General features: G+C 67.0%; 107 protein-coding genes (1 of these 107 running past the window's edge). 48 read left to right on the forward strand and 59 right to left on the reverse strand.

Annotated features, from left to right (window positions below; all coding sequences use genetic code 11):
• Nucleotides 1-5: 5 nt before the first annotated feature.
• Nucleotides 6-668: a hypothetical protein gene (locus KPL74_13720; GenBank protein ID QWT18798.1), complete on the reverse strand. Its 663-nt coding sequence runs from the start codon at nt 666-668 to the stop codon at nt 6-8.
• 83 nt (nt 669-751) lie between these two features.
• Here KPL74_13720 and KPL74_13725 point away from each other — a divergent pair, with 83 nt between their 5' ends.
• From KPL74_13725 to KPL74_13735, 3 genes are all read left to right on the forward strand, one after another.
• Nucleotides 752-1537 carry a DUF3298 and DUF4163 domain-containing protein gene (locus KPL74_13725; protein ID QWT18799.1) on the forward strand — a complete coding sequence of 262 codons (786 nt, stop codon included), beginning with the start codon at nt 752-754 and terminating at the stop codon, nt 1535-1537.
• Nucleotides 1537-2019, forward strand: a complete 483-nt coding sequence (locus KPL74_13730) for a DUF456 domain-containing protein (protein QWT18800.1) — start codon at nt 1537-1539, stop codon at nt 2017-2019. Before KPL74_13725 ends, KPL74_13730 begins: the two co-directional genes overlap by 1 nt.
• A gap of 77 nt (nt 2020-2096) precedes the next feature.
• The gene (locus KPL74_13735) at nt 2097-3863 is read left to right on the forward strand and encodes a DUF885 domain-containing protein (protein QWT18801.1); all 1767 of its coding nucleotides are present in this window, start codon (nt 2097-2099) and stop codon (nt 3861-3863) included.
• Nucleotides 3864-3989: 126 nt separating this feature from the next.
• On the opposite strand, the gene KPL74_13740 is transcribed toward KPL74_13735, so the two are convergent.
• The gene (locus KPL74_13740; GenBank protein QWT18802.1) at nt 3990-4655 is read right to left on the reverse strand and encodes a hemolysin III family protein; all 666 of its coding nucleotides are present in this window, start codon (nt 4653-4655) and stop codon (nt 3990-3992) included.
• An 87-nt stretch (nt 4656-4742) separates the two neighbouring features.
• Between KPL74_13740 and KPL74_13745 the strand changes: the two genes are divergently transcribed.
• Nucleotides 4743-5570 carry a universal stress protein gene (locus KPL74_13745; GenBank protein ID QWT18803.1) on the forward strand — a complete coding sequence of 276 codons (828 nt, stop codon included), beginning with the start codon at nt 4743-4745 and terminating at the stop codon, nt 5568-5570.
• A 139-nt stretch (nt 5571-5709) separates the two neighbouring features.
• Nucleotides 5710-6372, forward strand: coding sequence for an energy transducer TonB (locus KPL74_13750; GenBank protein ID QWT18804.1), 663 nt, complete (start codon nt 5710-5712; stop codon nt 6370-6372).
• On the opposite strand, the gene KPL74_13755 is transcribed toward KPL74_13750, so the two are convergent.
• Nucleotides 6369-6659 carry a hypothetical protein gene (locus tag KPL74_13755; protein QWT18805.1) on the reverse strand — a complete coding sequence of 97 codons (291 nt, stop codon included), beginning with the start codon at nt 6657-6659 and terminating at the stop codon, nt 6369-6371. The genes KPL74_13750 and KPL74_13755 overlap by 4 nt on opposite strands.
• Before the next feature lie 163 nt (nt 6660-6822).
• Between KPL74_13755 and KPL74_13760 the strand changes: the two genes are divergently transcribed.
• Both KPL74_13760 and KPL74_13765 read left to right on the forward strand, forming a co-directional pair.
• Nucleotides 6823-7401 carry a cysteine dioxygenase family protein gene (locus KPL74_13760; protein QWT18806.1) on the forward strand — a complete coding sequence of 193 codons (579 nt, stop codon included), beginning with the start codon at nt 6823-6825 and terminating at the stop codon, nt 7399-7401.
• Between the two features lie 49 nt (nt 7402-7450).
• Nucleotides 7451-8824, forward strand: a complete 1374-nt coding sequence (locus KPL74_13765) for an FAD/NAD(P)-binding protein (GenBank protein ID QWT18807.1) — start codon at nt 7451-7453, stop codon at nt 8822-8824.
• 19 nt (nt 8825-8843) lie between these two features.
• On the opposite strand, the gene KPL74_13770 is transcribed toward KPL74_13765, so the two are convergent.
• Together KPL74_13770 and KPL74_13775 are read right to left on the reverse strand one after the other, a co-directional pair.
• Nucleotides 8844-9863: a zinc-binding alcohol dehydrogenase family protein gene (locus KPL74_13770; protein ID QWT18808.1), complete on the reverse strand. Its 1020-nt coding sequence runs from the start codon at nt 9861-9863 to the stop codon at nt 8844-8846.
• Nucleotides 9864-9884: 21 nt separating this feature from the next.
• On the reverse strand, nt 9885-11072 hold the full coding sequence (locus KPL74_13775) for an MFS transporter (protein ID QWT18809.1): 1188 nt from the start codon (nt 11070-11072) through the stop codon (nt 9885-9887).
• A 119-nt stretch (nt 11073-11191) separates the two neighbouring features.
• Between KPL74_13775 and cls the strand changes: the two genes are divergently transcribed.
• Together cls and KPL74_13785 are read left to right on the forward strand one after the other, a co-directional pair.
• Complete coding sequence (gene cls / locus KPL74_13780; protein ID QWT18810.1) at nt 11192-12613, forward strand: cardiolipin synthase; 1422 nt, start codon at nt 11192-11194, stop codon at nt 12611-12613.
• A 103-nt stretch (nt 12614-12716) separates the two neighbouring features.
• Nucleotides 12717-13484 carry a prolyl oligopeptidase family serine peptidase gene (locus tag KPL74_13785; GenBank protein QWT18811.1) on the forward strand — a complete coding sequence of 256 codons (768 nt, stop codon included), beginning with the start codon at nt 12717-12719 and terminating at the stop codon, nt 13482-13484.
• A gap of 30 nt (nt 13485-13514) precedes the next feature.
• Here the strand turns inward: KPL74_13785 and KPL74_13790 are convergent, their stop codons facing one another.
• From KPL74_13790 to KPL74_13810, 5 genes are all read right to left on the reverse strand, one after another.
• A complete protein-coding gene (locus KPL74_13790; GenBank protein ID QWT18812.1) occupies nt 13515-13907 on the reverse strand; it encodes a hypothetical protein in 393 nt (130 codons plus the stop codon).
• A 29-nt stretch (nt 13908-13936) separates the two neighbouring features.
• Nucleotides 13937-15163, reverse strand: a complete 1227-nt coding sequence (locus KPL74_13795) for an MFS transporter (protein QWT18813.1) — start codon at nt 15161-15163, stop codon at nt 13937-13939.
• Between the two features lie 81 nt (nt 15164-15244).
• Complete coding sequence (locus KPL74_13800) at nt 15245-16261, reverse strand: Gfo/Idh/MocA family oxidoreductase (GenBank protein QWT18814.1); 1017 nt, start codon at nt 16259-16261, stop codon at nt 15245-15247.
• A gap of 10 nt (nt 16262-16271) precedes the next feature.
• Nucleotides 16272-17264 carry an inositol 2-dehydrogenase gene (gene iolG / locus KPL74_13805; GenBank protein QWT18815.1) on the reverse strand — a complete coding sequence of 331 codons (993 nt, stop codon included), beginning with the start codon at nt 17262-17264 and terminating at the stop codon, nt 16272-16274.
• The gene (locus tag KPL74_13810; protein QWT18816.1) at nt 17257-18123 is read right to left on the reverse strand and encodes a MurR/RpiR family transcriptional regulator; all 867 of its coding nucleotides are present in this window, start codon (nt 18121-18123) and stop codon (nt 17257-17259) included. The genes iolG and KPL74_13810 overlap by 8 nt, the downstream gene beginning before the upstream one ends.
• Before the next feature lie 204 nt (nt 18124-18327).
• Between KPL74_13810 and KPL74_13815 the strand changes: the two genes are divergently transcribed.
• The 9 genes from KPL74_13815 (at nt 18328) to KPL74_13855 (ending at nt 29914) form a co-directional block, all read left to right on the forward strand.
• Nucleotides 18328-19371: a sugar ABC transporter substrate-binding protein gene (locus KPL74_13815; GenBank protein ID QWT18817.1), complete on the forward strand. Its 1044-nt coding sequence runs from the start codon at nt 18328-18330 to the stop codon at nt 19369-19371.
• Nucleotides 19372-19387: 16 nt separating this feature from the next.
• Complete coding sequence (locus KPL74_13820) at nt 19388-20548, forward strand: ABC transporter permease (protein ID QWT18818.1); 1161 nt, start codon at nt 19388-19390, stop codon at nt 20546-20548.
• 11 nt (nt 20549-20559) lie between these two features.
• A complete protein-coding gene (locus KPL74_13825; GenBank protein QWT18819.1) occupies nt 20560-21348 on the forward strand; it encodes an ATP-binding cassette domain-containing protein in 789 nt (262 codons plus the stop codon).
• 15 nt (nt 21349-21363) lie between these two features.
• Nucleotides 21364-23337: a 5-dehydro-2-deoxygluconokinase gene (gene iolC / locus KPL74_13830; protein ID QWT18820.1), complete on the forward strand. Its 1974-nt coding sequence runs from the start codon at nt 21364-21366 to the stop codon at nt 23335-23337.
• Entirely contained in the window at nt 23334-25217 is a 1884-nt protein-coding gene (gene iolD / locus KPL74_13835; GenBank protein ID QWT18821.1) for a 3D-(3,5/4)-trihydroxycyclohexane-1,2-dione acylhydrolase (decyclizing), read from the forward strand. Before iolC ends, iolD begins: the two co-directional genes overlap by 4 nt.
• Nucleotides 25214-26122, forward strand: coding sequence for a myo-inosose-2 dehydratase (gene iolE, locus KPL74_13840; GenBank protein ID QWT18822.1), 909 nt, complete (start codon nt 25214-25216; stop codon nt 26120-26122). Before iolD ends, iolE begins: the two co-directional genes overlap by 4 nt.
• Nucleotides 26119-26916 carry a 5-deoxy-glucuronate isomerase gene (gene iolB / locus KPL74_13845; GenBank protein QWT18823.1) on the forward strand — a complete coding sequence of 266 codons (798 nt, stop codon included), beginning with the start codon at nt 26119-26121 and terminating at the stop codon, nt 26914-26916. The genes iolE and iolB overlap by 4 nt, the downstream gene beginning before the upstream one ends.
• 25 nt (nt 26917-26941) lie before the next feature.
• Entirely contained in the window at nt 26942-28465 is a 1524-nt protein-coding gene (locus tag KPL74_13850) for a CoA-acylating methylmalonate-semialdehyde dehydrogenase (protein ID QWT18824.1), read from the forward strand.
• 114 nt (nt 28466-28579) lie between these two features.
• Complete coding sequence (locus KPL74_13855; protein ID QWT18825.1) at nt 28580-29914, forward strand: carbohydrate porin; 1335 nt, start codon at nt 28580-28582, stop codon at nt 29912-29914.
• Between the two features lie 832 nt (nt 29915-30746).
• Here KPL74_13855 and KPL74_13860 read toward each other — a convergent pair.
• Nucleotides 30747-30938: a CPXCG motif-containing cysteine-rich protein gene (locus KPL74_13860; protein QWT18826.1), complete on the reverse strand. Its 192-nt coding sequence runs from the start codon at nt 30936-30938 to the stop codon at nt 30747-30749.
• A 38-nt stretch (nt 30939-30976) separates the two neighbouring features.
• On the opposite strand from KPL74_13860, the gene KPL74_13865 reads away from it, so the two are divergent.
• From KPL74_13865 to msrB, 4 genes are all read left to right on the forward strand, one after another.
• The gene (locus KPL74_13865) at nt 30977-31684 is read left to right on the forward strand and encodes an HAD family hydrolase (GenBank protein QWT18827.1); all 708 of its coding nucleotides are present in this window, start codon (nt 30977-30979) and stop codon (nt 31682-31684) included.
• Between the two features lie 61 nt (nt 31685-31745).
• Nucleotides 31746-32693 carry a YihY/virulence factor BrkB family protein gene (locus KPL74_13870; protein QWT18828.1) on the forward strand — a complete coding sequence of 316 codons (948 nt, stop codon included), beginning with the start codon at nt 31746-31748 and terminating at the stop codon, nt 32691-32693.
• Nucleotides 32690-33013 carry a glycine zipper 2TM domain-containing protein gene (locus tag KPL74_13875; protein QWT18829.1) on the forward strand — a complete coding sequence of 108 codons (324 nt, stop codon included), beginning with the start codon at nt 32690-32692 and terminating at the stop codon, nt 33011-33013. Before KPL74_13870 ends, KPL74_13875 begins: the two co-directional genes overlap by 4 nt.
• Before the next feature lie 93 nt (nt 33014-33106).
• The gene (gene msrB, locus KPL74_13880; GenBank protein ID QWT18830.1) at nt 33107-33718 is read left to right on the forward strand and encodes a peptide-methionine (R)-S-oxide reductase MsrB; all 612 of its coding nucleotides are present in this window, start codon (nt 33107-33109) and stop codon (nt 33716-33718) included.
• A 193-nt stretch (nt 33719-33911) separates the two neighbouring features.
• Here the strand turns inward: msrB and KPL74_13885 are convergent, their stop codons facing one another.
• Both KPL74_13885 and KPL74_13890 read right to left on the reverse strand, forming a co-directional pair.
• A complete protein-coding gene (locus KPL74_13885; GenBank protein QWT18831.1) occupies nt 33912-36236 on the reverse strand; it encodes a S9 family peptidase in 2325 nt (774 codons plus the stop codon).
• 112 nt (nt 36237-36348) lie between these two features.
• Nucleotides 36349-37161, reverse strand: a complete 813-nt coding sequence (locus KPL74_13890; protein QWT18832.1) for an SDR family oxidoreductase — start codon at nt 37159-37161, stop codon at nt 36349-36351.
• Between the two features lie 137 nt (nt 37162-37298).
• Between KPL74_13890 and KPL74_13895 the strand changes: the two genes are divergently transcribed.
• Nucleotides 37299-37760 (forward strand): PA2169 family four-helix-bundle protein, encoded by a 462-nt coding sequence (locus tag KPL74_13895; protein QWT18833.1) that lies wholly within the window; start codon nt 37299-37301, stop codon nt 37758-37760.
• An 85-nt stretch (nt 37761-37845) separates the two neighbouring features.
• On the opposite strand, the gene KPL74_13900 is transcribed toward KPL74_13895, so the two are convergent.
• The 5 genes from KPL74_13900 to KPL74_13920 form a co-directional block, all read right to left on the reverse strand.
• Nucleotides 37846-38367 (reverse strand): hypothetical protein, encoded by a 522-nt coding sequence (locus KPL74_13900; GenBank protein ID QWT18834.1) that lies wholly within the window; start codon nt 38365-38367, stop codon nt 37846-37848.
• Nucleotides 38368-38427: 60 nt separating this feature from the next.
• Entirely contained in the window at nt 38428-39201 is a 774-nt protein-coding gene (locus KPL74_13905; GenBank protein ID QWT18835.1) for a YdcF family protein, read from the reverse strand.
• Between the two features lie 47 nt (nt 39202-39248).
• The gene (locus KPL74_13910) at nt 39249-39605 is read right to left on the reverse strand and encodes a response regulator (protein QWT18836.1); all 357 of its coding nucleotides are present in this window, start codon (nt 39603-39605) and stop codon (nt 39249-39251) included.
• Nucleotides 39606-39716: 111 nt separating this feature from the next.
• Entirely contained in the window at nt 39717-40352 is a 636-nt protein-coding gene (locus tag KPL74_13915; protein ID QWT18837.1) for a response regulator transcription factor, read from the reverse strand.
• Nucleotides 40349-42247 carry a PAS domain S-box protein gene (locus KPL74_13920; protein ID QWT18838.1) on the reverse strand — a complete coding sequence of 633 codons (1899 nt, stop codon included), beginning with the start codon at nt 42245-42247 and terminating at the stop codon, nt 40349-40351. The genes KPL74_13915 and KPL74_13920 overlap by 4 nt, the downstream gene beginning before the upstream one ends.
• Before the next feature lie 302 nt (nt 42248-42549).
• Between KPL74_13920 and KPL74_13925 the strand changes: the two genes are divergently transcribed.
• Nucleotides 42550-43137 carry an AraC family transcriptional regulator gene (locus KPL74_13925; GenBank protein ID QWT18839.1) on the forward strand — a complete coding sequence of 196 codons (588 nt, stop codon included), beginning with the start codon at nt 42550-42552 and terminating at the stop codon, nt 43135-43137.
• Between the two features lie 4 nt (nt 43138-43141).
• On the opposite strand, the gene wrbA is transcribed toward KPL74_13925, so the two are convergent.
• Nucleotides 43142-43741, reverse strand: a complete 600-nt coding sequence (gene wrbA, locus KPL74_13930; protein QWT18840.1) for an NAD(P)H:quinone oxidoreductase — start codon at nt 43739-43741, stop codon at nt 43142-43144.
• 108 nt (nt 43742-43849) lie between these two features.
• On the opposite strand from wrbA, the gene KPL74_13935 reads away from it, so the two are divergent.
• The 3 genes from KPL74_13935 to KPL74_13945 are packed head-to-tail and all read left to right on the forward strand — an operon-like array spanning nt 43850 to nt 45311.
• A complete protein-coding gene (locus tag KPL74_13935; GenBank protein ID QWT18841.1) occupies nt 43850-44122 on the forward strand; it encodes a hypothetical protein in 273 nt (90 codons plus the stop codon).
• A 48-nt stretch (nt 44123-44170) separates the two neighbouring features.
• On the forward strand, nt 44171-45085 hold the full coding sequence (locus KPL74_13940) for a hypothetical protein (GenBank protein ID QWT18842.1): 915 nt from the start codon (nt 44171-44173) through the stop codon (nt 45083-45085).
• 46 nt (nt 45086-45131) lie between these two features.
• Nucleotides 45132-45311, forward strand: coding sequence for a hypothetical protein (locus KPL74_13945; protein QWT18843.1), 180 nt, complete (start codon nt 45132-45134; stop codon nt 45309-45311).
• Here KPL74_13945 and KPL74_13950 read toward each other — a convergent pair.
• Nucleotides 45277-46872, reverse strand: a complete 1596-nt coding sequence (locus KPL74_13950; GenBank protein ID QWT18844.1) for a DUF3459 domain-containing protein — start codon at nt 46870-46872, stop codon at nt 45277-45279. The two genes, KPL74_13945 and KPL74_13950, sit on opposite strands and share 35 nt — an antisense overlap.
• 230 nt (nt 46873-47102) lie before the next feature.
• On the opposite strand from KPL74_13950, the gene KPL74_13955 reads away from it, so the two are divergent.
• The 3 genes from KPL74_13955 to KPL74_13965 all read left to right on the forward strand — a co-directional run bounded on the left by KPL74_13955 (nt 47103) and on the right by KPL74_13965 (nt 50232).
• A complete protein-coding gene (locus tag KPL74_13955; GenBank protein QWT18845.1) occupies nt 47103-48758 on the forward strand; it encodes an alpha-amylase family protein in 1656 nt (551 codons plus the stop codon).
• Between the two features lie 114 nt (nt 48759-48872).
• Nucleotides 48873-49622 (forward strand): AraC family transcriptional regulator, encoded by a 750-nt coding sequence (locus KPL74_13960; GenBank protein ID QWT18846.1) that lies wholly within the window; start codon nt 48873-48875, stop codon nt 49620-49622.
• Between the two features lie 160 nt (nt 49623-49782).
• Nucleotides 49783-50232: a MarR family transcriptional regulator gene (locus KPL74_13965; protein ID QWT18847.1), complete on the forward strand. Its 450-nt coding sequence runs from the start codon at nt 49783-49785 to the stop codon at nt 50230-50232.
• On the opposite strand, the gene KPL74_13970 is transcribed toward KPL74_13965, so the two are convergent.
• A complete protein-coding gene (locus KPL74_13970; GenBank protein QWT18848.1) occupies nt 50229-50861 on the reverse strand; it encodes a homoserine/threonine efflux transporter in 633 nt (210 codons plus the stop codon). The genes KPL74_13965 and KPL74_13970 overlap by 4 nt on opposite strands.
• 200 nt (nt 50862-51061) lie before the next feature.
• On the opposite strand from KPL74_13970, the gene KPL74_13975 reads away from it, so the two are divergent.
• Both KPL74_13975 and KPL74_13980 read left to right on the forward strand, forming a co-directional pair.
• On the forward strand, nt 51062-52357 hold the full coding sequence (locus tag KPL74_13975) for a NupC/NupG family nucleoside CNT transporter (protein QWT18849.1): 1296 nt from the start codon (nt 51062-51064) through the stop codon (nt 52355-52357).
• A gap of 3 nt (nt 52358-52360) precedes the next feature.
• Nucleotides 52361-53215 (forward strand): hypothetical protein, encoded by an 855-nt coding sequence (locus KPL74_13980; protein QWT18850.1) that lies wholly within the window; start codon nt 52361-52363, stop codon nt 53213-53215.
• A gap of 154 nt (nt 53216-53369) precedes the next feature.
• Here KPL74_13980 and KPL74_13985 read toward each other — a convergent pair whose 3' ends face one another.
• From KPL74_13985 to KPL74_14025, 9 genes are all read right to left on the reverse strand, one after another.
• Complete coding sequence (locus tag KPL74_13985; protein QWT18851.1) at nt 53370-54140, reverse strand: glutaminyl-peptide cyclotransferase; 771 nt, start codon at nt 54138-54140, stop codon at nt 53370-53372.
• A 154-nt stretch (nt 54141-54294) separates the two neighbouring features.
• Nucleotides 54295-56931, reverse strand: coding sequence for a M1 family metallopeptidase (locus KPL74_13990; protein QWT18852.1), 2637 nt, complete (start codon nt 56929-56931; stop codon nt 54295-54297).
• Between the two features lie 99 nt (nt 56932-57030).
• Entirely contained in the window at nt 57031-58269 is a 1239-nt protein-coding gene (locus tag KPL74_13995; protein QWT18853.1) for a sel1 repeat family protein, read from the reverse strand.
• A gap of 107 nt (nt 58270-58376) precedes the next feature.
• Nucleotides 58377-60305 (reverse strand): response regulator, encoded by a 1929-nt coding sequence (locus KPL74_14000; GenBank protein QWT18854.1) that lies wholly within the window; start codon nt 60303-60305, stop codon nt 58377-58379.
• A complete protein-coding gene (locus tag KPL74_14005; protein ID QWT18855.1) occupies nt 60292-61140 on the reverse strand; it encodes a hypothetical protein in 849 nt (282 codons plus the stop codon). The genes KPL74_14000 and KPL74_14005 overlap by 14 nt, the downstream gene beginning before the upstream one ends.
• A complete protein-coding gene (locus KPL74_14010) occupies nt 61127-62149 on the reverse strand; it encodes an ATP-binding protein (GenBank protein QWT18856.1) in 1023 nt (340 codons plus the stop codon). The genes KPL74_14005 and KPL74_14010 overlap by 14 nt, the downstream gene beginning before the upstream one ends.
• On the reverse strand, nt 62140-62541 hold the full coding sequence (locus KPL74_14015) for an anti-sigma regulatory factor (protein QWT18857.1): 402 nt from the start codon (nt 62539-62541) through the stop codon (nt 62140-62142). The genes KPL74_14010 and KPL74_14015 overlap by 10 nt, the downstream gene beginning before the upstream one ends.
• A complete protein-coding gene (locus KPL74_14020; GenBank protein ID QWT18858.1) occupies nt 62541-62900 on the reverse strand; it encodes an STAS domain-containing protein in 360 nt (119 codons plus the stop codon). The genes KPL74_14015 and KPL74_14020 overlap by 1 nt, the downstream gene beginning before the upstream one ends.
• Before the next feature lie 3 nt (nt 62901-62903).
• The gene (locus tag KPL74_14025) at nt 62904-63761 is read right to left on the reverse strand and encodes an STAS domain-containing protein (GenBank protein ID QWT18859.1); all 858 of its coding nucleotides are present in this window, start codon (nt 63759-63761) and stop codon (nt 62904-62906) included.
• Between the two features lie 139 nt (nt 63762-63900).
• Here KPL74_14025 and KPL74_14030 point away from each other — a divergent pair, with 139 nt between their 5' ends.
• Nucleotides 63901-64254 (forward strand): response regulator, encoded by a 354-nt coding sequence (locus KPL74_14030; GenBank protein QWT18860.1) that lies wholly within the window; start codon nt 63901-63903, stop codon nt 64252-64254.
• Nucleotide 64255: 1 nt separating this feature from the next.
• Here the strand turns inward: KPL74_14030 and KPL74_14035 are convergent, their stop codons facing one another.
• Genes KPL74_14035 through KPL74_14045 form a run of 3 tightly spaced genes read right to left on the reverse strand, consistent with a single transcriptional unit; the run spans nt 64256 to nt 66348 of the window.
• Nucleotides 64256-65005 (reverse strand): tetratricopeptide repeat protein, encoded by a 750-nt coding sequence (locus tag KPL74_14035; protein QWT18861.1) that lies wholly within the window; start codon nt 65003-65005, stop codon nt 64256-64258.
• Nucleotides 65006-65046: 41 nt separating this feature from the next.
• Nucleotides 65047-65430, reverse strand: a complete 384-nt coding sequence (locus KPL74_14040) for a nuclear transport factor 2 family protein (GenBank protein QWT18862.1) — start codon at nt 65428-65430, stop codon at nt 65047-65049.
• A gap of 18 nt (nt 65431-65448) precedes the next feature.
• Complete coding sequence (locus tag KPL74_14045; protein ID QWT18863.1) at nt 65449-66348, reverse strand: LysR family transcriptional regulator; 900 nt, start codon at nt 66346-66348, stop codon at nt 65449-65451.
• Nucleotides 66349-66461: 113 nt separating this feature from the next.
• Here KPL74_14045 and KPL74_14050 point away from each other — a divergent pair, with 113 nt between their 5' ends.
• The 4 genes from KPL74_14050 to KPL74_14065 all read left to right on the forward strand — a co-directional run bounded on the left by KPL74_14050 (nt 66462) and on the right by KPL74_14065 (nt 71837).
• Nucleotides 66462-67526, forward strand: coding sequence for an aldo/keto reductase (locus KPL74_14050; GenBank protein ID QWT18864.1), 1065 nt, complete (start codon nt 66462-66464; stop codon nt 67524-67526).
• 113 nt (nt 67527-67639) lie between these two features.
• Nucleotides 67640-68998: a hypothetical protein gene (locus KPL74_14055; GenBank protein QWT18865.1), complete on the forward strand. Its 1359-nt coding sequence runs from the start codon at nt 67640-67642 to the stop codon at nt 68996-68998.
• Between the two features lie 211 nt (nt 68999-69209).
• Entirely contained in the window at nt 69210-70583 is a 1374-nt protein-coding gene (gene cycA / locus KPL74_14060; GenBank protein ID QWT22617.1) for a D-serine/D-alanine/glycine transporter, read from the forward strand.
• Nucleotides 70584-70823: 240 nt separating this feature from the next.
• Complete coding sequence (locus KPL74_14065) at nt 70824-71837, forward strand: autotransporter outer membrane beta-barrel domain-containing protein (GenBank protein ID QWT18866.1); 1014 nt, start codon at nt 70824-70826, stop codon at nt 71835-71837.
• A 21-nt stretch (nt 71838-71858) separates the two neighbouring features.
• On the opposite strand, the gene KPL74_14070 is transcribed toward KPL74_14065, so the two are convergent.
• Nucleotides 71859-72344, reverse strand: a complete 486-nt coding sequence (locus KPL74_14070) for a hypothetical protein (protein ID QWT18867.1) — start codon at nt 72342-72344, stop codon at nt 71859-71861.
• Nucleotides 72345-72415: 71 nt separating this feature from the next.
• Complete coding sequence (locus KPL74_14075; GenBank protein QWT18868.1) at nt 72416-72916, reverse strand: PH domain-containing protein; 501 nt, start codon at nt 72914-72916, stop codon at nt 72416-72418.
• Nucleotides 72917-73197: 281 nt separating this feature from the next.
• Between KPL74_14075 and KPL74_14080 the strand changes: the two genes are divergently transcribed.
• Together KPL74_14080 and dbpA are read left to right on the forward strand one after the other, a co-directional pair.
• Nucleotides 73198-73884 carry a restriction endonuclease gene (locus KPL74_14080; GenBank protein QWT18869.1) on the forward strand — a complete coding sequence of 229 codons (687 nt, stop codon included), beginning with the start codon at nt 73198-73200 and terminating at the stop codon, nt 73882-73884.
• A 30-nt stretch (nt 73885-73914) separates the two neighbouring features.
• The gene (gene dbpA, locus KPL74_14085) at nt 73915-75285 is read left to right on the forward strand and encodes an ATP-dependent RNA helicase DbpA (protein ID QWT18870.1); all 1371 of its coding nucleotides are present in this window, start codon (nt 73915-73917) and stop codon (nt 75283-75285) included.
• Nucleotides 75286-75309: 24 nt separating this feature from the next.
• On the opposite strand, the gene KPL74_14090 is transcribed toward dbpA, so the two are convergent.
• The 8 genes from KPL74_14090 to KPL74_14125 all read right to left on the reverse strand — a co-directional run bounded on the left by KPL74_14090 (nt 75310) and on the right by KPL74_14125 (nt 85549).
• On the reverse strand, nt 75310-76824 hold the full coding sequence (locus KPL74_14090) for an FAD-dependent oxidoreductase (protein ID QWT18871.1): 1515 nt from the start codon (nt 76822-76824) through the stop codon (nt 75310-75312).
• Between the two features lie 156 nt (nt 76825-76980).
• Complete coding sequence (locus tag KPL74_14095) at nt 76981-78204, reverse strand: diguanylate cyclase (GenBank protein QWT18872.1); 1224 nt, start codon at nt 78202-78204, stop codon at nt 76981-76983.
• A 70-nt stretch (nt 78205-78274) separates the two neighbouring features.
• A complete protein-coding gene (locus KPL74_14100; GenBank protein QWT18873.1) occupies nt 78275-79456 on the reverse strand; it encodes a hypothetical protein in 1182 nt (393 codons plus the stop codon).
• Nucleotides 79453-81789, reverse strand: a complete 2337-nt coding sequence (locus tag KPL74_14105) for an EAL domain-containing protein (protein QWT18874.1) — start codon at nt 81787-81789, stop codon at nt 79453-79455. Before KPL74_14105 ends, KPL74_14100 begins: the two co-directional genes overlap by 4 nt.
• 10 nt (nt 81790-81799) lie before the next feature.
• Nucleotides 81800-82444, reverse strand: coding sequence for a hypothetical protein (locus KPL74_14110; GenBank protein ID QWT18875.1), 645 nt, complete (start codon nt 82442-82444; stop codon nt 81800-81802).
• 45 nt (nt 82445-82489) lie between these two features.
• Entirely contained in the window at nt 82490-82693 is a 204-nt protein-coding gene (locus tag KPL74_14115; GenBank protein ID QWT18876.1) for a hypothetical protein, read from the reverse strand.
• 34 nt (nt 82694-82727) lie between these two features.
• A complete protein-coding gene (locus KPL74_14120; protein ID QWT18877.1) occupies nt 82728-84425 on the reverse strand; it encodes an ABC transporter ATP-binding protein/permease in 1698 nt (565 codons plus the stop codon).
• Complete coding sequence (locus KPL74_14125; protein ID QWT18878.1) at nt 84422-85549, reverse strand: hypothetical protein; 1128 nt, start codon at nt 85547-85549, stop codon at nt 84422-84424. Before KPL74_14125 ends, KPL74_14120 begins: the two co-directional genes overlap by 4 nt.
• A 147-nt stretch (nt 85550-85696) precedes the next feature.
• On the opposite strand from KPL74_14125, the gene KPL74_14130 reads away from it, so the two are divergent.
• From KPL74_14130 to KPL74_14145, 4 genes are all read left to right on the forward strand, one after another.
• The gene (locus KPL74_14130; protein QWT18879.1) at nt 85697-87133 is read left to right on the forward strand and encodes a B12-binding domain-containing radical SAM protein; all 1437 of its coding nucleotides are present in this window, start codon (nt 85697-85699) and stop codon (nt 87131-87133) included.
• 2 nt (nt 87134-87135) lie between these two features.
• Nucleotides 87136-88344, forward strand: a complete 1209-nt coding sequence (locus tag KPL74_14135; protein ID QWT18880.1) for a nucleotidyltransferase family protein — start codon at nt 87136-87138, stop codon at nt 88342-88344.
• Nucleotides 88345-88683: 339 nt separating this feature from the next.
• On the forward strand, nt 88684-93183 hold the full coding sequence (locus KPL74_14140; protein QWT18881.1) for a hypothetical protein: 4500 nt from the start codon (nt 88684-88686) through the stop codon (nt 93181-93183).
• 494 nt (nt 93184-93677) lie between these two features.
• A complete protein-coding gene (locus KPL74_14145; GenBank protein ID QWT18882.1) occupies nt 93678-94286 on the forward strand; it encodes a hypothetical protein in 609 nt (202 codons plus the stop codon).
• Between the two features lie 415 nt (nt 94287-94701).
• On the opposite strand, the gene KPL74_14150 is transcribed toward KPL74_14145, so the two are convergent.
• The 16 genes from KPL74_14150 to KPL74_14225 all read right to left on the reverse strand — a co-directional run bounded on the left by KPL74_14150 (nt 94702) and on the right by KPL74_14225 (nt 109970).
• Nucleotides 94702-95100: a hypothetical protein gene (locus KPL74_14150; protein QWT18883.1), complete on the reverse strand. Its 399-nt coding sequence runs from the start codon at nt 95098-95100 to the stop codon at nt 94702-94704.
• Between the two features lie 155 nt (nt 95101-95255).
• Entirely contained in the window at nt 95256-96362 is a 1107-nt protein-coding gene (locus KPL74_14155; protein QWT18884.1) for a glycosyltransferase family 4 protein, read from the reverse strand.
• Entirely contained in the window at nt 96359-97483 is a 1125-nt protein-coding gene (locus KPL74_14160; protein ID QWT18885.1) for a glycosyltransferase family 4 protein, read from the reverse strand. Before KPL74_14160 ends, KPL74_14155 begins: the two co-directional genes overlap by 4 nt.
• Nucleotides 97484-97495: 12 nt before the next feature.
• A complete protein-coding gene (locus KPL74_14165; GenBank protein QWT18886.1) occupies nt 97496-99001 on the reverse strand; it encodes a B12-binding domain-containing radical SAM protein in 1506 nt (501 codons plus the stop codon).
• 24 nt (nt 99002-99025) lie between these two features.
• Complete coding sequence (locus KPL74_14170) at nt 99026-99727, reverse strand: class I SAM-dependent methyltransferase (GenBank protein QWT18887.1); 702 nt, start codon at nt 99725-99727, stop codon at nt 99026-99028.
• Nucleotide 99728: 1 nt separating this feature from the next.
• A complete protein-coding gene (locus tag KPL74_14175) occupies nt 99729-100904 on the reverse strand; it encodes an amidohydrolase family protein (GenBank protein QWT18888.1) in 1176 nt (391 codons plus the stop codon).
• On the reverse strand, nt 100901-101737 hold the full coding sequence (locus KPL74_14180) for a class I SAM-dependent methyltransferase (protein ID QWT18889.1): 837 nt from the start codon (nt 101735-101737) through the stop codon (nt 100901-100903). The genes KPL74_14175 and KPL74_14180 overlap by 4 nt, the downstream gene beginning before the upstream one ends.
• Nucleotides 101697-102596 carry a hypothetical protein gene (locus KPL74_14185; GenBank protein ID QWT18890.1) on the reverse strand — a complete coding sequence of 300 codons (900 nt, stop codon included), beginning with the start codon at nt 102594-102596 and terminating at the stop codon, nt 101697-101699. Before KPL74_14185 ends, KPL74_14180 begins: the two co-directional genes overlap by 41 nt.
• A 13-nt stretch (nt 102597-102609) precedes the next feature.
• On the reverse strand, nt 102610-103740 hold the full coding sequence (locus tag KPL74_14190; protein ID QWT18891.1) for a hypothetical protein: 1131 nt from the start codon (nt 103738-103740) through the stop codon (nt 102610-102612).
• Nucleotides 103737-104660 (reverse strand): glycosyltransferase, encoded by a 924-nt coding sequence (locus tag KPL74_14195; GenBank protein ID QWT18892.1) that lies wholly within the window; start codon nt 104658-104660, stop codon nt 103737-103739. The genes KPL74_14190 and KPL74_14195 overlap by 4 nt, the downstream gene beginning before the upstream one ends.
• Nucleotides 104657-105913 carry an O-antigen translocase gene (locus KPL74_14200; protein QWT18893.1) on the reverse strand — a complete coding sequence of 419 codons (1257 nt, stop codon included), beginning with the start codon at nt 105911-105913 and terminating at the stop codon, nt 104657-104659. The genes KPL74_14195 and KPL74_14200 overlap by 4 nt, the downstream gene beginning before the upstream one ends.
• Nucleotides 105910-107025 (reverse strand): DegT/DnrJ/EryC1/StrS family aminotransferase, encoded by a 1116-nt coding sequence (locus KPL74_14205; GenBank protein QWT18894.1) that lies wholly within the window; start codon nt 107023-107025, stop codon nt 105910-105912. The genes KPL74_14200 and KPL74_14205 overlap by 4 nt, the downstream gene beginning before the upstream one ends.
• Nucleotides 107025-107957, reverse strand: a complete 933-nt coding sequence (locus KPL74_14210; GenBank protein QWT18895.1) for a GNAT family N-acetyltransferase — start codon at nt 107955-107957, stop codon at nt 107025-107027. The genes KPL74_14205 and KPL74_14210 overlap by 1 nt, the downstream gene beginning before the upstream one ends.
• A complete protein-coding gene (locus KPL74_14215; protein QWT18896.1) occupies nt 107944-108873 on the reverse strand; it encodes a hypothetical protein in 930 nt (309 codons plus the stop codon). The genes KPL74_14210 and KPL74_14215 overlap by 14 nt, the downstream gene beginning before the upstream one ends.
• 9 nt (nt 108874-108882) lie before the next feature.
• Nucleotides 108883-109548, reverse strand: coding sequence for an acetyltransferase (locus tag KPL74_14220; GenBank protein ID QWT18897.1), 666 nt, complete (start codon nt 109546-109548; stop codon nt 108883-108885).
• A complete protein-coding gene (locus tag KPL74_14225; GenBank protein ID QWT18898.1) occupies nt 109533-109970 on the reverse strand; it encodes an FdtA/QdtA family cupin domain-containing protein in 438 nt (145 codons plus the stop codon). Before KPL74_14225 ends, KPL74_14220 begins: the two co-directional genes overlap by 16 nt.
• Nucleotides 109971-110140: 170 nt before the next feature.
• On the opposite strand from KPL74_14225, the gene KPL74_14230 reads away from it, so the two are divergent.
• The 5 genes from KPL74_14230 to KPL74_14250 form a co-directional block, all read left to right on the forward strand.
• Nucleotides 110141-110695 (forward strand): cytochrome b, encoded by a 555-nt coding sequence (locus tag KPL74_14230; GenBank protein QWT18899.1) that lies wholly within the window; start codon nt 110141-110143, stop codon nt 110693-110695.
• A gap of 37 nt (nt 110696-110732) precedes the next feature.
• Nucleotides 110733-112082: a hypothetical protein gene (locus tag KPL74_14235; protein ID QWT18900.1), complete on the forward strand. Its 1350-nt coding sequence runs from the start codon at nt 110733-110735 to the stop codon at nt 112080-112082.
• Nucleotides 112083-112099: 17 nt separating this feature from the next.
• Nucleotides 112100-112501, forward strand: a complete 402-nt coding sequence (locus KPL74_14240) for a c-type cytochrome (protein QWT18901.1) — start codon at nt 112100-112102, stop codon at nt 112499-112501.
• 54 nt (nt 112502-112555) lie between these two features.
• Nucleotides 112556-113323 carry a hypothetical protein gene (locus tag KPL74_14245; GenBank protein QWT18902.1) on the forward strand — a complete coding sequence of 256 codons (768 nt, stop codon included), beginning with the start codon at nt 112556-112558 and terminating at the stop codon, nt 113321-113323.
• A 66-nt stretch (nt 113324-113389) separates the two neighbouring features.
• A protein-coding gene (locus KPL74_14250; protein ID QWT18903.1) for a sigma-70 family RNA polymerase sigma factor crosses the window boundary here: on the forward strand, nt 113390-113594 show its 5' end (the start). It continues 374 nt past the right edge of the window; 205 of the gene's 579 nt are visible here — the first part of the coding sequence; it begins with the start codon at nt 113390-113392; the stop codon falls past the right edge of the window.

Genomic DNA, 113594 nt, shown 5'->3' on the forward strand with positions numbered 1-113594 from the left:
CACGTTCATTTGCGGATGCGGCCCTGGCCCTCGTTGTCCCAGTACCCGAAGATCCGCCGGGCGATGAGCTTGTAGAGCCGTTTGCCCGTCGCGCGCCACAGCCGCGAATGCGGTGCGGGTTGGGAGAGGATGGCTCGCTGCCGGGCCGAGAGGCGCTCGGCAGCGTAGGTCCGCTTGTGCTTCAGCAGATGACGCAGGTCTTCGCGGGCGAGGATACGGAACAGGGTGCCGCGTCGGCCGCGGGTCCAGGCGATCTGGAAATCGACCAGCCCGGGCGAGCCGTCGGCCCGGACCAGCCAGTTCGGCTCCTTGGCCAGGTCGTTGTGGACGATGCCGCGCCGGTGCAGCACGGCGAGCAGGCGCAGCGCATCGCGGTAATAGCCCGGATCGAGCGGCTTGCCGACCTGCATCGGGTCACCGGCCATGTAGCTGCGTTCCAGCACCCGGCCATTCCACGCAAGCAGTCGCGGCACGCCGTCAATGCCATCCAGTCGGGCCAGGGCCCGCGCCTCGCGGGCGGCGGCACGGCGGGCGAACCAGCGCGCCCACCAGCGGGCGGCGGCGATGTCCCGGCGGATCAGCATCACGCCATCGCGCTCGACGCGTTCGATGCGGCCCAGTTCGTCGGACTTGAGCAGGGTGACGGTTTCCGTCATCGCGTTGTGCACGCTTTTCCTTCGATTCGTTGACATCCTCTCCCGCACACGATGGCTACGCTAAGATGCCAGCCTTGCAGGGAGAGACTGAAAAAATGTTGGTGCGACACATCCTGTCGCTGGTCATGGCCACCGCCGGGCTCGCCGCCTGCCGTGACGGCGCAGACCGGACGCACGGCGGGGATACGCCGCCGCCCGCCAGGGCCAGTGCCGCAAAAGCCGATGCCGGCAAGGATACCCGTTCCGGCCAGGATGGCCTGTATACGATCGAGCTTTCACTTCCCGACCTGCCCGCGCGGGCCGCGCCCCTGCGCCATGCCATCGACCGCTATGTCGACCGGCAGAAGCGGGCATTCCTGGAGAGCCTGGACGCGCCCGGCGCCAGCGAGCGGGCCCGTGAGATCCCGTGGGACCTCAACCTGGACATCGCCGTCTCCGCCCGCACCGACCGCTTCATCAACGTCCAGGTCGACGGCCAGTCCTTCACTGGCGGCGCCCATCCTGCGCCGATCGTGGACAGCTTCACGTTCGACACCGCGAGCGACCGCGTGGTCAACATCCGCGAACTGTTCGACGATCCCGCGGCAGCGGAGAACGCCTTCGCCGCCGAGGCACGCCGCCAGCTGATCACCCAGCTGGACGACCAGGACGAGCCGCTGGCGTCGGATACACGGCAGATCGAGGAAGGCACCGAGCCGGGCAAGGACCACTACCGCGTCTTCAGCCTGCTGACCGGCCCAGACGACAAGGTGCATGGGCTGACCTTCATCTTCCCGCCGTACCAGGTCGCCGCCTACGTCGCGGGTCCCCAGGCGATCGACGTGCCCAGCGAAGCCTTCTCGCGTTATCTCAAGCCGGAGTATCGCGGGGCGTTCCGCTGATGGAACTCGCCCTTTACCTGCTCTCCGCCGTACTGATCGTCGGCGGTATCGCCGGTGCCATCCTGCCGTTTTTGCCCGGTATCCCGATGATCTTCGGCGGCATTTGGCTGGCTGCCGCGGTGGACGACTACCAGCACCTGGGCTGGGGCTGGCTGGTCGCCATCGGCATCGTCGGCGCGTTCGGCGTCGCGCTGGATTTCATCTCCGCCTCGCTCGGCGCCAAGCGTATCGGCGCTACGCCACGCGCATTGTGGGGTGCGGGCGTGGGCACCACGGTCGGCATGTTCTTCGGCATCCCCGGGCTCATCATCGGCCCCTTTGCCGGTGCGGTGGTGGGCGAACTGTGTTCCGGCAAGAGCGTGCTGCGCTCGGCCCACGTCGGCGTCAGCACATGGGTCGGCATGCTGGTCGGCATGCTGGCCAAGGTCGTCATCTCCTTCCTCATGCTCGGGATGGCCGGCGTCGCCCTGCTGCTCTCCTGAGCACCCCCATCCGAAGACACATGGCGCGGCCCCCTCGCTCCCCGCTAGTCTCCCGCTACTACTACGGGGAGACACGCATGTTCCGACGACTGACCCTCGCTGCCGCGATCACCTTCACGATCGGCGCGCTCCACGCCGAACCTGCCCAGCCTGCCTGGATTGCAAAGAGCAACGCCGACGCGCAGCTACTGCTCGATGTCACCGCCCGTTTCAGCCCCGAATCGGCCACCGACATCGGCGTGAAGGGCTACGACGAGAAGACCGCCGACCTTGGCCCGGACATCGACAAGCGCCAGCGTGCCGCCCTGGTCGAGGTGCGCGACAAGCTCAACAAGCGCCTCGCCGAAGAAAAAGATCCGAACGTGCACCAGGACCTGCAGATCCTGCTCAAGCAGATCGACGGGAACATCAAGGGCATCGACCTCAACGACCAGTACATGCTGCCGTGGTTCGACGCCGGGCAGATGGTGTTCAGCGGTGAATTCTCGCTGCTCAATGCCGAAAGCACGCCCGAGCAGAACCAGGCCGCGCTGGGCCGCCTGAAGTGCTACGTGGGCCTCACGGCCGGATGCACGCCGCTGGTCGATGCGGCGAAAGCGCGCACCACCGAGAAGCTCGCCGACAAGAAGCTGATGGGGCCGGTCAAGGCCGACGTCGAGCAGAAGCTCGGCAACACCCAGCGTTATGTCGACGGCATCCGCAAGCTGTTCGCCGAGAAGAAGATCGCCGGCACCGACGAGGCGATGGCGAAGCTCGACAAGCAGCTCAAGGACTACAACGCCTGGGTGAAGAAGACGGTGCTGCCGCGTGCGCGCACGGACTTCCGCCTGCCGGAGCCGATGTACGCCTATAACCTGGAGCAGGTCGGCCTGGACATCGCGCCGCGCGACCTCATCGCGCGCGCCGAACTCGAATTCATGGAGACCTCGTACGCCCTGCAGCAGCTTGCCCCCGTGGTGGCGAAGGCCGAGGGCCTGCCCGATGGCGACTACCGCGACGTGCTCAAGGCGTTGAAGAAGAAGCAGCTGGCGAAGGACAAGGTCGAGCCGACTTACCACGCCGTGATTGGCAAGATCGAAGACATCATCCGCCAGCAGCGCATCGTCGAATTGCCCAAGCGCGACCTCGCCATGCGTCTTGCATCGGAAGCGGAAAATGCGCGCACGCCGGCGCCGCACATGGATCCGCCGCCCTTCATCAACAACACCGGGCAGCGAGGCACCTTCGTGCTCACGACGGGCAACCCGCCGGCGAATGGCGATGCCTCGCAGACGTATGACGACTTCACCTTCGAAGCCGCCGCCTGGACGCTCACCGCGCACGAAGGCCGCCCCGGCCATGAACTGCAGTTCGCGGCGATGGTGGAACAGGGTGTTTCGCTCACGCGCAGCCTGTTCGCCTTCAACAGCGTGAACGTCGAAGGCTGGGCACTGTATGCCGAAGCCGAGATGGTGCCGTACGAGCCGCCGGCCGGGCAGTTCATCGCCCTGCAGTTCCGCCTGCTCCGTGCGGCCCGCGCCTTCCTCGATCCGATGCTGAACCTGGGCCTGGTCACCCGTGACCGTGCGCACGAGATCCTCGTGCACGATGTCGGCCTGTCCGAGCCGATGGCCCGGCAGGAACTGGATCGTTACACGTTGAATTCGCCCGGCCAGGCCACGGCGTATTTCTACGGATACAGCCGCATCCTGCAGCTGCGCGCGGAAACCCAGGTGGCGCTCGGTGCGAAGTTCGACCGCAAGGCGTTCAACGATTTCCTGATCGCCCAGGGCCTGCTTCCGCCTGAGCTGCTGGCCGAAGCCGTGCGCACGCGGTTCGTTCCGTCGGTGCTTAAGGCCAAATAGGTGGGCGAGACATGTAGGAGCGCGCCCGCGCGCGAAAAACCAACAACGCGGTGACGCCGCGAACTGGTTTTCGCGCGCAGGCGCGCTCCTACAAAAGCCCTTTAGCCGTGCGCGTACAACAGCGTGCTAGCCGTGGGCGTCGGGGATGACGTAGAGCAGGATCGCCAGGTAATGCAGCACGCTGCCTGCGAGCACGAAGAAGTGCCAGATGGCGTGGCCGTAGGGCATGCGGCGGGCGATGTAGAACGGCACGCCCGCCGTGTACGCGATGCCGCCGGCGAACAGCAGTACCAGCCCGCCGGTTTCCACGTTCTCGCGTAGCGGCTGGATGGCCACCACGGCCACCCAGCCCATCAGCACGTACATGATCACCGCGGCCTTGCGGTAGCGCTTGAGCATGCCCAGTTCGGCCGCGCTGCCGAGGATGGCCAGGCCCCAGATGGTGCCGAACAGACCCCAGCCCCACGCGCCAGGCAGCGCCAGCAGGGTGAACGGCGTATACGTGCCCGCGATCAGCAGGAAGATGGCGATGTGGTCCAGCGTGCGGAACACACGCTTGGCCACGCCGCCCGCCGGCACCGAGTGATACAGCGTCGACGCGGTGTAAAGCAGGATCAGCGTCGAGCCGAAGACCGAGCTGGCGACGACGGAACGCACGCCGCCATACATCGCCGAAAACGACACCAGTACGGCGAGGCCGGCGATGCTGAGCACGATCCCCAGGCCATGGATCACGCTGCTGGCGACTTCTTCAGCGAAGGCGTAACGCGGTTGGGCGTTGTCGAGGGTCATGGGTTATCGCACTGCACAAATGAGTCCCGAGGGTACTCCATGGGGCTTCCGGTTGCGAAGCATTCTCAACTGGTGTTGTATGCGGGGATGACCCTCGAACTCCTCCTGCATGTTCCGCGCCTCCCGCCCCAGGGACCCGGCCTCCGCGCCGCGCTCGCCATGGCGTCGCGCATCGACGCCCGGCTGGACGCCATGCACGTGGTGGACATGCCGGCCGCGGCGTTCACCGTGCCCGAAGCGGTGCCGATGCAACTGGACGCCGTGCGCCAGCGGGCCACCGAGGCCAGGGCGGTCGCGGGCGACTGGGCCGACCTGCTCGCGGCGCAGGGGCTGCGCGGCAAATGGCGGGTCGGCAACGGCGACACGGTGACCGTGCTCACGCACGCCTCGGCGGGGTATGACCTGGTCGTGATGGAACGCTCGTCCACGATGCGTGGCGATGCACCGATCGGCTTCGGTGTCGTCTCGCGCACCGTGTTCGGTGCCAGCCGTGGCGTGCTCGTCGTACCTGATGCCGCATCGGTGGAAAGCCTTGGCGAGCACGTGCTGGTGGCATGGAGTGGCAGCCGCGAATCCGCCCTCGCCTTGCGCTCGTCGCTACCGTTGTTGCGCAAGGCCGCGAAGGTCACCGTCATCGACGGTAGCCACGACGAAGAGATCGGCACCTGCGCCCTGCCCGACACCGACATCCGTGGATGGCTGGACAGCCATGGCGTCACCGCGGAAGTGCGCAAGCTGGATGCCGCGGCTTTGTCGTCCCCGGGACCGGAACTGCTGAAGATCGCCCACGAGGACGGTGTCGACCTCATCGTGATGGGCGCATGGGGCCGGTCGCGGTTGTCCGAGCTAGTGCTCGGAGGCACCACGCGCTACCTTTTCATGCAGTCGGACGTGCCCATGCTGGTCGCTCACTGACCGTTGCTTTTCGCTCGACATCCTGCCTAATCTGGCATCGGACCTGAACACGATCCCCGCCGGTCCCCACCGGCCGTGTTCCCGACCATGTAGCAAGCACATACGCAACGCCTTCCCCACATCGTCATGGAGGTGGCTCATGTCGTTCGCCCGTCCGCAGGCCTTTGCCGGGGTTCACCCGGATGCCGCCCGTATCGCCGCCATGAGCGCGGCGATTGCCCTCAACGTTGCCGTCCTCGTCGCCGTCATGCGGCCAATGGTGGCCGATATCGCCACGTTCACGCCGGAGCCCCGGGCGATCGTCCTGGTCGACCATCCGACCCCGCCCAAGGTCGTCCCGATCCCCGACATTAAACTGCCCGTGCTGCCGAAGCACACGCAGGCGGTCCAGGCGAAGCCGCGCCAGGCCACGCCCCAGCCGCCCGTGGTGGAGTCGGTGCCGACGGATGAAGGATCCGCGCCACCGCAACCGATGGTGGAGGCGCCGGTCACCCAGGCACCTGCCGTGAATGCGGCGCCGGCGGAAACCACGCTCGCTTACGTCGCGGCGCCAGCACCCAAGTATCCGACCCAGGCCATCCGCGGTCACATGCAGGGCACGGTGACGCTACGCGTGCTGGTCGATGAAGCCGGCAAGCCGCTCGACGTGGTGGTGGAGAACAGCAGCGGCCACGCCGTGCTGGACGACGCGGCACGCAAGCAGGTGCTGTCGAGCTGGCGGTTCCAGCCGGCCATCCAGGATGGCCAGCACGTGAAGGCCTGGGCGCGGATCCCGGTGACGTTCGACCTGCGCTCGCTTTAACGCGAGGCGGTCATCACCACCACGTCCGGTTTGCGGGTGGCGCGGGCGATCAGCCAGACCAGGCCGACGACCAGCGCCACCGGCACCAGCACCGGCAGCAGGGCCAGCGCCACCACCGGCGCGATGGCCAGCATCAGCACGCCGCCGACCAGGGCACCGACCAGGCTGGCGACGACGTGGAACACACCGCCGATGATGCCGAAGACCAGCTTCAGCAGCGCGCCAACCAGCGCAAAGGCCAGCCAGAAGCCGGCGAAGAGGACGACAAGCGAGGTCATGACGATCATGGTGGTTCTCCGTGCTCCGATACCCGCCGCGGTGGGCGGTATGGCAGTTCGATGCAGCCGTGGCTGAAAGCGTTTAAAGCCCATGCGAAAGACCGGGGTTACGCCTGTTTAACAGGCGCCATGGTCCACTGGCGCCAGTCGATTTACCGGGGCGGCGCGTTGCATGGGTAAGCGTTCTTCCATCATCAAAACCTTGCGGGACATCGCGTTCGACCATTCGGACGCGACGATGCCCGACCTCGCCTCCATGGGGCGGGCGCTTGGTAGTGCGCTGCATTCCCGCCAGGACGAAGTGTCGGCCGCGCTGGGCAGCCTGCGCGAGCGCCGGCGCGGATTCGAGCGCTGGATGGTCGCCGAGCGCAACAAGCCCGGCACCAGCGTGCTGATCCTGGCCTGGCCACCCGGCTATGCCACGCCGGTGCACGACCACGGTGGCCTGTGGGGCCTTGAAGCGACCATCGCCGGTGCGCTCGAGGTTGAGTCCTTCCTTAAGGATGGCACCGACGAGACCCTGCGCAGCACCGGTCGCACCTGGCTTGGCCCGGGCGACGCCACGTGGTTCGAAGGTACCGAAGAGCATGCACACCGCTGTCGCAATTTGTCGCGGCACGACACGGCGCTCACGCTTCACGTGTACGGTGGCGATCTGGCACAGTACCTCGCGTATGAGCAGCCCGGTCCTTCGGGACACTGGATCGCACGACCGAGGCAATCGATCATTGCGGGACGCCTGACGGCCTGACGGTCTCACGGCCCTCCACCCCAAACCAACGGGCGAAGGACCAGTACACATGTTTCATAAGGTCGCCATCATCGGCGGTGGCGCAGCGGCGGCAACGCTGGTGAGCGAACTGCTCGAACGCCGGACGCCAAAACCTCTGCACCTGACCTGGTTCGCCGGCAGCGCGCAACCGGGGCGCGGCGTCGCCTACGGCACGCCATCGGATCGCCACCTGCTCAACGTGCGGGCGGCGTCGATGGGCATGTTCGTGAGCAAGCCGGGCGGCTTCCTCGAATTCGCCCAGTCCCTCGATCCCACGGTGAAGGGATCCGATTTCCTGCCGCGCAGGCTCTACGGCGACTTCCTGCAGACGCGGGTCGACGCGGCGATGAAAAACGCCAGCCAGCTCGGCCACGACATCAACATGGTGCCTTTCGCGGCCGAGTCGCTCGTGCCGTCCAGCGAGGGCGTCACCATCGGCTACGGCGAGGAGGAAGCGCACGCGGATGCGGCCGTACTCGCCATCGGTTCGCTCCCGCCGCGCCCGCTCCCGGGCGTGCAGGACGCGGCGATCGCCAGTGGCCGCTACGTCACCGATCCCTGGCCGTACCTCGCCGCGGCGGAAGGCGACGATCGCCCGTTACGCGTCCTGGTCATCGGCCTCGGCCTGACCGCGGTCGATGTCGTGCTCGAACTGTCCGCACGCTGGCCGATGGCGCACTTCACCGCGCTGTCCCGGCACGGCCACCTGCCCGAGCCGCACCTGGCCGCGGCATCGGCGCCGGGCGACGATGGCAACGACCTCGCCGACCAGCTGCATGACGACCCGAACGTGCGCGGGTGGCTGCACCGCCTGCGCGATGCGGCCGAGCACGCCGACGACTGGCGCACCGTCGTCGACGGCTTGCGTCCGCACACACAGTCCCTGTGGAACGAGCTACCGCCGGCCGAACGCGCCCGCTTCCTGCGCCACGCTCGCTGGGCGTGGGAACGCGCGCGCCATCGCATGCCGCCGCAGGTCGCCCGGAACGTCGAAAAGCTGGAGGCGGCCGGCAAGCTCACCCGCCTGCGCGGTCGCATGCAGTCGGTCGCGTTGCGGATGGACGGCGACCTCGACGTCGTGCGCCGCGAAACCGGCAAGGACACCACGCTGTCGGAAACCTACGACATCGTGATCCAGACGGTGGGCCTGAACACCGACACGCTGCGCACGGACCACGTGCTGATGCGCCAGCTGGTCATCGACGGGCTGGTGAAGCCCGACGCGCTGGGCCTCGGCCTTTCCGCGCAGCCCGACGGCCACGTGCTGGACGCCGACGGCAAGCCGCGTGGCAACCTGTTCGCCATCGGCAGCCTGCTGCGTGGTGCGTTGTGGGAGTCGACGGCGATCCCGGAGATCCGCAAGCAGGCGCAGGCGGTGGCCAACATGCTGGTCGCACCGTAGCGCCTGCCGGGCGCAGGCCTTACTGCGCCCATCCCTCCAGCACGACCTTGCCGATGGCCGCGCCGCTCTCCGCCAACGCGTGCGCGCGGCGCAGGTTGGCGGCATCGATCCGGCCCAGGTGCTCGCGCATCGTGCTGCGGATCACGCCCGCGTCGACCAGGTTGGCTACCTCGCCGAGCAAGTGGCCCTGCTCGCCCATGTCGTCGGTATGGAATCCCGAGCGGGTGAACATGGATTCCCAGTGCAGGGAGATGCTTTTGGCCTTGAGCAGGCGGATGTCGATCAGCTCCGCCGGGTCGTCGATGATGCCGATCTTGCCCTGCGGCTTCATCAGCCTGGGGAAGGTGGCGAAATGCTGTTCCGTCCGGGTCAGGCTGAGCACGTAGTCGACGCCGCCCGGCGCCACCGCCAGCACTTCGTCGTCCAGCGGCTTTGCGTGGTCGACCACGTGATGGGCGCCCAGCGCCTCGACCCACTCGCGCGTTTCCGGCCGCGACGCCGTGCCGATCACGGTCAGGCCGGTCAGCCGCCGGGCGAGTTGCACCGCCATGGAACCTACCCCACCCGCGGCGCCGATCACCAGCAAGGTAGCCGGCTGGCCCTGCGTGCCGTGGGGGATGCCGAGGCGGTCGAACATGAGCTCCCACGCGGTGATGGTGGTTAACGGCAGCGCGGCCGCTTCTGCCATCGACAGCGTGGACGGCTTGCGGCCGACGATCCGCTCGTCGACCAGGTGGTACTCGCTGTTCGCCCCGGGGCGTGAGCGATCGCCCGCGTACCACACCGCGTCGCCGGGTTTGAACCGGCTTGCCTCCGGACCCGCCGCGATGACGATGCCGGCGACATCCCAGCCGAGCACGCCATCCTTGCCGGCGGGATCCACCCGCTGGCGGACCTTGGTGTCCACCGGGTTCACCGAGATGGCCTCGACCTTGACCAGCAGGTCGCGAGCGGAGGCCACGGGCGTGGGCAGTTCGGCGTCGAGCAGGCTCTGCGGATCGTCGATCGGCAGGGACTTGCGGTAGACCACGGCTTTCATGGATGGCTCCGGCTTGGGGATTCAGGCGTTCCCGGTAGCGGCCAGCACGGGGCGGCGACGCTCCAGGGCACTGCTGGCCATCGTAGCAACCAGCCCCGCCACCGTCACAGCCGCGCCGGCCAGGCTCACCATCGGCAAGGCATGGCCGGCGGCGATGATGGCACCACCCAGCCAGGCGCCACCGGCATTGCCGAGGTTGAATGCGGCGATGTTAAGGGTCGAGGCAAGGTTCGGTGCGTCGCCCGCGACATGCACCACGCGGGACTGCAGCGGCGCCACCGTGGCGAACGAGGCCACGCCCCAGACGAAGATGGTGACGATGGCGGCGACCGTGTCGTGCATGGTCCATGCGAACAGGGCCATCAGCAACGCAAGCACCACGAGGATACCGACCAGCGACGGCATCAGGCGCCAGTCGGCCAGGCGTCCACCGAGCATATTGCCAATGGTCGTGCCCAGGCCGAACAGCACCAGCACCGCACCGGTCCAGCGTGGGCTCACATGCGAGACGTCCTGCAGGATCGGGGCGATATAGGTGAACACGGTGAACACGCCACCGAAGCCGAGCACGGTCATGCCCAGGGCGATCAGCACCTGCGGCTCGCGCAACACGCGTAGCTCGCGACCCATGTGCGGCGCCTTGAGGTTCGGCAGCGCGGGCACGAAGCGCGCCACGGCCAGCGCCGCCAGCACGCCGAGCACGGTCACCGCCCAGAAGGTCGAGCGCCAGCCGGCCCACTGACCCAGGAAGGTGCCGAACGGCACGCCCAGCACATTGGCTAGGGTGAGCCCGGCGAACATCAGCGCGATGGCGCGGGCGCGCTGGCTGGCCGGCACGAGGTGCGCGGCGACCACGGCACCGATCCCGAAGAACGAGCCATGGCAGAAGGCGGCGACCACGCGGGCCACCATCAGCACGTCGTAGTTCCAGGCCACGGCGCAGAGGGCGTTGCCGACGATGAACAGGCCCATCAGCAACAGCAGCGCGCGCTTGCGCTCCAGCTTCGCGGTCAGCGCGGCCAGCAGCGGCGCACCCACGGCCACGCCCAGCGCATAACCGGACACCAGCATGCCGGCGGCGGGGATGCCGACGTGGAGATCGGAGGCCACCTCGGGCAGCAGGCCCATGATGACGAATTCGGTGGTGCCGATGGCGAACGCGGCCACGGCCAGCGCCAGCAAGGGCAGACGGGACGATGACGAATCCATAGGATAGGCTCGGAAGAAAGGGACGATGGCGTCTATTTTCCGGATCAGGCAGGCATGCAAATACTCCCCCACGCGACAAAGACTCTTGCCGCAGACTTGAATATCGAGGGTCGCGCGGCATGATCGCGACGCTGATCGCGGTGGCGGCGCTGGCCCTGCACGGCGCCGGCGTGCTGGCTGCCATGCATGCGGTGATGAATACCCGGACCGCCCAGGGCGCCTTCGCGTGGGTGCTTGGGCTGGTCCTCGTCCCCTACGTCACCCTGATCCCCTACCTGTTCCTCGGTGCCAGCCACTTCGGCGGCTACGTCGACCTGCATCGCCAGCGCCAGGCGCGCTTTTTCATGTTGCACGACGAAGCCGAGCACCCGGCACGCCCGGGCCTTACGCCGCACGAGAAGCCCGTGCACGACAGCCGCTACGATGCCATCGGCTTCATGCTGAAGACGGCAATGCATGCCGGCAATGCGTTGTCGCTGCACATCGACGGCAACGCGGCCTTCGACGCGATGCTCGGCGCCATCGCCCGCGCCGAACACTACGTGCTGGTGCAGTTCTTCATCATCCACGACGACGGGCTGGGCCGGCGCCTGCGCGATGCGCTGCTCGAGCGGGCAGCGAAGGGCGTGCATATCTGCCTGCTCTACGACAGCATCGGCAGCCATGCGTTGCCCGACGCGTACGTCGAGTCGCTGCGCAAGGGCGGCGTGGACGTGCACCGCTTTGCCACCCGACGCTTCCGCAATCGCTTCCAGCTCAACTTCCGCAACCATCGCAAGGTGCTGGTGGTGGACGGTGAGCGCGGCTTCGTCGGCGGGCTGAATGCCGGCGACGAATACCTGGGCCTGAAACCGCCGCTCGCCCCCTGGCGCGATACCCACATGCAGATCGAAGGGCCCGCCGTGGCCGACCTGCAGCGCGTTTTCGCCGAAGACTGGTACTGGGTGACTGGCGAGCGGCCGCCCTCGATGCCGCCGCCGGAGCGCTGCGGCCGCGCGAGCACCATGATCGTCGCGACCGGGCCGGCCGACCGCCAGGAAAGCTGCTCGCTGTTCTTCACCCAGGCCATCCACGCGGCGAAAAAGCGGGTCTGGATCACGTCGCCCTACTTCGTGCCCGACCAGGCCGTGTTCGGCGCATTGCGCCTGGCCGTGTACCGTGGCGTGGACGTGCGCATCCTGATCCCGTCGCGGCCGGACCATCGCACGGTGTTCATGGCCTCCACGCTGTACGCGCACGAAGCCACCATCGCCGGCATCCGCATGTTTCGCTACCTGCCGGGCTTCGTCCACCAGAAGGTGATGCTGATCGACGACGACACCGCCGTGGTCGGCAGTATGAACCTCGACAATCGCAGCTTCCGGCTCAACTTCGAGATCACCGCGCTGAACGTCGACGTGCCGTTCGCCAGTGAAGTGGAAGCCATGCTCAAGGCCGACTTCGCGCAGAGCGACGAGGTGAACCCCAACGATTACCGCCGCCTGCCCTACCTGCGCCAGGTGGCCCTGCACGTGGCACGCCTGTTCGACCCCGTGCTGTAGCGTCCCTTGCCGTAACGCCATTACTGCGTTCCACTGGCACCGCCGCTTCCCGTTGGCATCGATCCCGTGGGAATGCGCCCCGACATCCTGGAGATAACGTCTTATGCTCCGCACCCTCGCCTTCCTTACCGCCGCGATCGTCGCGGGCAGTGCCAGCGCGGCCCCCGCGCAGTTCGCCGAACGCAGCGTCGACGTGCACGGCAAGACCTACCGCTACCAGGTGTTCATCCCCGCCAACGTCAAGGCGCATCCGTCCGTGGTGCTGTTCCTCCACGGCAGCGGCGAGCGCGGCAACGACAACCAGAAGCAGATGTCGCAAGGCCTGCCGCCGTGGCTGAAACAGCACATGGACTTCCCGGCCGTCGTCGTCATCCCGCAGGCACCGGACGACACCGAGTGGACGGACAAGGCCGACGCGGAGATGGCGATGGCCGCGCTGGAGAAGAGCGTGAAGGAATTCGACGGCGACCGTAAGCGCCTCTACCTCACCGGCCTGTCGATGGGCGGCTACGGGTCCTGGCAGCTCGCCGCCGATCATCCGGACACCTTCGCCGCGGCCGCGATCATCTGTGGCGGCATCGTCCCGCTACCCGACGAGGAAGGGCGCCACCTGTTCGTCCACGGCGCACCGGCCGGCACGGATCCCTACGCGTGGGTCGCCAACGCCATCGGCAAGACGCCGGTGTGGATCTTCCACGGTGGCGACGACAACGTCGTGCCGACCGAGGAGTCGCGCAAGATGAACGCGGCGCTGAAGAAGCGCGGTGCCGAGGTGAAGTACAGCGAGTTCGCAGGCGTGAACCACGGATCGTGGATGCGGGCGTATGCGGAGCCGAGCCTGTGGGAGTGGATGTTTAGCCACACGCGGTGATGTAGGAGCGCGCCTGCGCGCGAACCACCCTCACGGATTGCGCAAATGCCCAATCAAATCCTTCAACCCACCCGAAAACGCCGCCCACCCGATGCTCGCGCCCACCAGCGCACCCAGCATCTCGAACAGCACCCGCAGGCCCATCGAATCCGGATCGTGCACCGCGGCCAGCTTCACCCGCAGCAGCTGCGGTGACTGGATCGGCACGAAGTTGAAGTAGAACGAGTTCCAGATGTCTTCGCCACCGGCGATGACGAAGGCGAGGATGACGGCGACCGCCAGCTCGGCGCCGTGGCTCCAGCCATTGGCCTTGCCGAACATGCGCACCAGCACGTAGATGACGATGCCCACGAGCAGCGCGATGCCGCCTACTTCCAGGGCGCCTTCGATGCCGTAACCCATCCAGCTGCGATCAAATGGCATGTTGGCGACTCGTGGGGATCAGGCGGCCATTATGCCCGTGCGTCGGCCACATCGGTGCGCTGCGCACGGCCGTGTCGCGCATACAGGGCGAACGACAACACCGCGGCCGCCAGCGAGGCGCCACTGGCCAGCAGGAAGATGGCGGGGTAATCGTAAAGTCCCGCGATCCAGCCGCCGACCGGCCCGGTCAGGCCGAGCGCGACGTCGAGGAACACCGAGTACGCACCGAGTGCCGCGCCGCGATTATGGTTGCTGACTCGGCTGACAGCTTCGACGCCCAGCGCGGGGAACACCAGCGCGAAGCCCGAGCCGGTCAGCGCCGCACCCGCCAGCGCAGCGTCCTGGGTGGTGCCGAACCACAGCAACAGCAGGCCAAGCATCTCGACCACCAGCGACACGATGGCCACGCGGTAGCCACCGAAGCGATTGATCGCGTTGCCGAAGACCAGGCGCATGCCGATGAAGCAGCCGCCGAATACCGACAGCGACAACGCCGCACCCTCCCAGCCACGGCTGGCGTAGTAAAGCGCGACGAACGTGGACAACGAACCGAAACCGATCGAACCCAGTGCCAGGCCGATGCCATAGGCCGACACGCGCGACAGCACGCTCTTGAACGGCAGGCGTTCGCCGTGGCTCGGCGCCACGCGTGCCTTCAGCATGGCGAACGGCAACGCGACGGCGCCCAGCACGAAGCCGACGATGCCCAGCGAGATCAGGCCGAACGCATGCTCGAGCGCGACGCCCAGCGGGGCACCCAGGGCGATACCGCCGTACGTGGCGATGCCGTTCCACGAGATCACCCGCGCCGTGTGCTCGCCACCGATACCGCCGATGCCCCACGTGATCGCGCCGGTGCTGACCCAGCTCTCGGCGAAACCGAGGCCGAGCCGGCTCATCAGCAACAGGCCGAGCGACAGGCCCGGCATCCCCGGCACGAGTGCGCCCAGCGAAAGGAAAAGCCCGGACAGCGCGAGGACGATCAGGCCCGCGACGACCGTCCGCTTCGGCCCCATCGCATCGGCCATGCGCCCTGCGTGCGGCCGGCTCAACAGCGTCGCAAGGTATTGCGCGCTGACGGCCAGGCCGGCGATCACGGTCGAATAGCCCAGGTTGTTATGCACGAAGCCCGGCAACACCGCGAGTGGGATGCCGATATTCAGGTAACAGACGAAGGAGAAGACAACCGCGGAGAGGATGCGCGCCGTGACGGCGAGGCGCCGTCCGCGCTGGGGGACGAGATCGGGGAGGGACATGATGTCCTCATTATAAGCCCCGATGTTGCGGTGCGACATCGGGGCGGATTAAGGGTTTTTCATGTTGGCGCTGGGACGCGATCAGGCCAGGAGGACGGGCTGGCCGGTTTGCTGGGATTCGCGCAGCGCCACCGCGATGCGGGTGGCCTCGACGGCGTCGTCCATGGTCAGGTCGAACGGGGTGTCGTCGAGGACGGCGTCCACGAAGTGCCTTGCCTGGGTGACGAAAGCGGGGGCGAAGCGTTCGTAGAACGACGGCAGCACGGCGTTGCGGACGCCGTTCGCGTCGGCGATCTCGACCCGGTCCAGGCGCGGGTTACGCCCGATGCTGACCTTGCCACCGGTGCCGGTGACGTCGGTCTGCGTGTCGTGGCCATGCGCCTGCGTGCGCGAGGCGTAGAACATCGCCATCTGGCCACCTTCGAATTCGATGATGGCGATGCCGTTATCCACGTCCCCGATCGCCTCCAGCGGTGGGTACATCGCCACGGTGCCGGTGGCGTAGACCTTCTTCGCCTTCGGGCGGCCCAGCAGCCAGCGGGCCAGGTCGACGTCGTGCACGCTGCAATCGAGGAAGATGCCGCCACTGGTCGGGGCAAACTTCAGGAAGGCACCGGTCGGATCGGCCAGGTCCGTCGTCTGAGAATAGACGAGGAAGGGCCGGCCGATGCCGCCGGCTTCGATGTGCATGAAGGCATTCCGGTAGCTTTCGTCGAAACGGCGGACGAAGCCGACCATCGCGCGCTTCGAGGCCTTGGCGGCGTGGGCGGCGGCGCGCCGGCAATCGTCCAGTTCGAGCGAGAGCGGTTTCTCGCAGAACACGTGCTTGCCCGCATCGAGGGCCTGCTCGATCTGCGTCGCATGCAGCGATGTCGGCGTCACCAGGACGACGGCATCGATGTCGGGCGAGGCGAGCATCTCCTCATAAGTGTCGAACACGGTGCCGATAGCCAGGCTGTCGCGCGCCCAGGCGCGCTCGCTCTCCACCGGGCTGCAGACGGCGACCAGTTCCGCGCGCGGAACGGCACGGGCGAGGTTTTCGGCGTAACGTTGGCCAAGCCGGCCGAGGCCAGCCAGGCCGATACGAAGCTTGCTCATGGATGCGTCCTCAGATGTTCACGGCCACGGCCTGGCCTTCGCGCCAGGAACGCGCGGCGGCCTCGGCCAGTTCCAGCGCCTTGATGCCATCGGCGATCGTCGTGCGCACCGGCGAGCCCGATGCCAGCGCGTCAAAGAAATGGGCGATCTCCGCCGCATAGGCTTCGCGGTAGCGCTCGAGGAAAAAATGCTCCGGCAGGTCGTGCGCGATATGCGCCGCCGTGTGCGAAACCACCTGGGTCGGCGTGACATTGCCGGCCTGGAGCATGCCCTTGCTGCCGAGCACTTCGAAGCGCTGGTCGTAGCCATAGGCCGCGCGGCGCGAGGTGTTGATCTGGCACAGCCTGCCGCTCTTCGTACGGATCGTGACCGCCGTGGTATCGATGTCGCCGGCCCCTTCGATCGCCGGATCGGTCAGGCAGCTGCCCGCCGCGTGCACGCTCACCGCTTCCTCGCCGAGGATCCAGCGGAAGATGTCGAAGTCATGGATCAGCATGTCCTTGAACACGCCGCCCGAACTCTTGATGTAGTTCACCGGCGGGGCGCCCGGGTCGCGGCTGGTGACGATGAGCACTTCGGGCGTGCCGACCTCGCCGTCGTCCAGGCGCTTCTTCAGCGACGCGAACGTGGGGTCGAAGCGACGCTGGAACGCGATCATGCAGGTGACGCCGGCCTTCTCCACCGCCGCCTGGCAGGAGCGCGCACGCTCGACGTCCAGGTCCACCGGCTTCTCGCAGAAGATCGCCTTGCCGGCCGCGGCCGCACGATGGATCAGGTCGGCATGGGTGTCCGTGCTGGAACCGATGACCACCGCACCCACGGCCGGATCGTTCAGCGCCTCGTCGACGCTGGCGACCTTCGCGCCGTGCTTTTCCGCCAGCTCGCTGGCCGACGGCGCGTGCACGTCCACCACGTAGCGCAGGCGCGCCTGCGGGTGGCGTGCCACGTTGCCTGCGTGGATCTTGCCGATGCGACCGGCACCAAAGACAGCGACTTCAATCATCGTATTCTCCTCGGGGAAGCGTTTCTTCGACGGTTAGTTCGAGCTTGTAGGCCAGCGCCACGAACAGCGCCTGGCAGAGACACATCGTGCTGGTGAGGCCGCGGAAGGCAAATGCGCTGCCCTCCTTCACCTTCAGCAACACGTCGGAATGGCGGGCCAGCGGGCCCAGGTCGCTCTCGGTGATGGCAAGCACGCTGGCGTGGTGCTGCTGGGCCACGCGCATCGCGTACAGCGTTTCCTTGCCGAACGGCGGGAAGCTGATCGCGATCAGCGCATCGCCCTTGCCCATGCTGCGCAACTGTTCGCGGAACATGCCGCCGAGCCCGCTGACCAGGTGCACGCGCTTCTGCGTGTGCTGCAGGGCATAGGCGATGTAGGTGGCGATGGCGAACGAACGGCGCACGCCCATCACGTAGATGTTCTCGGCGCCGGCGAGCAGGTCGACGGCTTTCTGGAACCGGGTTTCGTCCAGCTCCGCGGCCAGTTCGTCCAGACCCATGCGGCTGGCGTCGATGAAGCGCGAGGCGATTTCCACGGCGGGCATCGCACCGGGCCGGTCCTGGATGACGCTGCGGATGCGTTGCTGGTAGCTGCGCGAAGGCGATGCCTGCGCCGTGAAGGCGTCGCGGAACACCGCCTGCATCTCGCTGAAGCCGGAATAGCCGAAGCGCTGGGCGAAACGGACCACCGCCGACGCATGCACGCCCGAGCCCTCGGCGATCTCGCCGACGCGCTGGACCATGATCGAACTCCGATGTTCCTCAAGGTATCGGGCCACCCCCTGCAACTGGCGCGGCAAGGCCTCGAATTCGTCGGCAATGCGCTTCATCAGCAGATCGGCTTCGCTGCGTTTGGCCATCGTTGGCTCCGGTGGGGGTCCGGCGGCATTGAAGCACGGCATGGAACATATTTTCCATTTATTTCTATGTTGCAATGCAAATTGCAACCGTGGAACGGCAGGTCCATGCTCGGCCCGCTTTCCGGCAAAACAGCGGCCGCAGGGCCGTCATCGCTTCGTCCGTACCCATCCCGACCGGCCTGCCCGGTCCCACGTGGAGGCAATATGCGATTCAAACCGTTCCACGCCACGCTGGCAGCTGCCCTGGCCCTTGGCCTCGGCCTTGCCGCCCCCGCCTCCCAGGCGGCACCCGGCGACCGCTACGTCCTCGTTTCCCACGCCGCCGATTCCGATTCGTGGTGGAACACCATCAAGAACTCGATCAAGCAGGCCGGCGAAGACTTCAACGTCGCCGTCGATTACCGCGGCTCCGGCAACGGCGACCTTTCCGAAATGGCCCGTCAGCTCGAGTCCGCCGCCGCCCGCAACTACAAGGGCGTCGCCTTCGACATCGCCAACTTCTCCGTGCTGCAGGGCCCGGCCGCGAAGGTCTCGGCCAAGGGCATTCCGATCGTCACGATCAACTCGGGCACGCCCGACGAGAGCAAGAAGATCGGCGCGATCCTGCACGTGGGCCAGAGTGAATACGATGCGGGCAAGGCCGCCGGCGAGCGGGCCAAGGCCGCGGGCATCACCAGCTTCGTCTGCGTGAACCACTACGCCACCAACAACGCCTCGTTCGAGCGCTGCCAGGGCTTCGCCGAAGCGATCGGCGTGAAGGACTGGCGCAAGACCTCGATGATCGACAGCGGCATGGACCCGACCGTGGTCGCCTCCAAGGTCAGCGCCTACCTGCGTTCCAACCCGAAGACCCAGGCCATCCTGGCGCTCGGCCCCAATGCCGCCGAGCCCACGATCAAGGTGGTCCAGGACATGCACCTGGCCGGGAAGATCAACTTCGGCACTTTCGACCTGTCGCCCGCGATCATCGCCGGCATCAAGGCCGGCACGATCCAGTACGCCATCGACCAGCAGCCCTACCTGCAGGGTTACATGGGCATCGCCGCACTGGTGATCGCGCATGACCAGAACACCAAGGACCCGGCGAAGATCATCGCGGCCCTCAAGGCGAACCCGAAGTTCCAGGCGCGCCTGAAGGAATACGACCTCAAGCCCATCTACACCGCCACCGGCGTCAGCTCGGGCCCGGCCTTCGTCACGAAGGAAAACGTCGCCACCGTCGAGAAGTACGCCGGCCAGTACCGCTGACCGCCGGGAGTAACCCATGAGCGCCATCAACGAGAGCGTTACCAACATGATCCAGCGTCAGCGCGCAGAAGCGCAGGAAACCGCGGCACCCACGGATGAACGCGTACGGCGGGTTTCGCCGTGGCGCATCCTGCTGGACCGGCCCGAACTCGGGTCGATCGCCGGCACGGTGCTCGTCTTCGTCTTCTTCGGCATCTTCGCCGGTGATTCGGGCATGTTCGCCCTCGATGGCGTCATCAACTGGGCACAGGTGGCAGGCTACCTCGGCATCCTCGCCGTGGGCGCCTGCCTGCTGATGATCGCCGGCGAATTCGACCTGTCCATGGGCTCGATGATCGGTTTCGCCGGCGTGCTCGTGGCCATCCCACCGATGTACATGGGCTGGCCGCTGTGGGCGGCGGTGATCTTCGCCTTCGCCGGCTCGATGGCACTCGGCGCGCTCAACGGCTACCTCGTCGTGCGCACCCGGTTGCCATCCTTCATCGTCACGCTCGCCTTCATGTTCATCCTGCGCGGCCTGACCCTGGTGCTGTCGACCCGCTTCGCCAACAGCACCATCGTCAGCGGCGTAGGCGACAAGTTCGCCCAGGATCCGGTGATCAACGCGCTGTTTTCCGGCACGACCTTCCACTGGCTGTTCACCGCACTGGCCGGCATGAACCTGATCGAGAAGCTGCCCAGCGGCGACCCGGTCGTGCAGGGCATCCCGAAGGTGCTCGTGTGGTGGGCCGTGATGGCCGTCGCCGCCGGTTTCGTCCTCGCCCGCACCCGCTTCGGCAACTGGATCTACACCGTGGGTGGCGACTCCAACGCGGCGAAGAACGTGGGCGTGCCGGTGCGCCGGGTCAAGATTTCGCTGTTCGTGCTCACGGCATTCTGCGCCTGCCTGTTCGGCGTGCTGCAGGTGGCGGACGTGGGCTCGGCGGCGGCGGATCGCGGCCTGCAGAAGGAATTCGAGGCCATCATCGCCGTGGTCATCGGCGGCACCCTGCTCACCGGTGGCTTCGGCTCGGTGATCGGTGCCTGCTTCGGCGCCCTCATCTTCGGCGTGGTGCAGATCGGCATTTCCTACACCAACATCGATTCGGACTGGTACCGCGTCTTCCTCGGCGGCATGTTGCTGCTGGCGGTGCTGTTCAACCACTACATCCGCAGCCGCGCTGCGAGCACGAAGTGAGGACACCGGACATGGCTACCGACTACATCCTGGAACTGGACAACGTCAGCAAGTTCTTCGGCACGGTGATCGCCCTGCAAGGCGTCACGCTGAAGCTCAAACGCGGCGAAGTGCACTGCCTGCTCGGCGACAACGGTGCCGGCAAGTCCACCCTGATCAAGACGCTGGCCGGCGTGCACCAGCCCAGCCAGGGCGAATACCGCGTGGATGGCGAGGCGGTGAAGTTCAATTCGCCGCGGGAAGCGCTCGACCGCGGCATCGCCACCGTCTACCAGGACCTGGCCCTCGTGCCGCTGATGAGCGTGGCGCGCAATTTCTTCGCTGGCCGCGAGCCGCGCAAGAAGATGTTCGGCGTGATCCCGGTGCTCGACATGCAGTACGCCAACGAAACGGCGCGCGAGAAGCTGGCGGAAATGGGCATCCACGTGCGCGATGCCGGCCAGCCGGTCGGCACCATGTCCGGCGGCGAACGGCAGTGCCTGGCCATCGCCCGCGCGATCCATTTCGGCGCGAAGGTGCTGATCCTCGACGAACCCACCGCCGCGCTCGGCGTCAAGCAGAGCTGCAATGTGCTGAAGCTGATCCACAAGGCGCGCGAACGCGGCATCTCGGTGATCTTCATCACCCACAACGTGCATCACGCCTATCCCATCGCGGACAGCTTCACCCTGCTCAACCGCGGCCAGTCCATGGGCACCTTCGAGAAAACCAGCATCACGAAGGAAGAAGTGCTCGACATGATGGCCGGCGGCACTGAGATCCAGAGCCTCGTCGATGAACTGGAAGGCCGTGCGGCCTGAAGAACACACATAACCATGCGTAGTCCCCTGCCCCGCTCCACCTCCCGCCCCATCGACGTTGCCTGCCTCGGCCGGCTCGCGGTGGATCTCTACGCCCAGCAGATCGGCGCCCGCCTGGAAGACGTCACCAGCTTCGCCAAATACCTCGGTGGCTCGTCCGCCAACGTCGCCTTCGGTACCGCGCGGCTTGGCCTGCAGTCGGCCATGCTCTCGCGTGTCGGCGATGACCAGATGGGTACCTTCCTGCTCGAAACGCTGGCCAACGAAGGCAGCGACGTGAGCCAGGTGAAGGTCGACCCGGAGCGGCTGACGGCACTGGCCATCCTTGGCATCAAGGACAGCACGACGTTCCCGTTGCTGTTCTACCGCGAGAATTGCGCCGACATGGCGCTCGACGCGGCGGATATCGACGAGGCCTTCATCGGCCGCTGCCGCGCGCTGGCCATCACCGGCACGCACCTGTCGCAACCCGGCGTGCGCGCGGCCAGCCAGCGCGCGCTTGAGCTGGCGCGAAGCCACGATGTCCGCACGGTGCTCGACATCGACTACCGTCCGGTCCTTTGGGGCCTCACCGGTCGCGGCAACGGGGCGCAGCGCTTCGTCGCCGCCGAGCATGTGACGCGCGACCTGCAGGCCATGCTTCCCCTGTTCGACCTGATCGTGGGCACCGAGGAAGAATTCCACATCGCCGGTGGCAGCGAAGACCTGCTCGCCGCCCTGCGCGCCGTCCGCGGTATCACCGCCGCCACGCTGGTGGTCAAGCGTGGTCCGCTGGGCTGCACGGTCATCGACGGCCCGATCCCGGGCGATATCGACCACGCACCAACCTATCGGGGCGCACGGGTGGAAGTGCTCAACGTCCTCGGTGCCGGCGATGCGTTCCTGTCGGGCTTCCTCGCCGGCTGGCTGCGTGACGAAAGCATCGAGCGCGCCTGTGCGTGGGCCAATGCCTGCGGCGCCATCGTGGTGTCGCGACATGCCTGCGCGCCGGCCATGCCCGCCCGTGCCGAACTCGACGCCTTCCTCGGCCGCGAGGGTGGCATCGCCCGGCCGGACCTCGATGCCGAACTCTCGCACCTGCACCGCGCGGCGATCCCGCGCAAGGCATGGAACGAGCTGTACGTGTTCGCCTTCGACCATCGCACGCCGTTCTTCGAACTGGTGCGCGAGGCCGGCGGCGACGAAGCGCGCCTGCCCCGCCTGAAGGAACTGCTGGTCGAGGCGGTGGCCGCCACCGAGCGTGCTAACGGCCTGCAAGGCCACGTCGGCCTGCTCGCCGACGACCGCTATGGCCAGGACGCGCTGAACGCCGCCACCGGCCGCAGCTGGTGGATCGGCCGTCCGGTCGAAGTGCCGGGCTCCAACCCGCTGGAATTCGAACGCGGCCGCTCCATCGGCAGCCAGCTGGTCAGCTGGCCGCGCGAGCACGTCATCAAGTGCCTCGTGCAGTTCGACCCCGACGCCGAGCCGCTGCATCGCGTCGAGCAGGAAACCCAACTGCTCGCGTTGTACGACGCGGCGAAGCTCAGTGGCCATGAGCTCCTGCTCGAAGTGATCCCGCCGGGTTGCACCAGCCACGCGCAGCGCGACGAGCTGGTGCTTCGCTCGATGAAGCGCATCTACAACCTGGGCATCCAGCCCGACTGGTGGAAGCTTTGCCCGCCGCGCCGCGAGGCATGGCCGGCCATCGATGCACTGATCCATGAACGTGACCCGTTCTGCCGCGGCGTGCTGCTGCTCGGCCTCAACGCACCGGCGGAATCCCTCGCCGCCGGCTTTGCGGACGCGACCGGCAGCAGCACGGTCCGTGGCTTCGCCGTGGGCCGCACGCTGTTCGCCGAGCCCTCGAAAGCCTGGCTGGCCGGCCGGATCGACGATGCGACCCTGGTCGACCAGGCCCGTACGGCCTTCGAAGCGATGATCCGCGCGTGGCAGCAGGGCACCCAGCGGCAGCCCGAAAGCCGCGTTGCCGAAGGTGCCGCGGCATGAGCGAGACCATCCGCCTCACCTGTGCCCAGGCCCTCGTTCGCTACCTGGAAGCGCTGCAAGCGCGCGACGCGGACTCGGACGAAGCCCATCCGCTGTTTGGCGGGGTGTTCGCCATCTTCGGCCACGGCAACGTGGCCGGGCTGGGCGAAGCGCTGTACGAAGCACGCGACACGCTACCCACGTTCCGCGCCCACAACGAGCAGGCGATGGCGCACGCCGCCATCGCCTACGCCAAGGCCAGCATGCGTCGACGCATGATGGCCGTGACCACCTCGATCGGCCCGGGTGCCACCAACCTCATCACCGCCGCCGCGCTGGCCCACGTCAACCGGCTGCCCGTGCTGCTCCTGCCGGGTGACGTCTTCGTCTCGCGCGCCCCCGACCCGGTGCTCCAGCAGCTGGAGGACTTCAGCGACGGCACCGTGTCGGTCAACGACTGCTTCCGCCCGGTTTCGCGCTACTTCGATCGCATCGTCCGGCCTGAGCAGTTGCTGACGGCGCTCCCGCGCGCCGTGCGTGCGCTCACCGATCCGGCGCTGTGCGGCCCGGTGACGCTCGCCCTGCCGCAGGATGTCCAGGCGGAAGCGTACGACTACCCCCTGTCGTTCTTCGAACCGCGCGAAATCGTCTTCCGCGCGCCGCAGCCAACCGACGACGAACTGATGGAGGCGCTCGATGCGATCGAGGCCTCCGAACGCCCGGTGATCATCGCCGGCGGTGGCGCGCTCTATGCGAAGGCGACGCCAGAGCTGCTCGCGTTCGCCGACAAGCACGGGGTGCCCGTTTGCGAAACCCAGGCCGGCAAGGGCGCGATGCCGTGGAACCATCCGCTGCAGCTCGGCCCCGCTGGCGTGTGCGGATCCACCGCGGCGAACGACATGCTGGCCGAAGCCGACCTGATCATCGCCGTCGGCACGCGCCTGCAGGATTTCACCACCGGCTCGAACGCCCACTTCCGCCACGTGCCGATCCTTTCGGTCAACGTCAACAGCTTCGATGCCCTGAAGGGCGACGGCCTGGAAGTGATCGGCGACGCGGCACAGGTCCTTGACGACCTGAGCTTCGCGCTGGAAGACTGGGCTGCGCCCGAAGCGTGGAGCACGCGTGCGCGCGAAGCGGCCACGGCATGGGTCGACACTGTTTCGCGCATCACCGGACAGCGCGAGGCACCCACCGGCCGGCTGCCTTACGACGGCGAAGTGATCGGCGCCGTGCAACGCTCGTCGACGAACTCGGCCATGAGCGACATCGTCGTCTGCGCCGCCGGCACGCTGCCCGCCGAACTGGAAAAGCTGTGGCGTACGGAAACGCCGGGCGGCTACCACATGGAGTATGGCTACTCGTGCATGGGCTATGAGATCGCCGGTGGCCTGGGCGTGAAGATGGCCGAGCCCGATCGCGAGGTGATCGTGATGGTCGGCGATGGCAGCTACCTGATGATGAACTCCGAGATTGCCACCTCGGTGATGCTCGACGCCAAGCTGATCATCGTGCTGCTCGACAACCGCGGCTACGGCTGCATCAATCGGCTGCAACAGGCCACGGGCAGTGCACCGTTCAACAATATGTTCGACGACTGCCTGCAGGGTCGGCACGGCGTGCCGCGCATCGATTTCGCAGCGCACGCCCGCGCACTGGGCGCCGTCGCCGAGCATGTCGCCGACATCGCTGGCCTCGAGGCCGCGATGGAACGGGCGCGCGCCGCCGACCGCACGTATCTCATCTGCATCGACACCGACCACACGCGCACCACCGCCGAGGGCGGCGTATGGTGGGACGTGGCGGTGCCGGAAGTCTCCACGCGGGAAGCGGTGCGCACGGCGCGCGCCGGCTATGAATCCGCCATCGTGGGCCGCAAGGCCGGGAACACGCCAGCATGAAGAATGATCCCATCCGCATCGGCATCAACCCGATCTCATGGAGCAACGACGACCTGCCCTCGCTGGGCGGTGAGACGCCCCTGTCGACCGCGCTCAGCGAAGGCAAGGCGATCGGCTACGAAGGGTTCGAGCTCGGCAACAAATTTCCGAAAGATCCTGCGGAATTGCGCGACCTGATGGCCGGTTACGGCCTCGACGTGGTCAGCGGATGGTATTCGGGGCGCGCCGCGACCCGTCCCGCCAGCGAAGAGATCGTTGCCGTCGGCAAGCATCTGCGCCTGCTCGCGGAGAACGGTTGCAAGGTGATGGTCTACGGCGAAGTAGCCAACGCCATCCAGGGCGAGCCGCAGCCGCTGCACAAGCGGCCACGTTTCCGCACGAGCGACGAGTGGAAACGCTACGGCGAGAACCTGACCGATTTCGCGAAGTTCACCCTGTCGCACGGCGTCCGCCTCGCCTATCACCACCACATGGGCGCCTACGTCGAATCGCCGGACGATATCGACCAGCTCATGGCGCACACCGGCGATGAAGTCGGCCTGCTGTTCGACAGCGGGCATACCTATTTCGGTGGCGGCGATCCGCTTGCCGTGCTTGACCGGCACATCGATCGCATCTGCCACGTCCACTGCAAGGACGTCCGTCCCGGCATCGTCCGCATGGCGCGCAACCGCCACTGGACCTTCCTGGAGTCCGTCCTCAACGGCGCCTTCACCGTGCCGGGCGACGGCGTCATCGACTTCGCCGGCATCGTCGATCGGCTCAAATCGCATGGCTACCGGGGCTGGCTCGTCGTCGAGGCCGAACAGGATCCGTCCGTGGCGCCCAGCTACGCCTATGCGGAGAAGGGCTACCAGACATTGCGTTCCCTGCTCGACCGGCAACCGGTGAAGGAGGTCGCATGAGCCTGCTCGTCAAGGCCGCGGCGCAAGGCGAGGCCATCGTCAAGGTCACGCCGGAGTCCGCACGGTGGAAGCACGTGGGCTTCGAGGCTCGTCGCCTGAAGGCCGGTGAATCCGTCACGCTTGCCCTCCCCGCCGATCGCGAAGGTTGCCTGGTCGTGCTGACCGGCACCGTCGACATCAGCGTCGCCGGGCACGCCTGGAAAGGCCTCGGCGGCCGCGCAAGCGTGTTCGAGGATCGCTCGACCCACGCCGTGTACGCGCCGCCGTCGTCCACCTATACCGTCACGGCACATGACGCCGCCGAACTCGCCCTCGCCAGCGCACCGGCCACCGGCCAGTTCGAAGCACGGCTGATCGAACCGCAGGGCATGAAGCGTTCCGTGCGCGGTGCGGGCGCCAACACCCGCTACGTCTGCGACATCCTGCCGGAGACGGAGCATGCCGAATCCTTGCTGGTTGTCGAGGTCCTGACCCCGGCCGGGCATTCGTCCAGCTATCCGCCGCACAAGCACGACACCGACAACCTGCCGGAAGAGAGCGTGCTGGAGGAAACCTATTACCACCGCATCGACCCACCGCAGGGCTTTGCATTCCAGCGCGTCTACACCGACGAGCGCGACATCGACGAGTCGATGGCCGTCGGTGACCACGACGTGGTGATGGTGCCGCGCGGCTACCACCCCGTGGTGATGCCGCATGGCTACCGCGGCTACTACCTCAACGTCATGGCCGGACCGCGCCGCGAGTGGCACTTCCGCAACGACCCCGCCCACGAATGGATGATCGCGCGCTGAGCGCGCGACCGGAGACACACGAATCATGTCCGCACAGCCCGAAACCCACGACCTCTATCGCATCGGCCACCACATCGGCGGCAAGGCGTACGCCGGCTCCCCCACGGGCACGGCACCGGTCTATAACCCGGCCAGTGGCCGGATCGCCGCGGAAGTCGACCTAGCCTCGGTCGCCGACGTCGATGTCGCCGTGCAGGCGGCCCACGCCGCGTTCCGCAAGTGGTCCGAAACCCCGCCGCTGAAGCGCGCCCGCGTGATGTTCCGCTTCAAGGAACTGATCGAGCGCGACATGGACAAGCTCGCCCGCGTCATCGTCGCCGAGCACGGCAAGGTGCTCTCGGATGCGAAGGGCGAAATCATCCGCGGCCTGGAAGTGGTCGAATACGCCTGCGGCATCCCCGAATTGCTCAAGGGTGAATACACCGAGCAGATCGCCAACGGCATCGATGCGTGGACCATGCGCCAGGCGATCGGCGTCTGCGCCGGTATCACGCCGTTCAATTTCCCCGCGATGGTCCCGATGTGGATGTTCCCGATGGCCATCGCCTGCGGCAACACGTTCGTGCTCAAGCCGTCCGAGCGCGATCCGTCGCTCGCCGTCGAACTGGCCGTGTTGCTGAAGGAAGCGGGCCTGCCCGACGGTGTGTTCAACGTCGTCCACGGCGACAAGACCGCGGTGGATGCACTGCTCGACCACGACCTCGTGCGCGCTATCAGCTTCGTCGGTTCGACGCCCATCGCCGAGTACATCTATGCGCGCGGCACCGCCAAGGGCAAACGCGTCCAAGCCCTGGGTGGGGCCAAGAATCATATGATCGTCATGCCCGATGCCGACCTGGACAAGACGGCCGACGCGCTGATGGGTGCAGGTTATGGCGCCGCAGGCGAGCGCTGCATGGCGATTTCCGTCGCCGTGGCGGTGGGCGAGGCCACGGCTGACGCGCTGGTCGCCAGGCTCAAGCCACGCGTGGAAGCGCTACGCATCGGCCACGGCCTGGACGAAACGGTGGAGATGGGCCCGGTCGTGACCGCGATCCATCGCGATCGCATCACGGGCTACATCGACGATGGCGAAGCGGCTGGCGCGGAGCTCGTCGTCGACGGTCGTGGCTACCAGGTGGCCGGTTGCGAACAGGGCTTTTTCGTTGGTGGCACGCTGTTCGACCACGTCACGCCGGCCATGCGGATTTACAAGGAAGAGATTTTTGGACCCGTGCTTTGCGTCGTTCGAGCGCCGGATTTTGCGAGCGCGCTCAAGCTTGTCGACGACCACGAATACGGCAACGGCACGGCCATCTTCACGCGGGATGGACAGGTCGCACGCGAATTTGCGCATCGGGTCCAGGTCGGCATGATCGGCATCAACGTGCCAATTCCTGTACCGATGGCTTTCCACAGCTTTGGTGGGTGGAAAAAGAGCCTCATGGGCGATCACCACGCGCATGGCCCTGAATCCGTACGTTTCTACACGCGGCAGAAAGCCGTTACACAGCGTTGGCTGAACCACGATGAAAGCGCTGGCGCCGAATTCGCGATGCCCACGCATTAGTCTGACAAAACGTCTATGATTCGCCGGTTGTGAGCACAAGAAACATGGTGCATCGCAACTGATATAAACAAAAACCATGTACGAAAAAGCGTAAATTTTCAGGGAGAAGGGTTCATGCTTACGAATCTGATCAAGCGTCCCCTCGCAGGCGTTGTGTTAGCTGGACTCGCGTTCGCCGGTGCTGCCCACGCCGACGATGCGACGACGTCCGGAACTGGTGATCTGTCCACCAGCAAGTATCTGTTCGGCGATTGGGGCGGCGAGCGTAGCCGTCTCGCAGACAAAGGCATCACGTTTGACTTCGGCTACGGTTTCGAAGCCGCGCACAACTATTCCGGTGGTACCAAGAGCATCACCCGCTACACCGACCAGTGGAAACTCGGCACCGCATTCGACCTGCAGAAGCTTTGGGGTTGGGACGGCGCGAAGTTCACCATCATGGTCACCGACCGTAACGGTCGCGACATCGGTGCCGATGCGCACATCGGCAACAACCAGCTGATCCAGGAAGTCTACGGTCGCGGCCAGACGTGGCACCTGACCATCTTCGCCCTCGAACAGAAGTTCTTCGACGGCGCACTGACCTGGAAGGTCGGCCGCCTGCCGGTGGGCGAGGACATCAACCAGTTCTCGTGCGACTTCCAGAACCTTTCGTTCTGCGGCGCGCAGCCGGGCAACATCGTCGGCGACTACTGGATCAACTGGCCGACCAGCCAGTGGGCCACGGTCCTGAAGCTGAACACCAGCAGCGACACGTTCGTGCAGATTGCCGGCTACCAGATGAATCCGAAGTATGCGGACGATTCCTATGCCGTGCATCACGGCCTGACGCCAGGCTTCCCGAGCGGCACCACGGGTGCGTTGATCCCGCTGGAGTTCGGCTGGAAGCCCACGCTCAACGGCCTGCCGGGTTCGTATCGCGCCGGCGTCTGGTACAACACGTCGAAGGGTAACGATCTGTATCTGAATACGGATCACCAGCCGCTCGCCGAATACGGCGGCAGCGCCCTGCAGCACGATTCGCGCCGCGGTGCGTGGATCACGTTCCAGCAGCAGGTCTCGGGTGTCGCGGGTGGCAAGGGTACGACGGTGTTCCTCAACGTCACCTCGGCCGACCACGCCACGTCGGCGACGAATAACCAGATCGCGCTCGGCATGGAGTACAAGGGCATCTTCGATCGCCCGAACGACTTCATCGGCGCGGCCATCGCGGGTTCGCACGCGAATGGTTATGCCGCGAAGAACCAGCGCCTGATCAATGCGCTGAACCCGGATAACCCGGGCATCGTCAACGATGGCTACGAGAAGGTGGCCGAAGTGTTCTACAGCTGGTCGCCGATTCCGTCGGTGGCGATTCGTCCGAACCTGCAGTACATCAAGGATCCGGGCGGCAGCAAGCAGAACGACGATGCGTTCGTGCTTGGCCTCAAAACCAGCGTCGCGTTCTAAGTCCCAAAGGCCCGGCAACCCCGGGCCTTTTCTTGTCCGACCTCCGCGCGGCACTCCGGCCGCCCTGTAGGAGCGCGCCTGCGCGCGACCGACCGTACCGCCATCACCGACCGCTCCGCAGCGCTCGTACGTGGTCGCAGGACCAGCCCTCGGCGCCCACCCTCGCTGCTCAGACAGGTCCTCCGCGCTCGACAGGGTTGGCCGCAGCCGCGGCCCATGTACTTGATCGGCCTACGGCCGCTCGCTTGTGCGGAACTCGCCTCGAGGGTGGGCGCCGAGGTCTGTTCTTGCAGCCCGCATAGCTCTTGTAGGAGCGCGCCTGCGCGCGAAAATCCAACGGAGCGGGGATGATGGGACCTGATACACCGGTTCATGCGGACGCCTTCGAATCACATTGAAATGATGATCCCGGGCGCCGGTACCGCAGTGTTTAGGCCATTCGATTCGCGCGCAGGCGCGCTCCTACAGGAGACACCGCGGTGCCTCGGCTGTCCAACCCAGCCCGCGGGAACGTGGAAGAAGAGCCCTCGGCGCCTACCCTCGAGGCGAGTTCGTGGCGGCGAGGGGGCCGGGCGGAAGAAGCCCGCAGGGGGCCGGCCACGATGGCCGGCCGTTCTTGTTGAGGCAGGATGCCGAATCAAGAACCTCCGCCCGGCACCCGGTGCGCGGCCGCAGGCCAAATCAAAAAACGGGCTGCGGAGCAGCCCCTCCCTGTCGCACGCCAGAACGCTGTCTGAGCAGCGAGGGTAGGCGCCGAGGGCTCTTCGTGCCAGAACGCCCGAGCGCCGCGAGGAGGCCGGATCAGGCGACCACGCCCGAGCGCCGCGCAGCCTCAGGAGTCGTTTTCGGCGGAGGCGGTGAGGTCGAAGGAATCGTCGGCCTCGTCGACCAGCAGGCGCATCACGATGGGACGGCAGCAGACCTGGCAGTCCTCGATGTACGACTGGCTACCCGCCGAGGTATCCACCGCCACCTCGATGGTCTCGCCACAGTACGGACAAGCGATATCGGTAAATTCATACATGGCGCTATCCTAGCGCGGTAGACCCACGAGATACCCCCATGATCGACCTGGTCGGCTTCGACGGCGACGACACCCTCTGGCACAGCCAGGAATTCTACGATCGCGCCCAGGACGCGTTCGAAGCCATCCTCGGCAAATACGTCGACCTCGCCGTCGGCGGCCTGCGCGACAGCCTGCTCGCCACCGAACGCGGCAACATCGCCCTGTTCGGCTACGGCGCCAAGGGCATGACCCTGTCGATGATCGAATCGGCCATCGAGCTCACCGACGGCCGGATCGAAGCACGCGATATCCACCGCATCGTGCGCCTGGGCAAGGAGGTGCTGGCCCACCCCGTCGAGCTGCTACCCGGCATCCGCGAGGCCGTGGAGCACGTGGCCGAACACCACCGCGTGGTCCTGATCACCAAGGGCGACCTGTTCCACCAGGAATACAAGGTCGCCCGCTGCGGCCTCGCCGACGTCTTCCACCGGATCGAGATCGTCTCGGAGAAGGATCCGGCCGCCTACGAGCGGCTGTTCCGCGAGTTCGACGTGGTCCCGGGGCGCTTCGCCATGGTCGGCAATTCGCTGAAGTCGGATATCGCCCCGGTGGTGGAACTGGGCGGCTGGGGCGTGTACATGCCCTACCACAGCACCTGGGCCCACGAGGTGGTGACCGGGTTCAACATGACCGACCGGGTGATCGAGGTCCGTGGGGCCGAGGGGATCGCCGAGGCGATCGGCCGGATGGACCTGGCGGCCTGAGTCCACGTTTTTTTCGCGCCGGAAGACCCACCCTGTCCTCAATTCCAAGTGAGGATCCCCGGTGGACCGCAGGATCAACCTCGGCTGGCAGGTCGTTAAAACCACGGCGAAGGGCTTCAGCGACGACGAGCTGATGACCCGCGCCGCCGCGCTGGCCTTCTACTCCGCCCTCTCGTTCGCCCCCTTGCTGGTGCTGTTGCTCTGGGTCGTCGCCTCGCTGCGCCCGGAATGGCAGGCCCAGCTGGTCGATGGCCTGAACGGCCTGGTCGGTGCCCGCGCCTCCGACGCGGTGAAGCTGGTGATCGAGAACGCGAAGCAGCGCCCTAGCGTCGGCAGCGTGGCCGGCCTGATCGGCCTCGGCGTCACCCTGGTCGGCGCCTCGGCCGTGTTCGCCCAGCTGCAAGGTGCACTCAATCGCGTCTGGAGCCTGCAGCCGCGGCCGGGCAACACCAGCCGGGCCATCCTCGGCTGGCTGCGTGCCCGCCTGCATGCGTTGGGACTGCTGCTCTCGCTCGCCTTCCTGCTGGTGATCTCGTTCTCGGCGAGCGCGTTGATCGCGGTCTTCGTCCGCGGCGGCACGGTGGGCTGGCATGCGCTGGAAATGGTGATCTCGTTCGCCGTTTTCGTGCTGATCTTCGGGGCGATCTACAAGGTGCTCCCCGACGCCATCATCGAATGGCGCGACGCGATCATCGGTGCCTCGCTGACCGCCCTGCTGTTCGTCATCGGCAAATACGCCATCGGCATCTACCTGGAACGCAGCAACGTGGGTGGCCCGTACGGCCCCGCAGGCGGTGTCGTGGTCCTGCTTGTGTGGGTCTATTACTCGGCGCTAATCCTGTTGCTGGGCGCGGAACTGACCGAGGCCGTGGCGGAGGCGCGCGGTACGCCAATTAAACCGCGGCCATACGCGATGTCGGTGCGGGCCGCGAATCGGGCCGCTGTTGACCCGTCCATCACGACGGCGGCGGTATCCCTGAAAGCCGTCGATAAGGAGGACACGCCATGAAGAAATCCCTTACAGCCGTTGCAGCCCTTAGCCTCGCCTTTGGCGTGGTCGCCCCCGCTTTTGCTCGCCACCAGGTCTGCGAGGACGTAGAAACCAAGCAGATCCAGTCGAAGGACAACAACCGGCTGATCGGCACCGGCGTCGGCGCGGTAGCTGGCGGCGTGCTCGGCCATCAGGTCGGCGGCGGCAAGGGCAAGACGCTGGCGACGGTGGGTGGCGCCGTGGCCGGTGGCTACGTGGGCAACCAGGTCCAGAAGAACCACCAGGACAAGAATGCGACCTACAGCACCGAGCGTCGGTGCCATTGGGTCGACGATTGATGCGTCGGTCGATCGGGATGTAAGCCGGGGCCGGGTTGGCCGGTCTGTGTTGGAGGGCGCCCCGTGGCGCCCTTCCCTGCTTCCGGAGGTTCCATGCGCACCGATCCTGATCGCCGCCGCTTCCTGACCGTCTTCGCCGCCACGGCCGCGGCTTCGATCTCCCTCCCGTTCATCTTCCGCGCCAGCCGGCCGGCGATGGCCGCCGAGGCACCCAAGCCGGCCCAGGCCGGCGGCAACGTGACGCTGGACTGTTTCGCACCTGACAAGAAGCCGCTCGGCACCTGCGTCGAGGCGAAAGTCGTGCTCAGCGACGACGAGTGGCAGAAAAAGCTTGATTCGCGCGCGTATTACGTCACCCGACACGAGGGCACCGAGCCGCCGTACACGGGCCCGGGCTGGAATCGGCATGACGATGGCCTCTATCGCTGCATCGGCTGCGATACGGCGCTGTTCGACGCGAAGACCAAGTTCGATTCCGGGACGGGCTGGCCAAGCTTCTGGCAGCCGATTTCCAAGCGGAACATCGTGCAGACCACCGACCGTAGCCTGCTGGAAGAGCGCGTCGCGGTGAGCTGCGCCCGTTGCGGGTCACACCTCGGCCATGTGTTCGACGATGGTCCGGATCCGACCGGGCTGCGTTACTGCATGAACGCGGTGGCGATGCATTTCGTCCCGGTGCCCGGCGTACACATCACCCTATCCTGAAACGAGTGTAGGAGCGCGCCTGCGCGCGACAGGCGTGGCTAACGCCTGCCCCGAAACGAATGTAGGAGCGTGCCTGCGCGCGACGGGCGTGGCTAACGCCTGCCCCGAAACGAGTGTAGGAGCGCGCCTGCGCGCGACAGCCTTTCGCGAGGCCAATCGCGCGCAGGCGCGCTCCTACAGTGGTGGCGCTCGACTATCGTTCGATCGGGGTCAGCTTGAATTCCTTCGGCGGCGTTTCACCCTTGAGGTAACGCACGAAGTAATCCCAGCGGCGGCGGGTCATGTATTGCGTGGCCGCGCCGTAGCCGTGGTGGGCGTTGGGGATCATCACCAGGTCGAAGTCCTTGTTGGCCTTGATCAGTGCATCGACCACCAGCAGGGTTTCGTACGGCGGCACGTTATCGTCGAAGGTGCCGTGGGCCATCATCAGGTGGCCCTTGAGGCCGTCGACCCACTTCTGGTTGGCCTGGTCGTCGTAGTTCGACTTGCCGTCCTTGTCCTTGACCAGCAGGCCCTGCCACTTCTCGGCCCAGTCGTCTTCGTAGTTGCGGTTATCGTGGTTGCCCGACTCCGAGATGCCGACCTTGAAGGTATCGGCATAGCGGAACATCGCCGTCGCGGTGGCGTTGCCGCCGCCGGAATGGCCCCAGATGCCGACCTTGTCGCCGTCGATCCAGGCGTTCTGCTTCACCAGCTGTTTCACCGCCGCGACCTGGTCGGGCAGCGTGTTGTCGCCGATGTTCTGGAAGTACGCGTCGTGGAACGCCTTCGAACGCAGCGGCGTGCCCATGCCGTCGACCGCGACGACGACGAAGCCGAGTTCGGCCAGCGCCTGGTTGTCACCGTGCGAGGGGGCGAAGCTGCGCGTGCGCACCGAACCCACCTGCGGGCCCGGGTAGATGTAGACCACCAGCGGATACTTCTTCGACGGATCGAAATGCGACGGCTTGAACATCTGGCCGTACAGGTCGGTCTTGCCGTCGCGCGCCTTCACCGTGAACGAGGTCGGGGCGACCCAGCCGGCGGCCTTCAGGCGCGAGACGTCGGCGCGGGCGATCTCCTTCACCGTGGCCCCCGTATCCGAACGACGGACTACCGCAACAGGCGGCGTGTCGATCGTCGAATAGGAGTCGAAGAAATACGTGCCGTCCTTCGACACCGACACCGTGTGGTCCGCCTTTTCCGGGGTCAGCAGGGTCAGGCCCTTGCCGTCGAAGCCGACCTTGTAGAACTGCTGGTAGTAGGGATCGACGCCCTTCTCGCGGCCGACGCCACGGAACCAGATCGTCTTCGTCTTGGGATCGACGTGCAGCACCTGGGTGACGTTCCAGTCGCCCTTGGTGATCTGCTGCTCGAGCTTGCCGGTCTTCAGGCTGTACATGTACAGGTGGCCCCAGTTGCTCCGTTCGGAGAACCAGACCACCTGGTCGGTCTCTGGCACGTACTGCCAGTTGGCCATTTCGTTGCCGCCCTCGAAATAGGTCTTCGCCTTTTCGTCGAACACGGTGCGCACGTCACCGGTTTCCGGGTTGGCGACGCGGAACCATTCGTGGGTGTGGTCGCGTGCCGTGGAGACGAAGGCGATGCTCTTGCCGTCGGCCGACCAGCGCACGTCGTCCCACACGCCGGGGCTGCACGACACGTCGTCGCAGATGGTCGAGCGATGCTGGTCCGGCTGCATCTTGAAACGGACGAGCTTCTTCGTCGGCACGTCGATCACGACGCGCTCGATCATGGTCACGTCCTGGTCGCCCGGCAGCGGGTATTTCCAGGTGTCGACCTTGGGGTGGCCAACGTTGACGCTGACGAGGGTCATCTCGCCGGTCTTGCGCTGGTCCTGCTGGAACGTGGCGACCTTCTTCGAATCCGGCGACCAGACCAGGATGGCCTCGTCGGTGTGCTTCCAGCCGGCATTGTCGGTGGCGTAGCCGTAATCCTTGATGCCGTCGGTGGTCAGCTGGGTTTCCGCGCCGGAGGCCACGTCGCGCACCCACATGTTCCAGTCACGCACGAAGGCTTCGGACTTGCCGTCCGGCGACTTCAGGCCCGGCTCTTCGCCGTAGGCCTTGCCGTTCGGATCCTTCTTCACCGCGGCCAGCTCGCACTTACCCATCGCCTTGTCGCAGGTGTAGTGCTTGCCACCCGAGGTGATGTCGAGGCCATCGTCCGGACGGACGACGAAGTCGGTAACCGGGATCTTCGCCGGGTCGACCTTCTTGCCGGTGGCTTCGGATAGTGCCTTCGCGACCTTGTCGCGGTCGAACGCCGGGGTGGCGTTGCCGGTGGCGGCGTCGACGGTCAGGTACTGGTCGCCATCCTTCGAATGGTCGCGGTACCAGAAATGGCCGTCGTCGACCCACTTCACGCGCTGCACGGAGTGATCCACGAGCGGCATGGTGTTGTTCGCCAGCATCGCATCGGCGCGACGGTAATCGTCGACGCTGACGGCCTGGGCGGAAACGGCCCCGGCAAGGCCGAGGAGGACGGCGCCAGCCAGCGCCGGATAATGTTTGGACATCGTAAAACCCCATGACGGAACGTGTCGGCGCGGATCGCGCCGCGAACCGGACGAGGCTAGCCCCCGGCGCGGGGCCGGGCGTATGCCAGAGGTCATGGTCGCCGGTGGCGGCTTACCCGGTCTTGCCGTGGACCCGGAAACGACGGCCCTGGCGTTCGACCATCTTCAGCGCAAGGGCGTCGGGCAGCAGCTTGAACAGCGCCTTGACCGCCCGGTTGACCCGGCCATTGACATAGACCGGCGTGCCGGCCTCTACGGCATCAAGGCCCTGGCGGGCAACCGTCGGCGAATCCATCCACATGAAGCCGGGCATCTTCGAGACCAGCGGCCGCGAGCCGTTCACGTCGTGGAATTCCGAGTAGGTGAAACCCGGGCAGACCGCGGTGACCTGCACGCCCGTACCCTTCGTCTCAAGAGCCAGCGATTGCGAGAACTTGATGAGGTAGGCCTTGGACGCGGCATACAGCGTGTGCCCCGCTGATCCCGGCACGTGGCCGGCCAGCGAGGCCACGTTGATGATCCGGCCATGCCCGCGCGCTTTCATGGCCGGGAGCAAACGCCAGCAGAGCTCGGTCGGCGCGGTCATGAGCACCTGGATGAAGGCGGCGTGGGTCTGCCAGGGTTGCTCGTCAAGATAGCCGGTGACGCCGTAGCCGGCGTTGTTGACCAGCGTGTCGATCTGCAAGCCCTGGGCCTCCAACGCGGCGACAAGCGCTTCCACGCCGTCGGTGCGCGCGAGGTCGAGCGGAGCGACGATCGCTTCAATCCCATGCCGTTCGCGCAACTCCGTCGCAAGTGCTTCGAGACGATCGGCGCGACGCGCCGTGAGGACGAGGTCGTGGCCACGCCGCGCGAGTTCGCGCGCGAACGCTTCACCGATGCCTGCCGATGCGCCTGTAACCAGTGCGCGACGCCTGGATGTCATTTCAATCTCCGGAAAAACACATGTATGAACCGCTTGCCCGCGTGGTGGAACCCGCCACGCGTATTTCACGCGCCGCATCCGCCCCCGGACGCGATGCTGGCACTCCCCGACGACACCCATACCAAGGAGCACGACTGATGACTGCAACGACCGAACATGACATCAAGGTTCTCAACAACCTGATCGAAACCACGATCGACAGCGCCGAAGGCTATGGCGAGGCGGCCAAGGATGCTGAAAACACCCGTTATGCGGCGTCGTTCCAGCAGCGCGCTTCCGAGCGTCGCCAGGTCACCCAGCGCCTGCAGCAGCAGGTCCGTTCACTGGGCGGCACCCCGGAAGACGACGGCACCGTGCTGGCCAAGGCCCACCGCATGTTCGTCGAGCTGCGCGCGAAGATCGGCTCGAAGGACGATGTCGCGATCGTCGACGAAGTCGAACGCGGCGAAGACCACATCAAGGCGAAGTACGAAGACGCGCTGAAGGACAACGATGTCACTGCCGGCACGCGCTCGCTGATCAACGAAGCCTACGTTTCGGTGAAGAGCGGCCATGACCAGATGCGTGATCTCAAGCACGCCCTGCACGGCACCAACTAAGCATCATTACCTGTAGGAGCGCGCCTGCGCGCGATGGGGGTTACATCAGCCCCCATCGCGCGCAGGCGCGCTCCTACATTTACGTTTACTGCTGCGCGTCGTCTTCCGACATCAGCGCATTGATCTGCGCCTTGTGCGATTCATAGAAGGCGACGTTCTTCTGGTTGACCTTCGACTGGTCAACATACTGCGCCATCTGAGGGTTGTTCTTAGCTTCCGACGCGATCGCCGCATTGGTGACGGCGAGGTTGGCGAGCATGAAATCGCGCGGCGTGAAACCGTTCTTCTGGATCAGCGGCCCGATACGCGGGTCGGAGTCGGTCACCGTCTTCGCCAGGTCGTCCAGCGAATGGATCTTCGAGAAATCGGTCGGCGCGTCCTTCGGCTTGATGCCCTGCTTCTTCGCTTCCTTCGACACCGCAACCAATCGGTTGAACACGTCGTCGGTGAGATTGAAGTTCTGGATCGCCTGCCTGTCCGATGCAGGGATCTGCGAGGCGGGATTCGCGGCCGGTGCCGGCGTGGCAGGCTGGGCCTGCTGGGCGAAACTGGCCGGGGCGATCGAGGCGGTGGCCAGCAGGGCGGCAAAGATGTAACGAGACTTCACAGGCATCTCCTTGGTTGGCTGTCCGTGGCTGGACGATGGGCCAGCATAAGTGGCCGGATGTTAGCTATGTGTCTGCACGCTCACGTTTTCTTCAGGAACCTTCGGCGCGTTCCAGCCCATGGCGTTATACAGGTGGTAACGCCACACGCCGACATATTCGTGGATGGCGAAATCGGCGAAGAACAGGTTCTCGCTGCTCGGCAACCAGTCGTAACGCGCCTGCACATAATCGCCGCGCACCGGCTCGGCGCGCATGCCGAAATGCGCGAAGTAAAGCAACGATCGCTTCAGGTGCACGGCCGACGACACCAGCACGACCTTGTCGGCGCGGTAGGCCATGACCAGTGGGCGGCTGTTCTGTGCGTTGGCGAAGGTGTTCATGCTGTTCGCCTCGAGGATCAGGTCGGCGCGCGGCACGCCCAGCCGGTCCAGCGTCACGGCGTACGTATCGGCCTCGGCCACGCCGTTATGCGCGGCATCGCCGCCGCTCACCTCCACCTTGCAATCCGCGCCGGTGGCCTTGCACGCCCGGTATAACTCGGCGCTGCGCAGGATCCGTCCATTCGCGTACAGGCTCGGTTCGACCGACCCTGCCCCGCCGCGTACCGTGCCGGCGCCGAGCAGGATGATCACGTTGCGCTGGCCCCAACCGGTCACGTCGGGCGAGAAGCCCGATTGCAGGTTACCCAGCAGCAGGCCGGTCAGTGGTCCGCAGCCGGCGAAGAACAGCCACGCCACGGCGAGCAACAACATGCCGCCTCCGGCGCGGCGGCGACGGCGCCAGCCCAGGAGGACGGCGAGGAGGAGCAGGATCAGGAAGAGAGTCAGTGTCATGGGCCCGGAGCGTAGCAAACCCCGGTGCCGAAACCACGACAGGGCGCCTAGTGGCCGCTGGCGAGGGCCTTTTCCAGGCAATGGACCAGGGTGTCGCCGACGTAGGGCTTGCCCAGGTAGCAGAACGCACCGGCGGCCATGACGCTCTCGCGCACCGTGTCATCAGGGAAGCCGGAGACGAAGACGATGGGATAGGTGCGCCCGCGCTCCATCAGGCGGCGCTGCAGCACGGTGCCATCGATGCCCGGCATGTGCACGTCGGTCACGAGGCAGTCGACGCCCTCGTCGCCGCCGGGGCGGAGGAAATCTTCGGCGGACGCAAACCCGCGTGCTTCGTGTCCCAGCGATCGGACCAGGCTCACGGTGGCCTGGCGCACCGCTTCGTCATCGTCAACGATCGCCACAATCCTGTTCGCGGCCAAGCTGTGATCCTCATCACGCACCCGATGCTCGCCACAGTGCGCCGCTGGTTTGCGGATGGGAATCATACGGAGGTGTGTGGCGCCGCTTTTTGTTCAGCCACGGTCGCCCAGCGCTTCGGCGTGCCGGACCAGGTCGGCCAGCGAACGCACGCCCATCTTGCGCATCACGTTGCCGCGATGGATCTTCACGGTGATTTCCGACAAGCCAAGCAGCGCACCGACCTGTTTGTTCATCAGCCCGGCAGTCACGTGGCGCATCACCTCGCGCTCGCGCGGGGTCAGCGATGCATAGGCGGTGCGCACCGACGAGAGTGCGTCGGCATCGCGACGGCCCGCCGCATCGCGCTCGATCGCCGCGGCGACGGCGTCGAGCATGTCCTGGTCGCGGAATGGCTTGGCCAGGAAGTCGAGCGCCCCGGCCTTCATCGCCCGCACCGACATGGGGATGTCGCCGTGGCCGGTCATGAAGACGATCGGCAGGCTGTTTTCCATCGCGGCCAGCTGGGCCTGGAAGTCCAGCCCGCTGACCCCCGGAAGGCGCACGTCCAGCACCAGGCAGCCCGGCGCGGCGGCGTTTTCGCGGACAAGGAAATCGGCGGTGCTGCCGAAGGTGGCGACGGCCAGCCCGACGGAGCGGAACAACGATCCCAGCGCTTCACGCACGGCCGCGTCGTCGTCGACGACGCAGACGATCGGCGCCTGTGCCACGGCGGGCTGCGGACAGTTCATGCGCGGGCCTCCTCGGCCACCGTGACCGGCAGCGTGAAATGGAAGGTCGCTCCCCCCTCAGGGCGATTGGTCGCCCACAGGCGCCCACCGTGAGATTCCACGGTGGAGCGGCAGATGGCAAGCCCCATGCCCATGCCGCCACCGCGGCTGGTGACGAAGGCATCGAACAGGCTGGCGGCGATGTCGTCGGGGATGCCCGTGCCGGTGTCTTCCACCTCCACCAGCAGACCCTCGCCGGCGTCGGCCCTGGCCCGCACGGTGAGCTCGCGCCGGCCGGGCACGCTGCCCATGGCGCGGATCGCGTTGCCCATGAGGTTGATCACCACCTGCTGGAGCTGGACGCGATCGCCGCGCGGCAGCGGCGCGGCGCGATCGACCTCGACCGTGAGGCCCACCCGGTGGCGCACCAGCTCGCCATCGAGCAGCAGCGCACATTCGTCGACCAGCGCCCGCAGGTCGAAACGGACGTGCTGGCGCGGCTCCTTGCTGGCGAGGCTGCGGACCCGGTGGACCACTTCGCTCGCACGCCGGGCGTCACGCACCACCCGTTCGATGCCATCGCAGGCCTCGCCCAGGTCGGGCTGGTCGCGGCGCAGCCAGCGCAGGGCCGCCTCGCCGTGGGTGACGATGGCGGCAAGCGGCTGGTTCACTTCGTGGGCGATGGACGCGCTCATCTCGCCCAGCGCGGTAACCCGTGCCGCCTGCGCCAGTTCGGCCTGCACGGCCATCAGGGCGTGCTCCGCGCGCTTGCGGTCGGTGATGTCGACCACGCTGATCAAGACACGGTCGTAGCGCGAGGTGCCCAACGGCATGCTCAGGGCGAACAGGACGTTCAGGCGCTCGCCTTTCAGGTTGACCAGGTGGGTCTCGCCCTCGGCCGTGCCGGCGCCTTCGAAAACGCAGAGCAGGGTCTGGGCAAACGTGCGGTCGCTTCCCGGCAGGAAACGGTCCAGTGGCCCGAGCAGGTCATCGCGGCGCTGGGCGCCGAGCAGGCGTACCGTTGCGGCATTGACGTCGGTCACCATGGTCAGGGCACAGGCGTCGCGCACGAAGCCGGGGTTTGCTTGTAGGTAGGCGGAGAGGTCGACGACGCCCTGCCTGCGCAAAACGGCGATGCGCTCCATCACCAGGGTGTAGTCCTCTTCCCAGAACGAGAACCTGGCGCTCTCGAAAATCGCACGGTAGCGGCGCTCGCTCTCGGCCAGGGCGGCATCGGCGGCGCGCCGGGCGGTGATGTCGGTGCCTGCCTCGAGGATCTGCTGCGCACGCCCCGCCGCGTCGCGCAGCAACGCGCAGCGCGCTTCGACCAGCACGATGCGGCCATCGCGGTGTTGCTGGATCAGCTCGCCTTCCCAACGTCCTTCGGAAAACAGGTGGGCGTCCATGTCGATGCGGCTGCCGGCGAAGGCCGTGGCCAGCAGCTCGCTGGCCCGGCGGCCTATGGCCTGGCGCGCAGTCCAGCCGTACAGCACTTCCGCACCACTGTTCCATTCCACGATGACGTCATCGGTGTCGCGCACATAGATCGAATCGTGGGTGAGGTCGATCAGGCTGGCCTGGCGGCTGATGGTGGCCATGCGCTCGCGCGCGCGAAGCGACAGCACCCCGGTGACGCCGATCGCCGACAGGCTGACCCCGCAGCGCAGCATCGCCGCGTCCGCGCCGGTCCAGCCATGCCCGCGCACATACGAGGCCACGGTCAACAGGCTGCACCCGACCACCGCACCGACGATGGCCAGGCGACTGGAAGTGGCGGCCACCAGCAGGACCACGACGAGATAGACGACCGCCACGGCGCCCTGCAGGGGGGTAAAGGTATCGACGATGAAGACCGCCAGGGCGAGCATCGCCCCGGCCACCCACTGCCATCCCGACCGCCCACGGCGAGGCCCCATGACGGACCTGGCAGGTGCGTGGATCGGTTCACCGGGATGGGGCATCAGTCACTCTTTCTTGGGCGGTCTTATACAGATTCGGCCAGAAGCGTGGCGAAACTCACCCTGGCAGTCTTGCACGCTGGTGATGGTTTTTGACCGTTACGGCACGACCGTTACAAGAAAGGTGTCATCCGTCCAAATCATCCTTAGGTATGGGCCGCCACGGCCCTTCGTAGAATTCAGTCCACCCCCGGCTCGCGCATAGGCTGCAAGGGTGGGCGGCAGTGCCCATGCCTGTCCCTCCCCGTGGAGCCAAGACCATGCGCTACGAATCGAATGCCTACGCCACGCCGGCCCCTGCGGCCGATGCCGTCCATGTGCTGGCGCCCTTCGCCGCGACCTCGGCCGACAACGAGCCGACGGTCGCCCGCCTGCTGGAACAGGCCTTGACCGCGGTGCAGACCGACCTTGCCACGACCCGCGCCTGCGTGGCCCGGGTCGCCGCCTTGCTCGAGCATGCCGATGCCCCCGTGATGGACGAGCCGCTCGCCCCGCGGCGCCGGGTCGGTGCCGGCCTCGCCCCGTGGCAGGCCCGCCGGGTGGCGGCCCATGTCGACGAGAACCTCGGCCTGCCGATCACCATCGACCACCTGTCGACCCTGGCCGGCCTGTCGAGCAGCTATTTCTGCCGGGCGTTCAAGGACACCTTCGGCGAGCCGCCGCACGCCTTCATCATGCGCAAGCGGGTCGAACGCGCCCAGCAGCTGATGCTGCAGACCCGTGAGCCGCTCAGCCAGATCGCGCTCGCCTGCGGCCTCTCCGACCAGGCCCACCTGTGCAATCTGTTCCGCCGCCTGGTCGGGCAGAGCCCGAGCCATTGGCGGCGGTCGCAGTGGCAGGAGGCGTGAAGCGCTAGCCGAACAGTTTCGTGGCTACTTCGGCCACGAGCTTGCCCTGGAAACGGGCGCCGGCCAGTTCGTTTTCCGTGGGTTGGCGCGAGCCGTCGCCGGCGGCGATGGTGGTGGCACCGTAGGGGCTGCCGCCGGAGATTTCCTTCAGGGTCATCTGGCCCTGGAAGCTGTAAGGCAGGCCGACCGGGATGAGGCCGAGGTGCATCAGGTTGGTGATGATGGAGAACAGCGTGGTTTCCTGTCCGCCGTGTTGGGTGGCCGTGGAGGCGAAGGCGGCGCCGACCTTGCCGTTGAGCGCACCGCGTGCCCACAACGGGCCGGTCTGGTCGAGGAAGTTGGCCATCTGGGAGCTCATGCGGCCAAAGCGGGTTCCGGTGCCGACGATGATCGCGTCGTAGGCTTCGAGCTCTTCCGGACGCGCAATCGGTGCCGCCTGTTCCAGCTTGAAATGAGACGCGCGTGCCGTGTCTTCCGGCACAAGCTCAGGGACACGCTTGATGTCTACGCTGGCACCTGCGTCGCGTGCGCCAGCGGCGACGGCTTCGGCCATCTTCTCGATGTGCCCGTAGGCCGAGTAATACAGCACAAGTACTTTCGCCATGGAATCGCTCCTCGCTGAAAGGATCAGGACAGGGAAATTAGGCAGTTTGCCGTGCAGGTCACGTGTGGATGCCAGCGCACTGGGATCCAACGCATCGAGGTTATGGGTATGTCGTACGCGCCGATTGTCGATATCCGTTCCGCCGCTCCGACGCCACCGAGCAAGGCCCACGCATGGCAGGTGCTGCGCGAGGCATCGCGCATCGAGCCGGACGAGGCCGCGCGCATCGCGTGGTATCGCGAGGAGCCGATCGCCCTGCTCGGCCGTTTCACCGCTGAAACACTGGTGGCGATGGGCCGCCACGCCGAAGTACTGGAGTTCCTTCGTGGCGTGCGGCTGGACCTGGGGCTGGAGCCCTCGCACGGGTTTGGGGCGTTCTAGCCGGTAACGCGATAACCTGCGGGCATCGACCTGCCTGGCCGCTCCCCCGTGACCATCGAAGAAGCCCTGTTCGCCGAGCGCGACGAACGCCTTAGCGCCGAGCGCGCCTACGAGCTGTACTGGGCCGAGTTGCTCGGCGATGCACCGCGGTTCACCTGCGTTGGCGAGGGCTGCCACGCTCCGATCACCTGCGCGTGCCTGCGCAAGCCCGAACAGAACCTGCTGATCCGACCCTATTTCCGCTCGCATCGGCGGGAAGACCACGCTGCCACGTGCGAGGTGGTGAACGGCCGCGGGGAGGCGAAGCCGAAAGAAACCGCCGACGTGTTCGACGCGGAGCGCCCGGCCAACCACTTTCGCCGCGAGCCTCGCGCCGATACCACGGTCGCGGCGCGTCCGCGCGCACCGGCGGCGCAAGGCGCTGGTGCGACCGCGCCGGCACCGCGCGCGAGCCACTACTACCGCCTCTCGTCGCTGGTGCAAAAATTCCTCGAGCACCGTCGCGACCACGACCTTGCCGAAGCCGCGGTCACCATCGGCGGCGAGACGACCACTTATGAAGCGCTGTTCCGCAATGTCTATCGGCAGAAGGTCGCCGACCACCTGCAGACGCGCGCGGTCTGGTGGGGCACGGCGTCGCTGCGCGCCACGAAGGAAGGTGGCTATTACCTGCGTTTCACCCGCCCCTTTCGGCATGGCGACGAGTTGCTGAAGCCGACGATCACGCTCACGGCGAAGGACATCGACGCCTATCCGGTACGCAAGCTGCTACGCGCGCGGCTGGACAAGCTGATCGCCGAGCACGATGGCTATTGCGTGCTGTTCGTCTGGGCCCGGCCATGGATGCCCAGGGATTCGGACAAGCCCTTCGTACGCTTCTACGTCGATAATCCCGACCATCTCGACGTGCGCGGCCCGGAGATCCTGGAAGAGCTGAAGAACACTTCGCGGGTCGCGTCCTGACCGGCCTACACCCGTGGCACACACCTGCTGACCGACCATGGACCCCATGCCCCGCAAGCCCCGCCGCTTCCGCCTGCCCTTCGTCCGCCATCCGCGCGATGCCTCGCACGACTACAACGACGCCAGCTACGACGGCGGCGTGTCGGGCGGTGCTTATACCCGGCACATCGTGATCGGCGTCATCGTCGTGGTCACGCTGGTCGCTGTCCTGCGCTGGGCGCTCTGACGATCCGCGCTTCGTTGGCGCGCAACCCGGGGCCGCCCTCGTCGCCATGCGTCGAGAGGACCAGCGTGCCATCCAGGGCCACAGGCGACGGCGCGTCCTGCGCCGTGAAGTTCAGCGCCACGACGAACCGTTCGCCATCGCCTTCGTTTTCGCGCGCATAGACCAGCACGGCGTCGTTGCAGCCCAGCACCGTGATCGCGCCCTGGTTCAGCGCGTCGTGTTCGCGACGCAGGCGCAGCAGCTGGCGATACAGGGCGAGCAGCGAAGCGGGATCGTCGTCTTCGCTCGCCACGTTGATGGTCGCGACGTCGGCGCCCAGCGGTAACCACGGCACGCCTCGCGTGAAACCCGCGCCTTCGCGTGCGAACCAGCGCATTGGCGTGCGCTGTGGATCACGCCCCAGCCCCTTGCCGGGCTCGTTGTGTTCGAACGGGTCGCGCACCGCCGCGGGCGGGATCGTCGCGTCGTGCATACCGATTTCGTCGCCGTAGTACAGCGTGGGCGTACCGCGGAGCGTCAGCAGGAGCACGGCGGCAAGGCGTGCCTGGGCGTCGCCCACGCGCGAGGCGATGCGTGGCTTGTCGTGGTTGCCGAGTACCCAGTTCGGCCAGCCGCCCTTCGGCAGCGCGGCCTCGTAACGTTCGACCAGGCCGCCGATGAAGCGCGCATCCCACGGCGCGCCGATCAACAGGAAATTGAACGGAAGGTTCGCGCCCTCCAGGTCCTTGCCGTAGTACGCCACGATGCGTTCCAGCGGAAGATACAGCTCGCCGATCAGCACGCGATCGGGGAATTCATCGACCACCGCGCGCATCGCCGCCACGATGCCCTGCACTTCGGGAAGATCGGCGGTGTAAAGCGGCAGGAAGCGGTTCGCATCGGCGTCGATGCCTGCGCGAAACGCCGGATCCAGCGGGTTGTCGCGGAACGCCGCATCTTTCATCAGGTGATAGAGCACGTCTACGCGGAATCCGTCGACGCCTCGCCGTAGCCAGAAACGCATGGCGTCGTACATCGCCTCGCGCAGCACCGGATTACGCCAGTTGAGGTCCGGCTGCTTGTCTAGGAACAGGTGCAGGTAGTACTGGCCGGTGGGCTCGTCGAAGGCCCACGCACTGCCGCCGAAATTCGACAGCCAGTTGTTCGGCACGCCACCGCCAGGCGCGGGATCCCGCCAGATGTACCAGTCACGGAACGCGCTGTCGCGCGAACGCCGGCTCTCGCGGAACCAGGGATGTTCGTCCGAGCTGTGGTTCGGCACGAAGTCGAGGATGACCTTCAGGCCTAGCGCATGCGCGTCGGCGAGCAGTCCATCCATTGATTCGATGTCGCCGAACAGTGGATCGACACCACGGTAGTCACTCACGTCATAACCGAAATCCGCCATCGGCGACGGGTAGATCGGCGAGATCCAAAGCGCATCCACCCCCAGGCCCGCGAGGTACGGCAACTTCCCGCGGATACCTTCCAGGTCCCCGATGCCATCGCCATTGGCATCGGCAAACGACCGCGGATAGATCTGGTAGATGACGCCGTTGCGCCACCAGGTGCGTTGAGGCATGGCAGGACCTTTCGTGGGAGGCGGGAGGCGGGAGGTGGGAGGTGGGAGGTGGGGGCGGGATGCATGACGGTGGCGTGGCGCGCCGGCGCACGATTGCAGCGAGAAGTAAGCGATGCCCGGTGAAGCGGACGCATACCGCAGCTTCACCGGGGCCATCGCAAGCTCCGCGCAAACGAAACTGCCCCAGGCCGCCACCCACCTCCCACCTCCCATCTCCCAGCCCCCTCCCAATGATCAACGACCTCTGGTACAAGAACGCCGTCATCTACTGTCTGTCGGTCGCGACTTTCCAGGATTCCAACGGCGATGGCGTCGGGGACTTCCAGGGGTTGGGGCGAAGGCTGGATTACCTGCATGGGCTGGGGGTGACGGCGGTATGGCTGATGCCGTTCCAGACCTCGCCGGGTCGGGATGGGGGCTACGACATCGCCGATTACTACAACGTCGATCCGCGCTTCGGCACGCTGGGTGACTTCGTCGAATTTACCCACGCTGCACAGCAACGCGGGATGCGGGTGTTGATCGACCTGGTGGTGAACCACACCTCGGACCAGCACCCCTGGTTCCGCGAGGCCTGCAGTGACCCAACGTCGCGCTATCGCGACTGGTACGTATGGTCGAAGACGAAGCCGGCAAACGCCGACGAAGGCATGGTCTTCCCGGGCGTGCAGAAGAGCACCTGGACGTACGAGAAGCGCGCGAAGGCGTGGTACTTCCATCGCTTCTTCGACTTCCAGCCGGACCTGGATACCTCGAACCCGTATGTGCAGGCCGAGATCCTGAAGATCATGGGCTTCTGGACGCAGTTGGGTGTCTCCGGCTTTCGCATGGACGCGGTGCCGTTCGTCATCGCGACCAAGGGCGCGGACGTACGCCGGCCGAAGGAACAGTTCGACATGCTGCGCTCGTTCCGCGAGTTGCTGCAGTGGCGCAAGGGCGACGCGATCATCCTCGCCGAGGCCAACGTGTTGCCGAAGGATGACCTGGCCTACTTCGGCGACGACGGCGATCGCCTGCAGATGATGTTCAACTTCCAGGTGAACCAAAATCTGTTCTACGCGCTGGCCTCCGGCGATGTCCGTCCGCTGGCGGGTGCCCTGGAGAAGACACGGCCGCGACCTGCGACGGGACAGTGGGCGCTGTTCCTGCGCAACCACGACGAGCTCGACCTCGGGCGGCTGACGGCGCGCCAGCGCGAACGCGTGTTTGCCGAATTCGGGCCGGACAAGGACATGCAGTTGTACGACCGGGGCATTCGCCGGCGCCTGGCGCCGATGCTGCGCAACGATCGTCGCCGGCTGGAGCTGGCGTACAGCCTCATGCTGACCCTGCCCGGCACGCCGGTGCTGCGCTACGGCGACGAGATCGGCATGGGCGATGACCTCGCCCTGCCCGAGCGCGAGTGCGCGCGCACGCCGATGCAGTGGTCCGCCGAGCCGTTCGCCGGCTTCACCGATGCGAAGCGGCCCGTCGCACCGATCATCAGCGACGGGCCGTTCGGCTATCCGCATGTCAACGTGGCGGCCCAGCGACGTGACCCGGGGTCACTGATGAACTGGATGGAACGGGTCATCCGCGCGCGCAAGGAGATCCTCGAAGTGTCATGGGGCGACTTCGAGGTATTGCCGCTGGATGACAACGCGGTGCTGATGATGCGCTACACATGGCGCGGCAACGCCGTGGTGTTCCTGCACAACCTGGCCGATGCGCCGGTGGAGGTGGCCTTCCGGCTGCCAGCAGCGCTGACCAACGTGCTTTCCGGCGACCACAGCGAGCCAGGCAAGGACGGCGTGCACCGGATCATGCTCGAGCCTTACGGCTATCGATGGTTCCGCGAGGGCGGCCTTGGCTACATCCTGCAGCGCAAGGAAGTCGACGGCGTCTGACCCCTCCCTGCAAGGGATTGCAGATTCCACGCCGCGCATACCCCTTTTGGGGGTAGGCATCGATCCTTGCGTGCGCAATGCTTCGATCCTATTACGATACCGTGGGGATCGGCCATGTACCGCGCCGAGATCACCTGTCCCGTCAGCTTTCCACGCACGCCGACGCTGGTCATCGACCTCGCGCTGCGTTCTGCCGCCCTCGACCGGCCCGCGGAAGGGACCCACATCCAGGCCCTGCGAGACCGCTCCGCGCTGACCGAGATCGTGCTGGGCGCCGATGCCGGTGCGGACGACGACCTGCTGCTGGTCTATCGCACGGGTAACCGCTGCGACCAGGGCGCCAACGCTATCCTGTTCCGCCGTCATCCGGTCGGAGCCGAAGCGGTGCACGCCCCCGCCGTGCGCAGCCTCGCCGAGGTGCTGTTCGACACGCTGCGCTCCGAGTCGCCCAACGCCGCCTTGCTTGCCCACGTCGCCATGGCGCTGCGCTCGGTGGTTCCCGCGCCGTCGCGCGATGACGGTGCGACCGTGCGCGGTGGACTGGCGCACTGGCAGGAGCGCCGCGCGCTGGCCTTCATGGAGCAGCGCCTGGACCAGTCGTTTCCCGTTTCGGATGTCGCCGACGCATGCGGCCTGTCGGTCAATCATTTCTCGCGCGCCTTCCGGCGCACCCTCGGCAAGCCACCGCATCGATGGCTGCTTGACCGGCGCATCGAGCGTGCCCGCGAACTGCTTCGCACCACGCCGCTCGCCCTTGCCGACATCGCCCTTGCCTGCGGCTTTGCCGAGCAGAGCCACTTCACCCGCGTGTTCACCCGGCTGGTCGGCATGCCGCCGGGTGCATGGCGTCGATCGGCGGAATAAACAGCACCAAGGCTCGCGAGGATCCACCAAGGACACGCGTTTTAATCAATTACGTTCGGCCGCAGGTTGCGTATGATGGTGTGTATACCATCCACCGTTATCCCCTTCCGGGGCGCGAGAGCCAGGCAGGAACATCCATGAGCACGGAAACCGCAAGCCCATGAGCGGCGATACCTCCACACCCGCCGCGACCTTGCACCTTGGAAGGGACCTGATGCTCGCGGGCTCGCGGTTGCGTGATGCGGTGGGTCGTCGTGCGCAGCGCGAGTTCGGGATCACGGCGCTGCAGGGCGACATGTTGCTGTTGCTCGCCACCCGCGGCAGCATGATCTCGACCGAACTGGCCGCCGCCTGCGGGGTGAATGCAAGCACGGTGACCCATGCCGTCGATGCCGGGATCGAACGTGGCCTGATGAAGCGCACGCGCAACGACGCGGATCGCCGCCTGGTCGACATCGGCCTGACCCCGGCGGGCAAGCGCATGGCCGAGCGCGTGCGCGCGCTGATCGCCGACGTGGCACGCAACGCGCTGGAAGGCGTGGGTGCGCCGCACCTGCTGGTGCTGGCCGAGAGCCTGGCCCAGGTCAGCAAGAACCTCGATCGGTACTAGATCGCCCGGCGCGCGAGGATCAGGTGCAGGCCGAACAGGGTGAAGATCGCCCCGGCGCCGCCGTCGATCCAGCGGCTGGCGCGGACGTAGCCGCGGCGCATGGCCGGGAGGGCGAAGATCGCCGCGACCACCCCGAACCAGAGGAAGGTCTCGGCGGTGACCATGGCCCACAGGCCCCAGCGGGCGCCGGCCTGGATGCCCTCGCCGACGAAGGCCGAGAAGATCGACGCGAAGTAGATCGCCGCCTTCGGGTTGGCCAGGTTGGTCAACAGGCCGCGCAGCAGGGCCCGGCCGGGACTGGAGCCACGTACGTCGACAGTCGGCACCGCGGCATCCGGCCGCGCCTTCCACGAAGCCCGCAGCATCTGGATGCCCATCCAGCAGAGGTAGGCGCCGCCGGCGATGGCGATGCCACGCTCCAGCCAGGCCAGGCGGTGCAACAGTAGCTGCAGGCCAAGCAGGGCCAGCGCCGCCCAGACCGCCACGCCCATGGCGATGCCGACCACCCCGGCGATGGCCTCGCGGCGCGAGCGGCTGGCGGCCAGCTGGCTGACGAAGAAGAAATCCGGGCCAGGCGTGACCAGGGCCACGAGCTGGACGATCGCAAGGGTAAGGAAGGTCGAAGCCATGGCGGGAGTATAGCGACCACGCCGTTCCTGGCGGCCTCGACGCCCCATCCCGGCGCCCCCACTTCCCACCCGCACCCCCTCTTTCACGCTTTTTTCGCACCGCGCCTTGCCCCCCACGGCCACCTCCCGTAACCTCGCGTTTTTTAAAGCGGTCACGGGGCTACCCCCGGCCTCCCATGGGGTAAGTCACGATGCTGGGTATGCTCGGCCACGTTCTGTTTGGCCTGTTCGGTTTGGCGGTGCTCGTCGGTATCGCTTTCTGCTTCTCCAATAACAAGCGGTCGGTGGACTGGAAGCTGGTCGCCACCGGCATCAGCCTGCAGATCGTCTTCGCCGCCATCGTGCTGAAGGTGCCGCTGGGCCGCGACGTCTTCGACGCCATCGCGACCGGCTTCGTGCACCTGCTCGACTACGTGGAAGTGGGCTCGCGCTTCATCTTCGGCTCGCTGCTGGACACCGATAAGTTCGGCGTGATCTTCGCCGTGAAGGTGCTGCCGACCATCATCTTCTTCGCCGCCCTCACCGGCGTGCTGTACCACATCGGCGTCATGCAGCAGATCGTCAAGGGCATGGCCTGGGTGATCACCAAGGTGATGCGCGTGTCCGGTGCGGAAACCACCAGCGTCTGCGCCAGCGTGTTCATCGGCCAGACCGAAGCGCCGCTGACGATCAAGCCGTACATCGAACGGATGACCCAGGCCGAGCTGATGACCGTCATGATCGGCGGCATGGCCCACATCGCCGGCTCGGTGATGGCCGCCTACGTGGCGATGCTCGGCGGCGACGACCCGGCCTCGCGCCTGTTCTACGCAAAGCACCTGCTCACCGCCAGCGTCATGGCCGCCCCGGCGACGATGGTGCTGGCCAAGATCCTGGTCCCCGAAACACAGGAACCGCTGACCCGCGGAACCGTGAAGATCGAAGTCGAGAAGACCACGGCCAACGTGATCGACGCGGCCGCCACGGGCGCCGGCGACGGCCTCAAGCTGGCGCTGAACGTCGGTGCCATGCTGCTCGCCTTCATCGCCCTGATCGCGCTGGTGAACGGCCCGGTGCAGTGGGTCGGTACGATCGGCGGCGACCACAGCATCAATGCGTGGCTGACCGCTAACGCCGGCCATCCGGTGGTGTTCAGCCTTGAAACCATCTTCGGCTGGGTGCTGGCCCCGGTCGCCTGGCTGATCGGCGTGCCCTGGCACGACGCCAGCCTGGTCGGCAGCTTCATCGGCGAAAAGGTCGTCATCAACGAGTTCGTCGCCTACGCCGACCTCGCCAAACACCTGCCCGACCTGTTGCCGGAAAGCCGCCTGATCGCGACCTACGCGCTGTGCGGCTTCGCCAACTTCTCGTCCATCGCCATCCAGATCGGCGGCATCGGTGGCCTCGCCCCGAACCGTCGTGCCGACCTCGCCCGCCTGGGCCTGCGTGCGGTGCTCGGCGGTTCCATCGCGACCTTCATGACGGCGACCATCGCCGGCGTGCTCGAGCGATTCTGATCGATGGCCGATATCCGCCTGCTGGTGGTGGGCGGGTATAGCGAGGAAGAGCGCTGGCAGACGCCGCGCCTTCCGCGCACCGGCGAGCCGTCCTACGCCGACGCCTTCGAGCGCCGGCCGGGCGGCAAGGCGTTCCACCAGGCCGTCGCCGCATCGCATGCCGGCGTCGGCACGGGCCTGATCGCCGCGATCGGCGACGACGTCATCGACCCCTCGGGACTGCCGCCGCTGGTCGACGCCCGCTGGCAGGTCACCACCGGGGTCCGCACGGGGCGCACCGCGCTGATCGTGGACCCGGCCGGGCAGACCCTCTCCGCGTTGTCTTCCGGCGCCAACGACCGGCTGGACATGGCCTTCGTCGCCGCGCAGACCGATCTGTTCGAAGGCGCGTCGGTGCTGCTGGCGTCGACCGAAGCCAACATCGACACCATCGCTGCGACGCTGGACCTCGCCGGCGCGCATCGCCTCCTGCGCATCCTCGATCCGGGTCCGCTACCGCCGGGCCTGTCCGTGCGCGAGTTCGCCAGCACCGACGTGTTGTTGCTCAGCCTGCACGAGTTCGCCCGCTGCTGTGCGCGCTTCCTGTCGATCGAGATCACCGCCAGCGCGGTCACCGCGATGGACGACACCACGATCAACGCCCTCGCCCGCCGCCTGTGCGCGGGCACGGTGGTGGTGTCGCTGGACAAGAGCTGCCTGGTCTCGCACGGCAGCGATCGCCACGGCGACCACGCCGACGTCTATCGCGTGCCGATGTGCGGCCACGGCGATGCATTCAAGGGAACGCTCGCCGCGCGACTGACCCAGGAAGGCTGCTTCCGCGACGCCCTCCAGGCCGCCTGCACCGCAGTGGTGTAGGAGCGCGCCTGCGCGCGATTGGGTGCACCGATTCCTCGCACGCTAGATTGGGCGCATCATTCTTAGCTCGCAAGATTGGGCGCATCATTCTTAGCTCGCGCGATCGACCGCACCGTTTCCTCGCTCCGTTGGCTTTTCGCGCGCAGGCGCGCTCCTACGGGTGCAGGCGGATTTCGTAGAGGGTTTTCCAGCGTTTGCCGGTGACGAAGAGCCGATCGCCCTTCGCGTCGTAGGCGATGCCGTTGAGCACGGCGTCGATGTCCGCCTGGTTGGGCTGTTCCTTCGCAAGCGCCGTGAGGTCGAGCCAGCCGATGACGTGGCCGCTCTTCGGATCGATCTGCGCGATGCGGTTGGTCTGCCACACGTTGGCGTAGATCACGCCCTTGACCCATTCCAGCTCGTTGATCTTCTGCAGCGGCACGCCGCCGGCGGTGACGCTGATGCTGCCGGTCTGCCGGAACGTGTCGGGGTCGAGCACGCGGATCACCGGGGTGCCGTCGCTCATGTACAGGTGGGTGTCGTCGCGGGTCAGTGCCCAGCCTTCGCCGCTGTAGCGGATACCTGCTTTCAGCTCGAAGGTGTTGCGGTCGTAGAGGAAGCCGACGCCTTGCTGCCAGGTGAGCTGGAGCAGGTAGGGCCCGCTGAAGATGATGCCTTCGCCGAAGAAGCCCTGGGGTACGTCGCGTTGCTGCACCACTTCGCCGGTTTCCAGGCGCACCTTGCGCACGCCGGCACCTTCGTACTCGCCGGTGCTCTCGTAGAGGAACCCGTTGTCGTAGACGAGGCCTTCGGTGAAGGCTTTCGGGTCGTGCGGGTAGCGGTGGACGACGGTATAGGCGTGGGTGGGCGCGTCTTTGGCGGCCGCGGGCATCGCGGCGGTGGCCAACGCGAGGGCGGCGGCGACCAGGGAGGCAGGCTGTGGCATCGGTCGTTCGAAGGTCAGACTACGCGGACTTGCGCGCGACCGAGGTTACCGTAACCTCGATCGCGCGCAAGGTGCGCTTTTTGCGGTGTGGCTGGGGGCGTGCATGGGGCACGCTCTCGCCATGGGGCAGTCGCGCGCGGGCGCGCTCCTACAATTACTTGCTGTTGTTCTTCAGCCAGGCGTCGACGGCGGGGAGGCGCTGGTCGCGCACCATCACGCGGTAGCGGATGGTGGTGGCGACGGTGTCCGCGTCACGGCGCGAGCCTTCGGCGATGTTCTTCGTCGCGAACGCCTGGACCTTGTCGATCGTCTTCAGGTCCAGCGAGCTCGAGGCCAGGGCCGGGTAGTAGCGCGCCGCCGAGGTGGAGTCGACGAAGGTGTTGACCTTGTCCATGTGCGCGACGGCGAAGTCGAAGCCCAGCTCCGGATGGCGGTACGAGACACCGCGGATCATGCTCGCGCTGTTGGTCGCGCCCGGCTCGTCGGTAAGGGCGAGGTCGAGCGCACGCTTTGCGAGGGCTTCGTCACGCGCCGCGGCGAGCAGCGCGTACAAGCGGTCCTTCACCAGCGGGGTCTTCTCCGCCTTCGCCTGCTCGTGCAGCTTGTCCCACGTGGCCGCATCCGCGTTGGTCGCGACCACGCCGAGGATGACCTTGCGCAGTTCGGTCGGCATGGCGTTGCTGGCGTAGCGCTTGCGGGCCTCGGCCACCACCTTCGCATCGCCGAGCGTGCCCAGCGTGCCGATCAGGTGCGAGCGCAGGATCGCGACAGGGGCTTCTTCGCCCTGCTTCGCTTCCCAGCCCAGCTGGTCCATCTTCGGCGACAGGCGTGCGATGGCGTACTTGCGGAACGCCGCCTGGCGCTTCGCGTCGCCGTCGTAGTAGCTGTCCAGGCTGGACAGGTCGCTGGCGATGTCGTCCCACAGCTGCGGCGTGGCGTCGACCTGCGCGGCCTTTATCAGGTCGAGCACGTCCGAGGTCGGCTGCTGGCCGACCATGCCCAGCGCCCAGGTATCGGCCATCACGCCGAGCTGGTCGATCGGGTCGAGCTTCGCGAAGGCACCCTGCACGGCCTTGGCCTGGGCCGGCGCATACAGCGTGCGGAAGTAACCGGTCTGGCCGGCATTGACCACGACCGGGCCACAGCCGGCGACGGTGATCGAACCGCTGCCGTTCTCGAGCAGCGTGGTCGACGGCGCGCCGCCGACGGTCTTCGCGATCACCGGCACGTGCCAGGCCAGGGCCTTCTTGTCCGGGCGGTCACGGGTGAACTCACCCTGCGACAGCTTCACGGTGGTGGAGCCGTTCGCGCAGGTGACCGATTCCACCTTCACCAGCGGGATGCCCGGCTGGAGGGTGAAGTCATGGGCGATCTGCGACACCGGCTTGCCCGCCGCCGCGTCGATCTCTTTCCACAGGTCGTCGGACACCGTGTTCGAATAGGCATGCGCCTTGATGTAGGCCTGCACGCCCTTGCGCCATGCATCCGGGCCCACGTAGGCCTCGAGCATGCGGATCACCGACTCGCCCTTGGCATAGGTGATGGCGTCGAAGGCCTGGCTGGCCTGCTCCACCGTTTCCACGTGCTGCACCACCGGATGCGTCGTGGCCACGGCGTCGCGGCTCATCGCGCCTTCGCGGGTGCCGACGGCGTCGAGGTTGGTGTGCCATTCCGGGTGCAGGCGCTCGGTGGTGCGCGAGGCCAGCCACGAGGCAAAGCCTTCGTTGAGCCACAGGTCGTCCCACCAGCGCATGGTCACGAGGTCGCCGAACCACTGGTGCGCCATTTCATGCGCCGCGGTGTTGAACACTTCCTGCTTGTCGCCCTGGGTGGAAATGCTCGGATCGAGCAGCAGCGCGTATTCGAACGTGTAGATCGCACCCCAGTTTTCCATCGCCGAGAAGAACTGGCTCTGGCCCGGCGAAGCGATGTTGTCGAGCTTCGGCAGCGGGTACGGCACGCCGAAATAGCTGTTGTATTCCTGCAGCACCGCCTTGCCGGAGTCCAGCGTGAACTGTGCCTGCGAGGTCAGGCCCTTCTGGGTGATGACGCCGATTTCGACGCCTTCGCTCTTGGTGGTGATGCGATCGAATTCACCGGTACCGAAGAACACCAGGTAGGTCGACATCTTCGGCGACTGGCCGAAGGTCCAGGTGGTCATGCCGTTTCCGACGTCTTTCTTCGAGGCGGCTGGCATGTTGCTCACCGCCATGTCCTTCGTGGGCACGGTGGCGCTGAGGGTAAAGGTGGCCTTGTAAGCCGGCTCGTCCCACGAAGGGATGAAGCGGCGGGCATCGGAGTTCTCGAACTGCGTGTACAGCGCGCGCTTCTTGCCGTCGGCCTTGGTGTCGTAGTCGATCGCGAACAGGCCGTTGGCCTGGGTGCCGATCTTGCCGGTGTAGTCCATCGACAGGCGGTAGGCGCCGGCGGGCACGGCGTGGTCGAAGGTGAACGTGGCGGTCTGGTTCGCCGCATCGACGGAGACCTTCGGCGCGGCGAACCTGGCCTTGCCCTTCACCGGGGCGAGGACGACGTTGGCGAACGTCATGTCGATGGCGTTGAGGGTGATCGTCGCGGTGGGCTCGAGCACGTCGATGTCGATGCCGACCTTGCCATCGAACGCCAGCTTGTCGGCGTGCGGTACGACGACCACGTCGTAATGCGACGGGCGGACGCTGCGCGGCAGCTGGGTGGTGGCGAGCTGGGCATCGGCGGTGGCCGGCGCGGCGACGGCCACGGTGGAGAGGCCGGAAAGCGCGAAGGCGATCGCGCTGACGAGTGTTTTACGCATGGGGAACCCCTGGTGGTGGACCCAGCGATGGTCCGCCGCCGATGGGGTGGTTAGATAGCGCCGGAAGTCATGCTCGCAGGATCCTGCGAGTCGACCGGCTCACCAGAACTTCCACCAGCGCGGCCGGTCCAGCTTGCGCAGGGCCTGCAGGTGGCCGCGCGAGGCGGCCTTGCGGAACCAGGCCCGGGCGAAGGCCGTGTTGGCCGGCACCCCGTCGCCACGCTCGTGCATGCGGCCGAGGTCGTACTGCGCCTCCGGCACGCCCTGGTTGGCCGATAGGCGCAGCAGCCGCAGCACTTCCTCGACATTGCGCGGCACACCGCGGCCACCGTCGATCATCCGGGCCAGCGCGTGCTGGGCGTTGGCATGGCCACGCTCGGCGGCCAGCGCCAGCCAGCGGACCGCGTCGGGGTCGTTACGCGCGATGCCATCGCCGGTCGCCAGGCGCATGCCCAGCTGGTACTGCCCGGCGGCGTCCTGCGGGCCGGTCGCGACCTGTCGCGGCGTGGCCTCGGGCAGGGCTTCTTCGGCGTCCAGCTCCGCCAGGCGCTGCTTTGCCTCACTGTCGCCCTGTGCCGCCGCCTGGCCGAACCAGTGGCGAGCCTGCTCGATGTCGCCGGGGAGGCCGCTGGCCTCCAGGTACATCTTGCCCAGCGCGAATTGGGCGATGCTGTTGCCCAGTTCGGCGGCGCGACGGTAATGCCGTGCACCCATGACCGGGTCGCGGGCCACGCCCACGCCGTCGCAATACATGTGCGCGATGCTGCACAGGGCATCGGCGTAGCCGCGGCTGGCCGGTTCGCCGCGCTCGACCGCCTTCATGTAGAAGGCGAAGGCGAGCTCGGCGTCACGCGGCACGCCGCGCCCGAAATAATGCGAGACACCCAGGTTCACGCAGGCCTGGGCGTGGCCCTGGTCGGCGGCGAGGCCCCACCAGTGCAGCGCTTCGCGGCGGTCGGCGGTGACCCCATGGCCACGCGCATAGAGGGTGCCCAGCGAGCACTGCGCTTCGGCATGCCCGGCCTCGGCGGCACGCCGGTACCAGGCGGCGGCTTCGACGCTGTCGCGTGCCACGCCGCGGCCTTCGGCGTACTGCGTGCCGAGGCGGAACTGGCCATCGAGGTGGCCCTGGTCGGCGGCACGGCGTAGCCAGTGCGCCGAACGTGCCGGGTCTTCCGCCACGTGGTCGCCGGTGAAATACATGACGCCGACGCGAAACTGCGCCTGCGCGTCACCGAGCTGCGCATCTTTTTCGAGTCGCCCGAATCTCTGGAGGGCGTCCATCTCGGCGACGAATCGATGATCGCCGAGCACACCGCCCCTGGTCCCTTCCGACATTGCCGTCCCCTGCAAACGCCTGTCGTCGCTGTGGACGCATCATAAGGCCTTGCAGGGCCTTGGGATATCGGCAATTTCGGTGGAGCCCCGGCGGCCCCACCCCTCGGTCAGGCGAGCATCCCGCGCACCCGCAGCAGCAGGGTGTCGACCTCGAACGGCTTCAGCAGCATCTCCATGCCCGCGCCGAGGAAGCGCCCTGGCTCCAGTGCGTTCTCGGCGTAGCCGGTCATGAACAGCACGGGCAAGGTGGGCCGCCACGCGCGTGCGGTGCCGGCCAGGTCGCGGCCGTCCATGTCGGGCATGCCCACATCGGTGAGCAGCAGGTCGATGCCCTCGTCCCCACGCAGGTAGCGCAGGGCCTGGTCGATGTTGCCGGTGGAAATACAGTGGTAGCCCGCGCCTTCCAGCGCCGCGCAGGCCAGTTCGCGCAGCGAATCGGTGTCTTCGACCAGCAGGATGGTTTCGCCCCGGCCGCCCTCCACCTCGGTGTGGCGTGGCCGTACGGGCTCGATCTCGCCCTCGTCGGCCGGCAGCCAGAGCGACACATCGGTGCCCCGGCCCACCTGGCTCTCGATCACCGCGCGGCCGCCCGACTGCCGGGCGAAGCCGTAGATCATCGACAACCCAAGGCCGGTGCCCTTGCCGATCGGCTTGGTGGTGAAGAATGGCTCGAAAACCTTCTCCAGCAGCTCCGGATCGATGCCGGTGCCCGTATCGGACACGGTAAGGACGACGTAGGTACCCGGCTGCAGGTCGGTATCCGGGCCGGCGATTTCAAGCCGGGTGGAGAGGCGAATATTGCCGCCCGACGGCATGGCGTCGCGTGCATTGATCACCAGGTTGAGCACGGCGTTGTCGAGCTGGTTGCCGTCGACGCTGGCGACCATCCGCCCATAGGCCAGCTCGGAACGCAGCGTGACGTTCTCCCCGAGCGTGCGCCGCAGCATGTCCTCCATGGAGAGGACGCGTTCGTTCACGTCGGTCGCCTTCGCATCGAGTGGCTGCTGGCGAGCGAAGGCGAGCAGGCGATGCGTGAGCGCGGCGGCGCGACGGGCAGAACCCAGCGCGGCGTCGGCGAAGCGCTGCACGCCGGCGGGCCGCCCGGCTTCCACCTGGCGGTTGATCAGGTCGATGCCGGTGATGATGCTGGTCAGCAGGTTGTTGAAGTCGTGAGCGATGCCACCGGTGAGCTTGCCCAGCGCATCCATCTTCTGCGCCTGCACGAGCTGCGATTCGGTGCGCTCGCGGACGGCGATCTCCACGGCCAGCTGGGAGGTCGCCGAGTCGATCTGTTCCAGCTGCTCGCGTTCGCGGCGGCGCTGGTCGGTCACGTCTTCGACCGAAACCATGCCGGCGTGGTCACGATAGGGCGTGACCCGCCATTCGGTCTCGCGGATGCCATCGCGCGAATGCATGCAGAGCACGCCGCGCCAGCGGCGCATGCCATCGAGGGCGGCGCGCATCGCATCGAGCAGGTCGTTCTGGTCGGGTTCGAAACAGGCTTCGAGGTCGCCGCCGGAGCGCTCGAGCAAGCGGGCGAAGGCGTCGTTGCTCTCGATGACGTTGAGGCTGCCATCGACCACGGCCATCGGCGCACCGATGGTGGTGAAGATCTCGCGCACCCGTGCCTCGGATTCGCGCAGCGCCCGCTCGGTATCGCGCACGCGCAACAGGGTGCGGATGGTCGCCAGCAGCACGCCCGGATCGACCGGATGCGGCAGGTAACCGTCGGCGCCGTTGTCGAGGCCGGCGATCAGGTCCGCCGTGTCGATCGAGGCTGCGGAGACGTGCACCACCGGAAGCAACTGGGTGTCCGGGTTCGCGCGCAGGTCGCGGACGATGTCGAAGCCGCTCATGTCCGGCAGGTTCACGTCGAGCACGATCGCATCGATATCGTTCGCGCCGAGCATGGCCAGGCCGTCGGTGCCGGTGCCGGCTTCCAGCACGGTGTAACCGCCACGCTCCAGGGTGCGGCGCAGCGCATAGCGCGTGGGGACATTGTCGTCGACGACGAGGATCGTGTCAGGCGTCGCCATCGGCAGCCTCCATGGCCAGTTCCAGCGGCAGCAGGACGTGGAACACCGAGCCCTCACCGACGGTGCTGGAAAGGCCGACCTCGCCACCCAGCAGGTGGGCGAACTTGCGGCAGATCGACAGGCCAAGGCCGGTGCCACGCAGGCGCTTTTGCAACGGCGAATCGACCTGGGTGAAGTCTTCGAACAGCAAGGGCTGCAGGTCATCGGGGATGCCGATGCCGGTATCGCGCACCGAGAAGCGGACGTGGTCGTTGCCTTCGAGCGTGGCAGACACCCGCACTTCGCCACGCGGGGTGAACTTCAGCGCGTTGGAGATGAAGTTACGCAGGATCTGGGCGAGCTTCTTGTCATCGGTGTACAGCCGCGGCATGCCCTGCGGATCCTCGAAGATGAGGTCCGCGTCGGTGCCGTCGACGATCGGACGGAACATGCCGCGCAAGGCGGCGAACAGGTCCATCAGCTCGAACCAGGCAGGCGAGATGGTGATCCGGCCGGCCTCGATCTTTGCGAGGTCGAGCAGGTCGTCGACCATGTCGCTGAGCTCGCGCGCCGCACCGCTGACGAAGCCCACCTGCTTGCGCTGTTCGTCGTTGAGCGGGCCATCGAGCTCGTCGGTCAACAGCCGCGCGATGCTGAGGATGGAACCCAGCGGCGTGCGGAATTCGTGGCTCATGTAGCTGAGGAAGCGGCTCTTCAGCTCACTCGCCTGGCGCAGCTGGTCGGCCTGGTTGTCCAGTTCCGAGTACAGCGCCAGCACGCCCTGGTTGGTCTCGTCCAGTTCGGCGCGCAGTGCCGCGTTCTCCGCCTGCAGGCGATCGGTGTCAGCGTCGGTCATGGCTGGCCTCCAGTCGGATGGCGAAAACGGTGACATCGTCACGGCCTCGGCAGAAGTCGCGATGCAGCACCGAGGTAATCACGGAGGGATGGCGGAACAGCAAGCCCGGATAGTCGCGCAGGTTCCAGCGCGACTGCAGGCCATCGGAAAACATCACCAGCAGCTTACCGGTGGAATCCGGGAAATCGAACGCCTGCGCCGCGCGCGCTTTCGCGCCCACGATGCCGGGATGGGAAGCCAGGCCACGCGACTGCTCGGCAGTTTGCAGCGAGCCGGAGATGTTGCCGATCCCCACGTAGCGAAGTGCACCGCCGGGGCGATCGAAGCTGGCGAGGGCGACCGCGCCGCCGCGGGTGCCGGTCATCGCATCGTTGAGGCTGGCCATCAGCCCGATGGACTCGGCGTACGGATCGGCACACCACGCCGCGACGCACGCCTGCGCCGCATCATTGGCGGCGAAGCCGTGGCCAAGGCCATCGACCAGGAGCACGCTGATGCGATCGTCGCGCAAAGCCATGGCCCAGCCGTCGCCACAGACGGTTTCGTCGTGCAGCCGCTGCTGGCTTGCGCCGAAGCGGATGTCGGCCCTGGCGAATCCACGCGGATACATGCGCGCGAGCACCACGGCACCCCGATGGTCGGCGTGCAGGTCGAGGACGTCGGCCTGGCGCTGGATGGCGCCGAGGCCTTCGCCGCGCGAGCCGGCCGTGGAGTAGCCGTCGGGCATGCACTGCGCCATGTCGAAACCGGGGCCACGATCGACGCCGATCACCTCGACGCCGCGCGCGCCATTGCCGGGCACCACGTTGATGTGGATCTCGCCACGGCCGGCGTGGCGGAACACGTTGGTGGCCAGCTCGGTCGTCACGAGGGCGACGCGTGCCGCGTCGGTCTCGTCGAAACCGGCCACCACGGCCGCCTGGCTTGCCTCGCGACGCGCCTGGCCGACCTGGCTTGCATCTTCGATCGCCACGACGAGCGTCTGCTGGCCGGGATGGGTCACGTCCATTTGCAGATCGTCACGCGCGTTCCCGTGCCGGGGGCACTCTCCAGAGAGAATTCGTCGACCAGGCGGCGCGCACCGGTCAGGCCCAGTCCAAGGCCGTTGCCCGAGGTCCAGCCATCGGTCATGGCCAGCTTCATGTCGGCAATGCCGGGCCCTTCGTCGCGGAAAACCAGGCGCAGGCCCTTGCGGGTGCCCTCTTCCAACAGCTGCCAGTCCATGTCGCCGCCGCCACCGTAGATCACGGTGTTGCGGGCGAGCTCACTGGCCGCGGTGATCAGCTTGGTCTGGTCGACCAGGCGCAGGCCGGCTTCGACCGCGAGTTTGCGCACCAGCTGGCGCGCGAGCACGACGTCCTGTTCGATGCGTACGGGATGCGTGCCATGCGACGCGGTCATCACGAAAGCACGCGTGCGCGCAGCAGGTGCATGCCACGCTCCACGTTCAGGGCGGTGAGCACGCCGGGCAGTGTGAGTCCCAGTTCGACCAGGGTGATCGCGACGGCAGGCTGCATGCCGACCAGCACGGTCGAGGCGTCCATCACCTTCGACAGCCCGGAGATCGTGCCGATCATCCGGCCGATGAACGAGTCGACGATGTCCAGGGCGGAAATGTCGATGAGGACGCCCTTCGCCGAGGTCTTGCTGATCATGTTGGAGAGGTCGTCCTGCAGGGTCAGCGCAAGCTGGTCATGCATGTCGACCTGGATGGTGACGAGGAGGAACTCGCCCATGCGCAGGATCGGGATGCGCTCCATGGGTCAGGCTGCCTTCGTGACCTGGAAGCCGGTCCGCTTCAGCGCCAGCGACAGCGCATCGGCAAGGTTAGCCTTGGTGACGATGCCCTGCAGGTCGAGGCCAAGGTGCACGATGGTCTGCGCGATCTGCGGACGCACGCCGCTGATGATCGCATCGGCGCCCATCAGGCGGATCGCGGTGACCGTCTTCAGCAGGTGCTGCGCCACCAGCGTATCCACCGTAGGCACGCCGGTGATGTCGATGATCGCGATCTCCGAACCGGTGTCGACGATCCGTTGCAGCAGCGATTCCATGACCACCTGGGTGCGCTGCGAATCCAGCGTGCCGATCATCGGCAGTGCGAGCACGCCGTCCCACAGCTTCACCACCGGCGTGGACAACTCAAGCAGTTCTTCCTGCTGGCGGTTGATCACTTCCTCGCGGGACTTCTGGTAGGTCTTGATCGTATGCAGGCCCAGTCCGTCGAGCAGCTCGGATACGGCCCAGGTCTGCGAGGCAAGCGAAGCGGAATCGTCCGCGTACTCGCTCTGGAGCAGGTCGAAGATGGGGCGCTTCAGCGAGAAGATGAAGTTCGCCGTGCTGCCCGAATCGAAGCCCTGCACCGCGCGGGAGCGCGAGAGCTTCTCGAGGAAGCCGCGGGTCTCGCTCCATTCGTTGCTGGCGATGCTGCCGGCGTCGCCCGTGGCCGAGCCGGCGACCAGCAGGCGAAGGAAGTCACGCGTCTGCGCCTCGAACTCCGCCGCGCTGATGCGCGAATCGCGCGACGCGCCGGTCGACTCGAGGTTGGCCGACCAGCCAGCCAGCAGGGTCGGCTCGTTCTTGCGGATGGAATCGATGGTGCGCTGGCTGAGTGCGGACATTGGGAACCCCCTTGGTAAAGCACTATGATGCGGCGCACACGCGTGCAATGGAATAGCGCGACCGGGATGGCTCCTGTTGACACGCCTTTCACGCAGCGCACGTTATCTGCCTCATCGATCATTGACCAAAAGCGCTCCCATGCCGACTGAACCCCTGGTTGTCCTCCTTGTCGAGGACGACGACACCATCCGCGAAATCTCCGCCATGATCCTCGAGGGCGAAGGCCACGTCGTGCATACCGCGGCCAACGGCGATGCCGCCGAACGCTGGCTGGAAACGGGCAAGGCCGACGTGCTTTTCACCGACGTGCGCATGCCGGGCTCGGTATCGGGACAGGAACTGGCCACGCGGCATTCGGACATGCGCGTGCTGGTCACCTCGGGGGAAGTCCGCGAGCAGCACGACTGGCTGTCCTCGCGGATGGAATACCTGGCCAAGCCGTATGACCGGAAGTCGCTGCTGGCGGCCGTGGGGCGGGTGGCTGGGGGTTAGGTCAGGGTTTGTGCCCAGGCCTGGCCTTCTGGGTGGCGATCCAGCCGAGCTCCGCTTCTGACTTCGGTTCGTTGGGGATGACCTTCAGGCACTCGCGGTAGGCTTTCTCGGCATCGTCGAAGCGGCCCAGCTCCGCCAGGTCGTAGCCCTGGCCACGCCAGGCCTTGCAGGTGAATTCGTTTTTCATCGCGTCCGGCCAGTCGTCCATCAGTGGCACGTTGTCGACCATGGACGTGTAGAGCGCCAGCGATTCCTGGGTGCGGTGCTCGGTCTGGTAGACGTACGCCAGTTCGCCCTGGAACTGAGCGTCGTTCGGCGAGAGCGCCAGCGCTTTTTTCAGTTCGGCCTCCGCTTCCGGGTACCGGGCCATCTCGGCGTACGCGTAACCGCGTGCCCAGTACGCCATGCCCCATGCCGGGCCGAGCGCGACGGCGCTGCGTTTGTCGGTACCGTCCCCGATGTCTTTCGCCGCGCCGCCCAGGTAGATGAGCGTCTGCGTGAAGCCTCGCGCGGAATACATGCGCTTGTCGCTGTGCCCGTACTTGGTTTCATAGCGACTGACCACGTCGGTCAACGGGCCGTCGATCGCCGCCTGGATCTGGCCGGCTTCGATCATCTTGACGCCCTTGAGCACTTCCACCAGGTCCGGATCGGCCTGCGTGTCCTTCGGCTTCGCTGGCTGCGCGGCGCAACCGGCCAGCGCCAATGCCGCGCACGCGAACGCGGCGCGCACTATCGTCGAGTACTGCATCCTTTTTCCCCTGTTCCCTGCGTGCGGTGGAACCGGCCAGGTCAGGCCCGGTCGATGATCCTGCTTATCTTGCCATCGGCGAAGCTGAAGAGGGTGGTGCCCTGCATCTCGACGATGGTGCCCGCGCCCGGGCCATCCGGGATGTCCTCGGCGATTTCACCGTGGAAGTCGATGGTGGCGATGACGTCCCCGGCGGCTTCCTCCAGCGACACGATGGTCTGTTCGCGCGCGGCGAACAGCTGCGCGCCGACGCGGGCGAGCTTTTCCAGGTCGGCCTTGCCAATGGTGGCGACGCTCAGCTCGCCGCCCTGGTGGTGCTCGAAGCGGACGTCGTCGGTCAGCGCGGCGAGCATCGCCGCGATGTCGAAGTGGTTGTACGCGGCAAGGTAGATCTCGATCAGTTGCCGGCGGGCGGGGTCGATCATGTCAATCTCCGTTGGCGCTTACGTCGCGTGGCGGTCGCGCAGGAAGTCCACGAACACGCGCAACTTGCGCGGCATGTGCACACGGCTCGGATAGTACAAGTGGAACGCGCCATACGTCGGCCAGTAGTCCATTAGTACTGGCACCAGCGTTCCCGAGGCGAAGTCCGCGGCAACCATCTCCTCGATGTGGCAGCCGATGCCCAGGCCGTCACGCGCTGCCGCCAGCAGCAGTTCGCCGTCATTGCTGACCATGCTGGGGCCGGCCTCCACCTCGACGATCCGGCCGTCGACCAGGAACTCCCAGCGCTGCACGCTTCGGTCATGGTCCAGGCGGATGCAGACGCAGCGATGCGCAAGCAGCTCGGCAGGCGTCCGCGGCACGCCATGCCGCGCGACGTACCCGGGCGAGGCGAAGACGACGATACGGTTCGGCCGGCCGATGGGCACGGCGACCACGTCGTTGGCCAGGCTTTCGCCCAGGCGGAAGCCTGCATCGAAGCCATGCGAGACCAGGTCCAGGAAGCGGTTGTCGCAGTGCAGTTCGACGGTGACGTCGGGATACGCCTCGGCGAACGCCGCCAGGTGCGGCATGACCACGATGTCCGCCACCACCCGCGACAGGTTGATGCGGAGGAGCCCAGCGGGGCTTTCCCGCGCGTCATTGACGGTATCCACGGCGCGTTCGATGGCGCCCAGGCCCGCTGCCGCCTCGTCGAGGAAGCGCTGGCCGATCTCGGTGACGCCTACCCGGCGGGTGCTTCGATCGAGCAGGCGCACGCCCAGCCTGGCTTCCAGCCCGCGGACGCTCTGCGACAGGGCCGACGGCGAGACGCCGAGTTCGCGCGCCGCGCGGGTGAAGCTGGCGTGGTGTGCTACGCGGGCAAAGGCCGCGATGGCGGGCAGTAGGTCGTTCGGCATCGTCCGCGTCGTTATGAAGCCCTGCTTCAAAGAGTATGCCGACGAAGCCCGTTTATCCAGCCTAATCCGAAGCCTAAGGTGTGCGCTCCCCTTCCCCACCGTGAGGCACCACCATGGCCATGCATCTCGACGACTACACCACCCTGGGCCGGTCTGGCCTGCGCGTGAGCCCCGTTTCACTCGGCGCGATGACGTTCGGAGAGACCTGGGGCTGGGGCGCCAGCGAAGCCGAGTCGCGCAGCATGCTCGACACCTACATGGAGCGCGGCGGCAACTTCATCGACACGGCCAACTTCTACACCGGCGGCACCTCGGAAACGATGCTCGGCAAGTTCCTTGCCGGCCGCCGCGATCGCGCCGTCATCGCCAGCAAGTACAGCCTCAACGTCGAACCCGGCAACGTCAACGCGGGCGGCAACCACCGCCGCAACATGGTCCGCGCCGTGGAAGACAGCCTGCGCCGGCTCGGCACCGATTACATCGATCTTTACTACCTGCACGTGTGGGACTACACCACGCCCATCGAGGAAATCATGCGTGGCTTCGACGACCTGGTCCGCTCCGGCAAGATCGTCTACGCCGGTATTTCCGATGCACCGGCGTGGGAAGTCTCGCGCATGCAGATGCTGGCGGAACTGCGCGGATGGTCGCCGTTCGTCGCGCTGCAGATCGAATACAGCCTGATCGCGCGCACCGTGGAGCACGAACTGTTGCCGATGGCCGACGCACTCGACCTCGCCGTGCTGGCCTGGTCGCCGCTGGGTAGCGGCGTGCTGTCCGGCAAATACAGCCGGGCCGACGTCGAAGCGCACAAGGGCAAGGACATGTTCACCGGTGGCCGCGCCGCGGTGGCGTCGGGCATGGGTGCGCTCAGCGAGGCCAACCTGGATATCGTCGACGTACTCAAGACCGTTGCCGAGGAGGTCGGGCATTCCCCCGCCCAGACGGCTATCGCGTGGCTATTGGCGAAGCAGGCGCCACGGGTGATCCCCATCCTCGGCGCGCGGACGGCGAAGCAGTTCGAGGAAAACCTCGCCGCGTTGGAAGTGAGCTTCACCGACGCACAGATGCAACGCCTGGATGAGGCCAGCGCCATCGATCCGATCTTCCCGCACCGCTTCCTGCCGCAGGTGCTGGCGCAGGTGCTGGCCGGCGCCAGCGTCACGCGAAGCTGGTGATGCACTGTCCGCCGGGTGTCCGCGGACACCCGGCGGCGCGCTGCAACCCGCGCCGCGCCGTGCTGGCCCGTCACTTGCAGTAGCGTCCCCCGGACCCCACGGAGACGCCACGCATGGCACGTTACCCACGGATGCTCGCCTTTTCCGCGCTGCTCGCCACGATGGCGGCGCAGGCGACCGACACCCCCACGCTGCGATACACGATCAAGCCCGTGCTCGCGAACGATGCGCTCACGGCACTGGACGTCACCCTTGATACGCAGGTCGGCAGCGATGGCACGCTGGCGCTCAAGCTCGGCGGGAAACCCGAGGCCATTCGTTCCGATGCCACCCTGGACACGGGCACGGCGGGCATCGTCACGTTGAAAGCCGCGCCCGGTGCCCGCGTTTCCCTGCACTACCGCAAGGGCGGTGCCGCCGACCTCAACGGTGACATCGCGGTCGAGCCGCTGCTCACTGCTGGCTGGGCCCACGGTCCCTGCGGCGGCATGCTCGCGGTGCCCAACGACGCCACGCCGCGCCTCGTCGAGCTGGGGTGGACACTGCCGAAGGGCTGGCGTGGTGTATCGAGCGTCACGCCAGGCAAGCCGGTGGCGGGCAAGGACCTGGCTTGGGCGACCTGCATGGTCGGCAGCCACCTGGCCGACGTGACCCGCCCAATCGGCACGAAAGGCACCCTGCATGTGTACACCGCCGATCCGGCGGCGGCGACGCCGCTGGTCGACCTCGTCGCCAAAGCGCTGGCGATCATCGCCCGCGAAGCCGGCGGCAGCGGCGTGGACTACCCGATGTTCGTCAGCACCGTGAACGAACCCGGCGAGGGCTTCTCGGAATGGAACGCGGGCGGGTTCATGGCGGTGATGCAAAGGCCGGGCGCGGACGTGAAGCAGATGCTCAGCCCGATCCTGCAGGACTACTCCACGCTGGTGGCACCGCCGACGAAGGATCCATCGATCGCCTGGTACACGAAGGGCTTGCGGTCGTACCTCGCCATCAACGACCTGCTGGCAGCGGGCACGCTCTCGCGTCGCGACGTGGCCAGCTACCTGGACAACGTCAGCGAAACCTACGGCAACTCGGCGTTTCGCCGGGCGAGCAATGCGCAGGTCGCCAGCGACTGGGAGACGTCGCCGGACATCCAGGCACTGCCGGCGCTGCGCGGGGTGCTGTTCGGCTGGTTGCTGGATGCGCAGCTGCGCCAGGCCACGGGCGGCAAGGCCTGCCTTGCCGATGTGCTGCACAAGATCCCACTGGACAGCGCCGATCCCGCCGCGGCGCTGGTGGCCGGCGTCAAGGCGACGGGCGGCGGCGATATCGCCCCACTGGTCGACCGCTACATCGTCCGCGGCGAGTTGTTGCAGCTGCCGCCCGGCGCGCTGGGGCCATGCATGAGCGTGACCACGGCCCAGGACGGCTACGGCTGGCAGGTGCAACGCATCACCGACACCTGCACCGCCTCCACCACCCCGTAGGAGCGCGCCTGCGCGCGATCGGGGATGGCGCGGCGCCTGTCCCCGGCGCCTGACACCTGTGGTCTTTTTCCCGTAGGCGATCCTGCGGGTATGGGAAGACTTTCGCGCGCAGGCGCGCTCCTACGGAGATGGGTGTGGGGTTGGGGGCCGCGGTTTGCCGGGAGCGGCCATGGCGTCTATGGTGCAGGCTTCCGCCATGCATGAGTTGCCGATGAACCAGCCGCAGGAATCGAACCCCGACCACCTCAGGCGCAGCCTGTCCAATCGCCACCTGCAGCTCATCGCCATCGGCGGCGCCATCGGCACGGGCCTGTTCATGGGCTCGGGCAAGACGATCAGCCTGGCCGGACCCTCGATCCTGTTCGTCTACCTGATCATCGGCGTGATGCTGTTCTTCGTCATGCGCGCGATGGGCGAGCTGCTGCTGTCGAACCTCGATTACAAGTCCTTCATCGATTTCTCGACCGACCTGCTCGGACCGTGGGCGGGTTTCTTCTGCGGCTGGACCTACTGGTTCTGCTGGATCATCACCGCCATCGCGGACGTGATCGCCATCGCCAACTACGCGCAGTTCTGGTTCCCGACCCTGGCGCCATGGGTACCCGCGGTGCTTTGCGTACTCCTGCTGCTGACCCTGAACCTGACCACCGTGCGCCTGTTCGGCGAGCTCGAGTTCTGGTTTGCACTGATCAAGATCATCGCCATCTGCGCGCTCGTGGTCACCGGCTTCGGCATGGTGGCCTGGGCGTTCCGTTCGCCGGACGGGCATGTCGCGTCGCTGGCCAACCTGTGGAACGACGGCGGCATGTTCCCGATGGGCATGAACGGCTTCTTCGCCGGGTTCCAGATCGCCGTGTTCGCGTTCGTCGGCATTGAACTGGTCGGCACCACCGCGGCCGAAACCGCCGACCCGGAGCGCAACCTGCCGAAGGCGATCAACTCGATCCCCGTGCGCATCATCATTTTCTACGTGCTCGCCCTGGTGGTGATCATGGCGGTGACGCCGTGGCGCCAGGTGTTGCCCGGCAAGAGTCCGTTCGTGGAACTGTTCGTACTCGCCGGCATTCCGGCGGCGGCCAGCCTGATCAACTTCGTGGTGCTCACCTCGGCGACGTCGTCGGCGAACAGCGGCATCTTCTCGACCAGCCGCATGCTCTACGGCCTGGCCGAGGAAGACCACGCGCCGCGCACGTTCAAGCGCCTGTCGTCGCGTGCGGTGCCCTCGCGCGGCCTGCTGTTCTCGTGCGTGTGCCTGCTTGGCGGCGCCCTGCTGGTGCGCGTGGTGCCGAACCTGGTGACCGCATTCACCCTGGTCACCACGCTGTCCGCGATCCTCTTCATGTTCGTCTGGTCGCTGATTCTCTGCTCGTACATCGCCTATCGGAAGAAGCGCCCCGAGCTGCATGCGGTGTCGTCGTACAAGATGCCCGGCGGCGTGCTGATGTGCTGGGTCTGCCTTGCGTTCTTCGCCTTCGTGCTGGTGTTGCTGACGCTGGAGAGCGATACGAGGCAGGCGCTGATTGCCAGCCCGGTGTGGTTTGCGATTTTGGGGGTGGGGTACTTGTGGAGGCGGAAGCGGGTTTGAGGGGGCTTTGGCGGTGCTGGGGTGAGGGATTGGGGTTTTAGGGGGTAGCTCGGCTGGGGTTGCTTTGGTTTCCAGGTGGTAGCTGGGGTGAGGGGTTGCCTTCGCGCGCGGGCGCGCTCCTACACGGATGTGAAGGGGTTTGGGGGGTCTTCACGGAGGGTGGCATGGGCATTGCTGCCTTCAGGGAGAGGGAGTCGGCACGTCGGTTTCCCGTCGCATCACTACGGGAACCCAGCGCCCATGGCCTTGCACCGCCCTGCCGCATCGCGGCCAAAACTGACCCTCCTCGCCGCCTTCGGCGCGGGCGCCGGCCTCTTGCTGGCGCATCCGGCCCACGCGGCGACGGACGATGGCAGCCTGCTGACCTCGAACCGCAGTGCCCTGCTCGACGATGGCCGGCAGATCCGTGCGTCGATCCTTCGCCATTCGTTGATCCAGGCGGCCGGTGGCGCGCGCGACGATGGCCTGTGGACCTCGACCTGGGGCCACTGGGGCGACCATGACGGCGATGCCCGGACGGACCGCCTGCGCAGCAATGGTGGCGGCGTGGTCGGTGGCGTCGACCGCGAGGTCGGCGATATCCATATCGGCGCCATCGCCGGCGCGGGGAACCTCACCGCACGCGCGCCGGGCGGGAACATCCAGTCACAGTCCTCCGTGGTCGGCGCTTACGTGGCGACCGAACGCGGCCACTGGGAATGGCAGGGCGGCGTCAGCTATAGCTGGAGCCAGATGGACAGCCACCGGCGCACCTCCGCCGGCGTGGCCTCCGCCCGCTACAACGGCGGCATCGCCCAGGCCTGGGTCGACGGCGGTTATCGCTTCAACACCGCGCGCGGGTCCATCACGCCCTTCGCCAACCTCGCCCGCGCCCAGCTCTTCCAGGACGCCGTGGATGAAAGCAACGCCCTGGACGCGCTGCACGCGGACGGCACGCATGGCCATGTCGACATCGGCACGCTCGGTGTACGCGGCGCCATGAGCTTCCAGGACGGCGTTGTCGGCCATGCCGGCATCGGCTACCAGCATGCATGGGGCGACGATGTGCGCCCCACCGACCACCAGCGACTCGTCGTCGGCGGTGACCCGATGCAGGCGATCGGCGTGCCGACTCCGCGCAACGCCGCCGTCGCCGACCTCGGCATCGCATTCGCGACGAGCAAGGGCACCTCGGTCGACGCCAGCTATCGCGGGATGTTCGGCGGCGGCGCGAAGGACCAGGGCTTGCGGGTCAGCGTCACCATCAAGTGGTGACACCGCCCGTTGCGTCGACCGTCAACGTCGGCCGCGGCTGGCGAGGTTCACGTCCAGCGCCTGGTGCACGGCCGGCAGCGCCGTGAGGTCGAACGCATAGGGGAAGAACGACGGTGCACGCATGTGCAGGGTCGGATGCGTGGCGAGCAGGCCCTCGAACGCGCGCCGGGTCGGCGTGCTGCGCGGGACGAAGGTAAATGTGCCGTTGACGCATTCGCGGCGGAAGGCGAGGCGCTGGCCTTCGATATCGAACACGGCACTGCGGCCAATCGATCCCGCCGCGCAATTGGAACGCTGCGGCAGCTCGCGGAACCCGTAGGAGACGCGGTGGGTCGGACGGTCGACGTAGGCGACCAGGCCCAGCTGGGCGCCGTGCTGGTCCGGCAACAGGTAAACACCGCGACCCTGGTCCCACCCATCGAACTCAGTGGCCGTGGCGGCGGTGGCGAAGGTGCACAGCGCGAGGACGCCGGCGACCAGGGTGGACATCCGTGAAGCACGTGACATGGGGGTGGCTCCTGCCAGTGGGGTGATCCGTATATAGCACCGTGCCGCAAGTTCTTGCTACCGCACCGCATTCAGTGCGAGAGCAGCGCACCCTCGCCGATGGCGGCGGCGATGAAGGCCTCGGCATCGTCCGGCGAGACCAGCACCTTGCGCCCGCTCGGCGGCTGGATGACCACCCCATGGTCGCGGTGCCGCGCCGCCACCTTCACCATGCCGAGCCGGCGCGAATAGAACAGGCCATCGAAGGCGAAGAAGCCGCCGTTGCCGAAGACGCGCACGAGGCCCTTGAAGGCGTCGCTGTCCGCATGGATCACCGCGCCGCGCAGCTCCACGGTGGAGCGCCCGACCTGGCGGCGGATCACCAGCCGGCCGTTGGCCATCTCGTAGCGCAAGGGTGACAGCGCATAAGAGAGCGCCAGTGCGAGCGTGAGGATGCCGGCCAGGGGCACCCCGAGCACCGCCGGGGCATCCCGACTCATCACGATGGCGACGGCCCCGATGACGATCATCACGGTGGAAATGCCGATCCAGCGCACGGTGTTGGACATGGTGGTGTTGAAGGTCTTGGCCACGCGTCGCTTCCTTCAGCCAGGGCATCGCCCGGCGCACGCAGCCATTCTAGAGAGGCCGCAACGAGGTGTCTTTACGAACGTGCGCGGCGGCACGGCATGTCGGTATCTGTGTAGGCGTGCACCTACAGCTTTCGATGTAGCAAGTCGGTACATTTCCATACACTGAGGCGACACGTCGCGGGGGCGACGGCGGCCAGGGAAACCGGGGGGAGCCGGATGACACAGGACAGGATTTCTAACAGGCGACACCACGCACGAATCCATCCCGGGCGGCGTGCATCGTGAGCGCCAGCTTCAAACCCGTGCGCCACCGTTACGAAGACGCCCTTGCGCGTCTTCCGTGGCGCGATGTCGTGGAGCGCGTCGCCGCGTACTTCACTGGCCTCGGCTACGTGGTCGAAACCGCCGACAACCAGGTCCAGGGCATCGACCTGGTCCTGCGCCACGGTGACGAGACCACCCTCGTGCTGTGCAAGCACTGGCCGGCGTTCCAGATTCCCGCGGACGACGTCCACCGGCTGATCGGCCAGATGGCGCCCGCCGGCGCGACGGGCGCCATCCTCGTGACCTCCGGTGAGTTCTCGCGCACCGCCGTGGAGGCCGCCTCGCGCTTTCGCCATGTGCGCCTCATCGATGGCCGCGCCCTGCGTGCCCTGCTCGGTCCGCTGGAGATCGCGTCGACGCTGCATCGCGCGCACCCGGCATCGGCCGGATGGGCGCCCGTGCATGGCAGCGCACCGGCCCGCCCCTCGCCGGCCAGCCGTGCCGCCGCCACCGCCGCGGTGGCCGCCGTGCTGGTGATGGCCGCGGCCATGCTCACCCTCTACACCTGGTACATCCGCGAGATCCACGTGGCCCAGGCCGGCGCCGGCCGGGCCCAGGCGGTGTACCAGCAGGCAGGCGGACCACCCGCACCACCCCCGTTCGCGGCCGAGCGGACGCTGCCCGGAAAGGCCAGCGAACCCTGAGCGCAGGGCCATCCGTGCGATCATGTGCGGATGAATGCCTTCAGCCAGCTCGACCTTTCCCCTGCCCTGCTCGCCGCCATCGAGACCATCGGCTACACCGAGATGACCCCCGTGCAGCGCGAGAGCCTGCCGCCCATCCTCGCCGGCCGCGACGTGATGGCCGAGGCCCGCACGGGTAGCGGCAAGACCGCCGCCTTCGGCCTGGGCCTGCTCCAGCGGCTGGATCCCTCGGAAATCCGCCTGCAGGCGCTGGTGCTCTGCCCCACGCGCGAGCTGGCCGACCAGGTGGCGAAATCGATCCGCCGCCTGGCCACCAACATCCCCAACGTGAAGCTGCTGACCCTGTGCGGCGGCATGCCGCTCGGCCCGCAGCTGGCGTCGCTGGAGCACGACCCGCACATCGTCGTCGGCACGCCGGGCCGTGTGCAGGAGCACCTCAAGCGCGGCAGCCTGCACGGCGGCGGCATCAGGACGTTCGTGCTCGACGAAGCCGACCGGATGCTCGACATGGGCTTCGAAGAAGCCATCGACGACATCATCAAGCGCATCTCGAAGCACCACCAGACCCTGCTGTTCTCGGCGACGTATCCGGACGAGATCCGCACCGTCAGCGGCCGCGTGCAGAAGGATCCGGTCATCGTCACCATCGACGAGCCGCACAACGAAACCACGATCGAGCAGCGACTGGTGGAAGTGGAGCCGGCACTGAAGACCGACGTGCTGGCACGGATCCTCAACCACGAAAAGCCCGAATCCGCGCTGGTGTTCTGCAACATGCGCAAGGACACCGACGAGCTCGCCGCGGCGCTGGACAAGCTCGGTTTCAGCGCACTGGCCCTGCATGGCGACCTCGACCAGCGCGACCGCGACGAAGCCCTCGTGCGCTTCGCCAACCGCAGCTGCAACGTGCTGGTCGCGACCGACGTCGCCGCGCGCGGCCTCGACATCGTCGGCCTGCCGATGGTGGTCAGCTACGACGTCGCCCACGACCCCGACACCCACGTGCACCGCAGCGGCCGCACCGGACGCGCGGGTGCCAGCGGCCTGTCGATCACCCTCGCCAGTTCGCGCGAGCTGGCCAAGGTACGCACGATCGAAGAACGCGTCGGCACGACGTTCTCGCGTTACCCGGCCAAGCCGGGCGACGGGCGCAAGGTGCTCAACCTCGCACCGATGAAGACGCTGGTGATCGATGCGGGGCGCAAGGACAAGCTGCGCCCCGGCGACATCCTCGGTGCACTGACCGGCGATGCGGGCCTGAACGCGAACGACATCGGCAAGATCGACGTCTACGCGACCCGGGCTTACGTCGCGATCAAGCGCGACCTCGCCAACAAGGCGCTCAACCGCCTGCGCGAAGGCAAGATCAAGGGCCGCAACTTCCGCGTCCGTTCGATCTGATCCCCCTGCGCAACGCCTCCGGCGTCAGGCGTTGGCCAGGCGCTCGGCGGCTTCCAGGGCGGCCCTGTCGCGATTGACGGTGGCGACGGCCAGTTCGCGGCCGTCCTTCAGGAAGCGCACCTCGGCATCCTTGCCCTCGATGGATCCGAGCACGTCGATGCTGTCCCAGGCCTCCGCGTGGCCGACGTAGCGGATGCTGGTGTCGTAGTGCATGCTCCAGAAGAACGGCGCTTCGTTGTAGATCTCGTCGATGTCGAGCATCGCCGCGGCAGCGACCTGGCCGTGGCGCTGGGCCACGACCCAGTGTTCGACGCGCTGGCGGCTATCGTCCAGGCCGGGGAAACGTGCGATGTCGCCCGCCGCATAGATGGCTTCGTCCGACGTACGCATCGTCGCGTCGACCAGCACGCCACGGTCGATGTCCAGGCCGGCGGCTTCGGCAAGCGCCAGCCGCGGCCGCACGCCGAGGCCGAGCACGACCTTCGTGGCTTTCACCGTGCTGCCGTCATCGAGCGTCACCGCGCCATCGACGTAACCGGTCGCCTTGCGACCAAGGTGGAACACCACGCCATGATCTTCATGGAGCGTACGGATCATCTCGCCGAGCGCCGGACCCAGCACCCGTTGCAGGGGCACCTTGTCCGGGCCGATCACGTGCACCTCCACCTTGCGCTCGCGCAACGCGGCGGCGACTTCCATGCCGATGAAGCTGCTGCCGAGCACGGCGACCGGCCCACCGCCTTCCAGCGAAGCGATGATCGCCTGCGCATCCTGGATGCTGCGCACGGTGAACACCGCCGGGTCGTCGAAGCCCGGGCCATCGGGGCGGATCGGCTCGGCGCCGGTGCACAGCAGCAAGGTGTCGTAAGCCAGCCGTTCGCCCGTCCCCAGGGTGACGGTGCAGTGCTCGGCGTTGACGTGGTCGACGGTGACGTCGAGGCGCAGGTCGATGTCCTGCTCTTCGTAGAAGCCGCGATCCTTCAACGGCATCCACGCCGGCTCCGCCGTGCCTGCGAGGTAATCCTTCGAGACATTGGGCCGGTCGTAAGGCGGATCCACGTCGTCGCTCAAAAGCGTGATGCGACCATCGAAGCCCAGCTCGCGCAGGCGCTGCGCGGCGGCAAAACCCGCGGCCCCGCCACCGATGATCACGATGTCGCGCGAGGGCGTATCGGTCGGCTCGGCCGGGTCGGCGGCCGGCAGCTTCTCGTGGATCGACAGCATGCCGTCACGCTCGTCGACCCTCCAGCGATCGACCGGGGACAGCGCCGGCGCACGCACGGCGCGGCCGCTGCGCAGGTCGAAGCAGGCATGGTGCAGCGGGCAGTGGACCATGTCGCCGCTGCGCAGGCCGTCCGCGAGGTTGCCGCCGTAGTGGCTGCAGCTGCTGCTGATCGCGGCGAAGCCATCGGCGACGCGACCGAGGATGACACCCTCGTCGCCCACGTGGCCGGCAAGCACGCCCTCCGCGGGAACGCTGTCGGCGCGGACGCCCTGGGTGAAGTCAGGGCCGGTGGGCTTCTCGGACGACTCGGACATGGCGGGCTCCTGGTGGGCATCGCGCGGGCGCCCGAAGCAGCGGGTGTCTTAAAAAAACGGCGCCGCCGAGTCTGGTCTGCCCGGGGCGCCGGGGATTGAAGGAATCCGACGCCGATGGTGGCGAATGCCGCGTGTGCGAAGTGTCAGCGTCCGCCGTTACAGGACGACGCAGCAATTGCGGCCGGCACGCTTCGCGGCGTAGAGGGCCCGGTCGGCCCGGTCGAAGGCGAACGCCGCGCGCTCGCCCGGGGCAAACCGGGTGATCCCGCCGGACATGGTCACCGTCACCGGCTTCTGGCTGGCGTGGAAGGCCAGCCCGGCCACCGTGGCACAGACCGCCCGCGCGACCACCAGGGCATCGTCGGCGGTGTAGCCGGCGAACACGACGACGAATTCCTCGCCACCGTAGCGGGCGACGAACGCGCGCCCTTCCAGCTCGCGGGCCAGCGTCGTGCCGACGATACGCAGCACCGCGTCGCCGGCGCCATGGCCGAAGCTGTCGTTGATCACCTTGAAGTGATCGATGTCGAACGCGCCGATGCAGGCGATGGCCTGCCCTTCGCCGACCTGCACTTCCAGTTCCGCCACGCGCTGTTCGTAGGCGAGCCGGTTCGGCAGCCCGGTGAGCGGATCGGTCAGTGCGAGGGCGTGCTCCCGGCGCAGCGAATCCTGCAACGAGGTGGCCTGCGTCTCCAGTTCTTCCACGCGATCGCGCATGCGCTCGGCGCGCTCGCGGTACGACGCGGTGCGCGCATCCTCGCGTTCGCGGTAGTCGCGGAAATGCTGGTCGATCATCCCCAGCCGCCGGGTGACCTCGGCCTGCAGCGCAGCGACATCGGTCGCCTCGCGGGTCTGCTCGCTGAGCAGGCGCATCTCTTCGCGAACCTGATCGCCAAGGTCGCGCCCTGGCTCCGTGTGCGCAGCGGCGTCTTCCAGCTCCGCCGCGAGGTAACGGGTCATGTCGCCGAGGCGTCCGCTGACTTCAGCCAGCAACGACTGCAGCTGGGCCACGTCGGAACGCAGGGCGGCGATGGTTTCGCGTGCGTCGTCGGCCACGGCGGGTGCCGGCGCCGCCTCGACGGTTGTCGCGGGCGACTCCAGCGCCGCGTCGGCGACGGCCACGCGCGGCTCCAGCAGCGCCACGGCTTCGGCCAGGCCATCCAGCAAGGGTTCCAGCGCCTGCGGCGTCGCCGCCTGGCGCAAGGCCTCGACGAGGCGGTCGAGCAGGCGGTCGGCGGCGTCGCTCTGGCCACGGGCCAGCGCGGCCAGGCGCAATACGACGCGGCGCAAGCCCTCTTCCACGGCGCGGAAGTCGCGCTCGTCGAGCTCCATGCGCTCGAGGGCGAGATGGTATTTACGCTCCCAGACGTCCTGCTCCACGCGATGCCCCGTGTTCAACGAAGATGCCGCGGGCCGTGCGGCCCGCGTGGTGACGATATGCCGGCCACGGTCAGTACAACAACCGCGCCAGCAACTGCACCTGGTTGCCGCGCTCGCGCGGGCCCAGGCCAAAATCCTCGCGGCCGGCGCGGCTCGCGTCCACGTGCAGCCATTCGGCCGTCAGCCGCAGCCAGGCCAGCGGACGCCAGTTCAGTGCGCCGGTGAGTGCATGGCCGCGCTCGCCGGCACGCCACGTGCGGAAGGTTTCGTAGCGCAGCGTCGGTCGCCAGGCGCCGCGGTTCCACCCGGCCAGCAGGAATGCCGTCTGGAAGCGGTAACGGAAGCAGCGTATCGGCGGGCAGGCTTCGGTGTCGCCATCCATGCCCTGCGAGATCCATGTCACCGGGCCGGTCTCCAGTTCGGCGCCCAGCGACCAGAAGCGGGTGCGCCAGGCGAAGAGGTGGTCGCCGTCGTTGTACAGCCGCGAGGCGACCGGGTCGCCGCGGTTGTCATAATGCAACGCACGCACCTCGAAGCCGCGCGCGGCCTTCCAGCTGCCATCCGCGTACCAGCCCGTGCGCCCACCGATCGACTGGAACGGCGCGTAGTTCTCGTGCGGGCCCTCGTCGTTCGGTTCGGGCAGGCGGCCGCCGACGCCCATCGTCACGTCGCTGAGCGACCAGCCACGCGCCGCCAGCGACTGGCCGGCGACGTCGTTATGCCGGAACAGGCCGCCGCCGAAGGTCGCCGTGCCGCTTTCACCGCGCCACTCCTCGCGAATGTCGCCGCCGATGCCGCGCAATTCCTCGCCCACCCAGCTGTTCAACGCCGAGGGGGTGATCGTCCAGGGACTGGTCCAGCCGATGCCGTCGTTTTCCAGCGAGATGGGCAGGAAATAGATGCCGCCTTTCAGCGACAGGCGCCATGCCGACAACGACACCGGCCGGTAGCGCACGTAGGCTTCGGGGACCTGGACGTCGTTGCGGTCGGTGCGCTGCAGCTGCACGTCGGCCAGCGCGAACACCGAGGGTGTCACCTGCGCCGTGACGACGAGGCCCGCCGCGCCGAAGCGCAAGCCGTGTGCGTTATCGCCATAGCGGGTGCGGCCTGGGCCGCTGTCGATGAAGCTGGTGCTGTCGGGTGCGTCGACCAGCCGCGCATCGGCGAAGGCATGCACCTTCACGTCCTGGGCAACGGCGGCGGCAGGAATGGCGATGGCGAAGGCGGCGGCGAGGACAAGGCGCCGGATCACGCTCCACCCGGGCCCGGCGCCGCCAGGCGCCCCATGAAGGCAGCGAAATCCACCGGACGGCCCACGTGATAGCCCTGGACATGGTCGCAACCCACCTCGGTGAGGAACGCCATGGTTGGCTCGTCTTCCACGCCTTCGGCCGTCACCCGGTAACCCAGGCGATGGCCGAGTTCCACCAGCGAACGCACGATGGTCCGATCGGTGGTATCGCTGGCGAGGTGCTGGACGAACATCTTGTCGATCTTCAGTTCCCGGACGGGCAGGCGGCGCAGGTAGGCGAACGAGGTCTGGCCGATGCCAAAATCGTCGATCGCCATGTCGATACCCATATCGGCTAGCCGGCGCAGGACTTGAAGCGCGGCTTCCGGCTCGCCGATCACGGCGCTTTCGGTCACTTCCAGGGCGATGGCCGAGGCGGGGACGCCATGCGCGTGGAGCAGCTCGGCGACCCGGTCAGGCAGGCCGGGGTCGCCGATGTCCCGTGCGGACAGGTTCAGCGAGACGCGGACCGCATGCCCGGCATGCGCCAGTTCGGCAGCGCGCGCGATGCCGTGGGCCAGCACCCAGCGGGTCAGCCGGCCGATGTTGCCGGTCTCCTCGGCCACGGTGATGAACAGGTCCGGCGCGACCATGCCGCGGCCGGGCCGGTGCCAGCGGATCAGTGCCTCGACCTCGTCGATCTCGCCGTCGGCCAGGCGCAGCTTGGGCTGGAACCACAGCTCCAGCGCATCGGCATCGATGGCCGCGCGCAGTTCGCTCATCAGCGACAGCCGTTCCGGGCGATGCGGATCCGCCTGCGGGTCGTAGACGTCGACGCCGCGGGTCGATTTCAGCGCGGCGAACTCGGCGACCTCGGCGCGACGCAGCAGCGGCGCGGCGCGCTCGCCATGCGCGGGCGCCAGCGCGATGCCGACCGCCGGGCCCATGTCCATGCTGACATCGGCTTCCTGGTAGGGCTGGCCGAGCGCGTCGACCATGCGGAACGCTGCGGCAATCGCTTCGGCGCGATCCGCGCCGCGCAGCCACACGGCGAACTGGGTATCGGTCGCGCGGCCGACGAAGTGCTGGCCGGAGACCTGGCACAGGCGCTGGCCGGCGTCGCGCATCAACCGGTCGGCGAGCGCGTGACCCACCGTCTTCACGATGTCGGGCAGGCGGGTAATGCCGACGATCAGCAACGCGCCCACCTGGCCCGGCAGCGCGACCAGGTCGGCATCGATCGCGTCTTCGCTCGCCGCGCGATTGGGCAGGCCGGTCACCTCGTCGTGCAGGGCCTGGTGGCGGATGCGCAGTTCGCGCTCGCGCACGGCGTCGCCCATCGTGCGAAAGGCGTTGGCCAGCTCGCCGATCTCGTCGCGCCGACGTACCTCGGGGGCATCGTGGTAGTCACCGCCGGCGATCCGCCGTGCCGATTCGGCGAGCGCCTCGACCGGACGCGAGACGCCGCGCGCCACCAGCCACGCGACCAGCAAGCCGGCGACCAGCGCGAGCAATAGCAGGGCCAGCCACGCGTTCCACACCGGCTGGAACGGCTGCAGGGCATCGTCCAGCGAGTAGCCGAGCACGGCGTAGACCGCGCCGCCGCCACGCGGCTGGCTCAGCGGCTGGGCCAGCACCAGGTATTCGCGGCCGCCCATGCGCGCCAGCGTCGGCTCCGACGGCAGGCCGTGGCCGCGACCGGTGAACTGTGCCGTGAGTTCGGAATGCGAGGTGCCACGCGCGATCACCGCGTAGCCATCATGCGAGGGCGTGGCCAGCTCCACGTCGCGCGGCAACGCCGAGAGCTGCTGCATGTGCGCGATGAGCGCGTCGTCGACCGGGATGCTGGCGACGACAAGCCCGACCGGCTGCGGTGCGTAGATCGGCAGGACCACGACCCACGAAGCCTTGCCGTTGGCCACGGCCACCGCGGCGGTGCGCTCATCGTAGGCACGCGCCAGCAGGTCGGGGAAGGCGAAACGCTTGCCTTCGTCCGTGCCCGCGGTATCCACCTGCACGGTCCCGTCCAGGTGCAGCAGCTGCATGCGCGCGGCGCCCACCCGGCGGCCGTGGTTGCGCAGCACCGAGAGGATGGTGTCGCGGTCGCTTGCGGCGATGGCCGAGCGCAGGCCGTAGTCGAGCGACATGATCTGCACGCCACTGGCGACGCTGGCCGAGAGATCGTTCATCTGCGCCACGAACGCATGCGCGTTGGCGCTGAGCTGGCGGCCGCCTTCCTTGACCAGTTCGCGGCGCGCCACGGTATAGCCCAGCACGGCCGTCACGCCCTGGACGAGGATCAGCGTGGCGACGAAAAACAGCGCCAGGCGCGTGCGGAAGCCGGGTACCCGCATGCGTGGGGGCTCAGTAACCGATGTGCTCGCGATCCATCGGCCCGCGCGGGTTCGGCAACAGCGCGAGCACGAAACGCACGGTGTTCGGCGAGGTCTCCACTACCGTCACGCCCTGGATCGGCAGGGTGATGCCCGGCCGCAGCTGCGGGTGCCACGCGTGCGCCTTGTACTGGCCCGCCGGCACGCCATCGATCGTCGCCCTGCCCTTCGCATCGGTCACTGCCATCTCCTGGTCCTTCGTGACGTACAGGTACGTAAGCATGTGGTCATGGATGTTGCAGCCGACCGCGGCATTGCCCTGGTGCTTCATTTCCAGCGGCGTGGAACTCTCACCGGGCGCGAGCATGTATTCGAACTTTTCCAGTTCCGAAAACGAGTACACGTGGTGGCGGGTGATGTCGCTGTTGCGGAACACGACGCGGTCGCCGACGCGTAACGCCGTGACGTACGGGATGAAGGTTTCATCCTTCTGGTCGACGTAGCGTGTTTCGGCCGGGGCCGTGCGCGCGGGCGTCCCGGGGTTCGGCGCCAGCGTCACGACGGCATCGGCGATCGGCTTGCCGGCGGGGTCCACCACCTCGATGGCGACGCGGCCCGCGAAGGCGGGTGCGGAGGCGAGCATGGAAAGCGTTGCGACGGCGAGCAGGCAGCGCATGGGGTTCCCCCTTGGACGGGGCCCTAGCCTAGCCCAGATGGATGCTTAACCGCGAACGGGGCGCAGCATCCGGCAAATGCCCGCGAGGGGGCGCGATGGGCCGCAGGGATCGCTGTGGAACGGATCCGGCCGGTAGCGCAAGGCCACGCTGTCGAACGAGGGCTGGCCGAGGCCACCCGCACTGCCACAGGCCATGGCGAGCAAGAGGCCCACGAGGAGTGCCTTGATGGTGCTGCGCCTGGCTGGCATATCGGCGGTCCCCCCGCATTCGTTGGCATCGACGTTAGGCCGGCCAGCGTGAAGGAACAATAGTCCGAATGGCTGGGGGCGCCTCGACCAGGGCATGCGTCGAGCCCACGCGCACGTGAACGTCGGCGAGCGCGGCGACCGCCTCGCGGTGCGACACAACCACGATCATCGCCTCGGGCAGGCTCGCGCGCACGGCGGTGAGCACGGCCAGCTCCGACGCCGCATCCAGTGCGCTGGTCGCCTCGTCGAGCACAGCCAGCGCCGGCCGGCGCAGGATCACCTGGGCGAGCAACAGCCTTTGCAGTTCACCACCGGACAAGCGGCTGCCCGCGGCGTGCACGGGCAGGTCGAGCCCCTCCATGGACCCATCGATGCGCCGGTCCATGCCGACGACGCGCAGCACGGCATGCAGGGCCGCGTCGCCAGCGGCCGGATCGGCCCAGGCCAGCACCTCGCGCACCGTGCATTGCCACGGTCGCACGCCTTGCCCGACATACGCACCGCGGGCGACGAGCGCCTGCCATGCGGCGAAATCGAGCGGCACGCCGTCCCGGCGCGCGCGGAACACGTCGGGGGGCGCCATTCCCGCGAGCACGTCGACCAGGGTGGTCTTGCCGATGCCGGAGTCCCCACTGACCAGCACGAGCTCACCCGGGCGCAGCCACAACCCTTCCAGGGTCAACCCGTCGCGCGGGGGACGGACACGGAGCTGTTCGATCAGCACGTCGCCGCTGCGCGTGGTGGCGTCCGTGCCGATCGACGGGTTCGGCGCGGCCGGCAGGCCCATGTAGCGCTGCCACAGGGCCAGTGCCGGTTCGGCCGAGCGCAACTGCTGGAAACCCTGGCGGGTCGAGACCAGGTAAGGCAACAACCGCCCCAGCAACAGGCCGACCGCGACCAGCGCCGCGCCGTCCATGCTGCGCCAGCGATCGGCGAGCAGGAACAGCGCGGGGATACCCAGCGCGGCACCGACCTCGAGCACCAGCCGGCTCGACGCCACCAGTTCCAGCTGGCGGCGGTAACCGTCGCCCAGCCGCTGCGAGACGTCGCCATAGCTCGCCTTCTCCGCGGCCTCGCGACCGAACGAACGCACGTGGCGCAGGCGCCGGGGAAAGTCCTCGCTATGCCAGAACAGGCCGGTCATGTCGGCGACGTAGCGCCGGCTCACCTCGGCCTGCTCGCGACCGGTGACGCGCGAGGTGAGCACGATGACCAGCAAGAGCACGGGGATCGCCAGCATCAGTGGCGGTGAAATCCAGAAGGCGAACAGCAGGCTCACCAGCGAGGTCAGCACGGCCACGGCCAACTGCTGCATCGCGCTGAAACCCTGGACCAGGATCTCGCCGTTGTAGGTGAGCACGTTGGCGATCTCGGCCGAGCTCGCATCGGCCAGGCCAGGCAAGGGCACCTCGAGCAGGTGGCCGTGCACCATGCCGCGCAGGCGCACGGCGAACCGGGCGACCTGGGCCGCACCCAGCCGTGCCGATTGCCAGCGCAACAGCGCGAACACGACGCCGGCCACGGCGAACCCCGCCGCATTTACGCCGATGTTCGCGCTCGCCAGCGGCAACGCATGCCCAGGCTGCACCAGCGGCACCAACAACAACGCCGACACGCTGCCGCTCACCGCCGCGCCCACCGACAACAACGCATAGACCGCCAACGACACACGCTCGGCGCGCGGCAGCAACGCCAGTAGCCCACGCCACGCCGAGCCCGACCCCACGCTCACCCCGCCCCCACCCGTAGGAGCGCGCCCGCGCGCGACAGCTCCTCGCGACCACCCACCCCCTCACCATCATCCGCAGAACCATCCACACCAAAACCACCCACACCAACACCATCAAAAAACCGCCCCACCAACGCATCCAGCGAAGCCCGCGGATCCACCCCCCGCCGCAACACCCACACCCCACGCGACACCGCACAGTCGACAAACCGCCGCCACCCCAGTTGTCCGCTGGCATAAGGCTGATCCTCGCTGAGCCGGGCAATCGCCTGCTCCCGCGGCAACGCCTCGAGCAATTCACCCTCCGCTGCTTCGCTCGAAAGCAAGACCGTCGCCACGATCTCCAAAGGCGCCGATGCCGGCCTGAAACCCTCGCCACGCAGGTCGATCTCGAACTTCTCCACGCCACTGCGTCGCCGGATCCGCGGAGCGGCCCGTACCCGGCGACGCGCCGACGCATCCAGCCAGGCAAGGCTCCCGTCGGCCACGTGCAGGTAGTTCGGCACGCCCGTCGCGCGCAGGCGGATCGGATCGACGAACACGCCGTCTTCCGCCAGCACGTCGTATCCGTCGAGGGCCGCCTGCAAGGTCAAGGTGGATTTACCCGCGCCCGAAGGGCCTAACAGCAACACGCCGCGGCCTTCGCTGCCGATGCACGCGGCGTGCAACGGCACGAGGTCCTGGCCGCGCGCGGCGAGCAGGTAAACCGCGAACTCGATCATCTCGTAGCGCACGTAGTAGGCATCGGCCAGCCGGTCGGCCGACACCGCGACCACCGCGCGACGCTGGCCGGGGATCACCGTGATGAAATTCGTGTCGTCGACGATGCCGACCAGCACGCCGCCACCCGAGGTCATCTTCACCGTCGGCGGCGGACCGGGCGGCGGGTTGCTTCGCGCGGGCAACAGGCGCAGTTCGACATGGAACACCGGCGGCACGGGGCCCAGCCGATGCGCCGGTAGCTTGTCGTAGGCCTCGCCGGCCATCGCCAGCAACGCTTCGCTGTTGCTGGCGAAGACGAACGAGGCACCGAGTGCCGGCCAGCTGCGCGCATACGGCAGGCGCAGGCGTTCCCCGAAGGGATCGATGGCGAAGTCGCGGGTGGTGCTGTCGTCGGTCGTGGCCATCGTCGCGGTCGCCGGGGTGAACCGCCGTAGGTGCCTTCCCGGCCGGGGAAGGTTGTGCCGTGGCCCGGTCGCAACCTCCCCATGGCGGCACGGCACTTACCGGCATACCTGCCGCGGCCATGGCCGCTTCATCCGGGCCTTTGTCACATGCTGAATATCCAGGTCGGCCATGCCTACTTCCTGCGCTACGACCGCAAGCAGTGGGAACGTGGCAAGCCCTACCCGCCCCTGGCGACGATCCAGGTGGCTGCCCTGCTGCGCCGCATGGGCCATGCGGTCAGCCTGTTCGACGCCATGCTGGCCGAAGGCGTCGAGGACTATGCGCCGGCGCTGGACGCCCATGCGCCCGAGCTGGTCGTTTTCTATGAAGACAATTTTAACTACCTGACCAAGATGTGCCTCGGTCGCATGCGCGAAGCCGCCTGCCAGATGATCGGCGAAGCGAAGGCACGCGGTGCACGGGTGTTGGTCGCCGGTTCCGATGCGTCCGACCATCCCGAGGCTTTCCTCGCCGCCGGCGCCGATGCCGTGCTCACGGGCGAAGGCATCGCCGCCCTCGTCGACCTGGTCCGCCGGCTCGAACGCGATCCCGGCCAGGACAACGACGCCTGGACCGATGGCCTTGCCGGCATCGCGACGCGTGCGCCCGCCGCGAGCCGCAAGATACGCCTGGGCGTGGTGCCGCCGGATGCGCGCATCAGCGGCCTGCCCGCGTGGGACCTCGTCGACATGCCGCGCTATCGCACGCTGTGGATGGAGCGCCACGGCTATTTCAGCCTGAACATGGCCGCCTCGCGCGGCTGCCCGTTCCGCTGCAACTGGTGTGCGAAACCGATCTGGGGCAACCACTACAACCAGCGGCCCGCGCAGGAAGTCGCCGCGGAGATGACCTACCTGAAGCAGGCGTTCGCACCCGACCATATCTGGATGGCCGACGACATCTTCGGTTTCCACGTCGACTGGGTCAGCGACTTCGCCGCGGCGTTGCAGGCCAGCGACGGCTCCATTCCCTTCATGATCCAGACCCGCGCCGACCTTTCCAGCGAACGCATGGCGACCGCGCTCGCCGCCGCGGGATGCGTGGAAGCATGGATCGGCGCGGAAAGCGGCAGTCAGCGCGTGCTCGACCGGATGACCAAGGGCACCCGCGTGCCCGACCTCATCGCGGCACGCCATCGCCTCGGCGCGCATGGGATCCGTGTCGGCTTCTTCATCCAGCTGGGCTACCTGGGCGAGGAACTCGACGACCTGCTCGCCACGCGCGCACTCGTTCGCGACGCCACGCCGGACGACATCGGCGTGAGCGTGTCGTATCCGCTGCCGGGCACGAAGTTCTTCGAGGAAGTGCGTGCGCAGCTGGGTCGCAAGACCCACTGGGAACAGAGCGACGACCTGGCGATGATGTTCCGCGGGGCCTACGACACGGCCTTCTATCGCGAGGTGCGCGACCTGTTGCATCGCGAGGTGACCGCGCCCGGCGCCGCGCTCGACGCCAGCTGGGCCGACCTGCTCTCGCGCGAAGCCGAACACCGCCACGCAGAACCCACGGTAGCGGGCTGGGCAATGCAGGCATCGGGAACTTGAGCATGCTGCCGCCGCTGCCGACGCTGAAGCACGGGCTTTCGCGCACTACCGAAGCCCTGGCCGCCGAACTGGCACTGGCCCGCGCTGGCTCGCCCGAGCCGGACTGGACCGCGCTGGAATGGCGCCTGGCCAGCGCCGCCGCCGTCGCGCATGGCGTCTCGCCGCTGCTCGCGGGATTCTCCACATGGGCGCAGCCGGGCTGGCAGGCCTTCCTCGCCGCGCAGCGCGAGCATGTCGAGATCCGCCAGCAACGCATCGCCTCGCTGGTCGCGCGCATCGACGCGCGTGCCCGGCGGATGGGCTTGCCGCTGCTCGCACTGAAGGGCGTGGCGCTGCATGGACTCGGCATCTACGTCGCCGGCGAACGGCCCATGGCCGACATCGACCTGTTGATCCGCCCGCGCGATGCGGGCGTGGTCGACGCCTTGCTGGCCGAGCTCGGTTACCAGGAATCGTTCCGGCAGTGGAAACACCGGGTGTTCAAGCCCGTCGACGGCGTGGCCGTACGCGGCCTCGGCGAACACCGCGACGCGCCGGTCAATATCGAGGTGCACACCCGCATCCACGAACGGCTGCCGATCCACACCGTCGACATCACCGACACGGTTTGGCCCGACGACGCCGCGCCAGGCATCAATCCGTATCCCTCTCGCGGCGCCCTGATGGCGCACCTGCTGCTGCACGCCGCGGGCAATATCTGCGGCCGCAGCCTGCGCCTGCTCCACCTGCACGACATCGCCCAGCTCGCCCGGCGCATGCGCCGCGACGAATGGGACGTGCTGTGGGCCTCGGGCGAGCGACCGTGGTGGGCCTGGCCGCCACTACGCGTCGCCGCGATGTATTTCCCCGGTACGATTCCACGCATGGTGCTCGACCGCCTGCGTCGCACCTGCCCGCCACTGCTGCGGCTCGCCGCGCGCCGGCAGACCCTCACCAGCGTCTCCTGCTCCGCACTGTGGCTCAACCTCCTCCCCGGCGCCGAGTGGTCGCGCACCCCCGCCGACATCACCCGCCTGCTTATCAACCGCGTGCGGCCGACCCAGGAAAGCCGCGACGAACGCGCCGACATGCTGCGCACCCAGGTATGGCTGCAAGGCCAGGACTGGGTCCGCCGCGGCCACGTCACCCGCCTCATCACCGGCCTCACCCGCCCCGTCCCCCGCATGGACACCCTCTACGTCATCCGCGCCGCCTTGGCCGAACACGCCTAGCCCCCGCCGAACACGACGATTCTCATGTAGGAGCGCGCCTGCGCGCGACTTCGTCAGCTGAAGCGTGTTGGATACGCGCTGCTCGTACACGGATGGTCACGACACTCTTTTGACCGATTTTCTTAGCGATCATTCTTGCTACGCATTTATCGCTTCCTAGATCACATGCGGATACAAGCGAATTTATGCCGCGTGAGTCATCGCGATGCAGAAACTTCTCACCATAGAATAATTCCGAAAACGTCATTGCCGTTACGCCGATCACGCTGCACCGAAAGACGAGCCCGCGCGGGATGTCTAGACTTCGCGCCCTTCGTAACGATCGATTCGGAGCACCGTGTGCCAAGGAACCGCTTTTGCCGAACGGCTGTCGCCACCCTTTCAGCTATCGCCTCGTCGCAGGCGCTCGCCGTCGATGTCGACGCCTCCTTCGAGTACCAGATTCTTCAGAACGGCCAGCCGGCACGCTACCTGAGCGATGTGAATCAAGCCGCCACGGAGATTGTCTCCATTGCGTGCGAGAAGTATCAATTCACAGGCTGCGAGCTGACGGGCGTCAGCTTTTTCAATTCCCTTTACACCGCCGCCTATAACTACATAGACCAGAATGGCGCTCATTACCGCTCTACCGTGTGGGGCTACCGCTACTACGCGTGCGACGTATCCCCGACCCTGTACTTTGTCGAGAAGGACGGCCGGGAATCGGGGCCGTATGCCAATCGCACCCGCACTCCGCCCCCACTAGGCGGCAGGCCGGTGTGCCGACTGACCCTTGACCCGGGCTCTGACGTGGAAAAGCAGTCGGAGCTTGGACGCGGCGACTGTCGAACCCGGCCCAACGCTGGCAATCCAATCAATGTAGGACTAGGCAACAAGTACCAAGAGGTTGTCGATATCTTGCCCACGAGCGCATCACCGCTTCAGTGGTCGCGCTTTTACAACAGCGGAATCGTGCGGGATGGCGCGAAAGCAGCGAACGACGGAACACTGGTCGAACCGACGCTGTCGCGGCTTGGCAACCGTTGGCGGGGTACCTATGACAGGTCGATCGTGCAGGTCGACGGAGCCAGGCACGTTCGCTTGATGCGGCACACGGGCGAGCGAATCGACTTCGTCGAGGAGGATGGTCATTACCGGAGCACGGTCGATCCTAGAGGCATGCTCGTTCGCGACGGAAGCTCCTGGCAGTACCACGACGGAAACGTCGATATCGAGCGCTACGATGCCGAAGGTCGTCTGACAGATCTGAACCCTGGCACGTCACAGCATGTTCGCTTCCGGTATTCCGAGGAATTGATGGAGGCGACCGACCTGCAAGGACGATCGCTTGCGTTCAGCTATGACGAGCTCGGTCGTATCGCTAGCATCCGCGATCGATCAGGCGTGTCTGTCAGCTACACCTATGCCGAAGATTCCGAAAGGTCGGCCGACCTCCTATCGGCCACCTATCCGGACGGCACCTCACATCAATACAAGTACAACGAGCGATCCTACGCTGCCATCGATTTGCCTCACGCCCTCACAGGCATCGTTGACGAAACCGGAAAACGGTTCGCCAGCTTCTACTATGACGAGACTGGCCGAGCCATTCGCAGCGAACACGCGAATGGGGTGGCAAGGACGTCGCTCAACCGAGAGGCCGATGGCACGGTAAACGTCACTGGCCCAATGGGCGCCGTCAACACGTTTCGATATGCTGATGTCAAGGGCGTTCGACGTCTCGTGGGCGTCGACCAGCCAGAAGGATCTGGCTGCGGTGCTGCGTTCTCCAAGCTTGACTATCACGCCGACGGCACGCTGAGGAGCACCGTCGACTTCGACGGCCAGGTTACCGATTACACCCACGACAGTAACGGACACGAGGTCAGTCGTACCGAGGCCTCTGGCACTCCCATAGCACGTTCAATCCGCACAGAGTGGAGTGCTGACCTATCGCTCCCGACAAAGATCACCCTGCCCGGCCGGGAGGAACGCCTCACCTACGATGACGCCGGCAACCTCACCCGGCGTGAGCTGTGGGCCGCCATCGATCCGGCGGTAAAAGATGCCCCGCTGTCGCTTTCGCGGTCGTGGAAATTCACGTATGACGTCGATGGACGCCTCCTCATGGAAGAAGGACCGCGCAGCGATACCACGACGCCCGGCCTTCTCCAGCGCTACACCTACCATGCCTCGGCGGCTGCAAACTGCGGCAGCGGTTCGGCCTGCGACTATCGGAAGGGTGATCTATGGACGGTCGAAAACGCCCTCGGTCACAAGCATGAAATCCTTCGATTCGACGCATCCGGTCGCGTCCTCACCGAGCGGCTAGCATCAGGCACCCAGGTCGAAAGCCAGTACACCCCGCGCGGCTGGCTTCTGTCGCGCACGGAAACACACACCGACGGCACCGTTGCCACGACCTCGTTGACCTACAACGAACGTGGCGACGTGACGTCGATCACGGATGCCGATGGCGTCAAGCTCACCTTCGAATACGATGCCGCCGGCCGCCTCATCATGGTGGCTAACCCGTCCAACCATCGCCTGATGTTTGAACTGGACAAGGCTGGCAACCGCATTCGTGAAACGGGCTATGACTCGTTCTTCCTGAAGACCCAGCTCACCCGCACGTTCGACGCCCTCGGCCGCATGGAGACTGAGCAGGGCGAGGGTATCGGACGCTTCACCTTTACCTACGACGAAGTGGGCCGTCCGACGGGCGTGGTCGACGGCGATGGTCGTCGCAGCAGCACCTCATACGATGCGCTCGGTCGCCTGCGAGAGGCTGTCGGCGACCTCGGCGGAAAAGAGGCTAGCGTCAATGCCACTCATGACCCTCTGGATCAGGTGACATCGATCGTTGATCCCGACGCCGTCACCACCCGATACCTCACCACGGGGCTGGGCGACCTTGCCAGCGTCGAAAGCCCGGATGGGGGCGAAGCCTACGATGAGCACGACGCTGCCGGCTTGGTGAGCAAACACGAAGGCGCGGGTGGCGTTGGCAGCTTCACCCTGACTCGTGACGCCCTCGGCCGCCCGCTGAAGATGGCGTATCTCGACCCTTCGACTGATGCGACCTACACGTACGACATGCCCGATAGCGCTTGCCCTGGCGACAAACGCAACGCCATCGGCCATCTGTCGGCAATGTCCACCGCCAGGGGTTCGACGTTGCTGTGCTACGACGCAGCCGGGAACGTGACACGGCGAATCCAGCGCTGGGGTACGACGCTCAAGATAGCGAACTACGCCTACACCAAGGCCGGGCGCCTCGCTTCCATGGGCGTGGACGGTGGCGCGATGGTGTTGTATCGCTATGACATCGACGGCAAGGTCAATGGCGTGAAGGTCGAACAGGCTGGCGTATCCACCGACCTCATTACAAAAGTCGCCTACCGCCCCTTCGACAATATCGAGAGCTGGACGTACGGCAACGGTTACACGTTCTTGAACAGCCGTGACAAGGCCGGACGCGTCACGGCCTGGGGTGGTCTGGACCCCAACGGATCAAACTATTGGCTCGACCCGTCTCCTGGCGGCGACATCCGGGCGGACGTCACCCGAGGGGCCGCCTACGCCTTCAATCACAACGGACTGGGCTATCTGGATGAAGTGAGGGACTACAACACCGGGTCTAACCTGCTGTCGTTCGACTACAACGCCAGCGGCGACCGCCTGGCTCTCAGGAACGGCGGTGTCACGGACACATACGTTTATCAGCCAGGCACCCATCGACTGACCATGGCCGAGGGCAAGGCCCGTCGCTACGACGACGCGGGCAACCTCATCGCACTCGGCGATGCCACCCTGACCTACGATGGCGCGGCGCGCCTGGCCTCCGCCAGCGAACAGGGCCGGACCGTTGTGAGCTACGGCTACGATGGCGAGGGTAACCGCATCGCCCGTACCGTCGCATCGGCCGGGAAGACGACCCTGACCCTGTTCGATGAGGAGGGACGCTGGCTTGCCGACTATGACGAGCTCGGAAGGGTCTCCAAGCAAGCGGTTTGGATGGACGAGCTGCTCGTTGGCCTCGTCGTCGACGGCAAGCTGTACTACGTGGGACCCGATCACCTCGGCTCCCCTCGCGAGATCCTCGACCCCGTTCGAAACACGATTGTGTGGCGGTGGTGGCACAACCGCGATCCGTTCGGGTCGACGCATCCTGAAGAAGACCCGGACGGCGATGGGGCAATGTTTACCTTCGATCTTCGTTTCCCCGGCCAGCGCTATGACAATGTGACGGGCCTGCATGCCAATGGAGCCCGGGACTACGATCCGTCGGTAGGCCGCTACATCCAGGTTGATCCGATTGGTCTGTCCGGCGGACTGAATCCGTATGTGTACGTCACCAATAGGCCGCTGACTGCTATCGACCCATTGGGCTTAGTGAAGTGGGATGGATACGTCGAAACGTTTTCCATCTCCCCCCTTCTCGCCGCAGGCGCTTACAAGTTTGGTCTGATATCGGAGTGTATCGATGGACGACGTGCTGCCGTCATGGTTAATGCGGCGGGACTTGGGATCGGACTAGGATTCAAGATCTCACCAACGGTATCCGGTGCCGGCTCTACCGTCAGCTTCGAAGACCGCATGAGCCACATCGATCCGAACATTCTCAACGGGTGGTTTGTAGCCTACAGTGCTGGCGCGGCCGTACATCGTGGGTATGGTCTATCAACGTTCCAGCTCGGCGGAGTCGGACGTCAGCTCGCCAAACCTGAAAAGTCTGGCGCTTTCGCAAAACCGTCCTTCGGTCCCGAGAGAGGCTTCGAGCTTGGCGCGGGAGTCATAGCCGGCCGCAGCAGTGTCGACAAAGTCGAATGGACGCAGTGCGGTTGCGCAGCCAGATGAGCAAGCTTCTCAGAGTGATTCACGCGGCATTCGCTGGTTCAATCGCTTCACTTATCCTTGTCATCGTGCCCTGGCAATTGGCGACTGAGTGGGAATACTTGAGGGCATGGAATTTGTCAGATATCCATCGATTCCTGCCAGTCGTGTATCTGACGGCTTTCGTTATCAGCTATCGGCGCAAGCGATGAAACGATCAAAGTCACCATCGTCTTGTCTAACAATGGTCGGCTGGCCAGTAGCAGGACACACTAATATCTAATTCGCATTGCGCCTCTAGAGCTGGTGATCTTCTCTCAAGCGGACTGCGATTGTAATGACAACTCGAGCGTGGCCGCAGAGAACATACTCCGCGGCCACCGCCTCGTCACGAAACCCAGATGTCCAGGCACGACTCTCCTCTCGATCCTATGCGACGCATTCTCATCGCAACGCTATCGCAAAGAGGTTTCCGATCGATACCCGTGCGAAAACATATGCCGGGCGCTCGGCTGCAGATGAAGCTCTTTCCATTCGGTCTTCTTGTTCGCCGCCGCGAGGAGAAGATCGATGTCATCGAGATACAGGCGGATAAGTACGATTCGAGACGATTCCAGGTAGTGCTCTACGCACAAGAAGTTCCGAGATTAATCGAGATCGAATCAGCAAAAGATGTGGACTTCTTTGAAATTGCCACGCCAGACTCACAGTACCGATTGTGCGCAACAAGGTGGGGAAGGCATTTCTTCGGCCCAGCCCGATTCAAGAAAATTCTCGACAAGCCGGGCTCAGCCACCCTTACGGCGCGTACTATCGAGTCGCTCATTCCGCAAGTCGATGACGTCCTTATCCGTAACCGCGTCGGACCGAACATCAAAATGATCGGGCCGAAACTCGTATCGAATGAAGACAACGCATATTCGCTCAGAATGAGTAATTTTCTGAAACTAATTCACACGGGATTCGCTGCATCGATCGCTGCGCCCATCCTTGTCATCGTGCCTTCACAGGTCGCGTCTGAGTTGGGTTACCTCAGGTCGCGGCATCTGTCAGTAATCGACTCGCTCCTCCCCGTTTTCTATGTGGTGACGTATGCGATCGCCTTAGAAAGAAGAAGTGAAGCGTGAAAGCCAAAACTTCCAGCTCTTATAGCTTGAACCTGAACTATCAGTGCTCTGCACACCGGTGAAGCACGCCCAGTCGGACTAAGCGGGCAAAGGCGACCCCGTGAGAATAGAATTTTTCTGAAAAATGCGCGCCGTCGCGCGCATTTGCGTTCGGAAACCTCACAATCAGCCCACACGCCACGACCTCGCGGCTCGCTTGATCCAAGCGCGGCACCATCGCCCCGGCACCTAGGAAAAACAAACATGAGATGGAATGAATCAAGTTTCTTCATTCGTCTGCTGAATGGCATCATTGACGCAGTCCTCGACGGCTTGATCCGCTGCGCCACCACTCTCTTCGATTGACCGCGTCCCGCGCGAACCATTGTCGCGCGGCATCGTCATCTTGGTTGATTCTCATCACCCGACGAGTCTTTTAGAAGATCCTCCACCATTGCTTCGGCTGCTCCGCCTCAGGAAAGCTGCCAGGTGGCCAATACCTACCGGACATCAAGTCGTAGGCCGCAAGTCCATGTCGATGGGCGACGTCACGGATGACGGTCCATAGCTCATCGCCCCATTCGACCTTCACGAAAAAGAACACCATTCCCCTGCCCCGCTGCACTTCGTCGACCCATGGCGTAGCGTCGTTGAAGTAATAGCGATCAAAGCCAGGATCAGGATAGACCTGCATGATCTCGTCATAGAAGGCGTCCAGAGCGGGGTGATCGCGGATGCAGAGATCTTCGTCATCACACAGCGCATCGATGCGCACGTCAGCTTGCTTTTGCGTCAACGGGCTATGGGGATACCAAACGGCTGCCTGAAACTCCATGCGCTACCTTCGTCCTCTGAATGGGCGGACGATTCTGACGTAAGGTCGGTGTGATTCGGCGACAGCGCGCCTCTTTTCCGAAATGTTCTATGTGCAGATTTCGAACCGGCGTCAGGGGGATTCGCGGCTGGGTGCGGTCGCGCGCAGGCGCGCTCCTACAGGGGGTGGTGGGTTAACGCTTCGTAGTGGCTGAGGAACGCGGTGGCGGTGGCGTCGGCGTCTTCGCGCATGGCGCGGCGTTGTGCTTCGGTGGCGAGGCGGAGGCGTAGCGCTTCGTCATGCGCGACCGTGGCGATGGCCAGGGCGAGGCCTTCGGCATCACCTGGGGCTGCCGTCAGGGCGGCAGTGCCTTCCCACTCCACGAAATGGCCTACGGCCGTGCCGACCGAAGGCACGCCGAGGACGGCGGCTTCGAGCAACACCAGCGGCCCTGCCTCGTGCCGCGAGGACATGACGAGCAGGTCGGCATCCAGCAGCAGCGGGCGCAACGCTGCTTGCGTGCGAAAGCCGAGGAACGCCACCCGGTCGGCGATGCCGAGTTCGCGCGCGAGGTCGTGCACGCGGCCGCCCAGCGTATCGACGCCGATCATCTGCATGGTGAACGGCACGCCCCGCTGGGCGAGGATCGCCAGTGCATGCAGCAGGGTTGCCTGGTCCTTGACCAGGTTGAGGCTGGCGACGTGGAGCAGGCGCAGCGGTGCAGCGGCGCGCGGCCGCGGTGTCGCAAGCGGCCAACGCGAGACGTCCACGCCAAGGGGAATCCGCCCGGCGCTGACGCCAAGGCCACGCAACGAGGCAAGGATCGGTTCGCTCGCCGCCGTCACCAACGCAGCGCGCCGCAGCACCACCGATTCACTGATCCGGCTACGCAAACGCCGCCGCCCGCCGTAGCCGATGTCGTCGAGCGCCACCAGCTCGCCACCCGCGATATGCACCGCGTAAGGCACGCGAAGCAGCACGGACGACATCGCGGCCACCTGCCCGCAAGCGCCGGAGAACAGGGCCTGCAGCACGTCGAAACGCGCGAGCCGGTGCTCGCGGCGTATCGCCATCACCGAGCGCCACCGCGTCCATCCCTCACCGATGTTATGGACCTGCGCACCACGGAGCTCCCACCGCGCGGGCCGCGGCTCCTGGTGGAACACGAACACATGCACCTCGTGCAGCCGCGCGAGCCGTTCGACCAGCGCAAGGAACGCCGGTATCACCCGCTCCTCGCCGCCACGGTCGACGCCGCCGGGAAGCACGATGCCTATCTTCATGCGCGCAGCCGTCGCGCATCGACCAGCGATGCATACGCCGAGGCCCAACGCCGACCGAGCGCCAGGAACGAGAGGTGGGCGCGGAAGTGCTCGCTGACCAGTTGCCGCGGCACCAGCTGGGTCGCCGCGCCTATCAAGGCCTGTCCGCAACGCACCGCGTCCCCGGGCGGAAACAGCTTCCCGACCGACCCGTTGCCGGTGAGTTCGCGGAACGACGGGATGTCGCTTACCACCGGTGTCGCGCCACACGCCATCGCTTCGAGCAGGGCGAAACCGCAGCTCTCCGCGTGGCTGCCACTGATGTAGATGTCGGCGGCGCGCATCAGTGTTTCCACTTCCGCGTGGGCCAGCCGCCCGAGCAAGGTCACCCGGCTGGCGAGGCGCTCGTCGCCTTCGATCCGCGCACGCACGGCATCGCCCAGCGGCGCATTCCCATACGCCATGTACAGGCGAGCGCCGGGCGACACCGCGGCCAGGCGCGCGAAACCATCGAGCACCGTCAGCGGATCCTTGTTTTCGTTCAGATGCCCGACCCAGGCGATGGCGGGTGCACCAACGACCTTCGCCATCACCCGCGCGGCGTCGCGACTCCCCGGCGTAAAGCGGCTGCTCGATTCGGGAATGGCGAATACGCGCGTGCCCGGCGGCAACAGTCCGCCCGCGCGAAAACGCAGGGCCAGCGGCGCGGCGGTAAACGCGACGGCATCCACGCTGCGCAGCCAGCGCCGCCAGGCCGGACGCCGCCACCACGCGGGAACACGATCGGCATGGTCCTGCAGGAGGATCGGCAACAACGGCAGCTCCTGCGCGATCGCATGGGCCTCCTCCGCGCACGCCATGCTGTGGATATGCAGCACGTCGGGGACCTGCCCGCGCAACAGATGGGCGACATGGCGGCCCCGCGCGCGCGGCGATGCATACGCACGCAGGTCGACGAAGCGGTAGTCGATGCCCTGGCGAACGAAACGGGCATCGTGGTCGGCCGCCTGCAACACGGAGACCCACACCCCACCCGCCGCGACCGCCTCGGGGATATCCGCCAGCGACGGCCAGTGCTCGAACAGGGCCTCCGCTGGCATGCCTGCGGGTGCCGGATGCAGGTTGAGCTGGACGACGCGCATGGGCGGCGGCGCCTAGATGCCGGACACCTGGGGCAGCCGCAGCTTCACCAGTCGGTTGGCCAGGTTCAGCTCCCACGGCTTGTCGTACTGGCGGCGCTGGTAGCGCCACGACGCCATCGCGCTGAGGCCGCGCTTCGCCCACGAGGGCGAACGCAGGTCCTGCACCGTGGGGAACCGGCACCGCAGCACGGTGACGAAATCCTGGATGCGCCGGCGCAGGTCGTCGGTCAGCCACGGCGCATCCGCGTGGCATGCGTAGTCGACCCAGCGCTTCTCGGTCCATTCCTCGGGCGAGGCCGGGAACACCATCGGTTCGCCGTGCAGGTCGAGCAGGGGCATCGACGCGCGCTTGCCGCGATCCTTCTCATGCTTGCTGCTCTCCGGCAGCGGCGTGTAGACGTAGACGATGATCTCCGAGGCCGGGTTGATCCGCTTCAGCTCGCGGATGAACTCGAAGGTGTGCTCGGTCTCTTCCTCGGTGTTTTCCGGGGGCGCGACCATGAAGGACAGTTCGGGGATCACCCCGTGGCGCCGGCACAACTCGGCCACTTCCAGCGTCTGGTCGGGCCGCGTGCCCTTGCGGATCTCCTTCAGCATCGCGCCGCTGGGTGACTCGGCGCCGATATAGGCCATCCGCAGCCGGCTCTTGCGGACCAGCTTCCAGCTGCTCTCCGAAAGCTTCAGCAAGGCGTCGCTGCGGGCGTAGCACCACCAGGGCAGCTCGTGCTTCGCCATCACTTCCAGCAAGGGGATCATGTCCTCTTCGCGATCGAAGAAGTTGTGGTCGAAGTACTGGATGGAGTCCGCGCCCAGCTGGTGCTTGAGGTAGGACAGGTCGCGGTCGAGTCGCGCGGCGGCGGGCAACTGGGTCATCCCGCCGAACATCGCCGCCACCCCGCAGAAGGTGCAACGGAAGCGGCAGCCGATCGCGGCCTGGTGCGCGGCGGTGCGCTGGCCAAGGAAGGTACGCGCGAGGTAACGACGCGGATCGCCGAGCTTCTCGTACGGCAGGACGATGCCCGGGTCACCGAGGGCGAAATGCCGGTTGGGATTGTGCACGGCGTGGCCGTTCGCGTCGCGCCAGGACAGCCCGGCGATCCGCGAGACATCGCGATCGGGGCGCTCGAGTGCCGCGATCAGGTCGGGCAGCGTCTCCTCGCCCTGCCCGCGCACGGCGTAGTCGACGTACGGCGCGGCCAGCGTGGTATCGGTGTAAAGCGTGGGGAAATAGCCGCCCCAGATGATCGGCAGCGAAGGATGGTGCTCGCGGATCGCCTTCGACACGGCGATCGATGGCGCCATCTGCGGGCCACCCATGACGCTGATGCCGACCGCGTCGACCGGCTTCGTGGCGATCGCCCGCAGCGTGGCGTCGACGATGTCGCGATCCATGTTGCCGTCGACGATCGTGCTCTCGCCGCGCCGGTCCAGCGCCGCGGACAGGTTGAGCAGCGCAAGCGGAAAGCGTGCGCTTTGTCGCGAGGTGATCGTCGGGTTGACCAGCAAGGTGTGCGACATGGCGGATTCGTCTGGCTCGTGGCGTCAGGTAGCGTGGCGGGTGAGGCGAAACACCAGCGCCACGGGAACATCGAGGGCAACGCGGTCGAAACGCGCGCCCGACGGGATGTCGGCGGGATCAAGCATCGGCTCGGCGACGTGGTCGATGCGCAGCCCGGCCGCGGCACAGGCGTCGTGCCACGCGCTGTAGTGATGGATGGCGTGGCGCACGGCGTAGCGCTCGTCGCCCACGCGGAAATCGCGTTGCCAGCCGAGTGCCGCGCCGATCGGATGGAAGTCGCTGACCAGTACCGTGGCGCCTGGCCGGGCGATCCGGGCCAGCTCGCGCAGCACGGCGGCAAGGTCGGGGACGTGGCCCACGGCGAGGCCGCAGAGCACGACGTCGGCGCTGGCATCCGGCACGGGCAACGTGCGCAGGTCGCCCTGGGCGAGCGCGATCCGCGCGCTTGCCGGGGTGTCGGCGAAGACGCCGGCGGCGCGGGCCAGCATCGGTGCCGACAGGTCCACGCCGACTAGCGTCGTGGCGCCGCGCGCCAGGGCATGACGCAGGTAGCGGCCACTGCCGCAGCCCGCGTCGACCACGCTGCGTCCGGCGAGCGAGGCGGGAAGCTGGCCGAGCATCGCCCGCTCCTCCGCGTGCATCAGCGGGTTGTGCGCGTGCGCGGGATACGAGGCAGCCCACAAGGCATACGCCGGTGCGGGATCGAGCACGGGTGCGCCGCCCATGTCAGTGCACCCGCTCGAAGCCGGGCTCGAGCGCCATCAGCGCATCGTCGGCGAGACGCGCATCGACCAGCTTCGGCCGACCGTCGAGCATGACCGCCACGGCGTCGACGCCCGCCGCTTCGAACCAGTCGGCGAAGTCCGGATCGGCCACGCACGGCATCCCGCCGCGCACCACCGCGCGCAGGTCGGCACGGCGCAGCCCGTCGAGGGCGCTCGTGGGTTCGCCACCGCGATCGGTCACGACGATGAAGTCGGCTTGCGCACCGACGGCCAGTGCGCCGTGTCCATGCAGCCGAAGGATGCGTGCCGCGTCGCACGTCGCCAGGCCTAGCAGGGTTGCCGCCGGCAGCACATCGCGCACCGCATGCATCTCGTCGAGCAGGTCCCGTGCGCCGGAAAGCCGCGAATCGCTGCCGAGTGCAAGGCACCCCGCCGCGGCCAGTCGCCGTGGATCGAGCGTGACGCCGAGCAGGCTGCGGTTACTCACCGGACACCAGACCACGGCGGCGCCACGCGCCACCACGCGATCCATGTCCGCGCCGCTGAGGCCGACGCCATGCACCAGCACGCTGTTCGAGGCGAGGCAACCGAGGTTGTCGAGGGATTGCAGCTCACCACGGGCCACCTCGTCGCTGCCTTCGGCCAGGTGGATCAGCCACGGGCGATCCGCTGGCGTCGCCGAGAAACTCTCGCGCACCGGCGGACCAAAGGCGGGGCCGGCCAGGGCGTAGCTCCAGCCATGCCCGCGCAGCAGGCCGATGGGGAAGTCGGCGGCGTCCAGCGCGGCGTGCCAGGGATCGTGGTGCGCCACGACGGTCGTGCCGGCGAGCAGGTTCTTCAACGCACCATGACGCAGGCGCAGCGCCTTGGGCAAGGCGATGGCGGCTTTCACGGCAGGCTCGTCGAAGTGCGCCTGGAAGGCGTCGATCCACGCGTAGCTGTTCGGAAAGGGCGCGCCCTCGCGCAATGGCGGCACGCAGTTCACCTGGAGGTGTTCGTGTGCATTGACCAGCCCGGGGAGCACGAAGTGGTCGCGCAGGTCGACATCGAACGCACGTTCCGCCACCCCTGCCGAAAAGCGCGTGCCGGCCACGCCGGGAAGCACGGGCGCATCGCCCGCGGCCGTCACGGCGCGGGCGCCACGCAGACGCACGGCATGGGCGGCGCGGGCGTTCAACGCCGATGCATCACGATCAGGAAGTGGTCGCCCATGTCGCGCAACAGCGGCAGGCCACCGAGGCGGTCGTCGAGCTTGCCCAGCCGCTCGTAGAAGGCCGGGCGCCGACGCACCCGCTCGACCATGTACGGCGGCGGCAGGAACAGGCTGAGCGCGCTATAGCGACTCAGCGCGAAATCCTTCGCGAACGCCGCATAGAACTCGCGCGGCATGTAGTAGTAGGTCCAGATGGTGTGGCGGTTCATGCCCACGGGCGTGACGCCACGCGCGCCGCGCACGGCGGCGCGGCGGAAGCGGCCGCGCACGGCGTAGTGGCCGACTTCCCACGGGCAGATCCGGCCCATCACCGAGAAGACCAGGGTGCCGCCGGGGCGCAGCAATCTCGCGCACTGTCCGGCCACGGCGGCGAGGTCGGGCGCGCAGTTGAGTGGACCGAAGTTCGAATAGATCCCGTCGAACTCGCCCTCGATGCGTTCCAGCTCCTGCACGCCCACGTGGACGGCCTCGAGGCGGTCGGCCACGCCGGCCTCCTGCGCCCGCTGGCGGGCCCGCTCCACCATCCGCGGCGACCAGTCGCTGGCGGTCACCCGGAAGCGGCTGCGGGCGAATTCCACCGCATCGATGCCCGTGCCGCAGCCCAGGTCGAGCAGGCGCGAACCGGCCGGCAATTCCTCGCGCACGGTGGACCACAGGGTCTGGCGCATGCGCTGGATCAGTTCGTTGTTGCCGCGCGGGCCGTCGTAGTCGGCGGCCACGCTGTCGAAGGCTTCCTGCGTCTCGCGCAGGCGGGTATCAAGCGGCGTCGGCGTCGCCAGTTCGTGCCGTAGGTTCATCACGCTCTCCGCCATGCCGGTCTACTACCCAGTGAGTGCCGGAAGCGGGCGCGAGGGTTGAACGCTGGCGTGCATCGATGGCGACGGCCACCAGCGCGCCCATGAACAGGCCGCCCAGCACGCCCAGCCCGGCCACCAGCGGCACCATCGGCGCCACCGGATCGTCGGAGACGTGGATCGGCCAGGGCATCGAGGTCTCGAAGGTGTAGTTGTCGGCCAGCCGCGCGCTGATGTCGCTGCGCGCCTGCTGCAGGTTGCGGATGCCCTCGTCGGTGCTGGCCAGGGACAGGCTGGCGACCGCGGCATCGCCGCGCCCCGCATTCACCGCTTCGCGCAGGCGCGCACGGTCGGCCATGGCCTGGGCAAGCTCGGCGTCGACTTCATCCAGCCGCTGGTGCGCGGCGGACAGCGGCAGCTTGCCCAGCGCGTCGTGGATCGCCTTGAGCCGTGCCAGCGTCGCCAGCGCCAGCTGCCGGGCATCTTCGGCCGAGTAGGCGCGCAGCTGCAGGTGGATCAGGTTGGCATACGGTTCCGGGTCGAGCTTCATGCTGGCGGCATAGAGCCGCGCCGCCCGATCCTTCGGCGGGATGCCGATGGCCGAGACCACGTCGTCGCGGAAGGTATCGGTCTTCATCCGCTCCATCACGCGCAGCAGGGGCTCCACCTTGGGGTCCTGTCCGGCGGGTGCCGCGGCGACCTGGCCGATCTGGATCCAGGCCTCCGCCTCCCACTGCCGCTTCGCCGTGGCCAGGTACGCCGCCGCGAGCGCGACGATCACCAAAAAAGTGCCAACGAACCACCAGCGTTGCCGGCGCACCAGCCGCCACATGTCGATCAGGTAAACCTCGTCCTGTTGCATCGTCGTTGCGCCATCAAGGGGAAGGGAGCAGTTGCCGGCGATGCGGCAACCAGGCAGAGACAAGCTGCAGCAGCAGGCACAGGCCGATGAAACCGAAGTTCATCCAGATAAAGGCCTGCGGCGCGAACGGCGCCATGACACACACATAGGCCATGCGCAGGAAGATCAGCAGCGGGAACAGCGACAGGGGCCGGCTGAGCAGGCGCACGCTCCAGCGCATCAGCGCATACAGGGTCACCAGGGCGGCGAGCGCACCGAGCGGACCGAAGGCCATGAGGAAGGGCAGGAATTCGGTGCCGACGTTGACGTTGTAGGCATCCAGCGGGATGTCGGTACCCGCCGTGGCGATGGAGCCACGCATCGGCACCAGCTGGTTCAGCAGGAAATCCGCGTTGCGGTAATCCTTCGCGAGGATGGCCGCGAAGTTGTACGGCCCGGCGCTGATGTACAGCAGCAGCCACTGGATGCCAGCCGGCATCGCGTTGTAGAAGGCACCGAATGGCAGCGCCACGGTGGCCACCGAGCCAGAACGCAGCATGCCCAGGACCGAGAACGCCGTCGTGCCGACCAGGCCGAGCACGCCTACCGCACGCCACGGCAAGGGCCGCGCCGCGTCGCGCCGGAATATCGTGACCAGTGCCAGCGCGATCACCGCCGCGAAGATGCGGTTGCGGTCGACCACCAGCACGGGGAACAACAAGCCGGCACCGACCAGCAGGTAGCGCAACGGTCGATGATGGGTGCACAGGATGCCGATCACCGGCAGGGTCCAGCACAGGTCGGAAAGCCGGCGGATATGCTCGTGCCCGCCTTCCATCGTCGCGTACGACGACGGATCGTGGATCAGCGCCACCGGGAACAGCAGCAGGTCGAGCGCGCAGAAGACCAGCACGCCCGCGGCGAACGCCAGGCCGACGAAGCCTTCGCGGGTGCCGGCGTAGTCGCGCGCACGCAGCACGTGCCACGGCGGCAGGCGGTCGCGGCTGAACAGGTCGGCGACGATCAGCCCGACCGCGCCGGTGGCGAGCAGGAACAGGCCGCCTGCATACCCTGCCGGCAGCTGGAACACGCAGGCGCTGACCGCGCAGGCCAGTAGCAACGGCCAGGCCAGGTAGGTCGACGGCAGCCGCAGCAGCGCCCTCATGCCTGTTCCGGATGCGGGTGCGCGCCAGCCGGGCGAATCGCCGCCCACCCGCGCAGGAGTACGAAACACGCCATGCGCATCGCCACGCTCGAGGGGCGCCCTTGCAGGAAGGCGATCTTCGCGCCGATGTAATGGATCTGCGCACGCAGCAGCGTGCGGCACGGCTCGTCGAACAAGCCGATCCTGCGGATGGCGACCTGGCGTGACTCTTCCAGGTTCACGATCCGCGTCGCCCGGTGCCGGGTCTTGCTGAGGTTGGCACCGTGCAGCCGGTAGGCACACACCGGCACGTCGATGAAGCCCAGCGCATCGCGCGCGGCCAGGCGCAGGAACAGGTCCCAGTCATCGATGCGCAGGCCTTCGGTCCAGCGCGCGACGGTTTCCAGCGCACTGCGCCGGAGCAGCGCGACCGGGCCGCCGATCGCCCAGCGCGTGATCACGGCGCGGCGGATGCCCGGCTCGCTCGCGTACAGGCGCTTGTCGGCACCGTGCAGGTCTGTCATGCCGCTGGCATGCAGGCGACGGCCTTCGCGATCGACCACCACCGAATCGCCGATCACGGCGCCTTTGCCGGGATGCCGCTGCAGGTAGCGGACCTGGGCTTCGAGGCCACCCGGCAACAGGTAATCGTCGCTCGCGCCAAGCCGGAGGAATTCACCGCGCGCACGCGCAGCCAGCTCGTTGAGGGTCGCGGTGATGCCTTTGTTGGCGTGCTGCGCGAACTCGATGGCCACCTCGTGCCCATGCCGGTCGATCCACGCGAGGATCCGTTCGCTGGTCTTGTCGGTGGAGCCGTCGTCGATGACGACGATCTCCTTGGACGGATAGGGATCCTCCAGCACGCTGTCCAGGCAACGCTCGACGAAATCCTCGTGGTTATAGGCGGGGATCAGCACGGAAACCAGCGGCCACGTGTTCATGCAGGCAAGCCCCCGAGGTAGCGGCGTACGACGACAAGGTTGAAGACCAGGTAAGCGAGGTAGTTGACGGCGAAGGCGAGCATCGCTCCAGGCAGCCCGTAGCGCGCCGTGAACACGTAGACCAGGACCAGGTAACTGGCGGCGAACACGCACTCGGACACGATGAACAGCCGGGTCATCGCCTTGGCCAGCATCAGGTAGGACAGCACGAAGGCCGCGATCTTCACCACGTCGCCGACCAGCTGCGCGGCGTAGAGGTCGTTGGCCGGATCGAAGTCCGCGTTGAACAGCAGCCGGGTGATCCAGCCACGCAGGATGTAAACGAGCGCGGCACTCGCCGCGACGGCGGGCAGCAGCACGCGTGCCGCGCCGCGGAGTTCGCCGAGCAGCGCGGGGCGTTCGTGCAGGGAGGCCAGCCGCGGCAGGTAATAGATGTTGATCGCGGTGGTGAAGAACAGCAGGTAGGCGTCCGACACGCGCGTGACCGCCTGCCAGTAGCCGACCTGCTCCCAGCCGAAGCTGCCGGCCAGGTGGTCGCGCACGGCAATGTTCACCAGCGGCGGCAACAGCGCGGAGGACAGGCTCATCAGCGAGAACGCCGCCAGCCGGCGGGTCATCTCCGGATCGAAGCGCACGCTGAGCATGCCGCGGCGGAAATATGGGCTGCGCCACCACGCCGGCAGCCCGACCAGCAGCCAGAACAACTGGCCCAGCACGATCGCCAGCAACGCGCCGTACAGCCCGAACCAGCGAGCCAGGCACAGCGCCAGCGCCACGCTGAGCAGGGAACCGGCGACCTGGACCAAAGCGAGCCGGCGCACGTCCATGAAGCCGTTGATCACGGCGAGCACGTAGTTCACCAGCGCGATGCCGAGCTGGGCGATGGCCAGCACGCGGATCAGGCTGTCGTACGTGGGATCGCCGAGCAGCCACGTCGCCAGCGGGCGGGCGAACAGCAAGGCGGCGCAGGCCATCACGCAGGCGGCGACCATGGCGTAACCGAGCGCCGACGACAGCAGCCGCGACAGGCGGGCCGGGTCGTCGCGGTATTCGGCGACGTACTTCACCACCCCCGCGCTGATCCCCCCACCGGCGAGCACTGCCAGCAGCGACATCAGGCTCATGAATTGGCCAAGCCGACCCACGCCCACCGGGCCGGCCAGCCAGGCCACCAGTTTCACCAGCACCAGCGCCGTGGCCAGGCGCGCCGCCGTGCCGATCGCCGACCATGCGCCCGCACGAAGGATATTCATGCGGCCTCCTCGGCAAACGCCGCGCAGGCCGCGATCACCTGCTCCACCTGTGCATCGCTGAGCGCCGGGTTCAACGGCAGGCTCAACACCTCGCGGTGGATCCGTTCGGTCAGCGGCAGGCTGAGCTGCGCCAGTTCGGCATACGCCAGCTGGCGATGTGGCGGCACCGGGTAGTGCACCTGGGCCTGGACGCCCAGCGCTGCGAGGTGCCGTTGCAACGCATCGCGCCAGCTGCAGCGAACGACGAACAGGTGCCACGCGTGGGCTTCCTCGCGTACCGCCGCCGGCAACCGGATGCCGGGATGACGGATGCCGTCGCGATACCGCGCGGCGATCGCGCGGCGACGCGACGTATCGGCGTCGAGGTAACGCAGCTTCACCCGCAACATCGCGGCCTGGATCTCGTCCAGGCGCGAATTGATGCCCCGCACGGGGTGGTGATACTTCTGCGCGGATCCATAATTGCGCAGCGCGGCGACGCGCGCGGCCAGCGCATCGTCGTCGGTGGCGACCGCGCCTCCGTCACCCAGTGCGCCGAGGTTCTTGCCCGGGAAGAAGCTGAAGGCTGCCGCGTGGCCGAAGCTGCCGGCGCGTGCACCGTCCCAGCTCGCACCATGTGCCTGCGCCGCATCCTCCAGCACCAGCAGGCCACGCCGGCTGGCGATGTCCCCGAGCGCGGCCATGTCCGCCAGTTGCCCGTAGAGATGCACCGGCATGATGACCCGCGTCCGCGGACCGATCGCGGCTTCGACCCGCGCGGGATCGAGATTGAACGTCGCCGGGTCGGGCTCGACCGGCACCGGGCGCAGCCCGTTCTCGCTGATGGCGAGGAAGCTCGCGATGAAGGTGTTCGCCGGCACGATGACTTCGTCGCCTTCGGCCAGCGCGCCCATCCCGCGCCACGCCCGCAGCACCAGCGACAGCGCATCCAGGCCGTTGCCGGTGCCGACGACGTGGCGGACGCCACACCACGCGGCGAATTCACGTTCGAAGGCGGCCAGTTCATCGCCCAGCAGGTACCAGCCCGAATCGATCACGCGTGCCACCGCGGCCTTCAGCTCGTCGGCATGGCGGGCGTTGACCTCGCGCAGGCTCAGGAAGGGGACGTCCATCACAGCAGCCACTCGTAGCGGTCATGCACGACCGCATGCGCGCCGAACGATTCCTTCTGCGCCACCAGCCCGGGATTGAGCACCCTTCCCTCGTCCTCGGTGGAGATGCCAAAGCTCAGGCGGGCCCGGTCGGCATAGACCTCGCCGATCAGCTCGGCCAGCAACAGGCTCAGCGCGCCGGTCTCGCGCCCAACATCGGAGGCCGCGAGGTATTGCGTATGCACGGTATGGCCGAAATCGAAGATGATCGCCCCGGCGAGCAATTCGCCATCGCGGTGCGCTTCGTGCAGCACGATCTGGCCCGGGAAGCGGTCGTGCAGGAGCGCGAGCTCCGCGGCGCTGTGGGTCGGTTCGACGCCGTGGCGGCGTAGCGTCCCGACCAGCAGGGCGTGGAACGGCGCGATGTCGTCGCCTACGCGCGTTCCCACACAAGCTTTGCGCGCACGGGCCACGGCACGCCGGCGCATGCCGGTCATCTCCGGGCGATCACGCGGCACCAGCATCGACGACAGGTCGCGGCGAACCACCGATGCACCGACCCGGTGCAAGGCGTAAAGATCTTCCTCGGCGGCGGTGGCGTGGAAGACGTGCGGGACCGGTTTGTAGACCAGCCGTCGCACGCCGAGGCCGCGGTAATGCTGGCCCACGGCACGAAAGGCGGCGAGCGTGGCCTCCGCGCGTAGCGCCGGCGTCGCCACCATGCCGCCATAGGTCAGGCCCGCATGGCTGGACACGGTGTCGCCGTCGCGATTGGCCGGGAGCACGGCGAGCAGCTCGCCCTCCTCTTCCACCAGCAGCGAGGCGTCGCTGAAGCGGGCGGCGTGGTAATCCATGTACGCACGCCGGTGCAGGAACGTGCCATTGCGCGAACGCGCCACCAGCGCATCCCAGCGAGCCTCGTCGGCGGGCACATACGGCCTAACCGCCAGCATGCGCCGCCTCCGCGAGGCCGAAGCCATCCACGCCCATGTCGTTGCCGTTGTAGAACATCAGCGTGCGGTCCGCCTGCTGCAACAGCGCGGGATAGCAGATCGTCCGCGAGTCCCAGCCACGCTCGGACAGGGAGAGCCCGAACAGCTCGTCGTGGCGTTCCCAGCGCACCCCGTCGACGCTGGTCGCGCAGCCCGGGAAATAGCCCCCACGGGTGTCGCCACGCGTGAAGTACATGACGTAGCCGCCGTCCTGGCGGTAGACCCGTGGCCGGCCGATCCGGTATTCGTTGCCGCGTGGCAGCAGGCAGGCCTCGTCGCGCAGCGGCTTCGCGGCGAAGTCGTCGGTCTCCAGGTAACGGATGTGATAGCGCGGATACGGCTGCCCCGCGATGCTCTCCCAGCCGTCGCCGGCGGCGTACCAGACGCGCCACAAGCCGTCTTCGCGCACCACCGAGTGGATCGCCGCGATGCTGCTGCGGCCCGGCGCCCGATCGAGCACCGGCGTCTCCTGTGCGCGCACGAAGGATTCGCCACCGTCGTTGGAGATCGCAAGGCCGGTGAACGCGAGGAACTTGGCGCGGGCCACGCGCTGGAAGCCGACGTAGAACAGGTGCAGGCCACCCGGGCCATCGACGAGGTCACCGAGGATCATCCCGTTATCGTCGAAGCATCCCGCCCGGCCCACGTCCAGCACCGGCGTTTCGCTGACACGGACCAGTTGCTCGGGCCGGTCGGCGCGCAGGTCGACGTAGCCGATGCGACCCACGCCCTCGTCGTCGCGGAAACTTGCGTAGACGCGGATGGTCGCGTCGTCCAGGCGCCACGGTGTCGGGGTCAGCGCGGAGTGGCGCATCCAGCCGCCCACGCCCTGGCGCAGGGTATCAAAGACCAGGCCGCGCTTGATCCATGCGGTCATGCGTCCTCCTCAGAGCGCCACGTCGAGGCTGGACTTGCCGGGCAAGGCCTTCGCGGGCGAACCCACGTAAACCAGGCCGGGTTCGGTATCGCGAACGACCAGCGCACCCGCGCCGATGACGTTGTCCGCGGCCACGCGCACGCGATCGTTGAAGGTCGCGTTGACACCGACGAAGCTGTTCGTACCGATCTCGCAGTAGCCCGACACCACGGCATGCGAAGCCATGAACACATTGTCGTGGAGGATCGCGCGGTGGCCGATGTGGTTACCGCTCCACAGGATGCAGTTGTCGCCGATGGTGGTGAACGGCTGGATCACGTTGTTCTCGAAGATGAAGCAGTGTTCGCCCACCTGGGCGTTGCGCCAGACGAACGCACGCGAACTGATGTAACGGGCGAAGCGATAACCGCGCCGCTTCAGGTCGAGGTAAAACCGCGTACGCAGTCGATTCAGGCCGCTCGCGGGGATGGCGACGAAGATGTCCACCTCGTCCTGCGGATAGATCGATTCGATGTCTTCGTAGGCGATGACAGGCAGGCCGTCGACCGTCTCGCCATCCAGCCACGCACGCTCCACCGCGAACGCCACGACCTCGCGGCCGGCGTCGTGGGTGAAGTATTCGCGCGCGATGAGCGCGAATTCGCCCGCACCGACGAGGACTAGCGGCCGGGCCATGCGGCAGCGACCTCGGCAAAGGCAGGCGCGTGCGCCTCGCGCAGGAACTGGTCGTAATCGGCGATGTAGTCGCTGGGGTCGTAGGCCTGGTCGGCCAGCACCATCACCACGCAGTCGTCGCTGAAGTGATGCAGTTCGCGCCACACCATCGGGCCGATCAGCACCCCGCTGGCGGGATCGTCGAGCGTGACCTCGGCGGGACCACTGCCGTCGTCGAGCAGGAAGGTCACCGAACCGCGCACGGCCACGGCGAGCTGGGTCAGCGTGCGGTGGGCGTGCTGGCCACGGCGTACCTCGCCCTGGGTGGAGAAGATGTAATACACGCGGCGGATATCGAAGGGTACGTCGCGCATCCCCTCGAGGGCCACGAGCATGCCCCGGCTATCGCCGTGGATCTGGAATGGGATGCGAGCGATATCCATGGCGTGTCCCGGCTTCTGGTGGCTTCCGCGGTCGTCTGCCATGAGTGCGGGCGGCGCCGGGAAAGGTTGCGCACGCCACGGACCGGCACGCGCCGCAACCTTCCGCGAAGGCGCTGGCACTCATGGCCATGCGTCGCCCGACTGGCGGGCGCCCTGGGGAACGACCTGCGATGGCCTGGAACACCCACGACGAACGCCCGGTGCCCTATCCGCGCCCCTTGCGTGCCGTGCATTGGCTGACCGCGCTCTGCGTCGTTGGCGCCGCCACCGTCGTACTGGTACGCGACGAGGTTTCCAGCAAGCCGCTGCGCATGTGGCTGCTCGAAGGCCATCGTCATTTCGGCCTGCTGGTGCTGGTGCTGTTCGTTATCCGCGTGGTGTTGCGGGCGCGTACCGGCCGGCTGCCGCACGTCGCCATGCCGGCCGCGATGCGTTACGCCGCCATCGCGACGCACGTGGCGCTCTACCTGCTGTTGCTCGGGATGCCGCTGGTCGGCTGGGCGATGAGCAGCGCCGGCGACCACGACGTGCATTTCTTCGGCCTGACCCTGCCGCGCCTGCTGGCACCCGACGACGACCTCGCCGACCGCCTGCAGGCACTCCATGTCGACGCCGCCTGGGTGCTGCTGGTGCTGGTCTGCCTGCACATCGGCGCGGCGCTCTTCCACCATTTCGGCCGCCGCGACGGCCTGCTGCACCGGATGTGGCCGCGCAAGGGCCACTGACCGCCCCCGGCCACGCCATCACAAGGAGTTCGAGACGATGCCAGCCCTACCCTTCCGACGTCGACCGCGCGCCCACGGCCACGCTGGCTGGTGGTCGGCGCTTGCCCTGCTGCTGTCGCTGCTGAGCCACCCTGCCCAGGCGATCCCGGCTTATGCACGGCAGACCGGCTCGGCCTGCGCGGATTGCCACGCCGGCGCCTACGGCCCGGCGCTCACCCCGTATGGCATGCGCTTCAAGCTCAACGGCTACACCGATACGGATGGCCAGGGCACCAAGATCCCGGTCGCCGCCCAGCTGACCGAAACCCATAGCAGCCCGGCGCGCGGTCCCAGCGACACCACGCTGACCGAGGGCGACCTCTACCTGGCCGGCCGGGTCACCGACAACGTCGGCGGCTACGTCAAGGTCGAGGCCGACCACACCGGGCACAACACGTACAACACGAAGCTGAGCACGGTGGACCTGCGCTACGTCGCCAAGGAACTGAAGATCGCCGGCAAGGACACCACGATCGGCGTGAGCGTGAACAACAGCATCGGTTTCGACGATCCCATCGCCGCCCTGCCGAATGCCTCGCTGATCGGCCCGGGCGGCGGCACCGGCACGCTGTTGAATCCCAGCAGCCCCAATTCGCCGGCGAACCGGGTGATCGGCACGACGGTCTACGCGCTGTTCGACAAGGACTGGTATGCCGAGGCGGGCACCTATCGCTCGCTTGCGCAGTCCACCCAGGACCACCTCGGTTACAGCATCGGCGGCGACCCCGGCAAGCTCAGCAACACCGGCTACTTCCGCCTCGCGTACATGAAAGACCTGAAGCGACAGTTCTTCTCGGCCGGCGTGGTCGCGCTGACGACCAAGCGCCAGCTGCCGCGCGCGGGATCGCGCGACGACATCAACGACTACGGCTACGACCTCACGTACCAATACCTGGGTAACCGCGAGCACATCGTCCAGGCCAGCTACGTCAACATCTACGAACACCGCGACTACGGACAGCCGCCGCCGAATCCCGCCGTGCCCGGCACGTTCGATTCAAATAACGGGTCGGCGCGCGACCAGGTGGCGACGCTGGCCTACACGTTCCGGCAAACCTATGGCGTGGTGCTCTCGCACCTGAAGAGCACCGGTAGCCAGAGCGCCGCGCGCTACCCGCCGTTCGGCGACCCGAACACCACCAGCAACCTCTACACCGTGTTCTGGGCACCGTTCGGCAAGGACGACAGCTGGACCACGAAAGCCAACTTCAAGCTTGCCGCCACCTGGTTCCGCTTCACCCGATTCAACGGACGCAGCAGCAACGTGTTCGGCGTACCCGCAGGCGCACGCAATACCAATGCGTCCGACCTCAACGCCTTCTCGATCTCCGCGAGCATCGCCTTCTAAGCACAGGAATACGACGCGTGACTTCCCCAGCCCGACCCACCCTGCCCGCGCGCCTCGCCGCCGCGGGCCTCCTCGCCACCTGCCTGCTGGCCGCGTTGCCAGCGGCCGCCGGCGATGCCAAGGCAGGCCAGGATGTATTCAAGTCCGAATGCTCCGAGTGCCACAGCGTCGCCCAGGGGCGCAACAAGAAAGGACCCAGCCTGTTCGGCATCGTCGGCCGCAAGTCCGGCAGCATCGAGGGCTACGCGTACTCCGACGCCCTGCAACACGTCGGCTGGACCTGGTCGCCGGAACAGTTGCACACGTATCTTTCGCAGCCCGCGAAACAGGCCAACCCAGGCACCAAGATGAAATACGATGGCCTCGACAATGCAAAGGACCTCGACGACCTGCTGGCCTACCTGGCCACCCTCCACTGACGAGGGCAAGGGCGTCGGGGCCACGCAAGGGCGGGCCATGCGCAAGATGACGTGATGTTGGACATCGCTTCCCCAGGCAAGCCAGGCGGGGAGCCGGCACGCTGCCACGCTTCGGCGTCGCGGCGACGTCGGCTCGTGGCCGCGTTCTGCACGGCATCCGCGGCGTTTACGGCGCAGGCCGGCGACTGGACCGGCACGGCGGCGGTGAGTTCGCAGCTGGTCGATCGTGGCGTCGCGGTCACGCCGCCGGGCGCCGTGGCGCAGGGTGCCGTCAGCTGGGTCTCGCGCGACGGCTGGTCGCTGGGCGTGTCGGCGAGCTACCAGACCCACTCGCCGGGCCGCGTCGCCGAGACCCTGGCCCAGGTCGCCCGGGCCTGGTCGCTGACCGACGACTGGCAGATGCAGGCCAGCCTGCTGCACTACCGCTACCCGGGTAACAACGCGGGTGCGCGCACCTACGACCGCACCGAGCTGGGCGTGTCGTGGATCTGGCGCGACGTGCTGACCCTGGGTGCCTCGGCGATCCAGCTCGCCCACCGTGGCGGCGGCCCGCGTGGTGCCGCCGACGTCGGTTTCCGCTGGCCGTTGCTGCCACACCTCTCGGCCACCGCCGGGGCAGGCATCGCGCAATACCTTGCGCCGCTGTATCGCTACTATGGCCAGGGCAGCCGGCCTGACCGCTACCGTTATGGCCACGCCGGCCTGGTCTGGCAGGACGGCCCATGGCGCCTGGAGCTGATCCACGTCTTCACCGACCGCCAGCTCAGCCGGGGCGAACGCGGCATTTCGCCCTGGGTCGGCACCGTGGCATGGTCATTCTGATGCCATGGCAACCATTGGCCCGTCCCGGTGCACTCACGGGCTGAACCCCGAACGCGACCCGATGCCATGAAAGAGGCCGACTCCGACGCCAACGACCGCCTGCTGCTGCAGCGGATGTCCGCGGGCGACCGTGCCGCCCTGGCGGTGATGTACCGCGCCTACCACGGCCGCCTCTGCCGCTTCCTGTCACGCCTGACCAGGCGCCCGGACATCATGGAAGAGGTGATCAACGACTGTTTCTGGATCGTCTGGCAGAAGGCGGCCAGCTTCC

Origin of the sequence: Bacillus sp. NP157 (assembly GCA_018889975.1) — a bacterium.
Classification (GTDB): domain Bacteria; phylum Pseudomonadota; class Gammaproteobacteria; order Xanthomonadales; family Rhodanobacteraceae; genus Luteibacter.

What these genes read in the sequence shown, in the direction of transcription:
- KPL74_13850 (QWT18824.1), top strand. Translation starts at nt 26,942, where the DNA reads ATGTCCGCACAGCCCGAAACCCACGACCTCTATCGCATCGGCCACCAC.
- KPL74_13750 (QWT18804.1), top strand. Translation starts at nt 5,710, where the DNA reads ATGTCGTTCGCCCGTCCGCAGGCCTTTGCCGGGGTTCACCCGGATGCC.
- KPL74_13815 (QWT18817.1), top strand. Translation starts at nt 18,328, where the DNA reads ATGCGATTCAAACCGTTCCACGCCACGCTGGCAGCTGCCCTGGCCCTT.
- KPL74_13980 (QWT18850.1), top strand. Translation starts at nt 52,361, where the DNA reads ATGGCCGATATCCGCCTGCTGGTGGTGGGCGGGTATAGCGAGGAAGAG.
- KPL74_14015 (QWT18857.1), bottom strand. Translation starts at nt 62,541, where the DNA reads ATGACCGCGTCGCATGGCACGCATCCCGTACGCATCGAACAGGACGTC.
- iolC (QWT18820.1), top strand. Translation starts at nt 21,364, where the DNA reads ATGCGTAGTCCCCTGCCCCGCTCCACCTCCCGCCCCATCGACGTTGCC.
- KPL74_13975 (QWT18849.1), top strand. Translation starts at nt 51,062, where the DNA reads ATGCTCGGCCACGTTCTGTTTGGCCTGTTCGGTTTGGCGGTGCTCGTC.
- iolB (QWT18823.1), top strand. Translation starts at nt 26,119, where the DNA reads ATGAGCCTGCTCGTCAAGGCCGCGGCGCAAGGCGAGGCCATCGTCAAG.
- KPL74_13885 (QWT18831.1), bottom strand. Translation starts at nt 36,236, where the DNA reads ATGTCCAAACATTATCCGGCGCTGGCTGGCGCCGTCCTCCTCGGCCTT.
- KPL74_14010 (QWT18856.1), bottom strand. Translation starts at nt 62,149, where the DNA reads ATGGACGTGACCCATCCCGGCCAGCAGACGCTCGTCGTGGCGATCGAA.
- KPL74_14155 (QWT18884.1), bottom strand. Translation starts at nt 96,362, where the DNA reads ATGAAGATAGGCATCGTGCTTCCCGGCGGCGTCGACCGTGGCGGCGAG.
- KPL74_14190 (QWT18891.1), bottom strand. Translation starts at nt 103,740, where the DNA reads ATGAGGGCGCTGCTGCGGCTGCCGTCGACCTACCTGGCCTGGCCGTTG.
- KPL74_14125 (QWT18878.1), bottom strand. Translation starts at nt 85,549, where the DNA reads ATGGCCACGACCGACGACAGCACCACCCGCGACTTCGCCATCGATCCC.
- iolG (QWT18815.1), bottom strand. Translation starts at nt 17,264, where the DNA reads ATGATTGAAGTCGCTGTCTTTGGTGCCGGTCGCATCGGCAAGATCCAC.
- KPL74_13915 (QWT18837.1), bottom strand. Translation starts at nt 40,352, where the DNA reads ATGAACTGTCCGCAGCCCGCCGTGGCACAGGCGCCGATCGTCTGCGTC.
- KPL74_13895 (QWT18833.1), top strand. Translation starts at nt 37,299, where the DNA reads ATGACTGCAACGACCGAACATGACATCAAGGTTCTCAACAACCTGATC.
- KPL74_13755 (QWT18805.1), bottom strand. Translation starts at nt 6,659, where the DNA reads ATGATCGTCATGACCTCGCTTGTCGTCCTCTTCGCCGGCTTCTGGCTG.
- KPL74_14205 (QWT18894.1), bottom strand. Translation starts at nt 107,025, where the DNA reads ATGGACGTCCCCTTCCTGAGCCTGCGCGAGGTCAACGCCCGCCATGCC.
- KPL74_13920 (QWT18838.1), bottom strand. Translation starts at nt 42,247, where the DNA reads ATGGGGCCTCGCCGTGGGCGGTCGGGATGGCAGTGGGTGGCCGGGGCG.
- KPL74_13735 (QWT18801.1), top strand. Translation starts at nt 2,097, where the DNA reads ATGTTCCGACGACTGACCCTCGCTGCCGCGATCACCTTCACGATCGGC.
- KPL74_14025 (QWT18859.1), bottom strand. Translation starts at nt 63,761, where the DNA reads ATGTCCGCACTCAGCCAGCGCACCATCGATTCCATCCGCAAGAACGAG.
- KPL74_14000 (QWT18854.1), bottom strand. Translation starts at nt 60,305, where the DNA reads ATGGCGACGCCTGACACGATCCTCGTCGTCGACGACAATGTCCCCACG.
- KPL74_13970 (QWT18848.1), bottom strand. Translation starts at nt 50,861, where the DNA reads ATGGCTTCGACCTTCCTTACCCTTGCGATCGTCCAGCTCGTGGCCCTG.
- KPL74_13725 (QWT18799.1), top strand. Translation starts at nt 752, where the DNA reads ATGTTGGTGCGACACATCCTGTCGCTGGTCATGGCCACCGCCGGGCTC.
- KPL74_13855 (QWT18825.1), top strand. Translation starts at nt 28,580, where the DNA reads ATGCTTACGAATCTGATCAAGCGTCCCCTCGCAGGCGTTGTGTTAGCT.
- KPL74_14180 (QWT18889.1), bottom strand. Translation starts at nt 101,737, where the DNA reads ATGAACCTACGGCACGAACTGGCGACGCCGACGCCGCTTGATACCCGC.
- KPL74_13935 (QWT18841.1), top strand. Translation starts at nt 43,850, where the DNA reads ATGTCGTACGCGCCGATTGTCGATATCCGTTCCGCCGCTCCGACGCCA.
- KPL74_13790 (QWT18812.1), bottom strand. Translation starts at nt 13,907, where the DNA reads ATGCCATTTGATCGCAGCTGGATGGGTTACGGCATCGAAGGCGCCCTG.
- dbpA (QWT18870.1), top strand. Translation starts at nt 73,915, where the DNA reads ATGAATGCCTTCAGCCAGCTCGACCTTTCCCCTGCCCTGCTCGCCGCC.
- KPL74_14200 (QWT18893.1), bottom strand. Translation starts at nt 105,913, where the DNA reads ATGAATATCCTTCGTGCGGGCGCATGGTCGGCGATCGGCACGGCGGCG.
- KPL74_14165 (QWT18886.1), bottom strand. Translation starts at nt 99,001, where the DNA reads ATGTCGCACACCTTGCTGGTCAACCCGACGATCACCTCGCGACAAAGC.
- iolE (QWT18822.1), top strand. Translation starts at nt 25,214, where the DNA reads ATGAAGAATGATCCCATCCGCATCGGCATCAACCCGATCTCATGGAGC.
- KPL74_14090 (QWT18871.1), bottom strand. Translation starts at nt 76,824, where the DNA reads ATGTCCGAGTCGTCCGAGAAGCCCACCGGCCCTGACTTCACCCAGGGC.
- KPL74_14035 (QWT18861.1), bottom strand. Translation starts at nt 65,005, where the DNA reads ATGCAGTACTCGACGATAGTGCGCGCCGCGTTCGCGTGCGCGGCATTG.
- KPL74_13800 (QWT18814.1), bottom strand. Translation starts at nt 16,261, where the DNA reads ATGAGCAAGCTTCGTATCGGCCTGGCTGGCCTCGGCCGGCTTGGCCAA.
- KPL74_14020 (QWT18858.1), bottom strand. Translation starts at nt 62,900, where the DNA reads ATGGAGCGCATCCCGATCCTGCGCATGGGCGAGTTCCTCCTCGTCACC.
- KPL74_13825 (QWT18819.1), top strand. Translation starts at nt 20,560, where the DNA reads ATGGCTACCGACTACATCCTGGAACTGGACAACGTCAGCAAGTTCTTC.
- KPL74_14210 (QWT18895.1), bottom strand. Translation starts at nt 107,957, where the DNA reads ATGCTGGCGGTTAGGCCGTATGTGCCCGCCGACGAGGCTCGCTGGGAT.
- KPL74_13775 (QWT18809.1), bottom strand. Translation starts at nt 11,072, where the DNA reads ATGGATTCGTCATCGTCCCGTCTGCCCTTGCTGGCGCTGGCCGTGGCC.
- KPL74_14215 (QWT18896.1), bottom strand. Translation starts at nt 108,873, where the DNA reads ATGACCGCATGGATCAAGCGCGGCCTGGTCTTTGATACCCTGCGCCAG.
- KPL74_13995 (QWT18853.1), bottom strand. Translation starts at nt 58,269, where the DNA reads ATGTCGGAAGGGACCAGGGGCGGTGTGCTCGGCGATCATCGATTCGTC.
- KPL74_13905 (QWT18835.1), bottom strand. Translation starts at nt 39,201, where the DNA reads ATGACACTGACTCTCTTCCTGATCCTGCTCCTCCTCGCCGTCCTCCTG.
- KPL74_13955 (QWT18845.1), top strand. Translation starts at nt 47,103, where the DNA reads ATGATCAACGACCTCTGGTACAAGAACGCCGTCATCTACTGTCTGTCG.
- KPL74_14220 (QWT18897.1), bottom strand. Translation starts at nt 109,548, where the DNA reads ATGGCCCGGCCGCTAGTCCTCGTCGGTGCGGGCGAATTCGCGCTCATC.
- KPL74_13730 (QWT18800.1), top strand. Translation starts at nt 1,537, where the DNA reads ATGGAACTCGCCCTTTACCTGCTCTCCGCCGTACTGATCGTCGGCGGT.
- KPL74_14045 (QWT18863.1), bottom strand. Translation starts at nt 66,348, where the DNA reads ATGCCGAACGACCTACTGCCCGCCATCGCGGCCTTTGCCCGCGTAGCA.
- KPL74_14055 (QWT18865.1), top strand. Translation starts at nt 67,640, where the DNA reads ATGGCACGTTACCCACGGATGCTCGCCTTTTCCGCGCTGCTCGCCACG.
- KPL74_14030 (QWT18860.1), top strand. Translation starts at nt 63,901, where the DNA reads ATGCCGACTGAACCCCTGGTTGTCCTCCTTGTCGAGGACGACGACACC.
- wrbA (QWT18840.1), bottom strand. Translation starts at nt 43,741, where the DNA reads ATGGCGAAAGTACTTGTGCTGTATTACTCGGCCTACGGGCACATCGAG.
- KPL74_13950 (QWT18844.1), bottom strand. Translation starts at nt 46,872, where the DNA reads ATGCCTCAACGCACCTGGTGGCGCAACGGCGTCATCTACCAGATCTAT.
- KPL74_14160 (QWT18885.1), bottom strand. Translation starts at nt 97,483, where the DNA reads ATGCGCGTCGTCCAGCTCAACCTGCATCCGGCACCCGCAGGCATGCCA.
- KPL74_13960 (QWT18846.1), top strand. Translation starts at nt 48,873, where the DNA reads ATGTACCGCGCCGAGATCACCTGTCCCGTCAGCTTTCCACGCACGCCG.
- KPL74_14235 (QWT18900.1), top strand. Translation starts at nt 110,733, where the DNA reads ATGCCAGCCCTACCCTTCCGACGTCGACCGCGCGCCCACGGCCACGCT.
- KPL74_14065 (QWT18866.1), top strand. Translation starts at nt 70,824, where the DNA reads ATGGCCTTGCACCGCCCTGCCGCATCGCGGCCAAAACTGACCCTCCTC.
- KPL74_14145 (QWT18882.1), top strand. Translation starts at nt 93,678, where the DNA reads ATGAAGCTCTTTCCATTCGGTCTTCTTGTTCGCCGCCGCGAGGAGAAG.
- KPL74_13810 (QWT18816.1), bottom strand. Translation starts at nt 18,123, where the DNA reads ATGGCCAAACGCAGCGAAGCCGATCTGCTGATGAAGCGCATTGCCGAC.
- KPL74_13785 (QWT18811.1), top strand. Translation starts at nt 12,717, where the DNA reads ATGCTCCGCACCCTCGCCTTCCTTACCGCCGCGATCGTCGCGGGCAGT.
- KPL74_14135 (QWT18880.1), top strand. Translation starts at nt 87,136, where the DNA reads ATGCTGCCGCCGCTGCCGACGCTGAAGCACGGGCTTTCGCGCACTACC.
- KPL74_14170 (QWT18887.1), bottom strand. Translation starts at nt 99,727, where the DNA reads ATGGGCGGCGCACCCGTGCTCGATCCCGCACCGGCGTATGCCTTGTGG.
- KPL74_14110 (QWT18875.1), bottom strand. Translation starts at nt 82,444, where the DNA reads ATGCGCTGCCTGCTCGCCGTCGCAACGCTTTCCATGCTCGCCTCCGCA.
- KPL74_13820 (QWT18818.1), top strand. Translation starts at nt 19,388, where the DNA reads ATGAGCGCCATCAACGAGAGCGTTACCAACATGATCCAGCGTCAGCGC.
- KPL74_13925 (QWT18839.1), top strand. Translation starts at nt 42,550, where the DNA reads ATGCGCTACGAATCGAATGCCTACGCCACGCCGGCCCCTGCGGCCGAT.
- KPL74_14130 (QWT18879.1), top strand. Translation starts at nt 85,697, where the DNA reads ATGCTGAATATCCAGGTCGGCCATGCCTACTTCCTGCGCTACGACCGC.
- KPL74_13985 (QWT18851.1), bottom strand. Translation starts at nt 54,140, where the DNA reads ATGCCACAGCCTGCCTCCCTGGTCGCCGCCGCCCTCGCGTTGGCCACC.
- KPL74_14150 (QWT18883.1), bottom strand. Translation starts at nt 95,100, where the DNA reads ATGGAGTTTCAGGCAGCCGTTTGGTATCCCCATAGCCCGTTGACGCAA.
- KPL74_13770 (QWT18808.1), bottom strand. Translation starts at nt 9,863, where the DNA reads ATGAAAGCCGTGGTCTACCGCAAGTCCCTGCCGATCGACGATCCGCAG.
- KPL74_13760 (QWT18806.1), top strand. Translation starts at nt 6,823, where the DNA reads ATGGGTAAGCGTTCTTCCATCATCAAAACCTTGCGGGACATCGCGTTC.
- KPL74_13740 (QWT18802.1), bottom strand. Translation starts at nt 4,655, where the DNA reads ATGACCCTCGACAACGCCCAACCGCGTTACGCCTTCGCTGAAGAAGTC.
- cycA (QWT22617.1), top strand. Translation starts at nt 69,210, where the DNA reads ATGAACCAGCCGCAGGAATCGAACCCCGACCACCTCAGGCGCAGCCTG.
- KPL74_13965 (QWT18847.1), top strand. Translation starts at nt 49,783, where the DNA reads ATGAGCGGCGATACCTCCACACCCGCCGCGACCTTGCACCTTGGAAGG.
- KPL74_13890 (QWT18832.1), bottom strand. Translation starts at nt 37,161, where the DNA reads ATGACATCCAGGCGTCGCGCACTGGTTACAGGCGCATCGGCAGGCATC.
- iolD (QWT18821.1), top strand. Translation starts at nt 23,334, where the DNA reads ATGAGCGAGACCATCCGCCTCACCTGTGCCCAGGCCCTCGTTCGCTAC.
- KPL74_14005 (QWT18855.1), bottom strand. Translation starts at nt 61,140, where the DNA reads ATGACCGACGCTGACACCGATCGCCTGCAGGCGGAGAACGCGGCACTG.
- KPL74_13990 (QWT18852.1), bottom strand. Translation starts at nt 56,931, where the DNA reads ATGCGTAAAACACTCGTCAGCGCGATCGCCTTCGCGCTTTCCGGCCTC.
- KPL74_13795 (QWT18813.1), bottom strand. Translation starts at nt 15,163, where the DNA reads ATGTCCCTCCCCGATCTCGTCCCCCAGCGCGGACGGCGCCTCGCCGTC.
- KPL74_14245 (QWT18902.1), top strand. Translation starts at nt 112,556, where the DNA reads ATGTTGGACATCGCTTCCCCAGGCAAGCCAGGCGGGGAGCCGGCACGC.
- cls (QWT18810.1), top strand. Translation starts at nt 11,192, where the DNA reads ATGATCGCGACGCTGATCGCGGTGGCGGCGCTGGCCCTGCACGGCGCC.
- KPL74_14050 (QWT18864.1), top strand. Translation starts at nt 66,462, where the DNA reads ATGGCCATGCATCTCGACGACTACACCACCCTGGGCCGGTCTGGCCTG.
- KPL74_13860 (QWT18826.1), bottom strand. Translation starts at nt 30,938, where the DNA reads ATGTATGAATTTACCGATATCGCTTGTCCGTACTGTGGCGAGACCATC.
- KPL74_13765 (QWT18807.1), top strand. Translation starts at nt 7,451, where the DNA reads ATGTTTCATAAGGTCGCCATCATCGGCGGTGGCGCAGCGGCGGCAACG.
- KPL74_14105 (QWT18874.1), bottom strand. Translation starts at nt 81,789, where the DNA reads ATGCGGGTACCCGGCTTCCGCACGCGCCTGGCGCTGTTTTTCGTCGCC.
- KPL74_14040 (QWT18862.1), bottom strand. Translation starts at nt 65,430, where the DNA reads ATGATCGACCCCGCCCGCCGGCAACTGATCGAGATCTACCTTGCCGCG.
- KPL74_13865 (QWT18827.1), top strand. Translation starts at nt 30,977, where the DNA reads ATGATCGACCTGGTCGGCTTCGACGGCGACGACACCCTCTGGCACAGC.
- msrB (QWT18830.1), top strand. Translation starts at nt 33,107, where the DNA reads ATGCGCACCGATCCTGATCGCCGCCGCTTCCTGACCGTCTTCGCCGCC.
- KPL74_13875 (QWT18829.1), top strand. Translation starts at nt 32,690, where the DNA reads ATGAAGAAATCCCTTACAGCCGTTGCAGCCCTTAGCCTCGCCTTTGGC.
- KPL74_13745 (QWT18803.1), top strand. Translation starts at nt 4,743, where the DNA reads ATGACCCTCGAACTCCTCCTGCATGTTCCGCGCCTCCCGCCCCAGGGA.
- KPL74_14195 (QWT18892.1), bottom strand. Translation starts at nt 104,660, where the DNA reads ATGAACACGTGGCCGCTGGTTTCCGTGCTGATCCCCGCCTATAACCAC.
- KPL74_13945 (QWT18843.1), top strand. Translation starts at nt 45,132, where the DNA reads ATGCCCCGCAAGCCCCGCCGCTTCCGCCTGCCCTTCGTCCGCCATCCG.
- KPL74_14070 (QWT18867.1), bottom strand. Translation starts at nt 72,344, where the DNA reads ATGTCACGTGCTTCACGGATGTCCACCCTGGTCGCCGGCGTCCTCGCG.
- KPL74_14185 (QWT18890.1), bottom strand. Translation starts at nt 102,596, where the DNA reads ATGCAACAGGACGAGGTTTACCTGATCGACATGTGGCGGCTGGTGCGC.
- KPL74_14225 (QWT18898.1), bottom strand. Translation starts at nt 109,970, where the DNA reads ATGGATATCGCTCGCATCCCATTCCAGATCCACGGCGATAGCCGGGGC.
- KPL74_14115 (QWT18876.1), bottom strand. Translation starts at nt 82,693, where the DNA reads ATGCCAGCCAGGCGCAGCACCATCAAGGCACTCCTCGTGGGCCTCTTG.
- KPL74_14230 (QWT18899.1), top strand. Translation starts at nt 110,141, where the DNA reads ATGGCCTGGAACACCCACGACGAACGCCCGGTGCCCTATCCGCGCCCC.